The 102,990-nt window shown below is 64.1% G+C and carries 92 protein-coding genes, 1 tRNA gene and 1 pseudogene (1 of these 94 only partly in view); 48 read left to right on the top strand and 46 right to left on the bottom strand.

The window, feature by feature from the left end; all coding sequences use genetic code 11:
• Positions 1–147: 147 nt before the first annotated feature.
• The 4 genes from NTD82_RS07955 to NTD82_RS07940 form a co-directional block, all read right to left on the bottom strand.
• Complete coding sequence (locus NTD82_RS07955) at positions 148–357, bottom strand: hypothetical protein (protein WP_262128290.1); 210 nt, start codon at positions 355–357, stop codon at positions 148–150.
• A gap of 107 nt (positions 358–464) precedes the next feature.
• Positions 465–3,629, bottom strand: a complete 3,165-nt coding sequence (locus tag NTD82_RS07950) for a CusA/CzcA family heavy metal efflux RND transporter (protein ID WP_262128289.1) — start codon at positions 3,627–3,629, stop codon at positions 465–467.
• Between the two features lie 19 nt (positions 3,630–3,648).
• Positions 3,649–4,911 (bottom strand): efflux RND transporter periplasmic adaptor subunit, encoded by a 1,263-nt coding sequence (locus NTD82_RS07945; protein WP_262128288.1) that lies wholly within the window; start codon positions 4,909–4,911, stop codon positions 3,649–3,651.
• Between the two features lie 70 nt (positions 4,912–4,981).
• Entirely contained in the window at positions 4,982–6,250 is a 1,269-nt protein-coding gene (locus NTD82_RS07940; RefSeq protein WP_262128286.1) for a TolC family protein, read from the bottom strand.
• Between the two features lie 225 nt (positions 6,251–6,475).
• Here NTD82_RS07940 and NTD82_RS07935 point away from each other — a divergent pair, with 225 nt between their 5' ends.
• Entirely contained in the window at positions 6,476–7,150 is a 675-nt protein-coding gene (locus tag NTD82_RS07935) for a heavy metal response regulator transcription factor (protein ID WP_262128285.1), read from the top strand.
• Positions 7,147–8,526, top strand: a complete 1,380-nt coding sequence (locus tag NTD82_RS07930; protein WP_262128284.1) for a heavy metal sensor histidine kinase — start codon at positions 7,147–7,149, stop codon at positions 8,524–8,526. Before NTD82_RS07935 ends, NTD82_RS07930 begins: the two co-directional genes overlap by 4 nt.
• Before the next feature lie 130 nt (positions 8,527–8,656).
• On the opposite strand, the gene pdxJ is transcribed toward NTD82_RS07930, so the two are convergent.
• The 10 genes from pdxJ to rpoE form a co-directional block, all read right to left on the bottom strand.
• Positions 8,657–9,400, bottom strand: coding sequence for a pyridoxine 5'-phosphate synthase (gene pdxJ, locus NTD82_RS07925; protein ID WP_262128283.1), 744 nt, complete (start codon positions 9,398–9,400; stop codon positions 8,657–8,659).
• Between the two features lie 44 nt (positions 9,401–9,444).
• Positions 9,445–10,128 (bottom strand): DNA repair protein RecO, encoded by a 684-nt coding sequence (gene recO / locus NTD82_RS07920; RefSeq protein ID WP_262128281.1) that lies wholly within the window; start codon positions 10,126–10,128, stop codon positions 9,445–9,447.
• Between the two features lie 54 nt (positions 10,129–10,182).
• Positions 10,183–11,085, bottom strand: coding sequence for a GTPase Era (gene era / locus NTD82_RS07915; protein WP_095154843.1), 903 nt, complete (start codon positions 11,083–11,085; stop codon positions 10,183–10,185).
• The gene (rnc, locus tag NTD82_RS07910) at positions 11,078–11,767 is read right to left on the bottom strand and encodes a ribonuclease III (RefSeq protein ID WP_095154842.1); all 690 of its coding nucleotides are present in this window, start codon (positions 11,765–11,767) and stop codon (positions 11,078–11,080) included. The genes era and rnc overlap by 8 nt, the downstream gene beginning before the upstream one ends.
• A gap of 241 nt (positions 11,768–12,008) precedes the next feature.
• Positions 12,009–12,863 carry a signal peptidase I gene (lepB, locus tag NTD82_RS07905; RefSeq protein ID WP_095154841.1) on the bottom strand — a complete coding sequence of 285 codons (855 nt, stop codon included), beginning with the start codon at positions 12,861–12,863 and terminating at the stop codon, positions 12,009–12,011.
• 5 nt (positions 12,864–12,868) lie between these two features.
• Positions 12,869–14,668, bottom strand: a complete 1,800-nt coding sequence (gene lepA, locus NTD82_RS07900; RefSeq protein ID WP_095154840.1) for a translation elongation factor 4 — start codon at positions 14,666–14,668, stop codon at positions 12,869–12,871.
• Between the two features lie 182 nt (positions 14,669–14,850).
• A complete protein-coding gene (locus NTD82_RS07895) occupies positions 14,851–16,224 on the bottom strand; it encodes a DegQ family serine endoprotease (RefSeq protein ID WP_256587697.1) in 1,374 nt (457 codons plus the stop codon).
• 315 nt (positions 16,225–16,539) lie between these two features.
• Entirely contained in the window at positions 16,540–17,502 is a 963-nt protein-coding gene (locus tag NTD82_RS07890) for a MucB/RseB C-terminal domain-containing protein (RefSeq protein WP_262128280.1), read from the bottom strand.
• Positions 17,503–17,519: 17 nt separating this feature from the next.
• Positions 17,520–18,113, bottom strand: a complete 594-nt coding sequence (locus tag NTD82_RS07885) for a sigma-E factor negative regulatory protein (RefSeq protein ID WP_095154837.1) — start codon at positions 18,111–18,113, stop codon at positions 17,520–17,522.
• A gap of 31 nt (positions 18,114–18,144) precedes the next feature.
• The gene (gene rpoE / locus NTD82_RS07880) at positions 18,145–18,726 is read right to left on the bottom strand and encodes an RNA polymerase sigma factor RpoE (RefSeq protein ID WP_010220971.1); all 582 of its coding nucleotides are present in this window, start codon (positions 18,724–18,726) and stop codon (positions 18,145–18,147) included.
• 455 nt (positions 18,727–19,181) lie between these two features.
• Here rpoE and nadB point away from each other — a divergent pair, with 455 nt between their 5' ends.
• A complete protein-coding gene (gene nadB, locus NTD82_RS07875) occupies positions 19,182–20,798 on the top strand; it encodes an L-aspartate oxidase (RefSeq protein WP_110973370.1) in 1,617 nt (538 codons plus the stop codon).
• Here the strand turns inward: nadB and NTD82_RS07870 are convergent.
• Both NTD82_RS07870 and NTD82_RS07865 read right to left on the bottom strand, forming a co-directional pair.
• Positions 20,767–21,219, bottom strand: a complete 453-nt coding sequence (locus tag NTD82_RS07870; protein WP_262128278.1) for a protein YgfX — start codon at positions 21,217–21,219, stop codon at positions 20,767–20,769. The two genes, nadB and NTD82_RS07870, sit on opposite strands and share 32 nt — an antisense overlap.
• A complete protein-coding gene (locus tag NTD82_RS07865) occupies positions 21,203–21,457 on the bottom strand; it encodes a succinate dehydrogenase assembly factor 2 (RefSeq protein WP_095154834.1) in 255 nt (84 codons plus the stop codon). Before NTD82_RS07865 ends, NTD82_RS07870 begins: the two co-directional genes overlap by 17 nt.
• A gap of 135 nt (positions 21,458–21,592) precedes the next feature.
• On the opposite strand from NTD82_RS07865, the gene NTD82_RS07860 reads away from it, so the two are divergent.
• Both NTD82_RS07860 and NTD82_RS07855 read left to right on the top strand, forming a co-directional pair.
• Positions 21,593–22,522, top strand: a complete 930-nt coding sequence (locus tag NTD82_RS07860; RefSeq protein ID WP_262128277.1) for a YgfZ/GcvT domain-containing protein — start codon at positions 21,593–21,595, stop codon at positions 22,520–22,522.
• Positions 22,523–22,583: 61 nt separating this feature from the next.
• Positions 22,584–23,393, top strand: a complete 810-nt coding sequence (locus NTD82_RS07855) for an HDOD domain-containing protein (RefSeq protein WP_095154832.1) — start codon at positions 22,584–22,586, stop codon at positions 23,391–23,393.
• Positions 23,394–23,411: 18 nt separating this feature from the next.
• On the opposite strand, the gene NTD82_RS07850 is transcribed toward NTD82_RS07855, so the two are convergent.
• Both NTD82_RS07850 and NTD82_RS07845 read right to left on the bottom strand, forming a co-directional pair.
• A complete protein-coding gene (locus tag NTD82_RS07850) occupies positions 23,412–24,794 on the bottom strand; it encodes a sensor histidine kinase (protein ID WP_095154831.1) in 1,383 nt (460 codons plus the stop codon).
• Positions 24,787–25,458: a response regulator gene (locus tag NTD82_RS07845; protein WP_262128276.1), complete on the bottom strand. Its 672-nt coding sequence runs from the start codon at positions 25,456–25,458 to the stop codon at positions 24,787–24,789. The genes NTD82_RS07850 and NTD82_RS07845 overlap by 8 nt, the downstream gene beginning before the upstream one ends.
• Before the next feature lie 202 nt (positions 25,459–25,660).
• Between NTD82_RS07845 and NTD82_RS07840 the strand changes: the two genes are divergently transcribed.
• The 5 genes from NTD82_RS07840 to NTD82_RS07820 all read left to right on the top strand — a co-directional run bounded on the left by NTD82_RS07840 (position 25,661) and on the right by NTD82_RS07820 (position 31,133).
• Positions 25,661–26,950: an OprD family porin gene (locus NTD82_RS07840; RefSeq protein ID WP_262128275.1), complete on the top strand. Its 1,290-nt coding sequence runs from the start codon at positions 25,661–25,663 to the stop codon at positions 26,948–26,950.
• A gap of 35 nt (positions 26,951–26,985) precedes the next feature.
• A complete protein-coding gene (locus NTD82_RS07835) occupies positions 26,986–27,966 on the top strand; it encodes a Bug family tripartite tricarboxylate transporter substrate binding protein (protein WP_110973363.1) in 981 nt (326 codons plus the stop codon).
• A gap of 156 nt (positions 27,967–28,122) precedes the next feature.
• Positions 28,123–28,581, top strand: coding sequence for a tripartite tricarboxylate transporter TctB family protein (locus tag NTD82_RS07830; RefSeq protein WP_262128274.1), 459 nt, complete (start codon positions 28,123–28,125; stop codon positions 28,579–28,581).
• 1 nt (position 28,582) lies between these two features.
• Positions 28,583–30,097, top strand: coding sequence for a tripartite tricarboxylate transporter permease (locus NTD82_RS07825; RefSeq protein WP_095154826.1), 1,515 nt, complete (start codon positions 28,583–28,585; stop codon positions 30,095–30,097).
• The gene (locus tag NTD82_RS07820; RefSeq protein ID WP_262128273.1) at positions 30,090–31,133 is read left to right on the top strand and encodes an AbrB family transcriptional regulator; all 1,044 of its coding nucleotides are present in this window, start codon (positions 30,090–30,092) and stop codon (positions 31,131–31,133) included. The genes NTD82_RS07825 and NTD82_RS07820 overlap by 8 nt, the downstream gene beginning before the upstream one ends.
• Before the next feature lie 33 nt (positions 31,134–31,166).
• On the opposite strand, the gene ung is transcribed toward NTD82_RS07820, so the two are convergent.
• Entirely contained in the window at positions 31,167–31,859 is a 693-nt protein-coding gene (ung, locus tag NTD82_RS07815) for a uracil-DNA glycosylase (RefSeq protein WP_095154824.1), read from the bottom strand.
• 129 nt (positions 31,860–31,988) lie between these two features.
• Between ung and NTD82_RS07810 the strand changes: the two genes are divergently transcribed.
• Positions 31,989–33,095, top strand: coding sequence for an enoyl-CoA hydratase/isomerase family protein (locus NTD82_RS07810; RefSeq protein WP_262128271.1), 1,107 nt, complete (start codon positions 31,989–31,991; stop codon positions 33,093–33,095).
• Positions 33,096–33,127: 32 nt separating this feature from the next.
• Here NTD82_RS07810 and NTD82_RS07805 read toward each other — a convergent pair whose 3' ends face one another.
• On the bottom strand, positions 33,128–33,604 hold the full coding sequence (locus tag NTD82_RS07805) for a hypothetical protein (protein WP_095154822.1): 477 nt from the start codon (positions 33,602–33,604) through the stop codon (positions 33,128–33,130).
• Positions 33,605–33,817: 213 nt separating this feature from the next.
• Here NTD82_RS07805 and NTD82_RS07800 point away from each other — a divergent pair, with 213 nt between their 5' ends.
• The 7 genes from NTD82_RS07800 (at position 33,818) to NTD82_RS07770 (ending at position 38,506) form a co-directional block, all read left to right on the top strand.
• A complete protein-coding gene (locus NTD82_RS07800) occupies positions 33,818–35,305 on the top strand; it encodes a sensor domain-containing diguanylate cyclase (RefSeq protein WP_095154821.1) in 1,488 nt (495 codons plus the stop codon).
• Positions 35,298–35,519: a cysteine-rich CWC family protein gene (locus NTD82_RS07795; RefSeq protein ID WP_095154820.1), complete on the top strand. Its 222-nt coding sequence runs from the start codon at positions 35,298–35,300 to the stop codon at positions 35,517–35,519. The genes NTD82_RS07800 and NTD82_RS07795 overlap by 8 nt, the downstream gene beginning before the upstream one ends.
• Positions 35,520–35,551: 32 nt before the next feature.
• Positions 35,552–36,244 carry a pseudouridine synthase gene (locus NTD82_RS07790; protein WP_095154819.1) on the top strand — a complete coding sequence of 231 codons (693 nt, stop codon included), beginning with the start codon at positions 35,552–35,554 and terminating at the stop codon, positions 36,242–36,244.
• Between the two features lie 320 nt (positions 36,245–36,564).
• Positions 36,565–37,449, top strand: a complete 885-nt coding sequence (locus NTD82_RS07785; protein WP_095154818.1) for an alpha/beta fold hydrolase — start codon at positions 36,565–36,567, stop codon at positions 37,447–37,449.
• Between the two features lie 147 nt (positions 37,450–37,596).
• Positions 37,597–37,670: transfer RNA gene (locus NTD82_RS07780), tRNA-Gly, on the top strand.
• A 191-nt stretch (positions 37,671–37,861) separates the two neighbouring features.
• Positions 37,862–38,041 (top strand): type II toxin-antitoxin system HicA family toxin, encoded by a 180-nt coding sequence (locus tag NTD82_RS07775; protein ID WP_095154817.1) that lies wholly within the window; start codon positions 37,862–37,864, stop codon positions 38,039–38,041.
• 57 nt (positions 38,042–38,098) lie between these two features.
• A complete protein-coding gene (locus tag NTD82_RS07770; protein ID WP_262128269.1) occupies positions 38,099–38,506 on the top strand; it encodes a type II toxin-antitoxin system HicB family antitoxin in 408 nt (135 codons plus the stop codon).
• A gap of 76 nt (positions 38,507–38,582) precedes the next feature.
• Here the strand turns inward: NTD82_RS07770 and NTD82_RS07765 are convergent, their stop codons facing one another.
• Positions 38,583–38,891, bottom strand: a complete 309-nt coding sequence (locus NTD82_RS07765) for a hypothetical protein (RefSeq protein ID WP_143501918.1) — start codon at positions 38,889–38,891, stop codon at positions 38,583–38,585.
• Positions 38,892–38,965: 74 nt separating this feature from the next.
• On the opposite strand from NTD82_RS07765, the gene NTD82_RS07760 reads away from it, so the two are divergent.
• From NTD82_RS07760 to NTD82_RS07745, 5 genes and pseudogenes are all read left to right on the top strand, one after another.
• The gene (locus NTD82_RS07760; protein WP_262128268.1) at positions 38,966–40,318 is read left to right on the top strand and encodes an APC family permease; all 1,353 of its coding nucleotides are present in this window, start codon (positions 38,966–38,968) and stop codon (positions 40,316–40,318) included.
• Between the two features lie 42 nt (positions 40,319–40,360).
• Positions 40,361–41,653: pseudogene (locus tag NTD82_RS29275) on the top strand (HAMP domain-containing protein); the annotation flags it as partial.
• A gap of 102 nt (positions 41,654–41,755) precedes the next feature.
• The gene (locus tag NTD82_RS29270) at positions 41,756–42,511 is read left to right on the top strand and encodes a methyl-accepting chemotaxis protein (protein ID WP_410017036.1); all 756 of its coding nucleotides are present in this window, start codon (positions 41,756–41,758) and stop codon (positions 42,509–42,511) included.
• Positions 42,512–42,577: 66 nt separating this feature from the next.
• Positions 42,578–43,525, top strand: a complete 948-nt coding sequence (locus tag NTD82_RS07750; RefSeq protein WP_262128266.1) for a cation diffusion facilitator family transporter — start codon at positions 42,578–42,580, stop codon at positions 43,523–43,525.
• 165 nt (positions 43,526–43,690) lie between these two features.
• Positions 43,691–45,421, top strand: a complete 1,731-nt coding sequence (locus NTD82_RS07745; protein WP_262128265.1) for a SulP family inorganic anion transporter — start codon at positions 43,691–43,693, stop codon at positions 45,419–45,421.
• A gap of 81 nt (positions 45,422–45,502) precedes the next feature.
• Here the strand turns inward: NTD82_RS07745 and NTD82_RS07740 are convergent, their stop codons facing one another.
• Entirely contained in the window at positions 45,503–46,141 is a 639-nt protein-coding gene (locus tag NTD82_RS07740; RefSeq protein WP_262128264.1) for a LysE family translocator, read from the bottom strand.
• Positions 46,142–46,207: 66 nt separating this feature from the next.
• Entirely contained in the window at positions 46,208–47,281 is a 1,074-nt protein-coding gene (locus tag NTD82_RS07735; protein ID WP_410017035.1) for a glycerophosphodiester phosphodiesterase, read from the bottom strand.
• 112 nt (positions 47,282–47,393) lie between these two features.
• Here NTD82_RS07735 and NTD82_RS07730 point away from each other — a divergent pair, with 112 nt between their 5' ends.
• From NTD82_RS07730 to NTD82_RS07715, 4 genes are all read left to right on the top strand, one after another.
• The gene (locus NTD82_RS07730) at positions 47,394–48,419 is read left to right on the top strand and encodes a DUF4917 family protein (RefSeq protein ID WP_262128263.1); all 1,026 of its coding nucleotides are present in this window, start codon (positions 47,394–47,396) and stop codon (positions 48,417–48,419) included.
• 103 nt (positions 48,420–48,522) lie between these two features.
• The gene (locus NTD82_RS07725) at positions 48,523–49,068 is read left to right on the top strand and encodes an RNA polymerase sigma factor (protein WP_095154809.1); all 546 of its coding nucleotides are present in this window, start codon (positions 48,523–48,525) and stop codon (positions 49,066–49,068) included.
• Positions 49,065–50,018, top strand: a complete 954-nt coding sequence (locus tag NTD82_RS07720) for a FecR family protein (protein WP_095154808.1) — start codon at positions 49,065–49,067, stop codon at positions 50,016–50,018. Before NTD82_RS07725 ends, NTD82_RS07720 begins: the two co-directional genes overlap by 4 nt.
• Positions 50,019–50,163: 145 nt before the next feature.
• Positions 50,164–52,734 carry a TonB-dependent receptor gene (locus NTD82_RS07715; RefSeq protein WP_262128262.1) on the top strand — a complete coding sequence of 857 codons (2,571 nt, stop codon included), beginning with the start codon at positions 50,164–50,166 and terminating at the stop codon, positions 52,732–52,734.
• Positions 52,735–52,769: 35 nt separating this feature from the next.
• On the opposite strand, the gene NTD82_RS07710 is transcribed toward NTD82_RS07715, so the two are convergent.
• The 4 genes from NTD82_RS07710 to NTD82_RS07695 form a co-directional block, all read right to left on the bottom strand.
• Positions 52,770–53,987, bottom strand: a complete 1,218-nt coding sequence (locus tag NTD82_RS07710) for a class I SAM-dependent methyltransferase (RefSeq protein ID WP_262128261.1) — start codon at positions 53,985–53,987, stop codon at positions 52,770–52,772.
• A gap of 106 nt (positions 53,988–54,093) precedes the next feature.
• Positions 54,094–54,711, bottom strand: coding sequence for a TPM domain-containing protein (locus NTD82_RS07705; RefSeq protein WP_262128260.1), 618 nt, complete (start codon positions 54,709–54,711; stop codon positions 54,094–54,096).
• 94 nt (positions 54,712–54,805) lie between these two features.
• Positions 54,806–55,555 carry a TPM domain-containing protein gene (locus tag NTD82_RS07700; protein WP_262128259.1) on the bottom strand — a complete coding sequence of 250 codons (750 nt, stop codon included), beginning with the start codon at positions 55,553–55,555 and terminating at the stop codon, positions 54,806–54,808.
• The gene (locus NTD82_RS07695) at positions 55,555–56,151 is read right to left on the bottom strand and encodes a LemA family protein (protein WP_262128258.1); all 597 of its coding nucleotides are present in this window, start codon (positions 56,149–56,151) and stop codon (positions 55,555–55,557) included. Before NTD82_RS07695 ends, NTD82_RS07700 begins: the two co-directional genes overlap by 1 nt.
• Before the next feature lie 186 nt (positions 56,152–56,337).
• Between NTD82_RS07695 and bglX the strand changes: the two genes are divergently transcribed.
• The 6 genes from bglX (at position 56,338) to NTD82_RS07665 (ending at position 64,954) form a co-directional block, all read left to right on the top strand.
• Complete coding sequence (gene bglX, locus NTD82_RS07690) at positions 56,338–58,635, top strand: beta-glucosidase BglX (protein ID WP_262128257.1); 2,298 nt, start codon at positions 56,338–56,340, stop codon at positions 58,633–58,635.
• 63 nt (positions 58,636–58,698) lie between these two features.
• Positions 58,699–60,456: an ATP-binding protein gene (locus NTD82_RS07685; RefSeq protein WP_262128256.1), complete on the top strand. Its 1,758-nt coding sequence runs from the start codon at positions 58,699–58,701 to the stop codon at positions 60,454–60,456.
• Positions 60,450–61,784: a sigma-54-dependent transcriptional regulator gene (locus NTD82_RS07680; protein WP_262128255.1), complete on the top strand. Its 1,335-nt coding sequence runs from the start codon at positions 60,450–60,452 to the stop codon at positions 61,782–61,784. Before NTD82_RS07685 ends, NTD82_RS07680 begins: the two co-directional genes overlap by 7 nt.
• 272 nt (positions 61,785–62,056) lie before the next feature.
• Positions 62,057–63,382 carry an MFS transporter gene (locus NTD82_RS07675; protein ID WP_095154799.1) on the top strand — a complete coding sequence of 442 codons (1,326 nt, stop codon included), beginning with the start codon at positions 62,057–62,059 and terminating at the stop codon, positions 63,380–63,382.
• 492 nt (positions 63,383–63,874) lie between these two features.
• On the top strand, positions 63,875–64,240 hold the full coding sequence (locus NTD82_RS07670) for a hypothetical protein (protein WP_262128254.1): 366 nt from the start codon (positions 63,875–63,877) through the stop codon (positions 64,238–64,240).
• Positions 64,241–64,348: 108 nt separating this feature from the next.
• On the top strand, positions 64,349–64,954 hold the full coding sequence (locus NTD82_RS07665) for a flavin reductase family protein (RefSeq protein WP_095154796.1): 606 nt from the start codon (positions 64,349–64,351) through the stop codon (positions 64,952–64,954).
• A 9-nt stretch (positions 64,955–64,963) separates the two neighbouring features.
• Here NTD82_RS07665 and NTD82_RS07660 read toward each other — a convergent pair whose 3' ends face one another.
• A complete protein-coding gene (locus NTD82_RS07660) occupies positions 64,964–65,194 on the bottom strand; it encodes a hypothetical protein (protein ID WP_095154795.1) in 231 nt (76 codons plus the stop codon).
• Between the two features lie 40 nt (positions 65,195–65,234).
• Positions 65,235–65,543: a putative quinol monooxygenase gene (locus tag NTD82_RS07655; protein ID WP_095154794.1), complete on the bottom strand. Its 309-nt coding sequence runs from the start codon at positions 65,541–65,543 to the stop codon at positions 65,235–65,237.
• Positions 65,544–65,846: 303 nt separating this feature from the next.
• Between NTD82_RS07655 and NTD82_RS07650 the strand changes: the two genes are divergently transcribed.
• Positions 65,847–66,752 carry an AraC family transcriptional regulator gene (locus tag NTD82_RS07650; protein WP_262128253.1) on the top strand — a complete coding sequence of 302 codons (906 nt, stop codon included), beginning with the start codon at positions 65,847–65,849 and terminating at the stop codon, positions 66,750–66,752.
• A gap of 16 nt (positions 66,753–66,768) precedes the next feature.
• Here the strand turns inward: NTD82_RS07650 and NTD82_RS07645 are convergent, their stop codons facing one another.
• Positions 66,769–68,406 carry a 5-guanidino-2-oxopentanoate decarboxylase gene (locus NTD82_RS07645; protein ID WP_262128252.1) on the bottom strand — a complete coding sequence of 546 codons (1,638 nt, stop codon included), beginning with the start codon at positions 68,404–68,406 and terminating at the stop codon, positions 66,769–66,771.
• Positions 68,407–68,522: 116 nt separating this feature from the next.
• Between NTD82_RS07645 and NTD82_RS07640 the strand changes: the two genes are divergently transcribed.
• A complete protein-coding gene (locus tag NTD82_RS07640) occupies positions 68,523–69,401 on the top strand; it encodes a LysR substrate-binding domain-containing protein (protein WP_095154791.1) in 879 nt (292 codons plus the stop codon).
• Between the two features lie 45 nt (positions 69,402–69,446).
• Here NTD82_RS07640 and NTD82_RS07635 read toward each other — a convergent pair whose 3' ends face one another.
• Both NTD82_RS07635 and NTD82_RS07630 read right to left on the bottom strand, forming a co-directional pair.
• Positions 69,447–70,061 (bottom strand): NAD(P)-dependent oxidoreductase, encoded by a 615-nt coding sequence (locus NTD82_RS07635; RefSeq protein ID WP_262128251.1) that lies wholly within the window; start codon positions 70,059–70,061, stop codon positions 69,447–69,449.
• Positions 70,062–70,089: 28 nt separating this feature from the next.
• The gene (locus NTD82_RS07630) at positions 70,090–70,974 is read right to left on the bottom strand and encodes an MBL fold metallo-hydrolase (protein ID WP_262128250.1); all 885 of its coding nucleotides are present in this window, start codon (positions 70,972–70,974) and stop codon (positions 70,090–70,092) included.
• A 102-nt stretch (positions 70,975–71,076) separates the two neighbouring features.
• Between NTD82_RS07630 and NTD82_RS07625 the strand changes: the two genes are divergently transcribed.
• Together NTD82_RS07625 and NTD82_RS07620 are read left to right on the top strand one after the other, a co-directional pair.
• Complete coding sequence (locus NTD82_RS07625) at positions 71,077–71,985, top strand: LysR family transcriptional regulator (protein ID WP_262128249.1); 909 nt, start codon at positions 71,077–71,079, stop codon at positions 71,983–71,985.
• Between the two features lie 78 nt (positions 71,986–72,063).
• Positions 72,064–72,237: a hypothetical protein gene (locus NTD82_RS07620; protein ID WP_175652214.1), complete on the top strand. Its 174-nt coding sequence runs from the start codon at positions 72,064–72,066 to the stop codon at positions 72,235–72,237.
• Here NTD82_RS07620 and NTD82_RS07615 read toward each other — a convergent pair.
• Positions 72,230–73,117: a helix-turn-helix domain-containing protein gene (locus tag NTD82_RS07615; protein WP_262128248.1), complete on the bottom strand. Its 888-nt coding sequence runs from the start codon at positions 73,115–73,117 to the stop codon at positions 72,230–72,232. The two genes, NTD82_RS07620 and NTD82_RS07615, sit on opposite strands and share 8 nt — an antisense overlap.
• Positions 73,118–73,282: 165 nt before the next feature.
• On the opposite strand from NTD82_RS07615, the gene pobA reads away from it, so the two are divergent.
• Complete coding sequence (pobA, locus tag NTD82_RS07610) at positions 73,283–74,473, top strand: 4-hydroxybenzoate 3-monooxygenase (RefSeq protein ID WP_262128247.1); 1,191 nt, start codon at positions 73,283–73,285, stop codon at positions 74,471–74,473.
• Between the two features lie 174 nt (positions 74,474–74,647).
• Positions 74,648–76,045, top strand: a complete 1,398-nt coding sequence (locus tag NTD82_RS07605) for an MDR family MFS transporter (protein WP_262128301.1) — start codon at positions 74,648–74,650, stop codon at positions 76,043–76,045.
• Between the two features lie 7 nt (positions 76,046–76,052).
• Here NTD82_RS07605 and NTD82_RS07600 read toward each other — a convergent pair whose 3' ends face one another.
• Together NTD82_RS07600 and NTD82_RS07595 are read right to left on the bottom strand one after the other, a co-directional pair.
• Complete coding sequence (locus NTD82_RS07600) at positions 76,053–76,937, bottom strand: DMT family transporter (RefSeq protein ID WP_262128246.1); 885 nt, start codon at positions 76,935–76,937, stop codon at positions 76,053–76,055.
• A gap of 158 nt (positions 76,938–77,095) precedes the next feature.
• Positions 77,096–77,728 carry a TetR family transcriptional regulator gene (locus NTD82_RS07595; protein ID WP_095154783.1) on the bottom strand — a complete coding sequence of 211 codons (633 nt, stop codon included), beginning with the start codon at positions 77,726–77,728 and terminating at the stop codon, positions 77,096–77,098.
• A 264-nt stretch (positions 77,729–77,992) separates the two neighbouring features.
• On the opposite strand from NTD82_RS07595, the gene NTD82_RS07590 reads away from it, so the two are divergent.
• The 4 genes from NTD82_RS07590 to NTD82_RS07575 all read left to right on the top strand — a co-directional run bounded on the left by NTD82_RS07590 (position 77,993) and on the right by NTD82_RS07575 (position 85,307).
• Entirely contained in the window at positions 77,993–79,144 is a 1,152-nt protein-coding gene (locus NTD82_RS07590) for an efflux RND transporter periplasmic adaptor subunit (RefSeq protein WP_262128245.1), read from the top strand.
• Positions 79,145–79,147: 3 nt separating this feature from the next.
• Positions 79,148–82,300 (top strand): multidrug efflux RND transporter permease subunit TtgB, encoded by a 3,153-nt coding sequence (ttgB, locus tag NTD82_RS07585; protein ID WP_262128244.1) that lies wholly within the window; start codon positions 79,148–79,150, stop codon positions 82,298–82,300.
• Positions 82,297–83,751 carry an AdeC/AdeK/OprM family multidrug efflux complex outer membrane factor gene (gene adeC / locus NTD82_RS07580; RefSeq protein WP_095154780.1) on the top strand — a complete coding sequence of 485 codons (1,455 nt, stop codon included), beginning with the start codon at positions 82,297–82,299 and terminating at the stop codon, positions 83,749–83,751. The genes ttgB and adeC overlap by 4 nt, the downstream gene beginning before the upstream one ends.
• A gap of 302 nt (positions 83,752–84,053) precedes the next feature.
• Positions 84,054–85,307: an OprD family porin gene (locus NTD82_RS07575; RefSeq protein ID WP_262128243.1), complete on the top strand. Its 1,254-nt coding sequence runs from the start codon at positions 84,054–84,056 to the stop codon at positions 85,305–85,307.
• A gap of 94 nt (positions 85,308–85,401) precedes the next feature.
• Here NTD82_RS07575 and NTD82_RS07570 read toward each other — a convergent pair whose 3' ends face one another.
• Positions 85,402–86,307 (bottom strand): TauD/TfdA dioxygenase family protein, encoded by a 906-nt coding sequence (locus NTD82_RS07570; RefSeq protein WP_262128242.1) that lies wholly within the window; start codon positions 86,305–86,307, stop codon positions 85,402–85,404.
• 183 nt (positions 86,308–86,490) lie between these two features.
• On the opposite strand from NTD82_RS07570, the gene NTD82_RS07565 reads away from it, so the two are divergent.
• Positions 86,491–87,417: a LysR family transcriptional regulator gene (locus NTD82_RS07565; protein ID WP_262128241.1), complete on the top strand. Its 927-nt coding sequence runs from the start codon at positions 86,491–86,493 to the stop codon at positions 87,415–87,417.
• On the opposite strand, the gene NTD82_RS07560 is transcribed toward NTD82_RS07565, so the two are convergent.
• A complete protein-coding gene (locus tag NTD82_RS07560; protein ID WP_262128240.1) occupies positions 87,374–88,420 on the bottom strand; it encodes an ABC transporter substrate-binding protein in 1,047 nt (348 codons plus the stop codon). The two genes, NTD82_RS07565 and NTD82_RS07560, sit on opposite strands and share 44 nt — an antisense overlap.
• Positions 88,421–88,706: 286 nt before the next feature.
• Here NTD82_RS07560 and NTD82_RS07555 point away from each other — a divergent pair, with 286 nt between their 5' ends.
• Genes NTD82_RS07555 through NTD82_RS07545 form a run of 3 tightly spaced genes read left to right on the top strand, consistent with a single transcriptional unit; the run spans position 88,707 to position 92,732 of the window.
• Positions 88,707–90,299 carry an ABC transporter permease gene (locus NTD82_RS07555; RefSeq protein WP_262128239.1) on the top strand — a complete coding sequence of 531 codons (1,593 nt, stop codon included), beginning with the start codon at positions 88,707–88,709 and terminating at the stop codon, positions 90,297–90,299.
• Positions 90,296–91,120: an ABC transporter ATP-binding protein gene (locus NTD82_RS07550; RefSeq protein ID WP_262128237.1), complete on the top strand. Its 825-nt coding sequence runs from the start codon at positions 90,296–90,298 to the stop codon at positions 91,118–91,120. Before NTD82_RS07555 ends, NTD82_RS07550 begins: the two co-directional genes overlap by 4 nt.
• A 10-nt stretch (positions 91,121–91,130) precedes the next feature.
• Positions 91,131–92,732 (top strand): arylsulfatase, encoded by a 1,602-nt coding sequence (locus tag NTD82_RS07545; RefSeq protein WP_262128236.1) that lies wholly within the window; start codon positions 91,131–91,133, stop codon positions 92,730–92,732.
• A 423-nt stretch (positions 92,733–93,155) separates the two neighbouring features.
• On the opposite strand, the gene NTD82_RS07540 is transcribed toward NTD82_RS07545, so the two are convergent.
• Positions 93,156–93,845, bottom strand: a complete 690-nt coding sequence (locus NTD82_RS07540; protein ID WP_095154772.1) for a Crp/Fnr family transcriptional regulator — start codon at positions 93,843–93,845, stop codon at positions 93,156–93,158.
• A gap of 91 nt (positions 93,846–93,936) precedes the next feature.
• Here NTD82_RS07540 and NTD82_RS07535 point away from each other — a divergent pair, with 91 nt between their 5' ends.
• Positions 93,937–94,461, top strand: coding sequence for a DUF962 domain-containing protein (locus tag NTD82_RS07535; RefSeq protein ID WP_262128235.1), 525 nt, complete (start codon positions 93,937–93,939; stop codon positions 94,459–94,461).
• Between the two features lie 71 nt (positions 94,462–94,532).
• On the opposite strand, the gene pcaC is transcribed toward NTD82_RS07535, so the two are convergent.
• The 8 genes from pcaC to NTD82_RS07495 all read right to left on the bottom strand — a co-directional run.
• Positions 94,533–94,925 (bottom strand): 4-carboxymuconolactone decarboxylase, encoded by a 393-nt coding sequence (pcaC, locus tag NTD82_RS07530; RefSeq protein ID WP_095154770.1) that lies wholly within the window; start codon positions 94,923–94,925, stop codon positions 94,533–94,535.
• Positions 94,926–94,937: 12 nt separating this feature from the next.
• Positions 94,938–95,729 carry a 3-oxoadipate enol-lactonase gene (pcaD, locus tag NTD82_RS07525; RefSeq protein WP_262128234.1) on the bottom strand — a complete coding sequence of 264 codons (792 nt, stop codon included), beginning with the start codon at positions 95,727–95,729 and terminating at the stop codon, positions 94,938–94,940.
• A 10-nt stretch (positions 95,730–95,739) separates the two neighbouring features.
• Positions 95,740–97,104 carry a 3-carboxy-cis,cis-muconate cycloisomerase gene (locus NTD82_RS07520; RefSeq protein ID WP_262128233.1) on the bottom strand — a complete coding sequence of 455 codons (1,365 nt, stop codon included), beginning with the start codon at positions 97,102–97,104 and terminating at the stop codon, positions 95,740–95,742.
• 45 nt (positions 97,105–97,149) lie between these two features.
• Entirely contained in the window at positions 97,150–98,439 is a 1,290-nt protein-coding gene (locus tag NTD82_RS07515; RefSeq protein WP_262128232.1) for an MFS family transporter, read from the bottom strand.
• A gap of 122 nt (positions 98,440–98,561) precedes the next feature.
• Positions 98,562–99,767, bottom strand: a complete 1,206-nt coding sequence (pcaF, locus tag NTD82_RS07510; RefSeq protein WP_262128231.1) for a 3-oxoadipyl-CoA thiolase — start codon at positions 99,765–99,767, stop codon at positions 98,562–98,564.
• Positions 99,764–100,543 (bottom strand): CoA-transferase subunit beta, encoded by a 780-nt coding sequence (locus tag NTD82_RS07505; protein ID WP_095154765.1) that lies wholly within the window; start codon positions 100,541–100,543, stop codon positions 99,764–99,766. Before NTD82_RS07505 ends, pcaF begins: the two co-directional genes overlap by 4 nt.
• Complete coding sequence (locus tag NTD82_RS07500; protein WP_110971738.1) at positions 100,540–101,400, bottom strand: CoA transferase subunit A; 861 nt, start codon at positions 101,398–101,400, stop codon at positions 100,540–100,542. The genes NTD82_RS07505 and NTD82_RS07500 overlap by 4 nt, the downstream gene beginning before the upstream one ends.
• Positions 101,401–101,657: 257 nt before the next feature.
• Positions 101,658–102,990: the 3' portion of an MFS transporter gene (locus NTD82_RS07495; protein WP_262128230.1), read on the bottom strand. Its footprint extends 14 nt past the window's final position; the window shows 1,333 of its 1,347 coding nt (coding positions 15–1,347); the start codon falls outside the window, past its right edge — the gene reads right to left on this strand; the stop codon is at positions 101,658–101,660.

Raw genomic sequence — 102,990 nt, 5'->3', positions numbered from 1 at the left:
GTTCCCAAAGCCAAAGCCAAAACCAGGACCAGGACCAGGACCAAAGCCCATCGTCCCCGCGATTCCGTGAAGAACCAAAAAAAGGGCACCCCAAGGGGCGCCCAAAACATTCACCTCGCAAAGGAGTTGTGGAGCGGTGAATGGCTGTTACTTGCTGTTGCCTTGCGGCGTGCGCTGATCGCTCTTGGCAACCTGTTCAGCCTTTTGCGACTTGACGCCCTTGTCGCCCCAAAGCTGCTGCTGGCTTTCCTTGAATTGCTGGACGAACAACCGGGCCCGCTCGGCGCCGCCTTCGGCCATGACGCTGGTGCTGCCCAGGGTGAGCGCGGCGATCAGTGCGTATTTGCTGAAGTTCATGGATCTGACCTCGTGAATGAATTCACCGCGATCATAAGGACGCCCGCCTAACGACAAGGTGAGCCGCACATTACAGTGCTGCAAGGCGCGTCGGCGGGCGTCATAGATCAGGCTCGGGCCTCCTCCAATGCGGCGTCTTCCAGCGCTTCATCCTTGCGATGGGCGCGGTAATACAGCGCCGGCAGCACCAGCAAGGTCAGCGCCGTGGACGAGAGAATCCCGCCGATCACCACCGTCGCCAATGGTCGCTGCACCTCGGCGCCGGTGCCGGTAGCCAGGGCCATCGGGATAAAGCCCAGCGACGCCACCAGCGCCGTCATCAACACCGGCCGCAGGCGAGTCAGCGCACCTTCATCGATTGCCTGGCGCAACGGCATGCCCTGCTCGCGCAGGCTGCGGATGAAGGCGATCATCACCAGCCCGTTGAGCACCGCCACACCCGACAGGGCGATAAAACCGACGCCTGCGGAAATCGACAGCGGAATGTCCCGCAACCACAGCGCCACCACCCCGCCCGTCAGGGCGAAGGGAATGCCGGTGAACACCAGCAGACCGTCCTTGAGGTTGTTGAACATCATGAACAACAGGGCGAAGACCAGCAGCAGCGCCACCGGCACCACCACCTGCAAGCGCTGCGCCGCCGACTGCAACTGCTCGAACTGACCGCCCCAGTTGGCCCAGTAGCCCGCAGGAATCTGCACCTGAGCATCAATCCGTTCCTGCGCGTCGGCGACGAACGAGCCGATATCCCGGCCACGCACGTTGGCGCTGACCACCACCAGACGCTTGCCGTCCTCGCGGCTGATCTGGTTGGGGCCCTGCACCAGTTCCACTCGCGCCACGTCGGCCAGGCTGATGAAGCCGATCTGCGCATTGCCGCCGCTGGCCGGCACCGGAATCAACATCCGCGAAATGCCCTGAATATCGGTACGCAACTCGTCCGGCAGGCGCACCACCAGATCGAAGCGGCGGTCGCCTTCATAGAGAATGCCGGCCTTTCGCCCGCCCACCGCCACCGCGATGCTGTCCTGCACATCACCAACGTTCAGCCCGTAGCGGGCAGCCTTGTCGCGATCGACATCGATGGTCAGCACCGGCAGGCCGCTGGTCTGCTCGACCTTCACTTCAGAAGCACCCGGCACACCTTGCAGGGTGCTGGCGATCTGGGCGGCGGTACGGTTGAGCACGCTCATGTCGTCGCCGAACAGCTTCACCGCCACATCACTGCGCACCCCGGAAATCAGCTCGTTGAACCGTAACTGAATCGGCTGCGACAGCTCGTAGTTGCTGCCAGGCACCCGTGCCGCCGCGCGCTGGATATCGGCGATCAATTGTTCACGGGACTTGCCGGGATCCGGCCACTGCGCCTTCGGCTTGAGCATCACGTAGCTGTCGGAAATGTTCGGCGGCATCGGGTCGGCGGCGATCTCGGCGGTGCCGGTGCGGGCAAATACCCGCTGCACTTCCGGCACCTGTTCCAGCACGCTGCGCTCCAGTTGCTGCTGCATCTGCACCGACTGGCTCAGGCTGGTGCCCGGCACACGCAGGGCCTGCAAGGCGAAGTCACCTTCGCTCAGGCTCGGCACGAACTCGCTGCCCATGCGCCCGGCCAGCACGCCGGACAACAACACCATCACCGCGGCCAGGCTGAACGCCAGCGGGCGATGGTCCATCACCCAGCGCAGCAGCGGCGCGTAGCCACGCTTGGCGCCGCGCATCAGGGCGTTTTCTTCTTCCTTGACCTTGCCGGTGACAAACAGCGCCAGGGCCGCCGGCACGAAGGTTACCGACAGCAGCATGGCGCCAAGCAAGGCGATGACCACGGTAAAGGCCATGGGGTGGAACATCTTGCCCTCGACACCACTCAGGGCAAAGATCGGCAGGTACACCACCATGATGATCAGTTGCCCGTAGATCAGCGGCCGGCGCGCTTCGCGGGACGCGGCGAAGACCTCCCGCAGGCGCTCGGCACGGGTCAGCAGGCGGCCATGATGCTGCTGGGCGTGGGCCAGGCGGCGAATGGCGTTCTCGACGATCACCACCGCGCCGTCGACGATGATGCCGAAGTCCAGCGCGCCCAGGCTCATCAGGTTGGCGCTGACCTTGTTGCTGAACATCCCGGTGAAGGTGAACAGCATCGACAGCGGGATCACCATCGCGGTGATCAGCGCCGCGCGGATATTGCCAAGGAACAGGAACAACACCGCGATGACCAGGATCGCGCCTTCCACCAGGTTCTTCTTCACCGTGGCGATGGCTTTGTCCACCAGGTCGGTGCGGTCGTACACCGTCACCGCCTTGACCCCGGCCGGGAGTGTCTTGTTGATCTGCTCGAGCTTCTGCGCCACCGCTTGCGACACGCTGCGGCTGTTTTCGCCGATCAGCATGAACACCGTACCGAGCACCACTTCACGGCCGTTCTCGGTGGCCGCGCCGCTGCGCAGTTCGCGGCCAATGCCGACCTCGGCCACCGAGCGCACGCGGATCGGCGTGCCGTCGATATTGGCCAGGACAATGTTGGCGATGTCCTCGATGCCTGCCAGTTGCCCCGGCGCGCGAATCAGCAACTGCTCGCCCTGGCGCTCGATGTAGCCGGCTCCGACGTTGGCGTTATTGCGCTCCAGCGCGGTGAGCAGGTCATTGAGCGTCAGCTTGTAGGCGGCCAGGCGCTTGAGGTCGGGAGCAATCTGAAACTCCTTGGCGAAGCCGCCGATGCTGTTGATCTCGGCCACGCCACGCACGTTGCGCAGTTGCGGCTTGATGATCCAGTCCTGGATCTCGCGCAGGTCGGTTGGTGTGTAGAGGCTGCCATCCGCCTTGCGCGCGCCCTCCTCGGCCTCCACCGTCCACAGGAAAATCTCCCCCAGGCCGGTGGAAATCGGCCCCATGGCCGTCTCGACGCCTTCGGGCAATTGCTCGCGAGCCAGTTGCAGGCGCTCATTGACCAGTTGCCGGGCGAAGAACAGGTCGGTGCCGTCCTCGAAGATCACCGTCACCTGGGACAACCCCGAGCGCGACAGCGAGCGGGTCTGTTCCAGGCCGGGCAAACCGGCCATGGCGGTTTCGATGGCGAAAGTGATGCGCTGCTCGGTCTCCAGCGGCGAGAAACCGTCCGCCGCGGTGTTGATCTGCACCTGGACGTTGGTGATGTCAGGTACCGCGTCAATGGGCAGTTTCTGGTAGCTGGCCAATCCCAGCCCGGCCATCAGCAGCACACCGAGCAGCACGATCAGGCGCTGCTCGATGGCGAATTGAATGATGCGTTCGAACATGACGATTACCCGTGGCGGCTCAGTGAGAGTGCTCGGCGCTGGCCTTGCCCAGTTCCGACTTGAGAATGAAGCTGCCCTGCGCGGCCACTTGCTGGCCGGCCTGCAGGCCGCTCACCTGGACAAAGCCCTCGGCGGCCACACCCGGCTGCACCGGCTGGGCGACGAAGCCTTCGGCGTTGCGGACGAACACCACGGTTTTATCCTCGACGGTCTGCACCGCTTGCTCGGGGACGGCGAGGGCATCGGCCAGGCGCTCGGTCGGCACCTGCACCGCCACGAACAACCCCGGACGCCAGGCGCCACGCGGGTTGTCCAGGGTCACCCGGACCGTGGCGGTGCGCGTCTGCTCGCCCAGCAGGCTGCCGACATGGCTGATGGTGCCGCTGACCTGCTCGCCGAGGTCGCTCGCCACCACCGTGACCGGCATGCCGACCCGCACCGAGGCCAGGTCACGCGGGGCCACGCCGAAGGTCGCCCAGACTTTCGACAGGTCCGACAGGGTGAAGGCGGCACTGTTTTCGCTGACCACTTCGCCGGGCACCAGATGCTTTTCCACTACCTGTCCGGCGAATGGCGCGCGCAGTTCGTAGCGATTGCCGCCGGCCAGCACCACGCTGCCGCTGAGGGCGCTGATTTTCTGCCGGGCATTGGCCGCGGCGATCTCGGCTTCCTGCAAGGCCTGCCGGGCTTGCAGGTAATCCTGCTCAGCGGAGATGCCTTCCTCCCACAGGTCCTTTTCCCGCCCCAGGGTGCTGCGCGCCATCTCCAGCCGACGCTGGCTGGCCGCCAGTTCACTGCGCTGCTCGGACACCTGCGGGCTGGCGATCACCGCCAACAGCTCGCCGGCCTTGACCTGCTGACCGAGGCTGACCGCCACCGACTCGACAACGCCAGCCGCGCGCGGCACCAGATGGGCGGTGCGGTCTTCGTCGAAACGGACCTCGCCCGGCAAGTGCAGGCTGCGGCTCAGGGTCCGCGCCTGCACCGTGGCCAGTTCGATTCCGGCCACGGCAATCTGCTCGTCGCTCAGCCGTACATGACCTTCCTCGCCCTCGCCTTCGGCGCCTTCTTCGCCGTGCCCATGGCCGGCTTCAGCCTCGTCGCCGTGGCCCTTTTCTTCATGCTTCTCGTCACCATGGCCTTCTTCGCCATTTTCATCGTGCCCTGCGGCGCGGGCCGGTTGCTCGGCATGCGGAGCGGCGATCCGTTGCCCGAGCACGGTGCCCAGGCCGAGCCCGAGCACCAGCGTCACGGACAGCAGCGTGATGGTTTTCCTGTTCATGCAAATTCCTCGGCAAAGGCGCGACCGGCCGGGGCCGGCCGCGCGCAGTCAGATTCGAAACGTGGGGGAATCAGAGCGGGGTGCCGGTCAGGTCACCGAAGATCCGCTGGATGCGGGCCTGGGCGTCGGTACCCGACGCCTGCGCCGCGAGGTATTGGGTGCGCGCTTCGACCAGGGTGCGCTGGGCGTCGAGCACATCGAGGAAGCCGAACTTGCCGCGCTCGAAACCACGGGTGGCGACGTCTACCGCCTGTTGCGCGGCCGGCAGGATCGAGGTCTCGAACGAGCGCACTTCGTGCCCGGCGGTTCGCCATTGGGCCAGGGCCTGGACCACTTCGCTACGCACCCGCAGTTCCGTGCCGTTGCGCAGGTCGCGCGCCTGGTCGGCGCGGCGCGCGGCGGCCAGCACATTGCCCTGGTTGCGGTCGAACAACGGCAGCGGGACCGACACCCCGAGCACGTTGACCCGCTCGCGCTCAGTACGGTCGTATTGGCTGCCGACACTCAGGGTCAGGTCGGGAATCCGTTGGCTGCGGGCCACGCCCAGGGCCGCTTCGCTCTGGTCGATCTGCAGGCTGGCGAGGCGCACATCGGCGGTCTGTGGGAGGCGATCGAGCAGCGGCTCGGACGCCGGCACCGGCGACAGGCCGCTCGTCACCGGCTCGACCCGGTCAAAACCGGCCTGGGCGATACCGATGACAGCCGTCAGTTGCTGATGGGCAACCGCGACGGCCTGCTCCGCCCGCTGCTGCTCCAGGCGCATCTGCGACACCTGCACCTGGGCCCGGGTCGCCTCGATGGGCGATGCCGTCCCGGCCCGAACCCGGCCTTGCACCACTTGCAACCCACGTTCGGTCAGGCGCAGCGACTGCCCGGCCAGCTCCAGTCGCTCCTGGGCCCGGGCGGCGTCATGAAAGGCCGCGGTGACGTCAGCGTGCAGGGCGTTTTGCCGGCGCTCCAGCTCCAGCGCGGCGACAGCCTGGTCGCGCTCGGACAGGGCGATCCGCGCGCCGCGCTTGCCGCCCAGCTCGATCTGTTGGCTGAGGGTGACGGTGGTGGTCTGGCTGCGGCGACGGGTGTCTTCGACTTCCCAGCTCAACTCCGGGTTGGGCAGCACACCGGCCTGGATGCGCTCGCCCGCAGCGATGTCGGTGCCCCAGCGCGCGGCCGCCAGTTCCGGGTTGAGTTCGCGGGCGCTGCGCAAGGCGTCATCCAGCGTTAGGGTCGAGGCCAGGCTGGCCGGGGCCAGCACCCACAGCGCCAGGCTCAATGACAGCGGCCAGGCCCGCGCTTTTCGCGGACCGCGGCCGACACGTCCGGTGGTGATTGTGCAACGCATGGCTGTACTCCCCTGCGCCCTGTCGCAGGCCGGCAGGGCGGCTGACTTTTCGGAGCGAGCCACTCTAGGGAGGGGGCTTTATCGTCAAGGTGACTGAAATATTACAAATCTGTCATTTCCGCCTTCGACCACCGCCGCCTGGCTTACCATGCCGAGCGCCGCTTGACCCTGAAGTGACTTCAGGGTCGAGAATCGCCCCCCTCTTTCCGCCATGCCGAGAACCTCATGCGCCTGCTCATCATCGAGGACGAAGTCCGCACCGCCGACTATCTGCAACAGGGTCTCTCCGAAAACGGCTACGTGGTCGACTGCGCCCGTACCGGCCCGGACGGTCTGCACCTGGCCCGGCAGCAGGCCTATGACCTGATCATCCTCGACGTCAACCTGCCCGAGCTGGATGGCTGGAGCGTGCTGCAGCGCCTGCGCGCCCATTCCGCCACGCGAATCATGATGCTCACCGCCCATGGCCGACTGTCCGATCGGGTCAAGGGCCTGGACCTGGGCGCCGACGACTACCTGCTCAAACCCTTCGAATTTCCCGAGTTGCTGGCGCGTATCCGCACCTTGCTGCGGCGCAGCGAGCACTCTTTGCAACCGGCCACCCTGAAAGTCGCCGACCTGGAACTGGACCCCGGCCGCCACCGCGCCTGGCGCGGCGGCCAACGCATCGACCTGACCGCCAAGGAGTTCTCCCTGCTGCACCTGCTGATGCGCCAGAGCGGTGACGTGCTGTCGCGCACGCAGATCATTTCGCTGGTCTGGGACATGAATTTCGATTGCGACACCAATGTCGTGGAAGTCTCGATTCGGCGCCTGCGGGCGAAGATCGACGATCCGTTCGAGGACAAACTGATCCACACCCTGCGCGGCGTCGGCTACGTGCTGGAAGCCCGCGAATGAGAACGACGCGGCTGTCGCTGCGCCTGGGCCTTAGCGTGATTGTCATGGGCGCGGCGCTGGTGCTGCTGCTGGCAGCGCTGGCAGTGGTGGCGCTGGAGCACGAACTGGACAACCGCGCACGGGCGCAGTTGACCCGCAAGATGGATCAGATCGAGCACAGCCTGAATGTCGACCTCAGGGTCGCCGACCTGCGCGCCCGCGCCCATCCCCTGCTGGATGTGGTGATGGGCCATGACAACCTGAGCCTGAGCGTGGCCGCACGCCATGGCCGCCACCCGGAACTGCTCAGCCTCGGCCCGCCGCTGGAGGCACCGCCGGACACCGTCGTCGCCGGTCCCGCGCTGTCCTTCACCCAGTGGCGTGATAGCCAGGACAATCCGCTGCTCTCCGCCGCACGCGCCATGCGCCTGCAGGACGGCACGGCGGTGCAAGTACTGCTGACGGTCAACCGCAGCGACGACCTCGACCTGCTGCAGGCCTACCTGCGCTCCACCGTGTTGGCGTTGCCGCTGTTGCTGCTGCTGATCGGCGTGTGCGCCTGGAAACTGGTGCAGGGTGGGCTGGCGCCCTTGCGCCGCTTCGGCCATATCGCCGCGCAAGTCTCGGCGCAGGACCTGAGCCACCGTCTGCCGGAAGAGAAACTGCCCCGGGAACTGCGCGAACTGGCACACAGCATCAACATCATGCTCGACCGGCTGGACAGCGGCGTTCAACAACTGGCGCAGTTCTCCGATGACCTGGCCCACGAGTTGCGCACGCCCATCAGCAACCTGATGGGCAAGGCCCAGGTGACCTTGAGCCGCGAACGCCCGACCGAGGATTACCGGGTGGCACTGGAAGACAGCATCGAGGAACTGACCCGGCTGAGCCGGATCATCACCGACATGCTGTTTCTCGCCCAGGTCGACCAACCGCTGACGCATGTGCAACTGACGACGGTGGCGCTGGGCGACGAAGCACGGCGGGTTGCCGAGCTGTTCGACCTGAGTGCCGAAAGCAAGGATATCGAGCTGAAGGTACGCGGCTGGGGCACGGTGCAGGCCGACCGCCTGATGCTGCAACGGGCGCTGTCGAATTTACTGAGCAATGCCATTCGCCATGGCCCGGCGGGGCAACAGATTGAAATCGGCATCGAAGCAAAGAATGACGGAATGCACTGCTGGGTGCAGAACGGCGGACCGGGGATCGCAGCGGAGCATTTGCCCCATCTGTTCGAGCGGTTCTATCGAGTGGGCTGCGGGCGTTCGCGGCAGGATGGCGGGACGGGACTCGGGCTGGCGATCGTCAGGTCGATCATGCAAGTGCATGGTGGGCGGGTCGAGGTGAGCAGCAAGGTGGAGGGGCCGACGCGGTTCAGTCTGGTGTTTCCGGGGTAAATGGTTTGGGGCTGCTTTGCAGCCCTTCCCGACGGTTACTCGGACCGCCAAGCTCGCTCCCCCCAAGCAACACCATGGCTCAGTAGGAGCGAGCTTGCTCGCGAAGGGTCGCCAAGCGACCCCAATGCGATCAACCCCGGCTAGCCGCCAGAATCAAAGCCTTCATTTCCGCCACAGCACCCTTGAACCCGACGAACAACGCATGCGCCACCAGCGCATGACCAATGTTCAGCTCGTTGATCCCTTTGATCGCCGCGACCGCCTCGACGTTGTGGTAATGCAGACCATGCCCGGCATTGACGATCAGGCCCTGGCCCCGACCAAAGGCCACGCCATCGGCAATGCGCTTCAGCTCATCGGCTTCTTCAGCAGGGGTGTGGGCATCGGCATAACGACCGGTGTGCAACTCGATCGCTGGCGCGCCGACACGGCGCGAGGCTTCGATCTGGCGCTCATCGGCGTCGATGAACAGCGAGACTTCCGCACCGATCCGCGACAAGCGCTCCACCGCCGCCTTGATCCGCGCTTCCTGGCCGGCCACGTCGAGGCCGCCTTCGGTGGTCAGTTCCTGACGGGTTTCCGGGACCAGGCAGATGTGCGCCGGGCGGATGTGTTCGGCGAACACCATCATTTCCTCGGTAACGCCCATTTCGAAGTTCATGCGCGTCTGCAGCACGTCCTTGAGCAGCAACACGTCGCGCTCCTGGATGTGCCGGCGGTCTTCGCGCAGGTGCACGGTGATCCCGTCGGCACCGGCCTCTTCGGCATCCAGCGCGGCCTTGACCGGGTCGGGGTATCGGGTGCCACGGGCCTGGCGCAGGGTCGCCACGTGGTCGATGTTGACGCCGAGAAGGATGCGGTTGCTGTGGGTCACGAAGAAACTCTCCTGGAAATTAAGCCCGACAGCATACGACGAGCTCAGCGCTTGCGAAACAGTTCGCGGCTGACCAGCGGACGACCGCCCAGATGAACCGCCAGCGCCTGGCGCATCAGGCGTTTCGCCGCGGCGAGAGCACCCGGCGCCTCCCAGTCGGCTTCGGCCATGGCGGCGAGGTCAGCGCCGGTGAACAGGCCGGGTTGCAGCAGGTAGACCCGCTCCAGCCCGGCATCCACTTGCAGGCGATACCAGCCGTCCGGCGCAAGCGGCTCGCCGTTGATGTCCTGGTCCAGGGCGAAGGCGTAACCCAGCTCATCCAGCAGTCGCCATTCGAACGAGCGCAGCAGCGGTTCCAGCGGACGTCCCGCGCCGAGGGCCCGCAGTGTCGCGGCGTAATGCTCGAACAAGGCGGGATGAGGGTCTTCCGCCGGCAACAGGCGGATCAGCAGTTCATTGAGGTAGAGCCCGCTGAACAACGCATCTCCATGCAGCCAGGCGGCCACACCGACGCTGTCCAGCCGTCCGACGTTCTTCAGCTCGCCACGCCCGCGCAGTTCGACTTCCAGTGGCAAAAATGGCCGCGCCAAGCTGCCGCCCTTGCCACGGGCACGGCGCAGCACCGCGCGCACGCGCCCTTCGGGAGTGAGGAAGTCCACCAGCGCACTGGTTTCCCGGTAGGCGCGGTTGTGCAGAACGTAGGCCGGTCGGGCCTCTGGTTGTTCCATGATCGGCTTCGGGAAAAGTCGGCCCGATACCGGACGGTATCGGGCCTTGGGGGATTACAGGTCGCCGTAGCCCAGCGAGCGCAGCGCGCGCTCATCGTCGGACCAGCCGCCTTTGACCTTGACCCAGAGGTTGAGCATCACCTTGGCGTCGAACAGCACTTCCATATCCTTGCGCGCCTCGGTACCGATGCGCTTGATGCGCTCGCCCTTGTCGCCAATGATGATTTTCTTCTGGCCATCACGCTCGACCAGGATCAGGGCATGGATGTGCAGCACAGCCCCCTGCTGCTTGAACTCTTCGATCTCGACGGTGATCTGGTACGGCAGCTCGGCACCGAGCTGGCGCATGATCTTTTCGCGGACCAGTTCGGCGGCCAGGAAGCGGCTGCTGCGGTCGGTGATCTGATCTTCCGGGAAGAAATGATCGTTTTCCGGCAGGTGCTTGGCGATCAGGCCTTCCAGCGATTCGAGGTTGTGTCCCTGCTGGGCGGAAATCGGCACGATTTCGGCATTCGGCAGTTGTTCCTGCAGCCATTGCAGGTGCGGAATCAGGTCGGCCTTTTCCTCGATCCGGTCGGTCTTGTTGATCGCCAGGATCACCGGGCCCTGCACATACTGCACGCGCTCCAGAACAAGCTGGTCTTCGTCGGTCCAGCGGGTACGGTCGACCACGAAGATCACCACGTCGACGTCTTTCAACGCCGCCGAAGCGGTCTTGTTCATGTAGCGGTTGAGCGCCTTTTCGTTGCTCTTGTGCATGCCGGGGGTATCGACGTAGATCGCCTGGATATCACCCTCGGTCTTGATCCCGAGCATGTTGTGACGGGTGGTCTGCGGCTTGCGCGAGGTGATCGCCAGCTTTTGCCCGAGGATATGGTTGAGCAACGTCGACTTGCCCACGTTGGGGCGGCCGACGATGGCGACATAGCCGCAACGGGTAGTGTTCGTATCAGTCATTGCCATTCTCCACGCCCAGGGCGATCAGTGCCGCTGCGGCTGCAACCTGCTCGGCGATACGCCGGCTGACACCTTGCCCCCGGCTTTTTTCGGTCAACAGGGTCACTTCGCACTCGACGAAGAACGTCCGGCAATGCGGCTCGCCCTGGATATCCACCACTTCATAGCGCGGCAGGTCGCAGGCCCGCGACTGCAGGAACTCCTGCAAACGGGTTTTCGGGTCTTTGTTGGTGTCGACCAGGGTCAGGCTCTCGAACTCGCCGGCCAGCCATGCCAGGACGCGCTCACGGGCGATCTGCATGTCGGAATCGAGGTAGATCGCACCGATCAGTGCCTCAAGGGCATCGGCCAGAATCGACTCGCGGCGGAAACCGCCGCTTTTCAGTTCACCCGAGCCCAGGCGCAGGTACTCGCCAAGGTCGAAGCCACGGGCCAGCACGGCCAGGGTCTCGCCCTTCACCAGGCGGGCACGCAGACGCGACAACTGGCCTTCGCGGGCCTGAGGGAAGCGTTCGAACAGGGCTTCGCCGGCGACGAAGTTGAGGATGGCATCACCCAGGAACTCCAGCCGCTCGTTGTTGCGACCGGCGAAGCTGCGGTGTGTCAGGGCCAGCAGCATCAGCTCCTGGTTCTTGAAGGTGTAGCCGAGCTGATGCTCGAGGCGGCTCAAGGAAACGCTCACGGTGTACCCACGCGAAGTTCGTGGTCGATGGTCAGCGGCGACGCCTGGGCGCCGGTGCCGCACGGTTCAATCCGGCCGGCGGCCGTCGAAAATAAAGCGTTGTTCAAATGCAGATCCTGAAAGACGGTGTGGATTCATGCCTGCTGGCCTGGATGGCTGGGAACCACTTGCGCAGTCCCTCGATACAGCCTATGCCAGAAAAGCACTCGGCGCCGTCCCGAAGGACAGCGCCGTGAAGGTGCTACTTGATCAGCCCTACCCGCGACAGACTCGGGAAGTGGCTCAGTTTCGGTTCCGGCCAGCTCATCCAGACGGCAAAGGCCTTGCCGACGATGTTCTGGTCCGGGACCATGCCCAGCAGTTCCTTGGGAATCGAAGGATCATCCCAGTAGCGGCTGTCGTTGGAGTTGTCGCGGTTGTCGCCCATCATGAAATAGTGCCCGGCGGGCACCACCCACTGCTGGTCCGGCGGCATGCGGTAGCGACTCATCTCCTTGCGGATCAGGTGCTCGGCCTCACCGAGTTTTTCCTTGTACAGCTCGGCGCTGCCCAAAGTGCCCGGCTCGGCGCCAACCAGTTGCTCGGCGATAAGCTCGCCGTTGACGTACAGGCGCTTGTCGCTGGTGTAGCGCACCTGATCGCCCGGCAGACCCACCACACGCTTGATGTAGTTGACGTTCGGGTCGCTTGGGTAGCGGAACACCATCACATCGCCACGCTGTGGATCGCCCACCTCGATGACCTTCTTGTCGATCACCGGCAGGCGGATGCCATAGGAGAACTTGTTCACCAGGATGAAATCGCCCACTTCCAGGGTCGGCTTCATCGAGCCCGACGGGATCTGGAACGGTTCAACCAGGAACGAGCGCAGCACCAGCACGATGAACAGCACCGGGAAGAACGATTTGCCGTACTCGACCAGCAACGGTTCCTTGTTCAACTGCTCGACCACCGCCATCTCGGGCTGGGTGACGCTGCCCTGATAGTTGGCGATCGCCGCACGCCGGCGAGGTGCCAGGAACAGCAGATCGATCAGGGCCAGCAGCCCACACACAGCGACAGCGATGACGAGCAACAGCGGGAAATTTAGTGACATAGGACCTAACTATCCAACCTGAGCACGGCGAGGAAGGCTTCCTGTGGGATTTCCACGTTACCGACCTGTTTCATGCGTTTCTTACCGGCCTTCTGTTTCTCGAGCAGCTTGCGCTTACGGCTCACGTCGCCACCGTAACATTTGGCCAGTACGTTCTTTCTGAGTGCCTTGACCGTGGTCCGCGCCACAATCTGCCCGCCAATGGCGGCCTGGATTGCCACGTCGAACATCTGCCGAGGGATCAGCTCCTTCATCTTCTCGGTCAACGCGCGACCTTTGTAGTGCGCGTTGTCACGGTGCACGATCAGTGCCAGGGCGTCGACCTTGTCGCCGTTGATCAGCACGTCGAGCTTGACCAGGTTGGCCGACTGGTAGCGATCGAAATGGTAGTCCAGCGAAGCGTAGCCGCGGCTGGTGGACTTCAGGCGATCAAAGAAGTCCAGTACCACTTCGTTCATCGGCAGGTCGTAGCGTACCTGTACCTGCGAACCGAGGAACTGCATGTCGCGTTGAACGCCACGCTTCTCGATGCACAGGGTGATGACGTTGCCCAGGTGCTCCTGGGGCACGAGGATGGTCGCGGCGACGATCGGCTCGCGGAAATCCTCGACCGACGACACGTCCGGCAGCTTGGACGGGTTGTCGACGTGAATGGTTTCGCCGGTCTTGAGCTTGACCTCGAAGATCACGCTCGGCGCGGTGGTGATCAGGTCCAGGTTGTATTCGCGCTCCAGGCGCTCCTGGATGATCTCCATGTGCAGCATGCCGAGGAAGCCGCAACGGAAGCCGAAGCCCAAGGCGTCGGAGCTTTCCGGCAGGTACTGCAGCGAGGAGTCGTTCAGGGTCAGTTTCTGCAACGCATCACGAAAATCTTCGAAATCGTCGGAACTGACCGGGAACAAGCCGGCATAAACCTGCGGCTGAATACGTTTGAAACCTGGCAGCACATCGACATCAGGAGTCGAGCTCAAGGTCAGGGTGTCGCCCACTGGCGCGCCGTGAATGTCCTTGATGCTGGCAATGATGAAGCCCACTTCACCTGCCTTGAGGTCGGCGGTGGCAGTGTGTTTCGGGGTGAAGACACCGACGCTGTCCACCAGGTGGATCTTGCCGGTGGACTTGACCAGGATCTTGTCGCCCTTCTTCACGCGGCCATGACGCACGCGCACCAGGGAGACGACGCCCAGGTAGTTGTCGAACCAGGAGTCGATGATCAGCGCCTGAAGCGGTGCTTCGATATCGCCGGTCGGTGCTGGAATGGTCTGTACCAGACGCTCCAGTACTTCATCGACGCCCATGCCGCTCTTGGCCGAGCAGGCAACGGCGTCGGTGGCATCGATGCCGATGATCTTCTCGATTTCGTCCTTGACGCGGTCCGGGTCAGCCTGGGGCAGGTCCATCTTGTTCAGGACCGGCATGACTTCCAGGCCCTGCTCGATGGCGGTGTAACAGTTGGCGACCGACTGGGCCTCCACGCCTTGACCCGCGTCGACCACCAGCAGCGCACCTTCACAGGCCGCCAGCGAACGGCTGACTTCATAGGTGAAGTCAACGTGGCCGGGGGTGTCAATGAAGTTCAGCTGGTAGGTAACGCCGTCATTGGCTTTGTAATGCAGGGTGACGCTGTGGGCCTTGATGGTGATCCCGCGCTCGCGCTCGAGGTCCATGGAGTCGAGAACCTGCGCTTCCATCTCGCGGGCACTGAGGCCACCGCACATCTGGATGAAGCGGTCGGCCAGCGTCGACTTGCCATGGTCAATGTGGGCGATGATGGAGAAATTGCGGATATGACTCAAATCACTCACGGATCAACACTCAAAAAGGCTGCAGGCCGGACGCCCGCCGAAAAATAGCCGGGAATTGTACCTGATGCCGATGGGTTGTGGGAGATTCCATTCGCCGGGCAAACGCCCGACGCTGCCGATTTCATCAAGTGGCAGGCACAAAAAAGGGCAGCCCCGAGGCTGCCCTTTCTGGTCAGACCGGCTTATTCAGCCAGCTTGAAGGTGATGAAGCTGGCACGACCCTGACGCAGTACGCGCATGGACACCGAACGGTTCTTCGGCAGTTCCTTGGCGATTTCGGTGAACTCCTTGGCCGAAGCGATCGCCTGGTTGTTCAGGTGGCTGATGACGTCACCTGGACGCAGGCCGATCAAGGCCGCCGGACCGTCCTGGACTTCCTTGATGACGACGCCACCATTGAGTTCCAGGGACTTTTTCTGCTCGGCGGTCAGGTCGGAGACCGTAACGCCCAGGCGGTTGCTGTTGCGCTCGAGCCCGCCGCCAGCACTGGCGCTGACTTCCTGATCGTCATCCGGCAGCGCGCCGATGGTCACGTCGAGGTTCTGGCGCTTGCCGTTGCGGATAATTTCCAGCTTGGCCTTGGCACCGTCTTTCAGACCACCCACCAGGTGCGGCAGGTCGGCGGACATGATGATTGGCTGGCCGTTCAGGTTGAGGATCACGTCCCCCACCTGCAGACCACCTTTGGCGGCCGGACCGTTTTCCAGCACCTGGGCTACCAGGGCACCAGCCGGCTTGTCCAGGCCGAAGGACTCAGCCAGGTCCTTGTTGACCTCCTGAATCACCACGCCCAGCCAGCCACGGCTGACCTTGCCGTCTTTCTTCAACTGATTGGAAACGTCGATTGCCACATCGATCGGGATCGCGAACGACAGGCCCATGAAGCCGCCGGAACGGGTGAAGATCTGCGAGTTGATACCCACGACTTCGCCATTCATGTTGAACAGCGGGCCACCGGAGTTACCCGGGTTGATCGCCACGTCGGTCTGGATGAACGGCACATAGGTGTCGTTCGGCAGGGTACGGCCCTTGGCGCTGACGATACCTTTGGTCACCGAATGGTCGAAACCGAACGGCGAGCCGATCGCCAGTACCCACTCACCCACTTTCAGCTTGGACGAGTCGCCCAGCTTCACGGTCGGCAGGTTCTTGCCTTCGACCTTGAGCAGCGCCACGTCGGTGCGCGGGTCGGTGCCGACCAGCTTGGCTTGCAGCTCACTGCGGTCGGACAGGCGGACGATGATTTCGTCGGCATCGGCGACCACGTGGTTGTTGGTCAGCACGTAGCCATCATCGGAAATGATGAAACCCGAACCCAGCGACTGCGCTTCACGCTGGCGATCACCACCGCGAGGTTGCTGCGGAATGCTGCGCTCGAAGAACTCACGAAACATCGGCGGCAGGCCTTCAAGATCCGGCATCTGACCGGCAGCGACGCGGCGATCCGGCAGTTTCTGCTTGGTACTGATGTTAACGACGGCCGGCGAAGCCTGCTCGACCAGGGTGGTGAAGTCCGGCAGGGCTTCAGCCTGGGCAGCAGCCATCTGGCCGAGCATCAGCACGGCCGCAAACAGCGATAGATAGGATTTCAAGCGTGGTATTGACATACGGCTCCCGTCACAACGAGCGTGGTTAAGCAGTAGGGACCTGCCAACGAAAAAGGCCTGGTGACAAACCCAAGGGCTGCGACCAGGCCAGAAACATTGGCATTCTTGATGCTGCAACAGCAGGAAAGGCCAGACCCCGAAGGGGCTGACCTATAGAAAAATCTGGATGTTTTTGCAAACTTGAAGGCTTACCAATCATGTCAGCGGCTCTGGGACATGCTTTTCATCCTTGTCATCCATGTACTAAAACAACTCCAGGGTTTATCACTGGCTGGCTTGAGCGTCCTGCAGGCGCATCGACAACGCCACACGCTCAGCGGTGCCAATCGGGATTTCTCCCACGACCGTGACCATCATTTCGCCCTTTGGCGTGGTCAGTTGACGCGAGACAGCGGCAGTCGGGCCCAACTGGGTGCGAGCGTCAGAGCCGGCACCACTGTCGATCGTCTCGAGGAACACCGAAAACCGCGCCAGACCATCGTCATACATCATGCTGCTGATACTGTGCTTGCCGTCCGGGTCCTTGCGCACACTGCTGTTGACCAGCTCGAAACCGGGCGGCAGCCAATCCGAACGCCAGCCCACCACTGCCTCGTTGACCTGACCTGACGCCGGGACAACCTGCTGGCAATTGGCACTGGACTTGAGCTCACCGTCGCTGGGGACCCTGGTCTCCAGGCTGGTGAACTGGAAGCGCTCCAGCAGTTGCTCCTTGTCGTTGATCAACAGGGACTTCAGCGGGAGCGCTGTTTTACGATCCAGGTACAACTCGAATGCATAACGATGCTGGTCACGCGGGCGCAGGGTAAGAATCACCACATCGCGCCCGGCGACGCGGGATTGACCCGCGACGCTCAAGTCGTACCAGTTCATCAGTTTCAGAGGATCGAGGACTCGCGCCGACGACTGCGTCGCATTGCCCACACCCGGAAGCAGGGCCCCGCTCACGCATTGGGTCTGCCCATCGACACGCACGACTTCCTGGGCCGGACCATCGAGCTGCAACAGCCGCTCGCTGACTTTACCGTCCTGGACCCGATGCCAGATATCGTGGGTGGAGAAACTACCATTGCGCTCGTAAACGAAAGTGCCCTGATAACTTTGCTCCTGCTCGGCCTTGGCCAGACGGTTGAGCCAGTCAGCGGCATCTGTCGACGAGTTGGCGGCCAAGGCCGGCAGCGTCAGACAGCCGCTGAGCAAGAGCGGTATGAGAGGTAGCGCGCGCATGATCCTCCTTGGTGTTCCTAGCGATTATCCAGGCTGGCGGCACGAGCGTAAGGCAGTGCGCTTTCAGTACCCTTCACTGCTGCTTCCTGAGCGTGTTGGCGCATATAGCCTGGCAGACGCTGGTCTTGCCAGCCGCTTTGGCCTTGCAGCACGCCATTGGCCATCGGCCCGGTAGGCTGTTCAGCACTTTCACTATAGCCTGCCAGAACCGCCGGACCCTGGACCTGTGGTGCAACCAGGCCTTGTTGAACCGGTTGCTGGGCAGCCAGTTGGGCACCCGTGATTTCGTCCTGGTTGTACAGGCGTACACCGACCAGCACTGCCAGTGTCACCGAAGCGGCTACCGCCAGGCGACCAACAGTACGCCATGGGCCGCGAGTAACCTTGGCCGGCGTAGCTTCATCGGCCAGCGCGGCGGAGACCGCAGAGGCGATATCCAGTTTCGGCAGCAGCAGTTCCTTGTGCATCGCTGCACGGGCGACCTGGTAACGCGACCAGGTGGCTCGGGTGTCGGAATCGTCCATGGCACTCAATACCCGACGTAATTCCAGTTCGTCCGCTTCGTTATCCATCACCGCGGACAGCGATTCCTGCAAAGCTTCACGACTCATGGCGGTTCCTCTCTTGGCTGTCGCCGCTGTCTCAGGTTTCCTGCAACAACGGCTGCAGGGCTTTGTCTATGGCCTCCCGAGCGCGGAAAATACGAGAGCGCACGGTACCCACCGGACACTGCATGACGCTCGCAATGTCCTCGTAACTCAGACCATCGAATTCACGTAAAGTTAACGCCGTACGCAAATCTTCTGGCAGTTGCTGGATGGTTCGATGGACGGTGCCTTCGATCTCATCCCGCAACAGCGCGCGTTCTGGGGATTCGAGGTCCTTGAGGCCATGATCGCCATCGTAAAACTCTGCATCCTCGGAACTGACATCGCTGTCCGGTGGCCGCCGACCGCGGGACACCAGATAGTTTTTCGCCGTGTTGATCGCAATGCGGTACAGCCAGGTATAGAAAGCGCTGTCACCACGAAAATTGCCAAGAGCACGGTAGGCCTTGATGAACGCTTCCTGCGCTACATCCTGCGCCTCATGGGTGTCGTGCACGAATCGCACGATCAACCCGAGAATCTTGTGCTGATACTTCAGCACCAACAGATCGAACGCTCGCCTGTCGCCGCGCTGCACGCGCTCGACAAGCTGCTGATCCTCTTCCTGGGTTAGCATGAACACTCCTCGGTGAACCTGGAGGGGTGCTGCATTGGCCATCGTTCAGGCTTGCAACCATAGACTCGGGCTTTTTGCAAAAGTTCTCCCCCTCCAGACAAGTTTCCGGCGGCCCTTGATCGGCTCGCACGAAAAACGCAGCGCGGTCGCTGCCGGCTGCGTCAATAAATCAGTCTTCTATACATGGGCAACGATCAAACGACCGTCGCCTCCTGCCGCTGCGGCTGCTGGCGTACAGGCAACCCTCTATGGATAGGTACGTTTCCAGTAAAGTTCCACGCGTGGCTGCCAGAAGCGCGTCAGTGACATGGAAATCAGGGCATTGAGGCTGCTATAAAGGCACCCCACCCAGATTCACGATAGTTTCACAATGCCATAAACGCTTGACCATTGTGCCGATACCACCGTCCTTATACCAGTGTCCTTCGTGGTCGCCCCGCGCGGAAAATCCAGACATGAGCCAACAATTACAACATGACGTCCTCGTGATCGGCAGCGGTGCCGCGGGCCTGAGCCTGGCACTGAACCTGCCCTCCCATCTGCGCATCGCGGTACTGAGCAAGGGCGATCTCGCCAACGGCTCGACCTTTTGGGCGCAGGGCGGCGTCGCCGCGGTGCTGGACGATACCGACACCGTGCAATCCCACGTCGAAGACACCCTCAATGCCGGCGGCGGCCTGTGCCACGAAGACGCGGTGCGCTTCACCGTCGAGCACAGCCGCGAGTCGATCCAGTGGCTGATCGACCAGGGCGTGCCCTTCACCCGCGACGAACATGCCAGCGTCGACGACGGTGGTTTCGAGTTCCACCTGACCCGCGAAGGCGGTCACAGCCACCGGCGCATCATCCATGCCGCCGATGCCACGGGGGCGGCAATCTTCAAAACCTTGCTGGACCAGGCCCGGCAGCGGCCGAATATCGAACTGCTGGAGCAGCGCGTAGCGGTGGACCTGATCACCGAACGCCGCCTCGGCCTGGACGGCGAACGCTGCCTCGGCGCCTACGTGCTCAATCGCGCGACCGGCGAGGTCGACACCTTCGGCGCTCGCTTCACGGTGCTGGCCACCGGCGGCGCAGCCAAGGTCTACCTCTATACCAGCAACCCGGACGGCGCCTGTGGCGACGGCATCGCCATGGCCTGGCGCGCCGGTTGCCGGGTGGCCAACCTGGAATTCAACCAGTTCCACCCGACCTGCCTGTATCACCCGCAGGCCAAAAGTTTCCTGATCACCGAGGCCCTGCGTGGCGAAGGCGGATTGCTCAAGCTGCCCAACGGCGAACGCTTCATGCACCGCTTCGACCCGCGCGCCGAACTGGCGCCACGGGATATCGTCGCCCGCGCCATCGACCATGAAATGAAGCGACTGGGCGTGGACTGCGTCTATCTGGACATCAGCCACAAGCCCGCCGATTTCGTCAAAAGCCACTTCCCGACCGTCTACGAACGCTGCCTGACCTTCGGCATCGACATTACCCGCCAGGCGATCCCGGTGGTCCCGGCCGCCCACTACACCTGTGGCGGCGTGATGATCGACCAGGACGGTCGCACCGATGTGCCGGGCCTCTACGCCATCGGCGAAACCAGTTTCACCGGCCTGCACGGCGCCAACCGCATGGCCAGCAACTCGCTGCTGGAGTGTTTCGTCTATGGTCGTTCGGCGGCTGCCGACATCGTCGCGCAACTGGAACAGGTCGGCATGCCCAACGCCCTGCCCTGCTGGGACGCCAGCCAGGTGACCGACTCGGACGAGGACGTGATCATCGCGCACAACTGGGACGAGTTGCGGCGGTTCATGTGGGACTACGTCGGCATCGTGCGCACCAACAAGCGCCTGCAACGGGCCGAGCACCGCGTGCGCCTGCTGCTGGATGAAATCGACGAGTTCTACAGCAACTACAAAGTCAGCCGCGACCTGATCGAGCTGCGCAACCTGGCCCAGGTTGCCGAGCTGATGATCAAGTCAGCCATGCAGCGCAAGGAGTCCCGCGGCCTGCATTACACCCTGGACTATCCGAACCTGCTGCCGGATGCCAAGGACACTATTCTGCAGCCGCCCACCTTTTCCGACTGAACTTCAGCCGCAAGCGCAGGCGCCGGTGCTGCACCGGCTCCAGCGCGTCATGGCCGATGCACTGGCTGCGGGCGAAGAATTGCCCGGGCCTGTGGAAACGCAGGATCACCAACCCCGGCAGCGCCATGCTGTCGCGGCGCAATTGCACCGCGTGCCAGCCACGAACGGCACTCCATAGCTGCCAGCCATGGGCATCGCGGCGCAGTCGGGTGATGGCGTCGGGGTGGGAAAGGAGGATCTGGCGGGGAATGCCCCAGAAGGCATGCCCCAGGCTAAGGGCCAGGCCCGCGAGGGCAAGCAGTGGCGGGATCGCCAGGAGCGCAAGCGCCGTGATGGCCAGCGCGAGACAGGCGAGATAAGCCGCCAGCAGTAGCTTCGAGCCCTGCCAGCGGCACTCGAAACTGTTACTTGGGCTGGACACGGTCCAGGATGATGCGAACCATGCGTTGCAGTTCCGGGTCTTCGGACTCGGAGCGTTCCATGAACCAGCCGAACATGTCCTGGTCTTCACAGCTCAGCAGACGAACATACAGCTCGCGATCCGTCTCGCTCAGGGTCGAGTAAACCTCCTGGGTGAAAGGTACCAGCAGTACGTCCAGTTCCAGCATGCCGCGGCGGCTGTGCCAGAACAGTCGATTGAGTTCAGTTTGTTCGACCATGGGGCCCTCCTCGAATAGGCGGCCAGTATACAGACCGGACCCCACAAGGGCACACGGCATTGGTCTAGGTCCGCTACCTATTTTGCCAATGGCACTCTATGATGGCCCCCAGTCTTATTTCACCTGCGATGAACCATGGCCGACTCCGCTTTTTTCTGCACCCTCTCCCATGAAGGCGTCCTCGCTGTACGCGGTTCGGACGCTGGCAAGTTCCTTCAAGGTCAACTGACCTGCCATATCGGTTATCTCAGCGAAAACACCTCCAGCCTCGGCTCGCGCTGCATGCAGAAAGGCCGGATGCAATCGAGCTTCCGCATCCTTCCCGAAGGCGATGGCTTCCTTCTGGCCATAACCCGCGAGCTGCTGGAGCCGCAACTGGCCGACCTGAAGAAGTACGCCGTGTTCTCCAAGGCCAAGCTCACCGACGAAAGCGCTGCCTGGGTCCGTTTCGGCCTGAGCCACGGTGAAGCTGCCCTCGCCTCCCTGGGCCTGGAAGTGCCGGATCAGGCTGGCGCCACCGTGCGCCATGACGGTCTGATCGCGATCAATGTTTCTCCTCACCGTGTCGAACTGTGGGTGCCTGCCGCCCAGGCCGACTCGGTGCGTGCGAAATTGAGTGACCATCTGTCGGAAGGCGAGCTGGACGACTGGCTGCTCGGACAAATCCGCGCCGGTATCGGACAGGTCATGGAACAGACCCGCGAGTTGTTCATTCCACAGATGATCAACCTGCAGGCGGTGGGTGGCGTCAGCTTCAAGAAAGGCTGCTACACCGGCCAGGAAATCGTCGCCCGCATGCAATACCTCGGCAAGCTCAAGCGCCGCCTTTACCGGCTGGCCCTGAGCGAGGGCGAGATGCCGGCCCCCGGCAGCGAAATTTTCTCGCCGACCCACGGTTCATCCGTCGGTGAAGTGGTGATTGCCGCCCGCGGCGAACTGCTCGCGGTGCTGACGGCCGACGCCGTCGAAGACGACAACTTGCACCTGGGCAGTCTCGAAGGTCCACGCCTGAGCCTGCTGCCGTTACCTTACGAACTGGACCGCGACCGCGAGATCCAGCGCTGAACCCGCCACGCCCCACCGCGCATACCGACGGGGCCATCCCTGAACGCGGGAGAGAATCACGATGAACACGCTGGCCGAGATGGTCCAAACGCAGTTACTGGCCGCCATCGACAATGACGATCTGGTCTTGCCGACCCTGCCCGAGGTTGCCTTGAGCATCCGCGAAGCGGCGGAAGACAGCGAGATCAGTGTCAGCACCCTGAGCAAGGTGATCGGCAGCGACGCCGCCCTCGCCGCTCGCCTGATCAAAGTGGTCAACAGCCCGCTGCTGCGCGCTATTACTGAAGTCACAGACCTGCAGACCGCGATCACCCGACTGGGGGTCAACTACAGCTGCAACCTCGCGATTGGCCTGGTGATCGAGCAGATCTTCCATGCCCGCTCGGAAGTGATCGAGCAAAAAATGCGGGAAATCTGGGCGAAAAGCCTTGAGGTTGCGGGGATAAGCTATGAACTGTGCCAACGCTTCACCGAGCTGAAGCCCGATCAGGCCGCCCTCGCGGGGCTGGTCCATCAGATCGGCGTGCTGCCGATCCTGACCTATGCCGAGGAGCACAACGAACTGCTGTCGGACCCGGTTTGCCTGAACCATGTGATCGAGCAGATCCAACCGGTGCTGGGCGACAAGATCCTCAGCGTCTGGGAGTTCCCCGAGCAACTTGCCGGGTTACCGGGAGAGGTGCAGAACCTGGACCGGGAATCCGCCAAGGTGGACTACATCGACATCGTCCAGATCGCCCGGGTGCTGTGCGATAGCAACGAGTGGGAACGGCCGCTGGCGGCGTTGCCGGCGTTCAGGCATCTGCGGTTGTCGGCGAGCAGTCCGGTGCTGTCGGAAGAGCTGATGGATGCGAAGCGGATGTTCCGCTGACATTGAGGCCTGAAACCATCACCCCGCCGGATTGAAACTCACCCGAACCTTCAACCCGCCCTTCTCGCCATCATGCAAGCTGATGGCGGCAAGGTGCGCGCGGCAGATCTCACCGACAATCGCCAGACCCAACCCGGTGCCCTGGGCACTGCCCCGGTAAAAGCGTTCGAAGACTTTCTCCCGCTCCTGCTCCGGTATACCCGGCCCGTCATCCTCGACTTCCAGCTCGCCCGGTGCCGTGACCCGCAAGATCACGTTGCCGCCCTTGGGCGTGTGCGCCAAAGCGTTGTCTACCAGATTACTGAGCAACTCGTTGAGCAGCGTCGGCTCGCCACGCACCCACACCGGCGCCTCGGCCTCCAGCGCCAGGGCGATCCCGCGGGCATGGGCCAGCGGCGCCATGGCCATGCCCAGTTCCCGCGCCAACTGACTGAGATCGAGCAATTGTGCGCCGCCCTCGGCAATCGCCCGGGCGCCGTTTTCCACCCGGGCCATGGACAGCAACTGATTGGCCAGGTGGGTCAGCTTGTCAGTGCTCTGCGCCGTGGCCTGCAGGGTTTCATGCCAGACCTGCGGCTCTTTCGAGCGCAGCCCCAACTCGACTCGAGCCTTGAGCGCCGCCAACGGCGTGCGCAACTCGTGAGCGGCATCGGCGATGAATTGCGCCTGACGCTCGAACTGCTCGCGCAAGCGTTCGGTGAAGTGGTTCAAGGCCCGCACCAGCGGCCCCAGTTCGTGCTGCACCTCGACCGAAGGCAAGGGCCGCAGGTCGTCCGGCTGGCGCTCTTCCACGGCGCCGCGCAACCGTTCCAGTGGTCGCAGCGCCGCACTGACGGCAAACCACACCAGCAGCAATGCCCCCAGCGCCAGCATGCCGAGGCGCAGCAACGTATCGGCCATCAGGCTGCGGGCCATGCGGACCCGCGCTTCCTCGGTCTCGGCCACGCGAATCTCGGCCATGCCGTTCATGTTCGGTTCGCTGACCGCCTTGAGCAGGCTGACCACGCGCACATCCTGGCCCAGGTAGCGCGCATCGTAGAACCGCGCCAGCGCCGGGTAATCGTCGGTGCGTGGGGTGCCGGGCGGCGGCGCCGGCAGGTTTTCGTAGCCGGAAATCAGCTTCTGGTGGATGTCGTTGACCTGGTAGTAGATGCGTCCGGCGCTGTCGTAGGCAAAGGTGTCGAGCGCCACGTAGGGCACATCGGCGCTGAGGGTGCCATCGCGCTGCGACAACCCGGCGGCGATGGTCCGCGCCGAGGCCAGCAGGGTCCGGTCGTAGGCGGTGTCGGCAGCTTCGCGACCGTTCCAGTAGGCACTCAGGCCGCTAGCGATCATCAGCACCACCAGCAGCAGTGCCAGGTTCCACAGCAGGCGGCCGCGCAGGCTGCCGGCGCTACGCATCACGGTGCTCAAGGAGGTAGCCGAGGCCACGGAAGGTGACGATGGCGACAGCGTGGCCATCGAGTTTCTTGCGCAGCCGATGGACGTAGATTTCGATGGCGTCGGCGCTGGCTTCCTCGTCCAGGCCGAAGACCTGGGAGGCCAGTTGCTCCTTGCTCATCACCCGGCCAGGACGGGCGATCAACGCCTCCAGCACTGCCTGTTCGCGGGAGGTCAGGGTCAGCAGTTCATCGCTGAGGGTGAAGCGCCGGGTATCAAGGTCGTAGACCAGCGGACCGCAGCGCTGCTGGCGCTCGCCGCCGAGCACGCTGCGCCGTAGCAGGGCCTTGACCCGCGCTTCCAGCTCGGTCAGTTCGAACGGCTTGGCCAGGTAATCGTCAGCGCCGAGGTTGAGGCCGTGGACCCGGTCCTTGACGTCACTGCGCGCGGTGAGCATCAGCACCGGGACGGTCTTGCCACGGGCACGCAGGCGCGCCAGCACTTCGAAACCGTCCATCCGCGGCAGGCCCACATCGAGCACCGCCACCGCGTATTCCTCGCTGGCCAGGGCCAGGTCGGCGGCCACGCCATCGTGCAGCACGTCCACGGTCAGGCCGGTGCTTTTCAGCGCCTGGGCCACGCTTTCGGCCAGTTGCAGATGGTCTTCGACGAGCAGCACTCGCATCGATTTCTCCCGGTCGCATCGCGTTCAGTGGCGCGGAGTTTACAGAGGAAGCATGGCCTGTGAAGCCACCGCGCGGATGAAAGTCGATTGAAAGGTTAGCGAAAGGTTGAGCCCCTAGCATCCGTTCACGGCCCTTTCCGGGAGCCGTAGAACGAACCGCAGTGTTCGAACCGATAAGAACAATAAACGGGGTTACTCCACGATGCTGTCATCACAGCCGCAGGCGTTCGCGCCTACTCGTCGTCCTTCCGCTCGTCCGACTTCCCTCGCCAGCGCCATTGCCCTTTGCAGCGTCGCCCCGCTGAGCCAGGCCGCCTTCATCGAAGACAGCAGCGCCACCTTCGAAACCCGCAACATGTACTTCAACCGCGACTTTCGCGACGGCACCAGCGCGCAGCAATCCAAGCGCGACGAATGGGCCCAGGGTTTCATGCTCAACCTCCAGTCCGGCTACACCGAAGGCACCGTCGGTTTTGGCGTCGATGCGCTGGGCATGCTCGGCATCAAGCTCGACTCCAGCCCCGACCGCACCGGCACCGGCCTGTTGCCGACCCATGATGACGGCCGCGCCGCCGACGAATACTCCAAGCTCGGCCTGACCGGCAAGGTGAAGATCTCCGCCACCGAGCTGAAGATCGGCACGCTGATCCCGGAACTGCCAACCCTCAAGCCCAACGACGGGCGGATCCTGCCGCAGACCTTCGAAGGCGGATTGCTGACCTCCAAAGAATTGAAGAACCTGACCTTCACCGGCGGGCGCCTGGAGAAGGCCAAGGATCGCGATGACACCAACAAGGAAGACATCGCACTGAACAACAAGAACGGTCGCTTCCTCGGCACCGTCGCCGGCAATCATTTCGACCTCGCCGGCCTGGACTACAAATTCACCGACCGCATCACCGGCAGCTATCACTTCGCCCAGCTCGACGATGTGTATCGCCAGCACTTCGCCGGCCTGGTCGCCACCCAGCCGTTCGGTCCGGGCACCTTCGGCGCCGACCTGCGCCTGGCGATCAGCGATGACCAGGGCCAGGCCCGCGGCGGCAAGATCGACAACACCTCGCTCAACGGCATGCTCAGCTACGGCCTCAACGGCCACAAGTTCAGCGCCGCCTACCAGAGCATGTCCGGCGACAGCGCCTTCCCCTACGTGGATGGCTCCGACCCGTACCTCGTCAACTTCGTCCAGATCAACGACTTCGCCGGGGCCGACGAGCGCTCCTGGCAAGTGCGTTACGACTACGACTTCGCCAAACTCGGCATTCCAGGGCTGAGCTTCATGACCCGTTACGTCAACGGGGACAACGTCAGCCTGGCGAACGGCAGCGAAGGCAAAGAATGGGAACGCAACACCGAGCTCAAGTACGTGGTGCAGAGCGGGACGCTGAAAAACGTCGCCGTACGCCTGCGCAACGCCACCTACCGCTCCAACTTCGCCCGCGACGCGGACGAGGTGCGGCTGCTGGTGAGCTACAGCGTGGCCCTGTGGTAATCCGCCTATAACAATTAAAGCTACGGAGACTGACGATGACCTTTTCACTACGCCGAATCGCCCTCGCCACCGGTTGCCTGTTGCTGGCCGGCCAGGTGCTGGCTGCCGAACCGAAACGCCCTGAATGCATCGCCCCGGCCTCGCCGGGCGGTGGCTTCGACCTGACCTGCAAGTTGGTGCAAAGCGCACTGGTCAACGAGAAAATTCTCAGCAAGCCAATGCGTGTGACCTACATGCCCGGCGGTGTCGGCGCGGTGGCCTACAACGCCGTGGTCGCCCAGCGTCCGGGCGACGCCGGGACGCTGGTGGCCTGGTCCAGCGGTTCGTTGCTGAACCTGGCCCAGGGCAAGTTCGGCCGGTTCGACGAGAACGCCGTGCGCTGGCTGGCGGCGGTGGGCACCAGCTACGGTGCCATCGCAGTGAAAAACGATTCGCCCTACAAGACCCTCGACGATCTGGTCGCGGCCTTGAAGAAAGATCCGAGCAAAGTGGTCATTGGTTCCGGTGGCACCGTGGGCAGCCAGGACTGGATGCAGACCGCGCTGATCGCCAAGGCCGCCGGCATCAACCCGCGTGACCTGCGCTACGTGGCCCTGGAAGGCGGTGGCGAAATTGCTACCGCGCTGCTCGGCGGCCATATTCAGGTCGGCAGTACCGACATCTCCGACTCCATGCCGCATATCCAGAGCGGCGACATGCGCCTGCTCGCAGTGTTCTCCGACAAGCGCCTGGACGAGCCGGAGATGAAGGACATTCCTACCGCGAAGGAACAGGGCTACGACATCGTCTGGCCGGTGGTGCGCGGGTTCTACCTCGGGCCGAAGGTGAGCGACGAAGACTACGCCTGGTGGAAAGCGTCCTTCGACACACTGCTGGCCTCCGAAGAGTTCGCCAAGCTGCGTGACCAGCGCGAGCTGTTCCCGTTCGCCATGACCGGTGAAGAGCTGGACACCTACGTCAAGAAACAGGTCGCCGACTACAAGGCGCTGGCTCGGGAATTCGGGCTGATTCAGTAGTTCCCCGGGGCTGCTGCGCAGTCCTTCGCGACCGTGCGGCAACCCGCCAGGCTCGCTCCCGCCGGGGCGAGCCAATCCTGAATACCGAACCCTGTGGGAGCGAGCTTGCTCGCGAAGGCCGCAACGCGGCCCCCTGCCCTCACCGAGGATTTCTTGATGATCCTGCAACGTGTCTTCGCCCTGATCCTGCTGGCGGTGTGTGCCGCCCTGGCCGTCATGGCCTGGCCCTACCAGGCCGCATTTTCCTACGAACCGGTCGGCCCCCGCGCCTACCCGCTGTTGATGCTTGGCCTGATGGGCCTGGCCCTGCTCTACCTGGCCTTTCGCCCCACACCGATTGTCCGCAGTGAGGACGAACCGGAACTGGACCGCGAAACCCTGAACAAGATCGGCCTCTGCGTCGGCCTGCTGGTGGTTTTTGCCGCCACCTTCGAATCCCTCGGCTTCATCGTCAGCAGCATCCTCATCGGCGTGCCGATGGCCCGTCTCTACGGTGGTCGCTGGCTGCACAGCGTGATCATCGTCGGCCTCATGAGCATCGCCCTGTATGTGCTGTTCGACCGGGTGATGGACGTTCCACTGCCGCTTGGCCTGCTCGACGTTCTGGAGAATTGACATGGATACCTTAAGTTATCTGGGCCAGGGCTTCGGCGTGGCCCTCAGCCCGTACAACCTCGTCACCGCACTCTGCGGCACTCTGATCGGCACCGTGGTCGGCCTGCTGCCGGGCCTCGGCCCGATCAACGGCGTGGCGCTGTTGATCCCCATCGCCTTCGCCCTCGGCCTGCCGCCGGAATCGGCATTGATTCTGCTGGCGGCGGTGTACCTGGGCTGCGAATACGGCGGCCGGATCAGCTCGATCCTGCTCAACATCCCGGGCGAAGCCTCCACCGTGATGACCACCCTCGACGGTTACCCGATGGCCCGCCAGGGCCTGGCCGGTGTGGCGCTGTCGCTGTCGGCGTGGAGTTCGTTCATCGGTGCCTTCATCGCCACCTGCGGCATGGTGCTGTTCGCCCCGCTGCTGGCGAAATGGGCGATCGCCTTCGGGCCGGCGGAGTACTTCGTGCTGATGGTGTTCGCCATCGTCTGTCTCGGCGGGATGGCCGGCGACCGACCGCTGAAAACCTTTATCGCCGCGTTGATCGGCCTGTTCCTGTCCAGCGTCGGCATCGACGCCAACAGCGGCGTGTACCGCTTCACCGGTGACAGCGTGCACCTGGCCGACGGCATCCAGTTCGTGGTGTTGGTGCTGGGCCTGTTCTCCATCAGCGAAATCCTCCTGCTGCTGGAAAAGACCCACCACGGCCACGAAGCGGTGAAAGCCACCGGACGCATGCTGTTCAACTTCAAGGAAGCGGCCTCGGTGTTCGTGGTGAATATCCGCTGCGGCCTGCTCGGCTTCATCATGGGCGTGCTGCCCGGCGCCGGTGCGACCCTCGCCAGCGCCGTGGCCTACATGACCGAAAAGCGCATCGCCGGTGCCAGCGGCAAGTTCGGCAAAGGTGACGCCCGTGGTCTCGCGGCCCCTGAAACCGCCATCGGCGCCTCCTGCTGCGGCGCCCTGGTGCCGATGCTGACCCTCGGCGTTCCCGGCTCGGGCACCACCGCCGTGATGATCGGCGCACTGACCCTGTACAACATCACCCCCGGGCCGATGCTGTTCGAACAACAACCGGACATCGTCTGGGGCCTGATCGCCTCGCTGTTCATCGCCAACATCATGCTGGTGATCCTGAACATCCCGATGATCCGCATCTTCACCCGCATCCTCGCCGTGCCGAACTGGGCGCTGGTGCCGGTGATCGCGATCATCACCGCGATCGGCGTCTACGCCGTGCACGCCACCACCTTCGACCTGTTCCTGATGGTCGGCATCGGCATCATGGGTTACATCTTGCGCAAGCTGGACTTCCCGCTGTCGCCGATCCTGCTTGGCTTCATCCTCGGCGGGCTGATGGAACAGAACCTGCGCCGCGCGCTGTCGATCTCCAATGGCGCTCTGGACATCCTCTGGTCGAGCCCGATCAGTGTCGCGGTGTGGACCCTGACCGTGCTGATGATGACCCTGCCGCTGATCCGCATCTGGCGTCGCCGGGTACTGCAGCGTCGCGCCCTGGCCGATGTCTGAGTCGTCTTTCAGACAATGTTGGGCAACCCCGCTGGTCGGCCTGGCCGGCGGGTTCGCGGCCAGCGCCATCGGCTGGCCGTTGCCGTTCATGGTCGGTTCGTTGCTGGCGATCATCCTGGTGCGCTGCCTGACGCCGTGGCAATTGGCGGAGATCCCGGGCGGGCGCAAGTGCGGGCAATGGGTGGTCGGGATCGGCATCGGTCTGCACTTCACGCCGCATGTCGCTGAACAGGTTGCCAGCCATTTCGGCCTGATCTTCTTCGGCGCGCTGATCACCAGTTTTTCCAGTGTGGTCGGCGTCTGGCTGCTGCGGCGCACCGGTGAGGACCGCGCCACCGCGTTCTTCTCCAGCATGCCGGGCGGCTCGGGCGAGATGGTAAACCTTGGCGCGCGCAATGGCGCCAACCTCAGTCGCGTGGCGGCCGGGCAAAGTCTGCGGGTTTTGGCGGTGGTGCTGTGCGTGCCAGCGGCGTTCAAGTACCTGCTGGGAGACGGTGTGCCGATCGCCCATGCCGGTGCGGTCAATTGGGCCTGGCTGGCGCTGCTGTTCCCGCTCGGCGCGCTGGTGGCGTGGACCTGGCAACGCCTGAAGCAGCCCAATCCGTGGCTGTTCGGGCCACTGCTGGTGGCGGGTGTCGCCAGTATCGGCTGGAACCTGCACCTGGGTCTGCCGGACGGCGCCAGCCAGATCGGCCAGTGGCTGATCGGCAGCGGTCTGGGCTGTCACTTCAACCGCGCGTTCTTCCGGCGCGCGCCTTCGTTCCTCGCCCGCACCCTGGCGGCCACCGTATTGACCATGCTGATTGCCGCCATCGCAGCCCTGGTGCTCAGTGCTGCAACCAACCTCGACCTGCGTTCGCTGACCCTGGGCATGATGCCCGGCGGTATCGCCGAGATGAGCCTGACCGCGGAAACCCTGCAACTGTCGGTACCGCTGGTGACGGCGCTGCAGATGATGCGGTTGTTGTTCGTGTTGTTTTTGGCGGAACCCTTGTTCCGACATTGGGCGGCCAGCGAGCCACCGCCAGAACCCTAGGCCCGCACCTGCAAGGCGCGGGCCCTGAGTTGATTACAGCGGCGGAACCTGCCAGTCGATCGGCGTCAGCCCACGCTCTTCGAGGAACTTGTTGGTACGGCTGAAATGCCCGCAGCCGAGGAATCCGCGATAGGCGGACAGCGGCGACGGGTGCACGGATTTCTGTACCAGGTGCTTGCTGCCATCGATCAGCTTGCTCTTGCTCTGCGCATGCGCGCCCCACAGCAGGAACACCACATTGGACTGCCGCTCGCTGACCACCTGGATGATCCGGTCAGTGAAGAACTGCCAGCCCTTGTTGGCGTGGGACGCGGCGTTGGCGCGCTCCACGGTCATGGTGGTGTTGAGCAGCAGCACACCCTGGTCGGCCCAGGATTGCAGGTAGCCGTGGCGGGGGATCTCGATGTTCAGGTCGCGATGCAGCTCTTTATAGATGTTGACCAGCGATGGCGGCGTGGCCACGCCCGGCTGCACCGAGAAGCACAGGCCGTGGGCCTGGCCCGGGCCGTGGTACGGGTCCTGGCCGAGGATCACCACTTTCACCTGGTCCAGCGGCGTGGAGTTGAGGGCGTTGAAAATCAGCGGGCCAGGCGGATAGACCTCTTTGCCGGCGGCCTTTTCCTGACGCAGGAATTCGCGTAGTTCGTGCATGTAGGGCTGTTCGAATTCGGCGCGCAAGGCCTCCTTCCAACTGGGTTCGAGCTTGATACGGTCGTCGTCGGTCATGGGGGTATCCGTTGAACAATGGGGCGGACACTAGGAAAGCTGTCCGCGCTTGTCAATCGATCCGACCGGCGACCTGCACGATCAGCCTCAGCGACCATACTTGTCGGGTCTACTTGAGTGAGGTCGCCCATGGCTGTGCAGTTCGAAGTACTCACCGGTGTCGACGGCGCGCGTCTCGGCATTGCCACCCTCGATGCGCCGTCGAGCCTCAACGCCCTGTCGCTGCCGATGATCGAGCAGTTGAGCCTGCACCTGCGTGCCTGGGCCCAGGATCCGGCGATCGTCTGCGTGCTGCTGCGCGGCAACGGCGCCAAGGCGTTCTGCGCCGGCGGCGACGTGCGCAGCCTGGTGGAGGCGTGTCGCGCCCACCCCGGCGAAGTGCCGCCGCTGGCCGCGCACTTTTTCGCCGCCGAATACCGTCTCGACCATTCGCTGCATCACTATCCCAAACCGCTGCTGTGCTGGGGCCACGGCCATGTGCTCGGTGGTGGCATGGGGCTGCTGCAGGGCGCCGGGGTACGCATCGTCACCCCGTCCAGCCGCCTGGCCATGCCGGAGATCAGTATCGGGCTTTATCCGGACGTCGGCGCCAGTTGGTTTCTCGCCCGCCTGCCCGGCCGTCTCGGCCTGTTTCTTGGCCTGACCGGTGCGCCGATCAATGGCCGCGACGCCATTGACCTGGGTCTGGCCGACCGCTTCATGAAAGACGAACAACAAGAGCAACTGATCGACGGTCTGCTGCAACTGAACTGGCAGGAACAGACCGCGATGCAACTCAACAGCCTGCTCAAGGCGCTGGAGCAGGAGGCGCACGAAGCGCTGCCCGCGGCGCAATGGCTGCCGCGTCGGGAGAAGATCGACAAGGTGCTGGATGTCAGTGATCCGGCCTGCGCCTGGAAGGGCATCGGTCAACTGGCGCAGCAGGACGACGTGGTGTTGGCCAATGCCGCGCGGACGTTGCTCAAGGGCTGTCCATTGACCGCGCATCTGGTCTGGGAGCAGATCCGCCGGGCGCGTTATCTGTCACTGGCGCAGGTGTTCCAGATGGAATACGCCATGAGCCTGAATTGCTGCCGGCACCCGGAATTCAGCGAGGGCGTGCGGGCGCGTTTGCTGGACAAGGACAACACGCCCCACTGGCACTGGCCGGACATTGCCCAGGTGCCGGAGGCGGTGGTCGAAGCGCATTTCAACAAGGCCTGGGAAGGACGACACCCCCTGGCGGATCTGGCGTGAGGCCAGGCGTCAGGGGGTGTCGGATTTAGCGATCAGTGGTCCCGGCCACGGTCGCCGTTGCGGTCGCCATTGCGTCCATCGCCGCGGCCGTCACCGCGATTGCCACGCCAACCGCCACCCCGGTCGTCACGACCTGGTCCGCGGCTCCAGTTATGGTCGTTGCGATCAGGACCACGGTTCCAGCCGTGATCATTGCGGTCAGGCCCGCGGTTCCAACCGCCGTCTGGACGACCAGGGCCATGACCGTCATAGCGACCAGGGCCGGGATACGGGCGGTGGGACGGGCCTGGCGCCGGTTGGTAGTAGCGCGGCGCCGGTGCGTAGTAACGCGGTTGCTGGGGTACTACGTAGTAACCGCGGTTGTAGGGATAAGCCGGCCGGTAGTAACCCGGATAGTCATAGCGATCGACCGAATAGACATCGGTTCGATAGTAGCCACCGCCCCCATAAGGCGCACAAGCGGTGAGCAACAAACCCAATACGGCAAGCAGAGAGAGTTGGCGATACATGGCGGCCTCCTGGACCGCGGAACTGCCCATCCCAGCGGCGCTGGTCGGCGTCGATCGGCAAACGTTCATCGACATTGAGTCAGACCGCGAAAAGTCCGTGCCGTGCGATTTCAGCAATAATTTGAAATAGGTTGAAGCCGACAAAAATCCTCCGGTTATTTTTTTGTTACACCTCTAGAATAGGAGGCACTGGTAGCTGCTCCCGGGATTCCCATGCCCCTTCGTTCCGCCCTGTTTTCGCAACGGTCCCTGCTGCTGGCATTACTGCTGTTACTTGGCTGCGGCTTCATCTCGACTTCGCTGGTCAGCTACTACGCCTCGCGCAGTTCGATCCGCGACAACATCGTCAATACTGAACTGCCGCTGACGTCCGACACGGTCTATTCGGAAATCCAGAAAGACCTGATCCGGCCCATCGTGGTGTCCTCGATGATGGCGCAGGACACCTTCCTGCGCGACTGGACTCTCGCTGGCGAAACCAACCCGGAGCAGGTCACCCGCTACCTCAGTGAGGTCGAGCGCCAGCAGCGCGCCTACACCGCGTTCTTCGTGTCCGAGGCGAGCGGCACCTACTACCAGGCCAAGGGTATCCTCAAGAAAATCGACCCGAGCACCGAGCGCGACCGCTGGTACGCGCGGGTCAAGCAGATGACGGCGCCCTACGAAATCAACGTCGACCTGGACATGGCCAACCAGGACCGCATGACGGTGTTCATCAACTACAAGGTGTTCGACTACAACCACAATTTCATCGGCGCAGCCGGGGTCGGGCTAACGGTCGATGCGGTGGTCAGGCTGATCGATGCCTACCAGTTGCGCTACCAGCGGGCGGTGTACTTCGTCGATGCCCGCGGCAAGATTGTCCTCACCGGCTCGTCCGGCGGCCCGGAAGGCGCCCGCGCCGGGATTTCGCTGGACAGCATTCCAGCGCTGAGCCCGCTGCTGGCGCGCATGCCGACGCCGACCACCGGCAGCCGCGACTACGAGCGCAACGGCCAGAGCCACTACCTCAATGTGCGCTTCATTCCCGAACTGGACTGGTACCTGTTCGTCGACAAGCCCATCGGCGACAGCCTCGACAGCGCGAAGCAGTCGCTGTACCTGAACCTGGCGATCTGCGGGGTCATCTCGCTGATTGTCCTGGCGATGATCAACGGCATGATCCGCCGGCATCAGGACGGTATCCAGGAACTGGCGACCCTCGACAGCCTGACCCACCTGCACAACCGCCGCGCCTTCGACCTGCTGGCGGCCCAGGCGCTGCTGGAGGCAGAGCGCACGCCAGCGCCGTTGACCGCCTTGCTGATCGACCTCGACCACTTCAAGGAACTCAACGACACCTATGGCCACCTGGCCGGCGACGAAGTGCTGCGCCAGTTCGCCCGGGTGCTTGAAGGCAGCCTGCGCCAGGCCGACATCCTCTGCCGCTGGGGCGGCGAGGAATTTGTCGTCCTGCTCAAGGACACCGATGCGACGAAGGGGCTCGCCGTGGCCGAGAAGATCCGCCAGCGCACCGAAGAGCGGACGTTCATGTTCGGTGAAACCGCCATCGAACTGACCACCAGCATCGGCTTGAGCAGCCTCCACGCCAACGACACCCTGCACAGCCTTATCGCCCGCGCCGACCTGGCGCTATACCGGGCCAAACAGAGCGGGCGCAATCGCGTCTGCTGCGAACCTTCAGCGCCCGACCATGGCTGATCCCGACCGCTGCCCCGCCTGCGGCGCCCTTAATCAGTGCAGCCTCGCCGATCCGCGCACCGCGGACCGGGCCTGCTGGTGCTACAGCGTGCAGATCGATCCGGCGCTGATCGAGGCGCTGCCCGCCGAGCTGCGCAACGTCGCCTGCCTGTGCCCGTCCTGTGCGCAGGTCGATGCCCAACTGAAAGCTGCCGACGTTTCACCAAACGGCTAAACTGCGCGCCCTTTTACGGCCCGTCCTTACCCATGCGCCTCGATCGTTTCCTCACCAACCTGCCCTGCTTCAATCGCCAGCAAGTGCGCCTGCTGCTGGTGGAACGCCGCGTGCGGGTCGATGGCCAGGTGGTGAATGATCCGCGGCATGAAGTGCGGGTGTTCAGCCGCGTCGAAGTGGACGAGCAAGTGTTGCAGGCCGGGCATCCGGCCCGTTACTTCATGCTGCACAAACCGGCCGGCTGCGTCAGCGCCACCACGGACCCGGTTCACCCGACGGTGCTGGACCTGCTCGACGAGCCAGACAAGGACGACCTGCACATTGCCGGGCGCCTGGACTTCAACACCACCGGCCTGATGCTGCTGACCAACGACGGGCAATGGTCGCGACGCCTGACCCAGCCGCAGACCAAACTGCCCAAGGTCTATTACGTGGAGACCGAGCAGCCGATCGAGGAGCACTACGTCGCGCGCTTTCGCGAGGGGTTCTACTTCGCCTTCGAAGACCTCACCACCCAGCCCGCCGACCTGGAGCCGCTCAGCAGCCACAGCGCACGCCTGAGCATCATCGAGGGCCGCTACCACCAGGTGAAACGCATGTTCGGCCACTACGACAACAAGGTGGTGCGCCTGCATCGCGAGCGCATGGGCCCGCTGGAACTGGACCCGGCGCTTGCCCCCGGGCACTACCGGCCGCTGCGTGCGGACGAAATCCTGGCAATCTGAACCGCCCGCGTCCGACAGAAAAATTCATTAATTGCCCGAACGGCACTTGCGGCATCGTCCATGGGCTGCTTGAATCGAATCGTCGGTCTTCATGTGACTTGCCGGTCACAGTCGTAGTCCAAGACAACTTTTTGCTGGCTACCCGTGCCTCGATGCGCAGGAGACCGGCAGATTGCCCACCAAGAACAACACCCGTCGACCAAGCCGGTATCGGATCGACAAGGGCCCCTCGCTTCACTTCCAGGCGTATGCCTACCTGTCATAAAGAACGTGCAAGCTTGCTTGGACGGATACCCTTTTTTGCGCCAGGAGTCGATGACATGAGGCCAGAAATCGCTGTGCTGGATATACAGGGGCAGTACCGGGTTTACACGGAGTTCCACCGTTCGCAAGAGGCCGAGAAAACGATCATCCTGGTCAACGGCTCGCTGGCTACCACGGCTTCTTTTTCGCAGACCGTGCGCAACTTGCTCCCGCAATTCAACGTTGTGCTATACGACCAGCCGTATGCCGGCAAGTCCAAGCCGCACAACAGCAACGAAAGACTGCTGACCAAGGAAACCGAAGGGCAGATCCTGCTGGAACTGATCGACCACTTCGCCGCCGACCAGGTCATGTCCTTCTCATGGGGCGGCGCCTGCACCCTCATGGCCCTGGCGCACAAGCCACGGCGCATCGAGCGTGCCGTGGTCAGCTCGTTCTCACCGGTGATCAACGAGCCGATGCGCGACTACCTGCAGCGCGGGTCGAGGTTCCTCAAGGATTGCGACCGCTATCAGGTCGGCAATCTGGTCAATGACACCATCGGCAAGTACCTGCCGCCGTTGTTCAAGCGCTTCAACTACCGGCACGTCAGCAGCCTGGACAACCACGAATACGCGCAGATGCACTTCCACATCCACCAGGTGCTGGACCACGACCTGGAAAAGGCGCTGAGTTCGGCCCGGGCCATCGACATCCCGGTGCTGTTCGTCAACGGTGAGTGGGATGAATACACCACCGCCACCGATGCGCGGCAGTTCGGCCGTCACGTGCGCAACTCGCACTTCAGCGAGATCCGCAGTGCCGGGCACTTTCTCGACATGGAAAACAAATCGGCCTGCCGCGACACCCGCGATGTGCTGCTGAACTTCCTCAAGCCGACGCAACGCGAACAACGTCTGCGTTACCAGCCTGTACAGGGCCAGCATGCACTGGCCATCTGAGGGAAACGGGCGCCTGTAGCACAGCCAGTGGTATCGATCGCCCTGCCGGGCAAAATGAAGATCACCGCCCTGTCGCTACAGGCCGCACGCACGATTCACGGATAAAGCTTCAAATCGTTTCACGGTTCTGGTAAAAAGTCGGCCTGCGCGGGTGTCGTATAATGGCATTACTCCAGCTTCCCAAGCTGATAACGAGGGTTCGATTCCCTTCACCCGCTCCAGATTCCCCCTCGCTTCAACTCCCATCCTGAATATGCCTCCATCGACCCTTTCCAAGGGGCCGGTTTACGTTTGGCGTGCTTCGATTTCCTCTATCGCACCCTGATACACCTCCCCTGCACTCGTAATCGGGCGGGTAGGTATAGTGTTGATCGCATGAAGTCGGTAGGTATACTAACCACCAGGAGGTAGGGTGAATAGCCGGGAGCTGATAGCGAAGATTGAGTCAGACGGTTGGTTCCTCGTGCGCACCAGAGGTAGCCACCATCACTTCAAGCACCCGGAGAAACCGGGACTCGTCACCATTCCACATCCCAAGAAGGATCTTCTGGCAAAAACGGTTGCCAGCATTCTGAAGCAAGCCCAGCTCTGAATGACTCCGATCAAGGAGACCAAGCTTTTCGTCAGGCCGTCCGAGGAGGACACAGCAATGCTCTATCCAATCGCGATTCGTCCTGGAGATGACAGCCATGCCTGGGGGGTGGAAGTGCCCGACATCCCGGGATGCTTCTCGGCAGGCGATGATCTGGATAACGCCATGGCAATGGCCCGGGAAGCGATCGAAGGGCATCTGGAGTTGCTGGCTGAAGATGGAACGCCAATTCCTGCTGCGCGAAAAGTAACATTTCACTCCGCCAACCCTGAATTCGACGGCTGCATCTGGGCCTTGATCGAAATCGATGTCTCCAAATACCTGGGCAAAGCCGAGAAGCTCAATATCACCCTGCCCCGTCATCTGCTGACCCGGATCGACGAGTATGTGAGACACCACCCCGAACAACGCAGCCGCTCCGGCTTTCTGGCCTCCGCCGCGCTAAAGGTGCTGCAAGAGGCCTGACATGGGCCGTTCCCCCTTCCCCAATTAGCCAGTTGCCAGATCAACTGGCCAATAGCACGGCAAATACCGTCAATTTTTACGGACATTTAAATCGACTAATAGCTGTCGATTGCAAAAATACGCCGCAAAAATACAAAAAATCTCGATAAATATTCATGAAATAAAAATAATGTAGCGTTTTACTTGACACGCTACCGCCCCTTCGTTTCTTATTTTTCACACCTTGCCCTGCGCCCGATAAACGAAGAAGAACAGCGCCGCCGCCATCATGACGCCCGTCCGCCCTTGCCCACACGCACCGCCTTCGTCGTTCCGGTCCTGCAAAACCTGACACCGGCGCCTTGCCCGCGCCCATTTCCGCTCCGCCATAAAAGGTAAACAACATGGAGCTGATCCGCTCAACCTTGCCGTGCCCGCCGCGCGCCGTATCCGCCGTCCTGCTTCAGGAGCATCGCCCCCATGCAGCCTGAACACAGCAGCGCCGGCAACGTACAACTGCGCAAATCCCTTCGCCTCTGGCAGGTGGTGGTCATCGGCCTTGCGTATATCGCACCGATGACGGTGTTCGACACCTTCGGCATCGTCTCTGGCATCACTGCCGGCCACGTGCCCAGCGCCTATGTCCTGGCCCTGCTCGGCATTCTCTTCACGGCGGTGAGCTACGGCACGCTGGTGCGACGTTTCCCGCAGTCCGGCTCGGCGTACACCTACACCCAACGGGCAATCAATCCCTATGTCGGATTCCTTGTCGGCTGGTCGTCGCTGCTGGATTACCTGCTGCTGCCGATGGTCAACGCGCTCCTCGCCAAGCTCTACCTGTCGGCGATGTTCCCGGAAGTGCCGGAGTGGATCTGGGTGGCGGGCTTCGTCACGCTGATCAGCCTGGTCAACATGCGCAGCATCAATCTGGTGGCGAACTTCAACACGCTGTTCGTCGCCGTGCAGATTCTGATCATGGCGGTGTTCGTTTACCTCTGCCTGCGCGGCCTGCACCAGGGTGAAGGCCTGGGCACGGCCTGGTCGCTGATCCCGTTCGCCGACGAGAAAACCCAGTTCAGCGCGCTGATGGCAGGGGCGACGATTCTCTGTTTCTCGTTCCTGGGCTTCGATGCGGTCACCACGCTCTCGGAAGAAACCCACCAGCCGGAGAAAGTCATCCCACGCGCGATCTTCCTGATCGCCCTGATCGGCGGCGTGGTGTTCATCCTCATGTCGTTCTTCATCCAGTCCTACTTCCCGACCATGGACCGCTTCCATGACCACGAAGCCGCGCTGCCGGAAATCGCCCTGTATGTCGGCGGCAAGCTGTTCCAGTCGATCTTCATCGCCTGCACGGTGATCAACACCATCGCCTCGGGCCTGGCGTCCCAGGCCAGCGTTTCGCGTCTGCTGTTCGTCATGGGCCGCGACAAAGTGATCCCGCACAACGTCTTTGCGCGCCTGCACCCACGCTTCAAGACGCCCGTGCTGAACATCGCCGTCGTCGGTTTCATCGCCCTGTCGGCGATCTTCTTCGACCTGGTGACCGCCACGTCGGTGATCAACTTCGGCGCGCTGGTGGCCTTCAGCTTCGTCAACCTGTCGGTGATCAATCACTGCTACCTGCGCGAAGGTCGCAACCAGGGGCTGGCCAACAAGCTCAAGTACCTGGTCCTGCCCACCATCGGCTTTTGCATCATCGCCATGCTCTGGCTCGACCTCGACGAACATTCGCTGCTGTTCGGCGGCGCCTGGGCCTTGTTCGGCGTGCTCTACCTGACCTGGCTGACCAAGTCTTTCCGGGTCGCGCCGCCCACCTACATCGCCGAATGAGCCAGCCCATCGACAACGCCCGCTCCTGAGCGGGCGTTGCTCATGATCGAGAAGGAAATCCCCCCCATGCTCCCGCGCCGCCTCTCCATTCAGTGGAAGATCATTCTCCTTACCGGCCTGTGCGTTTCGGCCATCATCGTGTTCCTGATGCTCACCTCGCTGACCCAGGCCCGGCGCAGCGCGGAGCAGGTGTTCGCGGCCAACACCGAGCTGCTCGACCATAACGCCCGCCTGCGCCTGCAGGCCCACGGCGAAACCCAGGCGCTGCGGATCCAGCGTTATTTCATGGATGCCTGGCAGTACGGCAATGGCTTCGCCCGCGTGGTCCAGGTCCTCAAGACTCGCGGCGACGCCGACCTGCGCGGCGAGCTGGTCAGCCAGGCGCGCACCGCGCTGGCCGGCAATGCTGACCTGATCGGCCTGTACCTGGTGTTCCAGCCCGGCGCGCTGGACCATCAGGATGCCCGCTTCGCCGGCCAGGACAGCCTGGGCAGCAACGACAGTGGCCGCTTCTCGCTGTATTGGTCGCAGCCCAAGCCCGGCACCCTGGAATCGGAAGCGATGCCCGAATCGATGCTGGCCGACACCAGCACCGCCGCCAACGGTTCGCCCTACAACCGCTGGCTCACCTGCCCGCTGGATACCGCCCGGGCCTGCGTGCTCGATCCCTATTTTGACGAGGTCAACGGCCGTCAGGTCTTGATGACCAGCATCGCCCTGCCGCTGCTGGAAGACGGCAAGGTCATCGGCGTGATCGGCCTGGATATCGGCCTCGACAACCTGCAGCAACTGAGCCTGGACAGCCGCAAGGAGCTGTTCGACGGCCAGGGCCAGGTCAGCATCGTCAGCCCCGCCGGGCTGCTGGCCGGCTACAGCCGCGACGCCACGCAACTGAGCAAGACCCTGGAACAGGCCTTCGGCACGCAGGCTGGCGAACTGGTCACGGCGATCCGTTCCGGCAAGGCAGTCGAGCGTCTGGAAGGTGGCGAGATGCACATCACCCGCCCCTTCGCGCCCATTCCTGGCGCTGCGCCATGGCAGGTGTTGCTGGAAGTGCCGGAAGCGGTGCTGCAAGCACCCGCCATCGCCCTCAATGAGCGCCTCGACGCGCACAACCAGGCGTCCAACCTCACCAGCCTGTTTATCGCCATCGCCGCCGCGGTGGTCGGCCTGCTGCTGGTCTGGCTGACCGCGCGCAGCGTGACCCGGCCGATCGTCGCGGTGTCCGAGCGCCTGCGCGACATCGCCAGCGGCGACGGCGACCTGACCCAGCGCCTGAACTACACCCGCGAGGACGAACTGGGCCAGTTGAGCGGCTGGTTCAACCGCTTCCTCGACAAACTCCAGCCGGTGATCATCCAGGTCAAGGAATCACTGCACGAGGCTCGCGGCACCGCCGACCAGTCCGCCGCCATCGCCAGTCAGACCAGCGGCGGCATGCAACTACAGCAACGGGAAATCGAACAGGTGGCGACAGCCGCCAACGAAATGAGCGCCACCGCCCATGACGTCGCCCACAACGCATCACAGGCGGCTCATGCCGCGCGCGGCGCCGACCAGGCGACCCGCGAGGGCCTGGAACTGGTGGCGGTCACCCGCGAATCAATCGATCGGCTCGCCACCGACATGGACCTGGCCATGGACCGGGTCCGCGCCCTGGCCGGACGCAGCGAGGAAATCGGCTCGGTGCTCGACGTGATCCGCGCCATCGCTGAACAGACCAACCTGCTGGCCCTCAATGCCGCCATCGAGGCCGCCCGCGCCGGCGAGGCGGGTCGCGGTTTTGCCGTGGTCGCCGACGAAGTGCGCAACCTCGCCCAGCGCACCCAGGTTTCGGTGGAAGAGATTCGCCATGTGATCGAGGCGTTGCAGCTCGGCACCCAGGACGTAGTCGACGCCATGCACGAAGGCCAGCGCCAGGCCAAGGACAGCGCGACCCGGATGGAACAGGCGGTTCCCGCGCTGCAACGGGTCGGCGACGCGGTGACAGTGATCAGCGACATGAACCTGCAGATCGCCTCGGCCGCGGAAGAGCAGAGCGCCGTGGCCGAGGAGGTCAACCGCAACGTCGCCGGGATTCGCGACGTGACCGAGTCGCTGTCCGGTCAGGCCGATGAGTCGGCGCGCATCAGCCAGGCACTGAACCGTCTCGCCAACCAACAACAAGCTTTGATGGAGCAATTCCGGGTCTAGGATATGACCAGCAACAAATCGGGCGTGCCGTGGTGGACGCCCGGAAATCATGGGAGCCCCGATTAGATGGGTACGCGTTTTTTTGACCTGACGAGCGAACAGGGCGTGCTGCGCACGTCCATCGTCGTCACTTTGTTCATCGCCCTGATCGGCATTGGCTTCGGCCTCGCCTCGGGCTCGTTCTCCATCGTCTTCGACGGTGTCTACTCGATGGTCGATGCCAGCATGAGCGGCTTGTCCCTCGTGGTGGTCAAGCTGATCACCGCCCACACCCGCACCGAACGCATGTCGCGCAAGCTGCGCGAGCGCTTCACCATGGGCTTCTGGCACCTGGAACCGATGGTCCTGGCGCTCAATGGCATCCTCCTCACCGGCGTGGCGCTCTATGCACTGATCAACGCCGCCAGCAGCCTGCTCGAAGGCGGTCGAGACCTGGAGTTCGGCGTGGCACTGGTGTACGCCGTGGTCACCGTCAGCGCCTGCCTGACCATCGCCATCCTCGAAGCCCGCGCCAACCGCAAGATCCGCTCGGACTTCGTCGCCATGGACGTCAAGGGCTGGATCATGTCGGCGAGCATCACCGCCGCGCTGCTGATTGCGTTCTGCTTTGGCCTTGCGGTCCAGGGCACGCGCTGGGAATGGCTGTCGCCGTACATCGACCCGGCGGTGCTGGCGCTGGTCTGCGTGGTGATCATTCCGATGCCGATCTCGGTGGTGCGCCAGGCGCTGGCGGACATGTTCCTGGTGACCCCGGCCGATCTGAAACAACACGTCGATGAAGTCGCCCAGGCTTTTGTCGAGCGGCACAGCATGCTGTCGTACCGGGCGTATGTGGCGAAGGTCGGGCGGTCGCGGGAAATCGAGCTGTACTTCATCGTGCCCCGGACCATGCCCGCCCGAAACATCGCCGAGTGGGACGCGTGGCGGGATGAGATCGGCAATGCCATTGGCGGTGAAGGGCCGGATCGGTGGTTGACGGTGGTGTTTACCGGGGATCCGGAGTGGGCGGAGTGATGAGGCTCTAAAAACCACAACAACCGCTTCAGATTGGCCTCACAACTGCTCAGGGTATAGGATGCTGGCCAAATGCTGTCCACGACCCCGACCGTCCCCCCGAGGACGCGCCGGGCGTCGAGGTATTGCGCTAGCGTCTGCCCGATACATCAAAAGGACCTGATCATGTTTCTTTCCCGCTGGCTTCCGGGCCTGGCCAACCTGCTGCATTACCGTCGCGAGTGGTTCCGCCCGGACGTGCAGGCTGGCCTTTCGGTCGCCGCCATCCAGATTCCCATCGCCATCGCCTACGCGCAGATCGCCGGCCTGCCGCCGCAGGTGGGCCTGTATGCGTGCATCCTGCCGATGATCGTTTATGCGCTGGTGGGCAGTTCGCGGCAGTTGATGGTCGGCCCGGATGCGGCCACCTGCGCCATGGTCGCCGGGGCGATCGCGCCGCTGGCCATGGGCGATCCGCAACGGCTGATGCAGTTGTCGGTGGTGGTCACGGTGCTGGTGGGGCTGATGCTGATCGCTGCGGGGGTGGCGCGGGCCGGGTTCATCGCCAGCTTCTTCTCGCGACCCATTCTGATCGGCTACCTCAACGGGATCGGCCTGAGCCTGTTGGCCGGGCAACTGGGCAAGGTGGTGGGCTTCAAGATCGAGGGCAACGGTTTCATCCTCAGCCTGATCAACTTCTTCGAGCGGGTCGGCGAGATCCACTGGCTGACCCTGACCATCGGCCTCGCCGGCCTGGCCATGCTGATCTGGCTGCCGCGACGCTACCCCAAGCTGCCTTCGGCGCTGGTGACGGTGGCGGTGTTCACCCTGATCGCCGGGGTGTTCGGCCTCGACCAGTACGGCGTCGCGGTGCTCGGCCATGTGCCCGGCGGCATGCCGGAACTGGCCTGGCCGCAGACCTCGCTGGAAGAAATGAAGAGCCTGCTGCGCGACGCCCTGGGTATCGCCACCGTAAGTTTCTGCAGCGCCATGCTCACCGCCCGCAGCTTCGCCGCGCGGCACGGCTACGCGATCAACGCCAACCATGAGTTCGTTGCGCTGGGCGTCTCGAACCTGGCCGCCGGGGTGTCGCAGGGCTTCGCCATCAGCGGCGCCGACTCGCGCACCGCGGTCAACGACATGGTCGGCGGCAAGAGCCAGTTGGTGGGGATCATCGCCGCGCTGGTGATCGCCGTGATCCTGATGTTCTTCACCACGCCCATGGCCTGGATTCCGCAGGCGGCGCTGGGCGCGGTGCTGCTGATGGCCGGCTGGGGCCTGATCGACGTGCAGTCGCTGCGCAAGATCTGGGCGCTGAGCCGCTTCGAACTCTTCCTGTGCGTGCTCACCACCATCGGCGTGCTCGGCGTTGGCGTGTTGCCGGGGATCATCATTGCCGTGACCCTGGCGATCCTGCGCCTGCTCTACAGCATCTACCAGCCCACCGACGCGGTGCTCGGCTGGGCACCCGGTATCGAAGGCCAAGTGGACATCAGCCGCCACAAGGACGCCCGCACCGTACCGGGCCTGGTGGTGTACCGCTTCGACGACGCGATCCTGTTCTTCAACGCCGACTACTTCAAGATGCGCCTGCTCGACGCGGTGCAGCGCGAGCCCGAGCCGAAGGCCGTGCTGTTCGATGCCGAGGCGGTGAGTTCCATCGATGTCAGCGGCATCGCGGCGCTGCGCGAAGTGCGGGATACCTTGAAGGCCCAGGGCATCGAGATGGGCATTGCCCGGGCGCGCGGGAATTTCCTCAGGATGCTGGTGCGCTCGGGCCTGGCGCGGGAGATGGACAACCATCTGCTGTATGGCTCGGTACGCGCGGGGATCCGGGCGTACCGGTTGTGGCGCAACAAGGTCAGACGGGATGAAGAGGATGCCGGGCGAGTAGCGCCAGTGCCCGATCTGCCTTGAGGATGGCGGACACAAACCCTGTAGGAGCGAGCTTGCTCGCGATCCCGTACACACAGGATCGCGAGCAAGCTCGCTCCTACATCAGCCGCGCCGTGGAATCAGCCCCGGCAGCGCATGCAGCAAGGCATTCACCGCAAAACCAATGAACATCAGCCCGCACGCCCGGGTGATCCACAGCTCGTAGCGGGTGTACAGCGTGCGCACGTGCCGCGCGCCCACCACCACGATGAGGATCAGGTACGCCACCAGGCCACCGAGGAAGCTCAGCGCGATCAGCGCCGGCAGCATCGACCAGTCCAGCGCTTCCGCGCGGCTGGAGAGCAGCGCGGTGAAGGTCGCCACGGCCACCGGGTATGCCTTGGGATTGGTCAAACCGAACACCACACCGTGCCAGAAAGGCTGGCGTACCGCGCCCTGCTCGCCACCCGCGGCGCCCGGGCGACTGCGCAGTGCCCGCAGGCCGAGCCAGAACAGGTACAGGCCGCTGATCAGGCCGAGGATGTCGAACACCGAACTGCCGATCTGCCGCGCTCCGACAATCGCCACCAGCGCGGTGCTGCACCAGAGCACATCCCCCAACAGATGACCGCACAAAAAGCCGGCGCCAGCACGACGACCACGGGTAGCGCCGATCCCCAGCACGGCCAGCACGCCAGGGCCCGGTGTGATGCCATAAATGAAGCCGGAAGCGAGCACGGCGAACAGCAGCGATAGCGTCATGGGGAGGAAGTCCGTATCAGGTAGACGCCAGAGTCTACGCCGCCTCCAGGGCAATCGACCAGAGGCTCAATAGCCCCCGGACTTCAACAATATCGCCTCGTCCTGCGGCACCCCTCGCCCATAAAAGCGCAACAGCGCACCCGTGCGATTGGTGAAGATGCCATCGACCCCGGCGTCGCTGGCGCGCTGGAAATCCACCGCCTCATCAACGGTGTAGACGTGCACCAGCAGGCCCTTGTCGTGAGCCATGCGGTTCATCCATGGCTGCACCAGGTCGGCGTAACTCTGCTCGCCTCCCGCCGCCAACGCTGCGGACGGGCCGACGCCGACGGCGCCCGCCGCCTTGGCATGATCGAGCCAGCGCTCGAACTCGGCGCGATCCCTGGGGTGCTGGCGGGCGAGGAAGGCGGCTTTATCGCGCTCGCCCGACTCGGCGAAGGTCGGGCCTGGCATCGGCTCGATATGCCCCTTGCCCAGCCACAACAGCAGCACCTTGGGCACCTGCGGCATGGCCGTGTGCAGCAGCGCGAGGCTGTCGCGGTCGAAACTCTGCAACACCACCCGCCCCGGCACATCCAGCCAGCCGCGGGCCTGCAAGGCGCGCCGCAGGTCCTGTTCGATACCGGGAAACAGGTTCGGCACCTTGGTTTCGATGTACAGCCCGGGCCGCAGGGCAGGATTGGCTTCAGCGATGTCCATCACTTCCTCGAGCGTCAGCACCTTGAGGCCGGCGAACGCCGCCCGGGCGCGCTCGGGATAGGCCTGGTTGAACCAGCTTCCCGCATCCAGCGATTTCAATTCGGCGAGGGTGAAGGCGCTGACCGGACTGTCCTTGCGCTCGGGAAAACGCTCGGCCACATCGCTGGTGCGGTGCAGATCATTGTCGTGCACCACCACCAGTACGCCATCGCTACTGCGTTGCAGGTCCAGTTCCAGGTAATCGGCGCCCAGGTCGCGAGCCAGTGCATAGGCCGGTGCCGTGGACTCTGGCGCATCGAACGATGCCCCGCGATGAGCGATTACCGCCGGATAGGCAATGCCCTGCGCCTTGGCCAGCACCGCGCCGTCGCGGGCCATGACCGGCGCGCTCAACCCTAGCAGCGCAATGCCCAGCCCCAGAAAGATCCCCTTGAATGACATCGACCGCTCCTCATCAAAACCGGCCCAGAGCATAGTCGCCGACACGGATGACAGCCCGTGACGTGCTACAGTCCCGCCCTGCCAATTTGCAACAGATTCCTACGAGACAAGCATGCCCCTCGCCGACGTCGACGCCACCCTCGCCTCCTGGCCGGATCTCAACACCCGTCACCCGTGCAGCGGCCTGCTGCTGGGCAACGGCGCCAGCCGGGCGATCTGGCGGCCGTTCAGCTATTTCTCACTGTTCGAGCTGGCCCAGCGCGTGCGCAACAAGCCGCTGGGGGTGAGCGACCAGGCGTTGTTTAAATCCCTCGGCAGCGAACTGTTCGAGCCGGTGCTCAGCGCCCTCAACACCACGGTGCGGGTCAACGCCGCACTGGCGATCAGTTCGTCGGCGCCGCTGAACCGCTATTACGCGATCAAGGAAGCGCTGATCCACGCCGTGCGCAGCGTGCACATCCCCTGGAAACTGCTGCCATCCAGCACCCTGGCAGCGATCAATACCGAGCTGCGCAACTACCGCGCGGTGTTCTCCGGCAACTACGACCTGCTCAACCACTGGGCCGTCAGCCATGACCCGCAGGGTTTCCAGCCGTTGTTCGATGAAGAAGGCCACTTCGACGTCAGCCGCACCCATGGCGAAGGCACCCGCATGCACTACCTGCACGGCGGCCTGCACCTGCTCAAGACCCAGGACGGCGGCACCCGTCAGCGCGCGGCCAACGGCAGCCAGTTGCTCGACGGTTTTGCCATCAACACGCCCGGCGACGTGCCGCTGTTCGTCAACGAAGACACCAGCGAACACAAGCTGCAAGCGATCCGCGCCTCGGATTACCTGACCTGGAGCTACGCCGCGCTGGCCGCGCACACTGACGGCCTGTGCATTTTTGGCCATCACCTCGACCGCGCCGATCGACATTTGCTGCGGGCGATCCAGCAAGCGCGCCCGGCTCATTTGGCGATCGCGATCCTGCCGTTGAACGACGCCTCGATCATCAGCCAGAAGCAGCATTACGCGCGCATCTTCGGTGAATCGCCGGAGATCACCCTGCATTTCTTCGATGCCAGCAGTCACCCGCTCGGCCGTGCCGAACTGAACGTGCCGGCCCCCGCGCCAATCACCCGGCGGCGCCGCTGAAAGACGCCCGCGGCAGGAACATGCTGAAACACCCATAGTAAATAACAATAATTCTCGATAACATTTGCGACCTTTCTCTCCGGCACTTTCCTGGAAAGCTCGCATGCGCCGCCCCAAACCCGATCCTTTCGCGCAAGAAACCTGCCATGGGTTTTACAGCGACATCCTGCATTTCCTGCGCAAGCGCATGGACAACGCCAGCGATGCCGCGGACATGACTCAGGACGTCTTCACCCAATGGCTGGGTTACCGCGACAAAGCCCGGGTGGAGCAGCCTCGCGCGTTCCTGTTCCAGATGGCGCGCAACCTGCTGCGCGATCACTGGAGACGGCAGAAAGTGCGCCACACGGTGCTCGACGAACATGCCGAGTCGGCGGAGCAAACCCAGGCCTGCGAAGCCCCAAGCAGCGACCCGATGGCCAGCGCGCAGCACCTGCAACGCCTGGATCATTTGAAAATTGTCCTTGCCGAACTCTCGCCGCGACGGCGCGAAGCCCTTATGCTGCACCGCTTCGAAGGTTTGAGTCAGGCGCAGATCAGTGAACGCATGGGCATTTCAGTCAGCATGGTGGAGAAACACATCGCCGCCGCGCTGCTGTACCTCAAGCAGCGCCTGGACAGTGACAACGTTGCGGAGCAACCAGAATGACCCTTCCTGACATGGACAGCCGTTCGGTCGACGCCCAGGCGGCGAGCTGGTTTACCCGTAACCGCAATGAGCGCTCGCGGGCCTCGCGCAAAGCCTTCGCCCAGTGGCTGGAACACCCCGGAAACGCCCGCGCATACCATCAGTTCGAGCAACTTTGGGACGACCTTGCCGCCCTCAAGGAACTGAACAAGCCGGTGCAGCTACGCCCGCGCAAAGCCTCGTACTGGCGCCCGGCGCTGGCCACGGCGGCAGCGCTGGTCTGCGCATTGCTGGCAAGCAACCTGGGCAAGCCAGCCGCGTCGGCGGAACAACAACTGGCCAGTCTGGATGGCCAGCCGCGCACCATCACCCTGCCCGATGGCAGCCGTCTCAACCTCAACGCCAACTCCCGCGTGCGGATCGATTTCGATGCCGAACGGCGGCTGGTGCACCTCGATCAAGGCCAGCTCTACCTGGAAGTCAGCCCGGACAAGGAGCGACCGTTGTTCGTCGATGCCGGCCCCGCCCGGGTCCGGGTGGTGGGCACCGCGTTCGACCTGCGCCGCGGCCAACAGGAACTGGTGCTGAGCGTGGACCACGGCCTGGTGGCGTTCGACGCGCCGGGCGAGCGCCGCGAACCGATGCTGCTGGGTGCCCGCGAGCGCGCGGTGTACAACCTGGCCCGCGGCGACCTGGTGCGGCAGACCCTGAGCGACGGCGAAGTCGCCGACTGGCGCAGCGGCCATGTCTCGTTCCGCAACCGCGAGCTGGCGAGCCTGGTGGATGAGCTGTCGCTGTACCGCCCGGCGGCGGTACTGCTGGCTGACCCGGCGCTGGCGAAGTACCGGGTTTCCGGCAATCTCGATGTGCATGACCCTGACGCCCTGCTCAATGCCTTGCCGGCGTTGCTGCCGGTGAAGACCGCCGTGTTGGCGGATGGGCGGATGCGAATCGAGCGCGCCGGAAAGTAGAACCACCGCTTCGCAGCAAGCCGCTGAAAAATTCTGAGAATATTTTTCATTCGCATGTGAGGGTTTTTCCTCGCCCCGCGTCTTCCTCCCCGTCCGCGCCCTGCGCACTGACTTTTTCTGGCCTTTGGCCGCACTGGGGGATTTCATGTTTCGCGCGTTTCGACCTTCCAAGCCGTTGTCTGCCCGTCCATCGCTGCTTGCCGTGTGCCTGGCCCTTAGCCTTCAGGCCCAGGCCGCACCCGTTGAGCTGCAGTTGCCAGCCCAGCCACTGGCCACCTCGCTGAGCCAGGTGGCGCAACAGACCAAAGTGCAACTGCTGTTCGACGAGTCGTTGCTGCGCAACGTTTCCGCGCCAGCCCTGCGCGGCAATTTCAGCGCCGAGGAAGCGATTGCCCGCCTGCTCGCCAGCAGCCGCTTCACGCTGGTCAAGGTGGGCACCACCTACGTGGTGCGCCCGAAGGAAGACGAAACCACGCCTCCCGGCAACAACAACACGTCCATCCAGCTCGGCGCCATGAGCATCGTCGGCGACGGCCAGCAGGTGACCCCGGCCACCGTCGGCCGCTCGACCCTGACCCAGCGCGATATCGACCGTGAACAGGCGAACAACGTGCCGTCCCTGCTGAGCACCCTGCCCGGCGTGGAAATGGCCGGTTCCATGATGCCCGGCGGGCAGAAGATCAATATCTGGGGCATGGGCGACGCCGAGGACGTGCAACTGACCGTCGACGGCGCCACCAAGACCGGCTTCGAGCGCTATCAGCAAGGCACGATGTTCGTCGAGCCGGAGCTGATCAAGAGCATCGAGGTCGAGAAAGGCCCGCACTCGCCGTTCGTGGGCAACACGGGCCTTGCCGGCAGCGTGCACATGACCACCAAAAATGCCCCGGACCTGCTGCAGGAAGGCCGCGACACCGGCGCGATGGTCAAATACGGCTACTCCAGCAACGACCATCAGCAGGTGTACAGCACGGCCCTGTTCGGCCGCACCGAGGACCGCCGTATCGACGGTCTGGTCTACCTGACCAAGCGCGACGGCGACGATTTCAAGCTGGCCTCGTCGCAGCCCGACCCACGCAACCAGTACCCGATCAACCCCAAGCGCCTGCCCGACAGCGCCCAGGACCTGGAAGGCGGCCTGTTCAAGCTGAATGTCCAGCTCACCGATGAGCAGTCGCTCGGCCTGTCCTACTCGCGCTCGAACAACCAACGCATGACCCGCTACTCGTCGACCAACTACTCGACGCCGCCGACCCAGGCCAATATCGACCGCTACGGTTACAGCGACGCCATTCGCCGCTTCCTCGCCCACCGCGAAACCATCGACACCACCTGGTCGGCCAAGTACCGCTTCCAGCCGGTGGACAATCCGCTGGTCAACCTGGAAGTCAGCTATTCGGAGTCCGATGTCGATCAGACCGACGAACGCGGGCCCAACGCCTTCTTCCAGCTCGCCACCGGCGGCCGGCGCATGGAGACCGAATACAAGGACCGCAACTTCGAAGTGCGCAACACCGCGCAGTTCAGTACCGGCGTGCTGGAGCACTCGCTGACCACCGGCGCCGAACTGCACCGCCACTCCCGCGAAACCGAAATGTGGATGCCGGGCACCGCGCAAAACACCGCAGCCTACAACTACGGCCACTTCCAGCCGAACTTCATGCCCCACGGCAAAGTGGACACCAACAGCGCCTACGTGCAGGACGCCATCACCCTCGGCCAGGTGACCGTAACCCCGTCGCTGCGCTACGACCATGTGCGCAACCGCGGCGAAGATAACGACGCGCCGTTCTACAACGTCGCCTCGGCTGGCCACGACTACAGCGCCAAGACCTACACCGGCTGGTCGCCGCGCCTATCCGTGTTCTGGCGTGCCACCGACGACGTTGCGTTCTTCGCCGACTATTCGAAGACCTGGCGTGCGCCGGTCATCGACGAGCAATACGAAGTACAGAGCGCGGTCAGCACGCGCAGCGCCACCAGCCGCGACCTCGATCCAGAGCGCGTCACCGCCCTGCGTGCGGGTAACGTCACCGACTTCTCCGGCCTGTTCTTCGCCGACGACAACCTGCAGGTCCGCACCACCCTGTTCCACAACAAGATCAAGGACGAGATCTTCAAGAACCTCGGTGTCGAGTGCCAGGCGCAGAACGTGACCGGCGGCAGTATCAGCCAGGCCTGCGGCAACTACCTGATCGGCAACTACCGCAATCTCGACGGCGTGACCTACAAGGGCTTCGAGGTGGAAAGCTTCTACGATTCCACCTACCTGTTCGGCACCCTCTCCTACACCTGGATGACCGGCAAACACGAAGGCGCCTACAACAACCCGTGGGGCCCGGATGTCTGGGCGCGGGATGTACCAGCACCGAAATGGGTGGCGCGTCTGGGTGTGAAGATTCCCGAATGGGATGTGGTGGTGGGCTGGAAAGGCCTGTGGGTACGCCAGACCGATCGTCTGCCGAGCGACAAATACCCACCGGGTTTCATGGGCAGCGCACTGGGTGACAGCGCCTGGGACCATCGCGCCAACGACGCCTACAACGTCCAGGGCCTGTTCGCCAGCTGGAAACCGAAGCAGCAGTACCTGAAGGGCACCGAGGTCAACTTCACCCTCGACAACATGTTCAACCGCGATTACGCGCCGATGCTCAGCGACAACAACGTCTACAGCACGGGGCGCAATGCCAAGGTGAGCATTACCCGGTTCTTCTGAGTAACGTGGGGGCCGCCCTGCGGCCCCCGGTTCACTCACGCCGGAATCAGTTGATCCGCCCGCAGCAATGTCTCCAGACAATGCTCAGAAACCCCATAGAACGCCTTCAGCTCCGCGATCTTCTCCAGCAACGCCGCTGGATCCCCCGCGTCCTTGCGCTTGGTCGCAAGGATCATCTTGTTCTTGTTGGTGTGTTCCAACGAGATGAACTCGAACACCTTGGTGTCGTAACCACAAGCTTCCAGGTACAGCGCGCGCAGGCTGTCGGTCAGCATTTCCGCCTGCTGCCCGAGGTGCAGGCCGTATTGCAGCATCGGTTTGAGCAACCCCGGGCTGTGCAGTTGCGGGCGGATCTGTTTGTGGCAGCACGGCGAGCACATGATGATCGCCGCACCACAACGGATGCCGGTGTGGATCGCATAGTCGGTGGCGATATCGCAGGCATGCAGGGCGATCATCACATCGATCTCGGCGGGCACGACGGTGCGCACGTCACCCTGTTCGAACACCAGGCCCGGATGTTCAAGATGAGCGGCGGCGGCGTTGCACAGCTCGACCATGTCCGGACGCAGCTCGACACCCGTCACCTGCGCCTGACGCTGCAGGGTGTTGCTCAGGTAATCGTGGATGGCGAAGGTGAGGTAGCCCTTGCCGGAGCCGAAATCCGCCACCCGCACCGGCGTGTCGTCCGCCAGCGAAACACTGGCGAAGGCATGGGAAAACACCTCGATGAACTTGTTGATCTGCTTCCACTTGCGCGACATGGCCGGGATCAGCGCCTGCTGCTTGTCGGTCACGCCGAGGTCCTGGAGGAACGGCCGGCTCAGTTCCAGGTAGCGTTTCTTCTCGCGGTCATGCTCGCCGCCCGCGGCCTGGCGCTCTTGCTGCGCGGCGTTGCGGTGCAGCATCGGCTTGCCCTTCTTGCCGAACTCCAGCTGCGCGTCATCGGCCAGGCTCAGCAGGTGGGCATTGCGAAACGCGCCCGGCAGCCATTCGCCGATCTGCGCCAGCGCTTCGTCCAGCGGCAGGTTGCGGGTGATGTCGCGGGTCTTGTAGCGATGGACGAATGACAGGCAGGCCTGCCCCTTGACCGTCAGCGGCTTGGCGATGATGCGTTGCAGGTCGGCTTCGGCGCCGACGTGACGGGCCAGTACCAGCTTGACGAAGGACTGCTGGTGCAGGCTCTCGGCCAACAGGGCGAGAAACTGCGCACGCGCATCCGGCGCGGCCTGGGCGGTGGGGGTAGCGGACATGGGGATTGGGTGCCTCGGGGGTTGCGGGGGCGCCAGCCGGCGCGCAATGGCGGGCATTTTACGTTGATGCCCGGCCAGCGCACAGCTTTTGTCGATCAGCGCGGCATCAGTCGAGGATCACCAGACGATTGGGAAGCTCGTTGCGGTTTTGGGTCAGCGGCACATGAGCCTTGAGCAACTCGCCGCAGGCCTCGATGCAGGTGAGGAAACCCGCAAGCGTCTGGCCCGCACGGACCTGAGCGGTGAAGCCGGCGACGATGGCCTCCCAGGCCTGGTTGTCCAGACGCGAGGCGATGCCGTCATCTACCAGGATTTCCACATAACGCTCCGCCTCGCTGACGAAAATCAGCACGCCGGTGCGGCCTTCGGTGTGGTGCAGGTTCTGTTCGAGAAACTGCCGCCGCGCGAGGTTCGACGCGCGCCAGTGGCGCACCGCCTTCGGCACCAGGCGACTGGTGAACAGCGGCAAGCGCAGCACCAGGCACAGCACGATAAACGTCAGCCACTGGGTAATCAGCAGACCGTGGGCGCTGAACCAGCCCGTGACGTAATACACCAACCCCGGCACCAGCAGCGCCAGCAGGCTGGCCCAGACCAGCGGCACATAGGCGTAATCGTCGGCGCTACGGGCCAGCACCGTGACCAGCTCCGCGTCGGTGTGTTTCTCGACTGCCATAATCGCCTCGGCGACCTGTCGCTGTTGCAACTCGTTGAGCAATGCCATCAGGTTGTTCCTTGAACACAATTCAGATGCGCCGCGGTTTCCGTGGGATCGACCGCCCGGCCGCGCCTACAGGGTTTCCCGCCACCCCACGCACTCACCAGCTTCCGGACGACCCGCCGCCACCAAAACTGCCGCCGCCTCCGCCAAAGCCCCCACCACCGCCGCGACCGAATCCACCGCCGCCGCCCAGCCCGCCGAAGCCACCGCCAAAACCGCCACCCGGCCCGCCACGCCGGCCGCCGCCACCAAGGCCCTGCAAATACAGCACAACCACCACCATCAGAATGAACAGCCCGATGGACAGCAAGGACGGCGACTCACCCTCACTTTGCCCGCCGCTGAGCGCGGACGGCTGGGCCAGCGGATTTCCGCCGAGGACCTGCAGGATCGCGGCCGCGCCCTGGACGATGCCCTGGCTGAGTTCGCCGCGTTTGAAGGCCGGCAGGATGATCCGGTTGATGATGACCGACGACTGCGCGTCGGTGAGGCGTTCTTCCAGCCCGTAACCCACTTCGATGCGGACCTTGCGTTGCTCGGGCGCGACGATCAGCAGCGCGCCATTGTCCTTGCCCTTCTGGCCGATGCCCCAATGGCGGCCCAACTGATAGCCGTAATCCTCGATGGGCAGACCTTGCAGGTCGGTCAGCGTCACCACCACGACCTGCTCGCCGGTGCTCTGTTCATGGGCTTCGAGCATCTGCCCGAGCTGGCCGCGGGTATGGGCGTCGAGCAGGTTGGCGTTGTCCACCACCCGCCCGCTGAGCGCCGGAAAGGACGGCTCGGCGCGCGCCGTCAGGGCCATGGCGAACAGCGCCAGCAGCACCACGGCCTTGAACAGGCGCATCAGAATTTCACTTCAGGGGCTTTGTCGGCATCGGCACTGGCCGCTTCGAAGCTCTCGCGCAGCGGCAGGTCGCTGTACATCACGCTGTGCCAGATCCGTCCGGGAAAGGTGCGGATCTCGGTGTTATAGCGCTGCACCGCGGCGATGAAATCCTTGCGCGCCACGGCGATGCGGTTTTCCGTGCCTTCGAGCTGGGACTGCAGGGCGAGGAAATTCTGATTGGCCTTGAGGTCCGGATACCGTTCCGAGACCACCATCAGCCGGCTCAGCGCACCGCTCAACTGCGACTGCGCGGCCTGGAACTGGCGCAGTTTTTCCGGATCGTCGAGGGTGCTGGCATCGACCTGGATCGACGTCGCCTTGGCCCGCGCCTCGATCACCGCGGTCAGGGTTTCCTGTTCATGCCGGGCATAGCCCTTGACCGTTTCCACCAGGTTGGGGATCAGGTCGGCGCGGCGCTGGTACTGGTTCTGGACCTGGCCCCAGGCCGCCTTCACCTGTTCGTCATAGTTGGGAATGTTGTTGATCCCGCAGCCGGCCAGCAAACTGGCCAGCAGCACCAGCAACCATGGCTTTGCACCCTTTAATACCCGCATCGTCGCAACGCTCCTTGATTATCCGTAACGCACCGGACTTGAGGCATAATCCGTGGCCGCCGCTGGATAGTGCAGGCCCAATCGGCTAAAAACATGCCCCAGCAAACTACAACAATAGCCGCTCCCCCAATTTCGGCTGGCCGGTATCCACCGTGAATGCCGGCGCGAGCCTCGAGAACTGAATCCATGAACAAGCTGTGTTTGCTGGGCCTGCTCGTCAGCCTGGCCAGTCAGACGGCCCTGGCCGACACCTCCGCCGCCGCCGCGCACCTGCAAGAGAAGAAGGTGTTCGTCGACAAGTTGCTGGGCCAGATGACCCAGGACGAGAAGATCGGCCAGTTGCGCCTGATCAGCATCGGCCCGGAGATGCCGCGGGAGAAGATCCGCGAGGAGATCGCCGCCGGCCGCATCGGCGGCACCTTCAACTCGCGCACCGGCCCGGAAAACCGGCCGATGCAGGACGCGGCCATGCGCAGCCGGCTGAAGATCCCGATGTTCTTCGCCTATGACACCATCCACGGCAACCGCACCATTTTCCCGATCGGCCTGGGCCTGGCGTCGAGCTGGGACATGAACGCCATCGCCACCGTCGGCCGCACCTCGGCCATCGAAGCCTCCGCCGACGCCCTCGACATGACCTTCGCGCCGATGGTCGACATCGCCCGCGACCCGCGCTGGGGCCGCACCAGTGAAGGCTTCGGCGAAGACACCTGGCTGACCTCGCGGATCGGCGAAGTGATGGTCAAGTCGTTCCAGGGCAAGAGCCCGGCCGAGCACGACAGCATCATGGCCATCGTCAAGCACTTCGCCCTGTACGGCGCGGTGGAAGGCGGGCGCGACTACAACACGGTCGATATGAGCCTGCCGAAGATGTACAACGACTACCTGCCGCCCTACCGCGCGGCCATCGACGCCGGTGCCGGCGGGGTGATGGTGGCGCTGAACTCCATCAACGGCGTGCCCGCCACCTCCAACACCTGGCTGATGAACGACCTGCTGCGCAAGGAGTGGGGCTTCAACGGCGTGACCATCAGCGACCACGGCGCCATCCAGGAGCTGATCCGTCACGGCGTCGCCCGCGACGGCCGCGAGGCGGCCAAGCTGGCGATCAAGGCCGGCATCGACATGAGCATGAACGACTCGCTCTACGGCGAAGAACTGCCGGGCCTGCTCAAGTCCGGCGAAGTCAGCCAGGCCGAGCTGGACCAGGCGGTGCGCGAGGTGCTCGGCGCCAAGTACGAAATGGGCCTGTTCAAGGACCCGTACGTACGGATCGGCAAACCGGAAAACGATGTGCCGGACTACTACGCCGATTCCCGCCTGCACCGCGAAGCCGCCCGCGACGTGGCGCGCCGCAGCCTGGTGCTGCTGGAAAACCGCAAGCAGACCCTGCCGCTGAAAAAGACCGGCACCATCGCCCTGGTCGGGCCGCTGGCCGATGCGCCCATCGACATGATGGGCAGTTGGGCCGCAGACGGTAAGCCGGTGCACTCGGTCACCGTCCGCGAAGGCCTGCGCCGCGCGGTCGGCGATAACGCCAAGCTGATCTACGCCAAGGGCTCGAACATCACCGGCGACAAAGCCATGTTCGACTACCTGAACTTCCTCAACTTCGACGCCCCGGAAATCGTCAACGACCTGCGCCCTGCCGCGGTATTGATCGACGAAGCGGTCAAAGCCGCGCAACAGTCCGACGTGATCGTGGCCGTGGTTGGCGAATCCCGTGGCATGTCCCACGAATCGTCCAGCCGCACCACCCTGGAAGTCCCCGCCGTGCAACGCGACCTGATCAAGGCGCTGAAAGCCACCGGCAAGCCGCTGGTGCTGGTGCTGATGAACGGCCGTCCGCTGTCGATCAACTGGGAACGCGAACAGGCCGACGCCCTGCTGGAAACCTGGTTCAGCGGCACCGAGGGCGGCAACGCCATCGCCGACGTGCTGTTCGGTGACTACAACCCGTCCGGCAAGCTGCCGATCACCTTCCCACGCTCGGTCGGCCAGATTCCGATGTACTACAACCACATGCGCATCGGCCGGCCGTTCACCCCGGGCAAGCCGGGCAATTACACCTCGCAGTACTTCGAGGAGCCCAACGGCCCGCTGTATCCGTTCGGTTACGGGCTGAGCTACACCGAGTTCTCCGTGTCGCCACTGACCCTTTCAGCGAAGAGCCTGAAACAGGGCGGCAGCCTGGAAGCCAGCGTCAAGGTGAAGAACACCGGCAAGCGTGACGGCGAAACCGTGGTGCAGCTTTACCTGCAGGATGTCGCCGCATCCATGAGTCGCCCGGTCAAGGAACTGAAAAACTTCCAGAAAGTCCTGCTCAAGGCTGGCGAAGAGCGGGTCGTGACCTTCCGTATCAGCGAAGACGACCTGAAGTTCTACAACAGCCAATTGAAACTCGCCGCCGAACCGGGTGAGTTCAACGTGCAGGTCGGCCTGGACTCCGAGACGGTGCAACAGCAGAGCTTCGAGCTGCTGTAACGCGCCGCCCTGCCCAAGGGGAAGCGCCTCGCGGCCTTCCCCATCGCCGCGGATGGCTTATCGATGCTTTTTTCCTTTCGCACCCTGCGCCTTGGCCTGATCCTTCTGCTGATCAGCGCCGGCACCTTGCTCGCCGCGGCCTGGGCCATGCACCACGCACAACGCCAGGCCATGGTCGAGGAAGCGGAACGGGCCAACCAGCAACTGGGCCTGTACGCCACTTCGCTGCACACCCTGATCGAACGCTACCGCGCCTTGCCCGCGGTGCTGGCGCTGGACCCGGAACTGATCGCCGCCCTCGGCGGGCCGGTGGATGCCGCCACCCAGGACTTGCTCAACCGCAAGCTGGAACGCATCAACGGCGCGGCCAATTCCTCCACCCTGGAACTGCTCGACCACACCGGCCTGGCCGTGGCCGCCAGCAACTGGCGCCTGCCGAGCACCTATGTGGGCCACAACTACGGCTTCCGGCCGTACTTCAAGCAGACCCTCAGCCAGGGCACCGGGCGCTTCTACGCCGTGGGCGTGACCAGCGGCATTCCCGGTTACTTCCTGTCCAGCGCGGTGAAGGACGACAACCAGCGCTTCCTCGGCGCCATGGTGGTCAAGCTGGAATTCCCCGAGCTGGAGCGGGAATGGCGCATGGGCAACGACGTGCTGCTGGTCAGCGACTCGCGCGGCATCGTCTTCATCGCCAACCAGGAGGGCTGGCGCTACCGCAAGCTCAACGCCCTCTCGGCCCATGACTTCAACGAACTGGAACAGACCCGCCAGTACGACAAACAGCCCTTGGTGCCGTTGCAGCGCCAGGTGCTCAACCGCTTCGACGACAACAGCAATCTGGTCCGCGTCCAGGGCCCGGAAGGCACGCAAGACTACTTGTGGGAAAGCCTGCCGCTGGAAGCCGAAGGCTGGACCCTGCACCTGCTGCGCACGCCGCAGACCGGCGATGACGGACGCAACGCGGCGCTGGCCGCCGCGGCGATCTGGCTGACCCTGGTGTTCGCCGCGCTCTCCGTCAACCAGCGCCTGCGCCTCGCCCGCCTGCGCCAGCGCAGCCGCGAGGAGCTGGAGCGCCTGGTGGAAGAACGCACCCGCGACCTGCGCACCGCACAGGAAGGCCTGGTGCAATCGACCAAGCTGGCAGCGCTGGGACAGATGTCCGCCGCCCTCGCCCACGAACTGAACCAGCCGCTGACCACCCAGCGTATGCAACTGGCGTCGCTGCGCCTGCTGCTGGACCACGACCGCATCGAGGATGCCCGCCAGGCCCTGCAACCGCTGGAGCAGATGCTCACGCGCATGGCCGCGCTCACCGGGCACCTGAAAACCTTCGCCCGCAACAGCCCGAGCGGCCTGCGCGAGAGCCTCGACCTGGCCACGGTGGTCGATCACGCCCTGCAACTGCTCGATACCCGCCTGCGCGCCGAGAGCGTCAGCACTGCGCTGTATCTGGCCCGTCCGGCCTGGGTCCGCGGCGACGCGATCCGCCTGGAGCAAGTGCTGATCAACCTGCTGCACAACGCCCTGGATGCCATGGCCGGCAAAGGCTATCGCCGCCTGGAAATCCGCATCGACTGTGAAGGTGACGGCTGGCGCCTGAGCGTGCTCGACAGCGGCGGCGGCATCGCCCCGGAGCACCTGGGCAGCGTGTTCGACCCGTTCTTCACCACCAAGCCGGTGGGCGAAGGCCTCGGGCTGGGCCTGGCGATTTCCTATGGCATCATCCACGAGGCGGGCGGCCGGCTACAGGTCGAAAACCAGCCTGGCGGCGCCCGCTTCAGTTTCACCCTTCCCCGCGATCCGGAGCCCGTATGTTGAATTCGGTGATTGTCGTCGACGACGAAGCCAGCATCCGCACGGCGGTCGAACAGTGGCTGAGCCTGTCGGGCTTCGAAGTCAGGCTGTTCAGCCGCGCCGACGAATGCCTGGCGAACCTGCCGGCGCACTTTCCCGGAGTGATCCTCAGCGATGTGCGCATGCCCGGCATCGACGGCCTGCAACTGCTGGAACAACTGCGCGCCCGCGATGCCGACCTGCCGGTGATCCTGCTGACCGGACATGGCGACGTGCCCATGGCCGTCGAAGCCATGCGCAACGGCGCCTACGACTTCCTGGAAAAGCCCTTCAGCCCCGACGCCCTGATGGGCAGCCTGTGCCGCGCCCTGGAAAAACGCCGGCTGGTCCTGGAGAACCGCCGCCTCCACGAACAGGCCGATATCAAGAGCCGGCTGGAGTCCGCCCTGCTTGGCATGACCCAAGGCATGCAGCAACTGCGGCGCCAGGTGCTGGAACTGGCGAACCTGCCGGTCAACGTACTGATCCGCGGCGAAACCGGCAGTGGCAAAGAGCGTGTCGCCCGCTGCCTGCACGACTTCGGCCCGCGTGCCAGCAAACCCTTCGTCGCGCTGAACTGCGCGGCGATCCCCGAACACCTGTTCGAAGCCGAACTGTTCGGCCATGAAAGCGGCGCCTTCACCGGTGCCCAGGGCAAACGTATCGGCAAGCTGGAATACGCCGACGGCGGCACGGTGTTCCTCGACGAAATCGAGAGCCTGCCGCTGGCCCAACAGGCCAAGCTGCTGCGGGTGATCCAGGAGCAGCGTCTGGAACGCCTCGGTTCCAACCAGAGCATCGCGGTGGACCTGCGCATCATCGCCGCGACCAAACCCGACCTGCTCGAAGAAGCCCGTGCCGGACGTTTCCGTGAAGACCTGGTGTACCGGCTGAATATTGCCGAGCTGCGTCTGACACCGCTGCGCGAGCGGCGCGAGGACATCCCGCTGCTGTTCGAGCACTTCGCCCGCCACGCCGCCGAACGCAGCGGCCGCAAAGCAACGCAGTTGCGCATCGCGCAATTGGCGCAACTGCTCGGCCACGACTGGCCGGGCAATGTTCGCGAACTGGCCAACGCCGCAGAACGCCACGCCCTCGGCCTGGCCGATCCGACATCGCCTCCCGAAGAACCCGGCCAGTCCCTGGCCGCGCAACAGGAGGCTTTCGAGGCCAACTGCCTGCGCGCCTCGTTGCGCCGGCACAAGGGCGAAATCAAGGCGGTGATGGAGGAACTGCAACTGCCGCGGCGCACCCTCAACGAAAAAATGCAGCGCCACGGCCTGGTCCGTGAAGACTTCCTCGAGCGCACCTGAGCATCGGCGGATTCCTGCTCAGGCCATCTTCCGAATAAGCGGATTTCCGCTCATTTGATCTCTAATCGTTGTTGTTTGTGTCGCCGCCATCGCTGGCAAGGCAGCTCCCACAGGTTCTTCGCACGCCTCTATTTCCAGGGCTGCCGGTGTTTCTGTGGGGGCTGGCTGGCCAGCGATGGCGGTGACGGAGCTCCCCTGGCACAGCTCCTGCTATAGACCCGCCAGGCTGCGTTTCGGCGCGCTCCACAAAAACAACGATGAAGGTCCCGTCAATGGATAACTCCACCTCCGTGCCTGCTGGGGCGATTGCCACGCCCGCGCCGGTAAAAACCACCTCAAGTCGCCTCAAGTCGATCTTCAGCGGATCGGTCGGCAACATGGTCGAGTGGTACGACTGGTACGTCTACGCCGCATTTTCCCTGTACTTCGCCAAGGCCTTCTTCCCCGCCGGCGACACCACCGCGCAACTGCTCAACACCGCCGCGATCTTCGCCGTAGGCTTCCTGATGCGCCCAATCGGCGGCTGGCTGATGGGCATCTACGCCGACCGCAAGGGCCGCAAGGCCGCGCTGATGGCCTCGGTATTGCTTATGTGTTTCGGCTCCCTGGTCATCGCCCTGACCCCGAGCTATGAAACCATCGGCGTCGCCGCACCGGTCCTGCTGATCATCGCCCGCCTGATGCAGGGCCTCTCGGTCGGTGGCGAATACGGCACCTCGGCCACCTACCTCAGCGAAATGGCCACCAAGGAACGCCGCGGGTTCTTCTCCAGCTTCCAGTACGTCACGCTGATTTCCGGCCAGCTCATCGCCCTCGCCGTGCTGATCGTCCTGCAACAGACCCTGACCACCGAACAGCTTTACGCCTGGGGCTGGCGCGTACCCTTCGTGATCGGCGCGCTGTGCGCGGTGGTTGCGCTGTACCTGCGGCGCGGCATGGAAGAAACCGCTTCCTTCACCAAGAAGGAAAAAACCAAAGGCAGAGAGCGGCCGATGCGCACCCTGCTGCGCCATCCGAAGGAACTCGCCACCGTGGTCGGCCTGACCATGGGCGGCACCCTGGCCTTCTACACCTACACCACCTACATGCAGAAATACCTGGTCAACACCGTCGGCATGAGCATCACCGACTCGACCATGATCTCGGCGGCCACCCTGTTCCTGTTCATGTGCCTGCAACCGGTGATCGGCGGCCTCTCCGACAAGATCGGCCGGCGTCCGATCCTGATCGCCTTCGGTGTTCTCGGCACGATCTTCACCGTACCGATCCTCACCACCCTGCACACCATCCAAAGCTGGTGGGGCGCGTTCTTCCTGATCATGGCGGCACTGATCATCGTCAGCGGCTACACCTCGATCAACGCCGTGGTCAAAGCCGAACTGTTCCCAACCGAAATCCGCGCCCTGGGCGTCGGCCTGCCTTACGCCCTGACCGTCTCGATCTTCGGCGGCACCGCTGAGTACGTCGCCCTGTGGTTCAAGAGCGTCGGCATGGAAACCGGGTATTACTGGTACGTCACCGCCTGCATCGCCTGCTCGTTGCTGGTGTATGTGTTCATGAAAGACACCCAGAAACATTCGCGAATCGTGACGGACTGATCCTCACAACACTTCGCCCGCAATAGACAAAGCCCTCGGCCAATTGGCCGGGGGCTTTTGTCATGTAGCCAGAAACAGGGCTGCCTCCGAACTCAGGACAACTCTCCCGCCCAGCACCAGCGACGATCCCATCGTGCCTCCAGCCCGCCTTTTTCGTGAGGTCGCCACTCAGGCGCCGGAGCGCGAAGGTGAGCGCCAGGATGCCGATCAGGATCGCCGAGCCGCTGGCACGGAATGAAAAAAGCGTTTGGCCAAGAAAGTCCCGTTAATCCGGCAATAACGTTCGACGCGCAGGCTTTGTGAGACGGGCAGCCATGCCCCGCAAGCGCGCAGCCCAGAGCAATCCGCGCAGTAAAAACGAGGAAAACTGCGCCCAAACACATCGATTAAATCGATTTTTATAGCCGATTTTTTGCGATTTTTAATCGAATTAATCGGCGTAGCATCAAACCCATAGAAACAAACAACCCTCACTACCCCGGAGCAACGACCATGAAAAGCAAACTGATCCTGACCCTGGCCTTCTCGATCCTGACCGCCAACGCTTTCGCCGCCGATGGTTTCGACCGCACCAACGCTCACAACTTCGGCTATGCACCAGCCCACCCGGCGGCTGTAGCGGCTGACGGCTTCGACCGCACCCCGGCTGGCAAAGTCGCTGCCGACGGCTTCGACCGTACCCCAGCCGGCAAAGTCGCCGCCGACGGTTTCGACCGTACCCCAGCCGGCAAAGTCGCCGCCGACGGTTTCGACCGCACCCCAGCCGGCAAAGTCGCCGCTGACGGCTTCGACCGCACCCCAGCCGGCAAAGTCGCTGCCGACGGTTTCGACCGTACCCCGGCTGGCCGCATCAGCTAACACCGATGCAACGTCTTCACAGCCCGGCTTCGGCCGGGCTTAATCGTTTTCAGGGAACGCGCCACTTGGCACACTAGGCGTCCGTGCACTCGCCACAAGGCTTGATCGATGTACTACTACGAACCCGCAAAAGGCCACGGCCTGCCCCACGATCCGTTCAACGCCATCGTCGGTCCACGTCCCATCGGCTGGATTTCCACCCAGGACGCCCAAGGCCGCCTGAACCTTGCGCCCTACAGCTTCTTTAACGCCTTCAACTACATTCCGCCGATCATCGGTTTCTGCAGCGTCGGGCGCAAAGACAGCCTGAACAACATCGAGCAGACCGGTGAATTCGCCTGGAACCTGGCCACCCGTCCGCTCGCCGAGGCGATGAACCAGAGCTGCGCGGCCGTCGCGCCGGAAGTCGATGAGTTTGCCCTGAGCCAGCTCACCCCCGCCGCCTCACGGGTGATCGCCGTACCGCGGGTGCAGGAAAGCCCGGTGTCGTTCGAATGCAAGGTCAGCCAGATCGTGCAATTGCAGCGCGCTGACCACGCGTTGGTGCCGAGCTGGCTGATTCTTGGTGAAGTGGTGGCCGTGCATATCGCCGAACACCTGCTGAAAGACGGCATCTACGACACCGCCGCCGCCGAGCCTATTTTGCGTGGCGGCGGTCCGGCGGATTATTTCGAGCTGGGCAACCTGTTCCAGATGAGGCGCCCACAGGTCTGAGCCTTGCGCTTACCAGACCAGCTCGGCGTCCGCGTTGACGCCGCTGAGCCGCTCAAGCTCGGCGGACGCCGCTTCATCGGCGTCCGCGGCAGTCTTGAAGGTCTGCTCCGGCAGCACCTTGTGGAAACGCGGCGCGCCGCTGGCGCCCAGGCCTTTCACCGCGATGGCGGCGCTGTAGCCGCCTTCGCCGGGAACCACCGCCGATACTGCTTCGAAACCTACGAATACTCTGCGAGCCATGTTGCTCGATCCCCATCAGTGACGAAAAAAGGCGCTCATTCTAACCTGCGCCGGGCTCGCTGAATGTGTGCAGATCAAGGCTGTCCAGCACCCGCGCCTGCACCAACTCGCCAAACACCTGCAGGCTGGGCGAGTTGAAGTAACCGCTCATCGCCGCCTGGTCGCGCCAGTGGCTGCTGAGCAACCACAAGTCGGCATCGCAGGTGGAACGTTGCAGGGTGAACGCTAGGCAACCCGGGGTACGCCGGCTGGGTTCGAGCAATTGCTGAAGACGTTCGCCCAGTTCTGCGGAACGGCCCGCGCTGGCGCGCACGAAGGAAAGGTGGCTGACCGGTTGAGATGACGTCATGTGCGGTGCTCCTGAAGACGGCCAGAGGGAAACTGCCAGGCTGCCAAGGGTACGGGCCGCCGCGCGAGGACGTTAGGCGAAAGCTGTCGAACGATTGCCTGATCCTGCATGCCTCACTGAGTTCATTGCGGCGAGCCAGCACCCACGGCGATTTCGCCGAGAGGGCATCAGGCAATGGCAATCGCTTCAATTTGGTGACGGCACCAAGGTGGCAGCAGGATCGTGCAAGAACACGACAGCATCCGGCTAGCGTGCGCACTTGCACAAACCTATGCTGCGAGGATCCGCCGAGGAAGCCTCTCCATGTCATCCCCCGAACTGCTCGACTCCGCCCTCGAATCCCAGCGCCAGGCGCTGGCCGACCTCGTACGTCGCCACGCCGCGCCAGAGTGCTCGGCAATCAGCGGCCTGTATCTGGTGCGGCACGAAGAAAACATCCGCTCGATGCCGACCCTCGCCCAGCCGGCGCTGTGCATCCTCGCGCAGGGCAGCAAGGCGGTGCACCTGGGCGACGAACGCTATGTGTACGACCCGCTGCATTACATGGTGGTGTCGGTGGCGATGCCGATCAGTGGCGTCTACCTCGATGCCAGCCCGGAGAACCCGAGCCTGGGCATTCGCCTGGATATCGACCCGGCAGAAATCAACAAGCTGATTGCCGAGGGCGGGCCCATGGGCGTACCGGCCGCGTCGGGGCGCGGGCTGTATGTGGAAAGGCTGGATGTACCGCTGCTGGACGCCCTGCTGCGCCTGATCCGCCTGTTGGAAACGCCGAAGGACATCGCGGTCCTCGCGCCGCTGATTCGTCGCGAGATCCTCTACCGCCTGCTACGTGGGCAACAAGGCCACCGGCTGTACGAAATCGCCATGTCCAACAGCCAGACCCACCGCGTCTGCCAGGCGATCCAGTGGCTCAACGACCACTACAACAAACCGCTGCGCATCGAAGAGTTGGCCAGGGAAGTGAACCTCAGCGCCTCGGCCCTGCACCACCGGTTCAAAGCGGTGACCTCGATGAGCCCGTTGCAGTACCAGAAGCAGTTGCGCTTGCAGGAAGCCCGTCGGTTGATGCTCAACGACGGGCTGGAGGCGGCGGTGGCGGGCTATCGGGTGGGGTATGAAAGCCCGTCGCAGTTCAGCCGCGAATACAGCCGGGCCTACGGCGCGCCGCCGCTGCGCGATATGGCGCGGTTGCGCAGCGCGCTGTAAGGCGCCGTCAGCAATCTCAGGCCAGAACGGTCTCGGTCCACTGCCACTGATCGATTTCGATCAGCGTCGGGCCTTTGCGCTCACGGGCCTTGAGCAGGGCCTGACGCAGGGGCTCGATATCGCTCACCGCCTCGGTCGCGCAGCCAAAGCCCTTGGCGATGGTGATGAAGTCCGGGGTGTGGATGTCCACGCCCACCGGTTCGATATCGCGGTTGACCATGTAGCGCTTGATCTCTTCGTAGCCCTGGTTGTTCCACAGCAGGACGATCAGCGGTACCTGGGCTTCCACGGCACTGGCCAGTTCCGGCAGGGTGAACTGGATGCCGCCGTCACCGATCAGGCACACCGCAGGCAGCCGCGCCTGCGGATCTTCGGCACTGCCCAGCCAGGCGCCCATCGCCGCCGGCAAGGCGTAACCGAGGGTGCCGTAACCGGTGGAGGCGTTGAACCAGCGGCGTGGCTGGTCCAGGTCCAAGGTCAGGTTGCCGGTGTAGACCGGCTGGGTCGAATCGCCCACCAGCACCGCATCCGGCAGCGCCCGCAGGATGGTGCGCAGGAACAAGGTCTGCGCCTGCGCCGCCACATCCCACTGGCCGGCCAGGGTTTCCCGCAGGCGCGCGGCACGCACCGGCCCCCACTCGGCGGCACGCACTGGCGCCGGTTGTTCGGCCAGGGCCAGCAGCAGCGCATCGCTGGCTTCGCGGGAGTCGGCCACCAGCGCGAGTTTCGGCGGGTAATTGCGCACGGTCTGGTCCGGGTCGATATCGATGCGCAGCAAGGTGCCAGGGATCTCGAAGCCGCCCTTGAACGTCACGTCGTAGTCGGTCTCGCCCAACTCGGTGCCGATGGCCAGCACCACGTCGGCCTCGCGTACCAGTTCGCGGGTCGCCACCAGCGACTGGGTCGAGCCGATCAGCAGCGGGTGATTCGACGGCAGCATGCCCTTGGCATTGATGGTCAGCGCAGTCGGCGCCTGCAGGTATTCGGCGAGGCGGGTCAGCGAGGCGCTGGCGTCGATGGCGCCGCCACCGGCGAGGATCAGCGGACGCCGCGCGCCTGCCAGCAACTCGGCCATTTTCGCCACGGTCGAAGGCGCCGCACCGGCCCGGGCGACACGCACCGGCTCGCTCGCCAGCAGGTGATCGGCCTCTTCGACGATCACGTCCAGCGGGATCTCGATATGCACCGGACGCGGACGCGCGCCCTCGAACACCGCAAAAGCCCGGGCCAGCACCGCCGGCAAATCATCGGCGCTCATCAGGGTGTGGGAGAAGGCGGCGACGCCGGCCACCAGATTGCTCTGCGCCGGCAATTCGTGCAGCTTGCCGCGGCCACCGCCGAGGGCATTGCGCGATTGCACGCTGGAGATCACCAGCATCGGGATCGAGTCGGCGTAGGCCTGGCCCATGGCGGTGGTGATGTTGGTCATGCCGGGACCGGTGATGATGAAGCACACACCCGGTTTGCCGCGGGTGCGGGAATAACCGTCGGCCATGAAGCCGGCGCCTTGCTCGTGGCGCGGGGTGATATGACGAATGGTCGATGCGGCCAGACCGCGATACAGCTCCACGGTGTGCACGCCGGGAATGCCGAAGACATGGTCCACGCCGTAGTTTTCGAGGAGTTTTACCAGCACTTCGCCGCAAGTCGCCATGTTCGTTCGCCTGTTGTTGGTTTTCGGAGCAGGCGTTAATTGGACCGCCGGGCGGCTACCGGCACAATGCAAAGTTCCTCATACTAGCCATGCGCCCAGATCATGGCTCATGACAAATGAAACGACTTCCGCCCCTCCCCGCCCTGCACACCTTCCTGGTCACCGCCCAGTGCTGCAATTTCACCCACGCGGCGCAGCAGTTGCACCTGACCCAGGGTGCCGTCAGCCGACAGATCGCCGGGCTGGAAGAACAGCTCGGTTATCCGCTGTTCGTGCGCCAGGCCCGTGGCCTGAGCCTGACTCGCGAGGGCCAGGAATGGCTGCCGCGGGTGCAGCAGGTATTCGCGCTGATCGAGGACGGCGTGCAGCAGATCGGCGCGCCCGGAACGACCTTGCAACTCAAGGCGCCGACCTGCGTGATGCGCTGGCTGCTGCCGCGGCTGATGGAATGGCAGGCGCTGCGCCCGGACGTGCCGGTGGAACTGACCACCACCCTCCAGCACGGTGGGGATTTTCGTCGTGAAGGCTTCGATGCTGCGGTGGTCTATGGCGCCGAGCCCGAGACCGCGATGCCGCTGCTGAAGCTGTTCGATGAACAACTGACGCCGGTGTGTTCGCCGCAGTTGCTGGCGGGAAAACTGCCACTGCGGGAGGTGGCAGACCTGGAAAAACACATGCTGCTACACCCGGCGCGAGACGAGCGCGACTGGCAGACCTGGCTGGAAGCGGCGGGATCGAGCCTGTCGGCACAGGGCAAGCGCCAGCATTTCGAAACGCTGGACATGGCCATGGCGATGGCGGTGCAGGGCACCGGGGTGGCGATCGGCGATTGGTCGTTGATCGGCGAGGATCTGGCGGGCGGGCGATTGGTGTCGCCGTTCGAGCTGCGAGTGGCGACGGGGAAAGCGTATTACCTGGTGCGGCCGGAGAAAGAGGCGCCGCCGGGGTTGCTGGCGTTGTTTGAGTGGCTGGTGGAGCAGGCGAACAGCCGATGACTTCAAGGGCCTCATCGTCGGCAAACCGACGATGAGGCCTGAAGATCAATACCCGACAGTAAACCGCTGGCGCGAGTGCGCAGGTTTCTCAACTTCATCCAGCAAGGCGATGGCGAAATCGGCAAAGGTGATCCAGCTCTTGCCGTCCGCGCCGATCAGCAGGTGATCCTTGCCCAGACGGAAGGTGCCGGTGCGCTCGCCTTCAACGAATTCCGCCGATGGCGAAAGGAAGGTCCAGTCCAGCTCCTTCTCCTGCTTCAGCGCATCGAGGTACGCGGCGCCGGCACTGGCTTCGGCCTTGTAGGCTTCCGGGAAGTCCGGGCTGTCGATAACCCGCGAGTCGTCAGGCAGCAGCAGGCTGCCGGCCCCACCGACCACCAGTACGCGTTTCACGCCGGCCTTTTTCGCAGGCGCCAGCAACGTCTCGGCAGGGATGCCGGTAAAGTGCGCGGCGCTCAGCACCACGTCATGACCGGCCAGCGCCTTTTCCAATGCCGCGGCATCCTTGATGTCCAGCGCCACCGGAGTTACCCCGGCACGGCCCTGCAACTTCGCCGGATCACGGGCGATGGCGGTAACGCTGTGACCGCGGCGCAGGGCCTCTTCCAGCAGTTGGCTGCCAGCACGGCCGGTCGCGCCGATGATTGCGATCTTGCTCATGAAACACCTCCGATCAGGATTGAATGACTTACCACTGCATTTCGCCCTTGGCGACCTTGGCTCCCAACTCCAGGGAGCTTTCCTCGGCCAGGCCCGGGTAACGTTTTTTCATCGCCGCCGTCAGCGCGGCGGCATTGGCGGTGCGGGCGCTTTCTTCATCGAAGGCGCGAATGTATCCCGCAGTAAAGCGCACCGCGTCCAGCGAACCGCTGTTTTTGCCGAGGAAATGGCCCGGCACCACGGTGACCGGGTGCAGGTTTTCGATACGCTGCAAGCCCGTCAGCCAGTCGGCGTGGGATTGTGGAGTCTGGGTGTCGGCCATCCACACGTGCAGGTTTTCCGCCACGAGGATGCCGCCCACCACCGCCTTGATCGACGGAATCCAGACGAAGCTGCGATCCGGCTGCGGGCCTTCGAGGCCGATCACTTGCAGCGCCTGGCCCTCCAGCAGCAGGCGATCACCGTCCAGCACCTGCGGCACGATCTGCCGCTGCGGTTTGTCGCTGCCCATTTGCGGGCCCCAGTAGGCGAGCTTGGCGTCCATGGTCTTCTTGATGTGCTCGACGGTCGGCGCGCTGGCGACCACGCGGGCGTCGGGGAAGGCGCTGACCAGGGTGTCGAGGCCGAAGTAATAGTCCGGATCGCCGTGGCTGATGTAGATGGTCGTCAGGTGCTTGCCGCTGGCGCGCAGCTTTTCCACCACCTGCTCGGCCTGGGCCTTGCCGAACTGGGCATCCACGAAGATGGCGTCGTGCTTGCCGGCGACGATCACCGAGCTGACCGGAAACAGCGCGGCGGTTCCCGGATTGTAAACCGTCAGTTCCAGCGGCGCGCCCGCGGCACTGGCGCGGGCGATCCAGAGCAGGGCGAACAGGGCCGGCAGCAGGCGGCGTGGCGAGAAAAGACGAAGCATCGGGCAATTCCTGTGAGGGGCAATGGCTCACAGCTTAGTTGCGCGATTCGACGCAAAAAATGCGATGCTTGGACATAGTTTGTTTCAGAAATCGGACAAATCATGGACCGTCTTACCGCAATGCGGGTCTTCGTCACCGTTGTCGACCTGGGCAGCCAATCGGCCGCCGCCGACCATCTGGACATGTCGCGCCCGGTGATTTCGCGCTATCTGGCGGACCTGGAGAACTGGGTCGGCGCCCGCCTGATGCAGCGCACCACGCGCAAGCTGAGCCTGACTGCCGCCGGCAACGAGATCCTGCCGCGCTGCCGGCAGATGCTCGACCTCGCCGGCGACCTGCAAGCGGCGGTCAGCGCCCCGGACGAAGCGCCGCGGGGCGAGCTGCGGATCAGCGTCAGCACCTCGTTCGGCCAGGCGCAACTGGTGGACGCCGTGACCGAGTACGTCAAACGCTACCCGCTGGTGAAGGTCGATCTGCAGATGCTCGATCGCACCGTCAACCTGGTGGACGAACGCATCGATCTGGCGATCCGCACCAGCAACGACATCGACCCGAACCTGATCGCCCGGCGCCTGAGCGTCTGCAACTCGGTGATCTGCGCCTCGCCCGAGTACCTGCGGCGGCACCCTGCGCCAACGCGGGTGGAGGAACTGAGCAGCCACAACTGCCTGACCCACTCCTATTTCGGCCGCAGCCTCTGGCACTTCGACGTGGCTGGCGAGAATGTCGCGGTGCCGGTGCACGGCAACATCAGCGCCAACGAGGCGCTGACCCTGCAGCAGGCGACCCTGGCCGGCGCCGGCATCGCCATGCTGCCGACTTACCTGTCGGCCGGAAAACTGCGCAGCGGCGAACTGATACGCCTGCTGCCCCAAGCCAGGCCGATGACACTCAACCTCTACGCCGTGTACACCTCGCGCAAGCACATGCCGGCGACGCTGCGCAGCATGCTGGACTTCCTCGCCGAGCGTTTCACCGACATCCCGGAATGGGACCAGGCGCTGGCCTGAGCAACTTGCGCGGTGCTGGACTATCCTTCGTAACAACATGCGAGTAACAGCATGTGTTGGTCGCCGGAGGACAGCATCATGGGTGTCAAAACCGCAAAATGCGCCATCGTCCTGGGTATCGTCGCCGTCATGGGGCTTTACGCAACCGCTGCCTACCGGGTCGAGCAGACCCGTAACCAGCCGTGGTCCGCCGCCAGTTGCGGCCTCGCCCACTGCGTGCCGCACACCGCCACCCTCAGTGCGCTCAGGTAAGCCCGCTCTCGTTGGGTTCACGCTGGCGAAAGGCGCGGGGTGACAAGCCGGTCAGGCGGCGGAAGAACCGCGAGAAATACGCCGGATCGGCGAACCCCAGGCTGTCCGCCAACTGGTTGATGCTCAGGGTGGTGTAGATCAGCTCGCGCTTGGCCTCCAGCAACAGCCGCTGGTGAATGATCTGCAGCGCCGATTGCCCGGCCAGTTCGCGGCAGAGGGTGTTCAGCGACGTCACCGAAACCCCCACCTGATGCGCCAGATCCTCCACTGCGGGATGCTGGCGAAAGCTGTGTTCCACCAATTGATTGAAGCGCCGCAACTGCTCGCGGCCGCGCTCGGGCACCTGCGCCCCCGCCTGACGTTGCAGGTGCCGGCGGCTGATCCACACCACCAGCAGGTTGATGATCGAACGCAGTTGCAGGTCTCGCCCCGGCTGGTCGCTCTGGTATTCGGCCTGCAAGGTGCTGAACAGGCTGTAGAGATAGTCGGCATCGGCGCCGGCCAGCCAGGTCCCGGCCTGGATCAACGGCGCCGGGGCGCCCGCCAGTTGCTGGTGGAGCAAGGCCACCAGCGGCGCGGCGAGGGTCACGACGTAGCCGTCGACGTCCTCGGAAAAGCGAAAACCGTGCACGCACAGCGGCGGCACCACTTGCAGCGCGGGCTCGCGCAGGGTCCGGACCTGGCCTTCCAGTTCGACCTCGGCGGTGCCCTTGTAGAGGAACAGCACCTGACACAGGTCGGCGTGCCGGTGCGGCTCGATTTCCCAATGGTGCAGGCGGCTGCGGGCCGGGATCGACTCGCTGTGAAGCAGGTCGGGGGTCGGCCAGTCGAGGGACTCGCCGTAGAGCTTGAACACCGGAATCGCCGCTTTTGCCACCATCGTCCGCCCCTTGGCTGAATGCTCGATAATCGCCCGTATTGGCGAAAAGTACAGTTTTGCTGTGCCTTTATCCCTTCTTCCGCCGCAATTACAGGCGAAAAATACAGGCGCTCACCACTATAAGATGCCTTCGGCGTTGTGCTGAAGCTGCCTGGGACAATAACAATGAAAACTCAAGTCGCAATCATCGGTGCCGGTCCGTCCGGTCTCCTGCTCGGCCAGTTGCTGCACAACGCCGGGATTTCCAACGTCATCGTCGAACGCCAAAGCCCTGACTACGTGCTCGGCCGCATCCGTGCCGGCGTGCTGGAACAAGGCATGGTCGATCTGCTGCGCGAGGCCGGGGTCGGCGAGCGCATGGACGCCGAAGGCCTGCCCCATGACGGTTTCGAACTGGCCTTCGACGGTCGCCGCGAACACATCGACCTCAAGGGCCTGACCGGCGGCCAGGGCGTGATGATCTACGGCCAGACCGAAGTCACCCGCGACCTGATGGCCGCCCGCCAAGCCTGCGGCGCCGTCACCGTCTACGAGGCGACAAATGTGCAGCCTCATGAGCCGAAGTCCGAGCAGCCCTGGCTGACCTACGAAAAAGACGGCCAGGTGCACCGCCTGGACTGCGACTACATCGCCGGTTGCGACGGCTACCACGGCGTCGCCCGGCAATCGATCCCGGCCGATGCGCTGAAGGTGTTCGAGCGGGTCTACCCGTTCGGCTGGCTGGGCATCCTCGCCGATACCCCGCCGGTCAACGAAGAACTGGTCTACGCCCGTCACGAACGCGGCTTCGCCCTGTGCAGCATGCGCTCGCCGACCCGCACCCGCTATTACGTGCAAGTGGGCGCCGACGAAAAAGTCGAGGACTGGTCCGACGAGCGTTTCTGGGACGAACTCAAGACCCGCCTGCCCGCCGAGCTGGCCGAGCGCCTGGTGACCGGGCCGTCGATCGAAAAAAGCATCGCGCCGCTGCGCAGCTTCGTGGTCGAACCGATGCAGTACGGGCGGATGTTCCTCGTCGGCGACGCCGCGCACATCGTCCCGCCGACGGGCGCCAAGGGCCTGAACCTGGCCGCCAGTGACGTCAGCACCCTGTTCAACATCCTGCGCCGGGTCTACGCCGAAGGCCGCACTGACTTGCTCGAGCAGTACTCGTCCATCTGCCTGCGGCGGATCTGGAAGGCCGAGCGTTTCTCGTGGTGGATGACCTCGATCCTGCACCGCTTCCCTGACAGCGACCCGTTCAGCCAACGCATCCAGCAGACTGAACTGGATTACTTCGTCAGCTCCGAGGCGGGCCGCAAGACCCTGGCGGAAAACTACGTCGGGCTGCCTTACGAGGCCATTGCAGACGCTTAGCAAGCTATCGGATAGACTCGGACATACTTTATTTGCCCCCAAGGGCCTCATCGCTGCGGTTCGGCGCCCCGGCACGCCAGCGATGAGGCCCTGAAGACTCCAATAAGTAACGAGCCTGCCGTGACCCAACTGACCACCCCGCAACCCGCCATCAAGACCGTCCTCGTCGCGCTGATGCTGGCCATCTTCCTCGGCGCCCTGGACCAGACCATCATCGCCGTGTCGATGCCGGCGATCTCCACGCAGTTCAACGATGTCGGCCTGCTGGCCTGGGTCATCTCCGGCTACATGGTGGCGATGACCGTGGCCACGCCGATCTACGGCAAGCTCGGCGATTTGTATGGGCGGCGGCGGATGATCCTGTCCGGCACTGCGATCTTCACCCTCGCCTCGGTGTTCTGCGCCGCAGCGCAAAACATGGAACAACTGGTGCTGGCGCGGGTGCTGCAAGGCATCGGCGCCGGCGGCATGGTCTCGGTCAGCCAGGCGATCCTCGGCGATCTGGTGCCACCCCGGGAACGCGGGCGCTACCAGGCTTACTTCAGCAGCATGTACGCCGCGGCGAGTGTGGCCGGGCCGGTGCTCGGAGGTGTGCTGACCGAGTACCTGTCGTGGCGCTGGGTGTTCTGGCTGAACCTGCCGCTGGGCCTGACCGCCTGGTGGGTGACCCGCAACAGCCTGCGCGGGCTGGCAACGCCGCAACGCCAGGCCAAGGTCGATTATCCCGGCGCCTTGCTGTTGATCCTCGGCCTTACCGGCCTGCTGCTGGCCATCACCCTGATCGGCCAGGGCCACCCGTGGCATAGCCAAGCGGTGCTGGCGCTATTGGCGGCCGCGCTGTTCGGTCTGACGCTGTTCGTGCTGTATGAACGCCGCGCGCCGGAACCGCTGCTGCCGCTGAAGCTGTTTGGCAACCGGGTCGCGGTGCTGTGCTGGTGCACCATCTTCTTCACCAGCTTCCAGGCCATTTCGCTGACCATGCTGATGCCGCTGCGCTACCAGAGCATCACCGGCGCCGGTGCCGACAGCGCCGCGCTGCACCTGCTGCCACTGGCCATGGGCCTGCCGATCGGGGCGTACTGCGCCGGTCGCCTGACCAACATGACCGGGCGCTTCAAGCCACAGATTCTCTTCGGCAGCCTGCTGATGCCGCTGGCCATTGTCGGCATGGCGCTGAGCCCTCCCTCCGGCCTGCTCAGCGGGTTGTTCATGCTGCTGACCGGCATCGCCGCCGGCACCCAGTTCCCGACCTCGCTGGTCGCGACCCAAAGCGCGGTGCAACAGCAGGACATCGGCGTCGCCACCAGCACCACCAACCTGTTCCGCTCGCTCGGCGGCGCGGTGGGTGTGGCCCTGATGTCGGCATTGTTGTTGGCGATGTTGCAGGACGGCGGCTACGCCCTCGCGGGCGAAGCCCTACTCGGCAGCCTGCGCGCCGGCGAGGCGAACCTGGCGGTACAGGCCGAGCTGTCGGTGACCTTCCGCAACCTGTTGCTGGGCAGCGCGGCGATTTCGCTGTTCGGCCTGGCAGCAGCGCTGGCCCTGCCCAACCGCGAACTGCGCGGTCACTGACAGGTGTTCAACCGCGCCGCTGCACCCAGGCCACGGCCAGGCCGCTGAGGCAGATGACGGAAATGCCGACCACGCCATAAACGTCCGGGCTGTGGTCGAAAATCAGGTAGCCGAACATTCCGGCGAAGAGGATCTGGCCATAACTGAACGGCGCCAGCATGGCCGGCGCGGCGTGACGGAAGGCCTGGGTCAGGAGCATGTGACCGAGCATCCCGCAGGTGCCAAGGCCGAGCATGAACAAGGCATGGCCAAAGGTCGGCACGGTCCAGAAGAACGGCACCAGCGCGGTCATGATCAGGCTGTTGAAGATCCCGGTGAGGAAGTTGCTGGTGGTGGGGCTGTCGGTGGCGCTGAGCTTGCGGGTCAGCAACTGATAGCAGCCGAAGCAGAACGCCGAGCCCAGCGGCAGCAGGATCGCCGGGGTGAACAGCGCGCCGCCGGGGCGAATCACGATCAGCACGCCGACAAAACCGGCCAGCACCGCGATCCATTGCCCGCGACTGACCCGCTCACCCAGCAGCGGCACCGACAGTGCGGTCACCAGCAAGGGCGCGAGAAAGTTGACCGCCGTGGCTTCGGCCAGCGGGATATAACGCAGCCCCGTGGTGAACAGCAGGCTGGTGCCGATCAGGCAGAGCGCTCGGGCCAGTTGCAACAGCGGCCGCCGCGTTCGCACCACCGCCGACAGCCCGGTACGCGGCACGAACACCACCAGCATCAGCAACGTGTGCACCACGTAGCGCGCCCACACCACCATGACAATGGGGTAGAAACCGGAAAGGTATTTGGACAGGGCGTCGTGGCTGGCGAACAGCAGCACCGCCAGGCAGATCAGGGCAATCCCCCGCAGCGGTTGCTCGGCGCCTCTGAGGGTCGGGGTCTGCGCGGTCATGTCCGGACTCGATGAAGAAAATTTAATTAGCCAGCTAAGTATCCGCCTGGACCCCAGCGCCCATAATGACGAACGCCAGGCCGATTCTTGCTCAGCCCGGCGTTGGAAACAACTCAGCTCAATTTGAAATACAAAGATTCACAAACGCTCACAAAACCTCAATTGCGCAGGGCCGGGCTCACGCGCAGCATGTCGAGCCCTGTATCGACCCAGCGTTCGGCATCGTTGAACAGGTCGAAGCTGTCCGGCAGCAGCAGCCAGCGCCGGATAAGCCCGTCGATGTAGGCGAACAGGGCCACGGCCGCGCGCTCCGGGTCGACATCCGTCGGCAACTGCCCGCGCTTGATGGCGTTGCCCAGCGAGCGAGTGATGCGTTCATGACAGTCGACGGTCGCGCTCTGGCGCTGGAGGCGGATCTCGCACATCTCGTCGGTGAATTCACACTTGTGATGAAGGATTTCGTTGATACGCCGCGTCTTCGGATCGCTGGCCATCTGGTGCATCAACTGCACCAGCAGCTTGCGCATGCAGCCCAGCGGGTCGAGTTCTTCCTCGCTCTCGCTGGCCCTGGCCAAGGCGTCGAGCGGTTCTTGCAGGCTGTCGAGCAGGGCCTGCACCAGTTCGGCTTTATTGTCGAAATGCCAGTAGATGGCACCACGGGTCACGCCGGCCAGTTCGGCGATGTCGGCAAGGGTGGTACGCGCAATCCCGCGCTTGTAAAAGGCTTTTTCCGCAGCTTCAAGGATCTGGTTACGGGTTTCCTGAGCTTCCTCTTTGGTTCGACGGACCATGGCAGTACAACCTCATCAAGGAGCCGGTCGCCTGCATCGGACGACCGATTTCTGATCCGGTGCGACCGGGGTGGGGCCGCGTTCCGGGTGTTCTAGTTTCGTGCCTTGCGCAATGGGAGGACAAGGTAACGGGTGTTTACAAACAAGCATGAATGTAAGTATATTCATTAGCATGCTACTTATCCACCCGGATAGAGTTTTTTCCTACATCCTGTTTTCCATTACTCTTGAGCGTCTTCAGCTCTTTCTGACCCGAGGATCTTCATGCAATTCAAGCCAGCTGTTTCCGCTCTGGTTTCCGCCGTCGCCCTGGCAACACTGCTCAGCGGCTGTAAAAAGGAAGAAGCGGCGCCCGTGGCGCAGATTCCTCAGGTCGGCGTTGTCACCCTCCAGGCCCAACCCTATACCCTCGTTTCCGATCTGCCAGGTCGCACCATTGCGTACCGGGTCGCGGAAGTGCGTCCGCAGGTCAACGGCATCATCCTCAAGCGCCTGTTCAAGGAAGGCAGCGAGGTCAAAGAAGGCCAGCAGCTCTACCAGATCGACTCGGCGGTCTACGAAGCAACCCTGGCCAGCGCCAAGGCCAACCTGCAATCGACTCGCTCGCTGTCCGAACGCTACAAGCAACTGGTGGCCGAACAAGCCGTCAGCCGTCAGGAATTCGACGACGCGCAGGCCAAACGTTTGCAGGCTGAAGCGACGCTGAAAAGCGCCGAGATCGACCTGCGCTACACCAAGGTCCTGGCCCCGTTGACCGGCCGTATCGGTCGCTCCAACTTCACCGAGGGCGCGCTGGTCAGCAACGGCCAGGCCGACGCCATGGCGGTGATCCAGCAACTGGACCCGATCTACGTCGACGTCACCCAGTCCTCGGCCGAGCTGCTCAAGCTGCGTCGCGAACTGGAAAGCGGCAAGTTGCAGAAGGTCGGCGAGAACGCCGCCAAGGTCACCCTGAAGCTGGAAGACGGCAGCACCTACGCTCAGGAAGGCCGCCTGGAATTCTCCGAAGTCTCGGTCGACCAGACCACCGGTTCGGTGACCCTGCGCGCCGTGTTCCCCAACCCCGAGCACAACCTGCTGCCCGGCATGTTCGTCCACGCCCGCCTCAACAACGGTGTGAACGCCGCCGCCATCCTCGCCCCGCAGCAAGGCGTGACCCGCGACCTGAAAGGCCAGCCGACCGCCCTGGTCGTCAACCAGGACAACAAGGTCGAGCTGCGTCAGCTCAAGGCCAGCCGTACCGTCGGCAGTGACTGGCTGATCGAGGAAGGCCTGAACCCGGGCGATCGCCTGATCACCGAAGGCCTGCAGTACGTCAAGCCGGGTGCCGAGGTGAAGGCCAGCGAAGCCACCAACATCAAGCCTGCCCAGCCAGCCCAGGCCAATGCCGCGACCGCAGGGGCCAAAGGGGAATAAACCATGTCGAAATTCTTTATCGATCGCCCGATCTTCGCCTGGGTGATCGCCTTGGTGATCATGCTGGTCGGGGCGCTGTCGATCCTCAAGCTGCCGATCAACCAGTACCCGAGCATCGCCCCGCCGGCGATCGCCATCGCCGTGACCTACCCGGGCGCCTCCGCGCAGACCGTGCAGGACACAGTGGTCCAGGTGATCGAGCAACAGCTCAACGGTATCGACAACCTGCGTTATGTGTCGTCGGAAAGTAACTCCGACGGCAGCATGACCATCACCGCGACCTTCGAGCAGGGCACCAACCCTGACACCGCGCAGGTCCAGGTGCAGAACAAGCTGAACCTGGCCACCCCGCTGCTGCCGCAAGAAGTGCAGCAGCAGGGTATCCGCGTGACCAAGGCGGTGAAGAACTTCCTGTTGGTGATCGGTCTGGTGTCCGAAGACGGCAGCATGACCAAGGACGACCTGGCCAACTACATCGTCTCGAACATGCAGGACCCGATCTCGCGGACCGCCGGTGTCGGTGACTTCCAGGTCTTCGGTGCCCAGTACGCGATGCGCATCTGGCTCGATCCGGCCAAGCTGAACAAGTTCCAGTTGACCCCGGTTGACGTCAAGACCGCCGTGGCCGCGCAGAACGTCCAGGTGTCGTCCGGTCAACTCGGCGGCCTGCCCGCCCTGCCCGGCCAGCAACTGAACGCGACCATCATCGGCAAGACCCGTCTGCAGACCGCCGAGCAGTTCGAGAAGATCCTGCTCAAGGTCAACCGCGACGGTTCGCAAGTACGCCTGGGCGATGTCGCCAAGGTCGCCCTGGGGGGTGAAAACTACGCGGTCAGCGCCCAGTTCAACGGCAAGCCGGCTTCCGGCCTGGCCGTGAAACTGGCCACCGGCTCCAACGCCCTGGATACCGCCAAGGCGCTGCGCAAGACCATTTCCGACCTCGAACCGTTCTTCCCGCCAGGCATGAAGGCGGTGTTCCCGTATGACACCACCCCGGTGGTGACCGAATCGATCAGCGGCGTGATCCACACCCTGATCGAAGCGATCGTACTGGTGTTCCTGGTGATGTACCTGTTCCTGCAGAACTTCCGCGCCACGGTGATCACCACCATGACGGTGCCGGTGGTATTGCTGGGGACCTTCGGCATCCTCGCGGCGTCCGGATTCAGCATCAACACCCTGACCATGTTCGCGATGGTCCTGGCCATCGGCTTGCTGGTGGACGACGCCATCGTCGTGGTGGAAAACGTCGAGCGGGTGATGTCCGAAGAGGGGCTTTCACCCAAGGAGGCGACCAAGAAGTCCATGGGCCAGATCCAGGGCGCGCTGGTCGGTATTGCCTTGGTTCTCTCGGCGGTACTGCTGCCGATGGCCTTCTTCGGCGGCTCCACGGGTGTGATCTACCGGCAGTTCTCGATCACCATCGTCTCGGCCATGGGCCTGTCGGTGCTGGTTGCCTTGATCTTCACCCCGGCGCTTTGCGCCACCATGCTCAAGCCGGTCAAGAAAGGCGAGCACCACACGGCCAAACGCGGCTTCTTCGGCTGGTTCAACCGCAATTTCGACCGCAGCGTGCAGAGCTACGAGCGCGGCGTGGGCAACATCCTGCGTCACAAGGCCCCGTACTTCCTCGCCTACATCCTGATCGTGGTCGGCATGGTCTGGCTGTTCATGCGCATCCCGACTGCGTTCCTGCCAGAGGAAGACCAGGGCGTTCTGTTCGCCCAGGTGCAAACCCCGGCCGGCTCCAGTGCCGAGCGCACCCAGGCGGTGGTCGATGAAATGCGCGCCTACCTGCTGGACAAGGAGTCCGACACGGTCGCCTCGGTGTTCACCGTGAACGGCTTCAACTTCGCGGGCCGCGGCCAGAGCTCGGGTATGGCCTTCATCATGCTCAAGCCATGGGGCGAGCGCTCTGCCGAAAACAGCGTGTTCAACCTGGCAACCCGCGCCCAGCAGCACTTCTTCACCTTCCGCGACGCGATGGTGTTCGCCTTCGCCCCGCCTGCGGTACTGGAGCTGGGTAACGCCACCGGTTTCGACGTGTTCCTGCAGGACCGCGCCGGTGTCGGCCACGCCAAGCTGATGGAAGCGCGTAACCAGTTCCTCGGTATGGCGGCGCAAAGCAAGATCCTCTCGGCCGTGCGTCCGAACGGCCTGAACGACGAACCGCAGTACCAGTTGACCATCGATGATGAACGCGCCAGCGCGCTGGGCGTCACCATCTCCGATATCAACAACACCCTGTCGATCGCCCTCGGTGCCAGCTACGTCAACGACTTCATCGACCGTGGCCGCGTCAAGAAGGTCTACCTCCAGGGCGAAGCCTCGTCGCGGATGAGCCCGGAAGACCTGCAGAAATGGTACGTGCGCAACGCCGCCGGCGAGATGGTGCCGTTCTCCTCCTTCGCCAAGGGCGAGTGGATCTACGGCGCGCCGAAGCTGTCGCGTTACAACGGCGTCGAAGCAATGGAAGTCCTCGGTGCGCCAGCCCCTGGCTACAGTACCGGTGAGGCGATGGCCGAGGTCGAGCGCCTGGCCGCTCAACTGCCGGCTGGCGTCGGCTTCGCGTGGACCGGCATGTCGTATGAAGAGAAGCTGTCGGGTTCGCAGATGCCAGCACTGTTCGCGCTGTCGCTGCTGATGGTGTTCCTGTGCCTGGCGGCGCTGTACGAAAGCTGGTCGATCCCGATCGCGGTGGTGCTGGTGGTGCCGCTGGGTATCATCGGTGCGCTGATGGCGGCCAGCATGCGCGGGCTGTCCAACGACGTGTACTTCCTGGTGGGGCTGCTGACCACCATCGGCCTCGCGGCGAAGAACGCGATCCTGATCGTCGAGTTCGCCAAGGAACTGCACGAACAGGGCCGCAGCCTGGCCGACGCCGCCATCGAAGCCTGCCGCATGCGTCTGCGTCCGATCATCATGACCTCGCTGGCGTTCATCCTCGGCGTAGTGCCGCTGACCATCGCCACCGGCGCGGGTTCGGGCAGCCAGCACGCCATTGGTACCGGGGTGATCGGCGGTATGATCACGGCCACCGTTCTGGCCATCTTCTGGGTGCCACTGTTCTTCGTTAGCGTGTCGTCGCTGTTCGGCAGCAAACAGCCCGAAGAAGACGCCACACCTGAAACTCCACGCTATGAGGCTGGGCAATGACCAAGTCCCTGATATCCCTGGCGGTCACCGCGTTCATCCTGGGCGGATGCTCGCTGATCCCCGAGTACAAGACCCCCGAGGCGCCGGTCGCGGCCGAGTGGCCGGCAGGTCCGGCCTACTCGCCGGCCGAGTCGGCCCAGGTGGCCGCCGCCGAGCAAGGCTGGCGCCAGTTCTTCCACGACCCGGCGCTGCAGCAGTTGATCCAGGGTTCGCTGGAAAACAACCGCGACCTGCGGGTCGCGGCGCTGAACATCGACGCCTACCGTGCGCAGTACCGCATCCAGCGCGCCGACCTGTTCCCGGCTGTCTCGGCCAACGCCAGCGGCCAACGCCAGCGCACGCCGGCGGACATGTCGCAGACCGGCCAGTCGAGCATCAGCAGCCAATATTCGGCCACCATCGGCGTCAGCGCCTATGAGCTGGACCTGTTCGGCCGGGTGCGCAGCCTGAGCCAACAGGCTCTGGAAACCTACCTGTCCAGTGAACAGGCGCGCCGTTCGACGCAGATCGCCCTGGTGGCCAGCGTCGCCAACGCCTATTACACCTGGCAGGCCGACCAGGCCCTGCTCAAGCTGACCGGCGAAACCCTCAAGACCTACGAGGAAAGCTTCAAGCTGACCCAGCGCAGCAGCGACGTCGGCGTGGCCTCGGCCCTGGACCTGAGCCAGGCCCGCACCGCGGTCGAAGGCGCCCGGGTCAAGCTGGCGCAGTACCAGCGCCTGGTGGCCCAGGACCTCAACAGCCTGACCCTGCTGGTCGGCGCCGGTCTGCCGGGCAACCTGCCGGCGGCCCTGCCGCTGGACGGCGACCTGCTCGCGGAAATGCCGGCCGGCCTGCCGTCGGACCTGCTGACCCGGCGTCCGGACATCATGGAAGCCGAGCACCTGCTCAAGGCGGCCAACGCCAATATCGGCGCCGCCCGCGCGGCGTTCTTCCCGAGCATCAGCCTGACCGCCAATGCCGGGACCCTGAGCTCCGACATGAGCGGCCTGTTCAAGGGTGGCTCCGGCACGTGGCTGTTCCAGCCGCAGATCAACCTGCCGATCTTCAATGCCGGTTCGCTCAAGGCCAGCCTCGATTACTCGAAGATCCAGAAAGACATCAACATCGCCAAGTACGAAAAGACCATCCAGACCGCCTTCCAGGAAGTCTCCGATGGTTTGGCTGCGCGGCAGACCTTCAACCAGCAGTTGCAGGCCCAGCGCGATCTGGTCGCCGCCAACCAGGATTACTACCGCCTGGCCGAGCGTCGCTACCGTATCGGCGTGGACAGCAACCTGGTGTTCCTCGACGCCCAGCGCAACCTGTTCAGTGCCCAGCAGTCGCTGATCACAGACCGGCTGTCGCAGGTGGTCAGCGAGGTCAATCTGTACAAGGCCCTCGGTGGCGGCTGGTACGAGCGCACCGGTGATGCTCAGCAGCAAGCTTCGGTCGAGACGCCGAAAGGCTGAACTGGCTGAACCTGATGTAGAAAAGCCCACCCTCTGCGGTGGGCTTTTTCATGGCTGCACACCGCTCTCCTGCAACTCTCCCGCCCCCTGCGTTTTCAACGCAACAAAAGAAACTAACCATTCAGTTATCGTTCGATAATCGCCCATTTCCGCCTGTAACGAATTGATTCGCCCCCGTCCGTCACAGCACCATCCTCTTGCCGCTTTTCCCAACGCAAACCCCAAAGACGCAACCCGGCCTGTGACCCTTTTCAGTCATGGCGGATGGTTTCGCTTACATAAAAACAAGAGACACATTGACGATGAACACTCCGCACCCAGCACGACACCTGCTTCCCGGCTTCATTGCCATGACTTGCGCCCTCCCCGCCCTGGCTGCTGAAAGCGGCTTCGTCGAGGACGCCAAGGCCTCCCTGAACCTGCGCAATTTCTACATCAACCGCAATTTCGTCGACCCGGCCAACGCCCAGGGCAAAGGCGAGGAATGGACCCAGAGTTTCATCCTCGACGCCAAGTCCGGCTTCACCCAAGGCACTGTCGGCTTCGGTGTCGATATCCTCGGCCTGTATTCGGTCAAGCTCGACGGCGGCAAAGGCACCGCGGGCACCCACCTGCTGCCGGTGCATGACGACGGTCGCCCGGCCGACGATTTCGGTCGCCTCGGTGTGGCGCTGAAAGCCAAAGTGTCGAAGACCGAATTGAAAGTCGGCGAGTGGATGCCGGTGCTGCCGATCCTCCGTTCCGACGACGGTCGCTCGCTGCCGCAAACCTTCCGCGGTGGCCAGCTCACCTCGCAGGAAATCGACGGCCTGACCCTCTATGCCGGTCAGTTCCGCGGCAACAGCCCGCGCAACGACGCGAGCATGGAAGACATGTTCATGAACGGCCGCGGGGGGATCACTTCCGACCGCTTCAACTTCGCCGGTGGTGAGTTCACCTTCAACGAAAAGCGCACCCTGATCGGTCTGTGGAACGCGGAACTGAAGGACATCTACCAGCAGCAGTACATCAACCTGGTTCACAGCCAGCCGCTGGGCGACTGGACCCTGGGCGCCAACCTCGGCTACTTCATCGGCAAGGAAGATGGCTCGGCCCGGGCCGGCGACCTCGACAACCGCACCGCCTCGGCCATGCTCTCGGCCCGCTACGGTGGCAGCACCTTCTACGTCGGCCTGCAGAAAGTCAGCGGCGACGATGCCTGGATGCGCGTCAACGGCACCAGCGGCGGCACCCTGGCCAACGACAGCTACAACTCCAGCTTCGACAACGCCCAGGAACGCTCCTGGCAAGTGCGCCACGACTACAACTTCGCCGCCCTCGGCGTACCCGGCCTGACCCTGATGAACCGCTACATCAAGGGCGACAACGTGCACACCGCCGCGGTGGACGACGGTGAAGAATGGGCACGGGAATCGGAACTGGCCTACGTGATTCAGAGCGGCGCGCTGAAGAACCTGTCGATGAAGTGGCGTAACTCGACCATGCGTCGGGACTACAGCACCAACGCGTTTGATGAGAACCGGCTGATCATCAGCTATCCGATCGGGATTCTCTGAGGCTTCACGGGCCTCATCGCGAGCAAGCTCGCTCCTACAGTTCAGTCCCCTGTAGGAGCGAGCTTGCTCGCGATGCTCCCCCCAAAAAAATGAATCAGGCGCCTTTCACCGTCCGGCTCCGCTCCCCCGCCACACTCACCGGCACATCCCCCTGCAACGTCACCCGGCGCACCACCCGCCCTTGGGTGCCGTAGTCATCGACCGCGTAATGCTGGGTCGCGCGGTTGTCCCAGATCGCCACGTCCCCCGCCTGCCAGCGCCAGCGCACGGTGTTTTCCAGGCGCGTCACATACCCCTGCAGCAAACTGAACAGGTGCTGTGAATCGTTCTGCGAATAACCCTTCAGGCGCTTGACGAAGTGACCCAGCAGCAGGTGTTTCTCACCGCTGACCGGATGCACTCGCACCACCGGATGCTCGGTTTCGTACACGGTGGAAGTGAACACCCGACGATAATTTTCCAGTTGCTCGACGCTGACATTGGGCTTGGCCCCGGCGTAGTCGTATTCGTTGCTGTGCACTGCCCATAGCTCCTCGGCGAGGACCTTGAGCGCCGGCGACAGGTCGTTGTAGGCCGTCGCGGTGTTGGCCCAGACCGTGTCGCCGCCGGACACCGGCGCCACCACCGAGCGCAGGATCGAGGCCTTGGGGTAGGCGTCGACGAAGGTCACGTCGGTGTGCCAGGAATTGGCGCGGCGCCCTTCGCCGCCATCCAGTTCCAGCAGGTAACGAGTGCCGTCACGCACCGGCACGGTGGGGTGGGCGATCGGTTCGCCGAGCAGGTGGGCGAAGGCTTCCTGACCCTGGTCATCGAGGTGGTGCTGGGCGCGGAAGAACAGCACCTTGTGTTCCACCAGTGCGGCCTGGATGGCCTCGATCACCGCCGGCTCCAGATCGGCGCTCAGTTGCACGCCACGCACTTCGGCGCCGATGCGTCCGGCGACCGGGTGAATGTCCAGCGCTTGGCTGACAGGGGTTGCGGCGAGTGCGGCATTGCTCATGGTTCAAACCCTCATTGGCTGACGACACGGAAGTTGTCGTTGGAACAGTGCTCTATCGTTATGCGAATAAGTACTAACAGATAAATAGCTGCTTCATTGACGGAATAAGAGCTTGCATTTAAAACCCCAGTCTCCCGTGGCGGCAAATACCTTCGCCCTATTTTTGAAATGCCGGAAATGCATATGGATCTTCGTCAACTGCGCTACTTCATCGCCCTTACTGAACACCGCAGTTTCGTTCGCGCCGCCGAGGCCATGGGCATTACCCAGCCGGCGTTCAGCCGCAGTATCCAGGGCCTGGAACAGGAATTCGGCTGTGTGCTGGTGGACCGCGGCAACAAGGACCTGCGCCCCACGCCCGAAGGTCAAGTGGTGCTGCAGCACGCCCTGCGCCTGGTGCAGGGCGCGGCGCAACTGAGCAGCGAAGTGCTGCAGATGACCAAGCTCGATGCCGGCGAACTGCGCTTCGGCTGCGGTCCGGCGCCCGCGGCGGAACTGGTGCCGCGGGCGCTGGCGCAGTTCGTCAATGCGCACCCGAAGGTGCACACCCGCCTGCAAGTGGATAACTGGGAAAAGCTCAGCCGCGCGCTGAACCGTGAGGAGGTGGAGTTTTTCGTCGCCGATATCCGCCATTTCGAGGCCGACCCGAATTTCCAGACCCAAGCCCTCACGCCCCGTCGCGGCCTGTTCTTCTGCCGCCCCGGCCACCCGTTGCTGGCCAAGGACAGCCTGTCCACCAACGACATGTTCGACTACCCGCTGGCCACCTCGCTGATCCCGCCCGGGGTGCGCAAGCTGCTGGCCAACCTGAGCGGCAAGACCGACTTCTCGCCCCAGGTGCAGACCGAACACCTGCCGACCCTGTTGCGGGTGGTGCAGGACAGCAATGCCATTGGCATCGGCACCGAAGAGGCCTTTTCTTCGTACATCGGTCGCGGCGAGCTGATCCAGTTGCACTGGCGCAACCTGCCCACCAACCTCGACAGCCTCAGCGCCCGCTGCGGCATCGTCAGCCGCAGCGGTTACCGCCTCTCGCCCGCCGCCCGGGCAATGATCGAAACCCTGGTCACTCTTGACCGCCAGCCTGTGCCACAGGAACTGGCCGGATAGCCTGGGGCGCCAGCCACTGGTTGACCTGGAACGGCTTGCGGATCAGCCGTTCCTTGGCCGCCAGGTCCACCGAGGCCTGCAGACGGGTGAGGAACTGTTCGTCGAGGGTGGCGGGGAAGATCTGGCTCAGCTGCTCGTCCTTCAGGTCATGGGTGAGGATCGCCGGCGGATAGCTGGCGCGGGACGAGACCAGTTGCACATAGGCGTCCTTGTTGCCGTCACTGGTCAGCCACTGCACGGCGGGCTGCTGCGCGGCAAGGAACTTCGCCACGATCTCGGGATGGGCATCGATAAACGCACCGGATCCCACCAGCACCGCCTGGACATTGCCGGCGCCGCCCAGGTCGCGGGTGCTCAGCGGCAGTTCGGCGAGGCCGCGTTCCTTCAGCGCGGTGATGCCGGTGGAGCCCCAGGTGGCGTCGATCTGCTTGGCCGCCAAGGCGGCAATGGCGGCGTTGAAGTCCAGGTTGATGACTTTCAGGTCCTTCTCGCTCAGGCCCTGGCTGGCCAGCGCGGCATCGAACGACAGTTGCGTGGCGGTGCCGCGGAAGATCGCCACGCGCTTGCCCTTGAGGTCTTGCAGGGTCTTGATGCCGCTGTCCGGGGCGACACCGAGGTAGTGCTTGACCCCGCGCGCGGTCGCCGCGAGCAGGCGGGTATCGACACCGTTGGCCTTGCCGATGATCGCCGCCAAGTCGCCCAGGTAGGCGAAGTCCACCTGGCCATTGGCGAACGCCTCGTTGATCACCGGGCCGGCGCCCTTGAAGTAATTCCACTGGATGCTGATGCCATCGGCGGCGAAGGCTTTTTCCAGCAGTTGCTGTTCCTGCAACACGTCGGTGATGCCGCCGCCCGAGTGCTGGGTGCCGGCACTCAGGTCGGGCACGGCGATGCGGATCTGCTTGACCTCGGCGCCCAGCGCTTCGGCAGGCAACCAGCCGACGACAGCGGCCAGGGCGGGGACGGCGAACAGGCTGAAAACACGGTTGAGCGACAGGTTCATGGCACGCGGCTCCTTGTAATGGTGCCGCCACCTAACGCTATTCGGCCGCGCAAGTTAAATACTAAGAAATTACATTTTAATAACCGGATTACATATAAGCGCTGTAAACAGCGTTTCAACTGGCTATGCATGAAGCACAAGAAAAATATGCTTCGAATGCATTGGCCGCTGCTTCGACACTGGGCTTTAAATGCCTCTCTTATTACCCGATCGAATTTACCAATCAATAAATAGATCCATAAGAAATAAGCAAAGAACCGCCTGTGCAGCCGACCCGGAGGTCTTCATGGCCCACGCTTCCCGCTCAGCCTTGCCGCTGACCGCCCCGCCCACCGCGCGAGGGTTCAACCGCCTGCCCTGGCAGCGGCTGAACGCCTGGTATTTGCCGCTGGCGCTGGCCGCGCTGTGGTGGCTGGCGAGCCGTCATGAATGGATGAGCGAACAGATCCTGCCACCGCCCTCGCTGGTCTGGAGCAGCGCCGTCGAACTGAGCCACGGCGAACTCTGGCTGCACCTGGGCATCAGCCTCTGGCGCCTGTTCCTCGGCCTGTTGCTGGGGGTCAGTGCCGGCGCCGCGCTCGGCGCCTGGCTGGGCTTCAGCAGACGCAGCGAGCGTCTGGTGTTGCCGACGTTCAGTGCGCTGGCGCAGATTCCGACCCTGGCCTGGGTGCCGCTGTTCATGGCGCTGTTCGGCATCGGCGAAACCCTCAAGTTGGTGGTGCTGGTCAAGGCGATCATCGTGCCGATCACCCTGCACACCCTGGTCGGCGTGCGCGATGCCCAACCCCGTCTGCGTGAAGCTGCCGCCGTGCTGCGCCTGCCGCCGCACCTGCTGATCACCCGGCTGATCCTGCCGGCGGCGCTGCCGTCGTTCTTCGCTGGTCTGCGCCTGGCGCTGGCCACCGGCTGGACCTCGCTGCTGGCGGTGGAACTGCTGGCCTCCAGCGAAGGCATCGGCTACCTGATGGTCTGGGCACGGCAACTGTTCATGCTGGATATCGTTTTCGTCTGCATCGCGGTGATCGGCGTGATCGGCCTGCTGATGGACCGCGGCCTCGGCTGGCTCGACCGCCGCCTGCTGCACTGGCCGCACCCGCCGACCGCTGAACTGCGGGTCCAACGCCTGCGCGGCGTGGAGCGGGTGCAGGCGCTGTTCCTGCCGCTGGCGTTGCTCGCCCTCTGGCAGGTGGCGAGCCAGGCCGAATGGGTCGATGCCAATATTCTCGCGGCGCCGCTGGCGGTGCTCGACACTCTCGGTAGCGGCGTGCTCGACGGCAGCCTCAGCGGCTCGCTGGCGATCAGCGTCGGCCGCGCCCTCGGCGGCCTGCTGCTGGGGGGCGGGCTGGGTCTGTTGTTCGGCCTGTGGCTGGGGCTCTCGCCGCGCGCCGAGCAACTGCTTGGCCCGAGCCTCTCGGGGTTGCGGCAAATTGCCCTGTTCGCTTGGGTGCCGCTGCTGACTGCCTGGTTCGGCCTGGGCGAACTGGCGAAGTGGGTGTTCGTCGGCCTGGCGGCGTTCTTCCCGCTGTTCATCGCCACACAGCGCGCCGTCGCCAGCGTCTCGCCGCAACTGCACGAAGCCGCCCGGGTGCTGCGCCTGAGCCGCTGGCAACGCCTGCGCCGACTGGTGCTGCCCAACGCCGCGCCGGGGATCTTCGCCGGCCTGCGCATCGGCCTGATCTATTCCTGGCTCGGCACCATCGGCGCCGAATACTTCATGCCCTCGGGCGGTGGCATCGGCAGCCTGATGATCGCCGCCCAGCAACTGCTGCGCATGGACCAGATCATGGCCGGGATGCTTCTGGTCGGTTTCACCGGCGCCCTGCTCGGCGCCCTCGGACAACATATCGAAGCGCGTGCCACGCGCTGGAGACGCGCATGAACGCACGGGTTTCCCCTCTGGTCAGCTTTCAACAGGTGAGCAAGCGCTTCGCCGTCAGCGATGGCGAAGTCGAGGCGCTGCGCGACTTCAACCTGGACATCCGCGAAGGCGAATTCGTCGCCATCGTCGGCGCCAGCGGCTGCGGCAAGTCCACCCTGCTGCGCCTGCTGATCGGCCTCGACAACGACTATCAGGGGCAGATCCTGATCGACGGCAAGCGGGTCAGCGGCATCGGCAGCGAGCGCGGCATCGTCTTCCAGGAGCACCGCCTGTTCCCTTGGCTGACGGTGGCCGAGAACATCGAACTGGGCCTGGTCAACGAAGCGCTGGACGCGACAGCGAAGCAGCAGCGGGTCAAGGACTTCATCGCCCTGGTCGGCCTGCACGACTTCAGCGCCGCCTACCCGCACCAGCTTTCCGGCGGCATGGCCCAGCGCGTGGCGATCGCCCGCGGCCTGGTGGCCAGCCCGCGCATTCTGTTGCTGGACGAACCCTTCGGCGCCCTCGACGCCCTGACCCGCCAGCAGATGCAGGACGAGCTGCTGGCGATCCGCGAGCGGGCGCGCATCACCACGTTGCTGGTGACCCACGATGTCGAGGAAGCGATCTTCCTCGCCGACCGCGTGGTGGTGCTGGAGCCGCGGCCGGGGCGGATCAAGCGCGTGGTCGAGATCGACCTGCCGCACCCGCGCCAGCGCGCCAGCCTGGACTTCCACCGCCTGCGCGAAACCCTGCTGCACGAGCTGACCCGCGACGACCGCTACCTGCCGACACCGGCACCGCGGATCCACGACCTGCCCCTGACCTACCTGGCCTGCTGAGGAGCGCTTCATGAGCCATCGCCCCAACTTCCTGGTCATCGTTGCCGACGACCTGGGCTTCTCCGACATCGGCGCGTTCGGCGGCGAGATCGCCACGCCGAACCTTGACGCCCTGGCCAGCGCCGGCCTGCGCCTGACCGATTTTCATACCGCGCCCACCTGCTCGCCGACCCGCTCGATGCTGCTCACCGGCACCGACCACCATATCGCCGGCATCGGCACCATGGCCGAGGCGCTGACGCCTGAGCTGATCGGCAAACCCGGCTATGAGGGCTACCTCAACGACCGCGTGGTGGCCCTGCCGGAACTGCTGCGCGAAGCCGGCTACCAGACGCTGATGAGCGGCAAATGGCACCTGGGCCTGACCGCCGAACTGGCGCCCCACGCCCGCGGTTTCGAACGTTCCTTCGCCCTGCTGCCAGGCGCCGCCAACCACTACGGCTTCGAACCGACCTACGACGACAACACCCCGGGCCTGCTGAAATCCACCCCGGCGCTGTACATCGAAGACGACCAGTTCATCGACGAACTGCCGAAGGATTTCTATTCCTCCGATGCCTTCGGCGACAAGCTGCTGCAGTACCTCAAGGAGCGCGACCAGAGCCGGCCGTTCTTCGCCTACCTGCCCTTCTCCGCGCCGCACTGGCCGTTGCAGGCGCCGGCCGAGGTGGTCGAGCGCTACAAGGGCCGCTACGACGCCGGCCCCGAGGTGCTGCGCCAGGAGCGCCTGGAAAAACTCCGGGCCCTCGGCCTGATCGCCGCCGACACCGAAGCTCATCCGGTGGACGGCCAGTGGCAGGCCCTGAGCGACGAACAACGGCAGCGCTCGGCGCGGTCCATGGAGGTCTACGCGGCGATGGTCGAGCGCATGGACTGGAACATCGGCCGGGTGCTGGACTACCTGCGCAACCAGGGTCAACTGGACAACACCCTGGTGCTGTTCATGTCCGACAACGGCGCCGAAGGCGCGCTGCTGGAAGCCTTCCCGAAATTCGGCCCGCACCTGGCCAGCTATCTCGACCAGCATTACGACAACAGCCTGGAAAACATCGGCCGGGCCAACTCCTACGTCTGGTACGGCCCGCACTGGGCGCAGGCGGCCACCGCGCCGTCGCGGCTGTTCAAGGCCTTCACCACCGAAGGCGGCATCCGCGTGCCGGCGCTGCTGCACTACCCGGCGCTGGCCCGGCAAAAACAGATCAGCCATGAATTCAGCACCGTGATGGACATCACCCCGACCCTGCTCGACCTGGCGGGCGTGCGCCACCCCGGCAAGCGTTGGCGCGGTCGCGACGTCGCGCCGCTGCGGGGCAAGTCGTGGTTGGGGTATCTGTCGGGCGAGACCGAGCAGGTGCATGACGAACACACCGTCACCGGCTGGGAACTGTTCGGCCGCCGGGCGATTCGCCAGGGCCACTGGAAAGCGGTGTATATCCCGGGGCCGGTGGGGCCGGCGACCTGGCAGTTGTATGACCTGAGTCGGGATCCGGGGGAGGTTCATGACCTGGCGACGCAGCAGCCGGCGCGGCTGGAGGCGCTGTTGGCGGAGTGGCAGAAGTATGTGGAAGAGACGGGGGTGATTTTGAGTCAGTCGCCGTTTCAGCCGGATTGATGGGGTGGCTTTTGGGGTCTGATCGCTGCATGGGTATCTACACACCTCATGGTTGTATAAAGCCCATCAGGCACCAGTCAGTAAATCGGGTAATGGCTGCCAAGTGCTCGCCGACAGGCTTTTAGCGTTCTCAAGATCGAGCGCCGCCCGCGCGGCGCATCGCGAGCTAGCTCGCACCTACAATGAGTTGTGTTGCCCGCTCTTTGAGTTTGGCGATGAGTCGCGGGGAGGCTGTTGGGGCCGACTCGATACCGCGTCGTACAAACAAAGCGGTCAACTATGGCCTGACAGACATAGGCACGTTGCAACCACTGTAGGAGCGAGCTCGCTCGCGATGCGCCGCGCGGGCGGCGCTCGATCTTGAGAACGCTGATATACCGTCGACTAGAACATAGTCGCCGAGAGGAGCATGGAAGACCACCCTCACTTCCCAGCCAACCGCTCCAACCGCCCCGGATCAAGAATCTCGATCTCGCCATAACTCAAACGCACCGCCCCGTCCTGCTCCAGCGCCTTGAGAATCTGGTTGGTGGTCTGCCGCGACAGCGACAGCATCAGCGCCAGTTGCTCCTGGGACAACTGCAACACCCGCCGCTCACCATCCACCTCGCCGTACCCCGCCGCCATCTGCAACAGCCGGTACGCCAGACGCGGGGCGGCGCCCATCAGGCTTTGCTGTTCCAGGGCGACAAACGCCAGACGCAGCTTGTGGCTCATCAACAAGGCAAACTCGCGCCAGTACGCCGGTTGCTGGTCAAGCAAGCTCAGCAGCGTCGCCTGCGGCACCCGCAGCAGTGTGGTCGGCCCTTCAGCAAAAGCGTCATGGGTGCGCGGCTGGCCGTCGAACAGGCAGATTTCGCCAAACCAGTGCGGCGGCTCGATCAGGGTCAAGAGCGCCTCCTTTCCCCCGGCATTCACCGCGCCAATCCGCACCGCGCCCGCCAGCACCGCATACAGCCCGCAGGGCGCATCGCCGCGCTGGAACAGGCGCTCGCCGGCGGCCAGGGTGCGCGGGCGGGCGGCGTCCAGCAGGCTATCCTGCAACGCAGGTGAGAGTTGGCGGAACCAGTGGCCATGCAAGAGCTGCTCGCGCCAGGCGCAACGATCGTTCATCCAAAGCCTCGAAAAGTGACTCTGTCGGCCAGGCGACAGACTGACGCCCGGCCGCGGTCCATGCTGGGCCATCCCAACCGGAGGAATAACAATGAAAAACCTCGTGGAACACCTGAGTCAATATGCCAGCTACCACCGTGATCCCCGCAACATCGCCACCCACTTCATCGGCATCCCGATGATTGTGGTGGCGGTCACCGTGCTGCTGTCACGGCCGGGACTGGAAGTGGGCGGGATCTGGCTGTCGCCGGCCTTCGCCGCGGCGCTGGCGTCGGTGTGGTTTTACCTGCGCCTGGACCTGCGTTTCGGCGTGCTGATGAGTGCACTGCTGGGTGCCTGCCTGTGGGCCGGGCAAGCGCTGGCGGTGCAAAGCACATCGGTGTGGCTCGTGGCCGGGCTGGGGCTGTTTTTCGTCGGCTGGGTGATCCAGTTCGTCGGGCATTACTACGAGGGGCGCAAGCCGGCGTTCGTCGATGACATCAGCGGGCTGATCGTCGGGCCGTTGTTCGTAGTGGCGGAACTGGCGTTCATGCTCGGGCTGCGGCCGGAGCTGAAGGCGGCGGTGGAGCGTAATGCGGGGCCGGTGGCGATTCGGCAGAAGAAGGCTGTGGTTTGATTCAGATGGCCTCATCGCCGGCAAGCCGGCTCCCACAAAGCACCGGCTTGCCGGCGATGAGGCCCTGACGATCAAGCCCGCGACTCAACCCCCAACTCATCCCACACCGACTCCGCCAGGTGGAAGGTGGCATTGGCCGCCGGAATCCCGCAGTAGATCGCGCTCTGCATCAGCACTTCCTTGATTTCGTCACGGGTCACGCCGTTGTTGGCGGCGGCGCGCAGGTGCAGTTTCAGCTCATCATTGCGGTTCATGCCGATCAGCATGGCGATGGTGATCAGGCTGCGGGTGTGCCGCGGCAAGCCCGGACGGGTCCAGATATCACCCCAGGCATGGCGGGTGATCATTTCCTGGAACTCGCTGTTGAACTCGGTCAGGTTGGTCAGGCTGCGGTCCACGTGGGCATCGCCCAGTACCGCGCGACGCACTTGCATGCCGGCGTCGTAACGTTGTTTCTCATCCACGAAAACAGCTCCTCAACGGGCCAGCAGAAAATCGATGACGCGGCGGCTGAACGGCTCGCCCACTTCAACGTTGGACAGGTGCGCAGCGTGGAACTCGGCAAACTCGGCACCGGCCACCCGCTCCTGGATAAACAGGCTGCCCGACGGCGGGGTCACCGCGTCGGCGCTGCCGGCGATGACCAGCAGCGGCGCCTTGATTGCGCCCAACTGGTCGCGGAAATCGGCATCACGCACCGCGGCGCAGTTGGCCGCGTAGCCTTCAGGCGAGGTGGACGCGAGCATGTCGGTGATGCGCTTGGCCTGGTCCGGGTTGGCGCCGGCAAACGCCGGGGTGAACCAGCGCTCGATGGACGCATCACGCAGGCCGACCATCGCTGCCTCGCGGTCACGCAGGACCATCTCGATGCGCGGGTTCCAGATCTCCGGGGTGCCGATCTTGGCCGCAGTGTTGCAGACGATCAGGCGGTTCAGGCGCTCCGGTGCATTGATGCCCAGCCACTGGCCGATCAGGCCGCCCATGGACAGGCCGCAGAAATGCACCTTGTCCAACTTCAAGGCATCCAGCAGCGCCAGCACGTCGCGGCCCAGTTGCTCGATGCTGTACGGGCCGTCGGTGACCAGCGAATCGCCGTGGCCGCGGGTGTCATAACGCAGCACGCGGAAATGCGTGGCGAAGGCCGGCACCTGGGTGTCCCACATGCGCAGGTTGGTGCCCAGCGAGTTGGACAGCACCAAAACCGGTGCGCCTTCGGGGCCTTCGAGCTGGTAGTTCAGAACGCCATCGGCGAGTTGTACGCTTCCCACAGCAGCCTCCTCAGGCTTTGAATCGTTGATGTTCGGCCAGCGCACGCTCAACCCAGGCGCGAGCCTGGCCGAGGTAGTGAGCCGGGTCCAGCAGACGGTCGAGTTCGTCCGCCGACAGTTCGGCGCTCACCTGCGGATCGTCGCCGAGCACGGCGCGCAGGTGGCGTTGTTCGGCGACCGCGCGTTTGCAGCAGGTCTCCAGCAGATGGTGCGCGGCATCCCGGCCCAGGCGCTGGGCGAGAACGATGCTCACCGCTTCGGCCAGGACCAGGCCCTGGGTCAGGTCGAGGTTGCGGCGCATGCGCGCGGCGTCCACTTCCAGGCCCTCGGCGATGATCCGCGCCTGACGCAGCGCGCCGGACACCAGGCAGCAGATTTCCGGCAGGGTTTCCCACTCGGCGTGCCACAGGCCGAGGCTGCGCTCGTGCTCCTGGGGCATAGCGGCGAACAGGGTGGCGAGCAGGCCGGGAACGCGGGTCGCGGCCCCGATCAGCACGGCGGCGCCCACCGGGTTGCGCTTGTGCGGCATGGTCGAGGAACCGCCCTTGCCCGGCGCCGACGGCTCGAAGACTTCGCCGGCTTCGGTCTGCATCAGCAGACTGATATCGCGGCCGAGCTTGCCGAGGGTGCCGGCGACCAGGCCGAGCACCGAGGCGAATTCCACCAGACGGTCGCGCTGGGTGTGCCAAGGCTGTTCCGGCAGGTTCAGGCCCAACTGATCGGCCAGCGCTTCGGCGACAGGCAACGCCTTGTCGCCCAGCGCTGCGAGGGTGCCGGACGCGCCGCCGAACTGCAGGGTCAGCAGGCGCGGTTTGAGTTCGCGCAGGCGCTGGCGATGACGGACCAGGGCGCCGAGGGTGCCGGCGAGCTTCATGCCCAGGGTCACCGGGGTCGCATGCTGCAGCCAGGTGCGGCCGGCCAGCGGTGTGTCGGCGTGGGCGCGGGCCTGGGTGGCGAGGGCGTCGGCCAGGTGCGCCAGTTCGTCGTCGATCAGGGCCAGGGCATCGCGCAATTGCAGGACCAGGCCGGTGTCCATGGCGTCCTGGCTGGTGGCGCCGAGGTGCACGTAGCGCTCGGCTTCGGCCACGCCGCTGGCGATCACCTTGCCCAACGCCTTGACCAGTGGGATCGCCGAGTTGCCGGCGATGCCGATGGCTTCGGCCAGGGCGGCGAAATCATAGCGCTCGGCCTTGCAGGCCATTTCGATCGGCGCCACCACCACCGCCGGGATCACCCCGACGGAGGCTTCGGCACGGGCCAGTCCGGCTTCGAAATCGAGCATGCCCTGAATGCGGCCACGGTCGGAAAAGATCTCGCGCATGGCGGGCGCGGTGAAGTAGGCATCGAACAACTGGTTGCCCGGTCGTGGAGTCATGACAGGTCCTTCAACGGGGCGCGCCGGTCAGGGCGCGCCGCTGGGTCAATGATCGTTATGCAGGTACGCGGCCTGCTTCGGCAGACGCAGGCTGAACAGGAAGGCGATCGCCATCATCGCGGTAACGTACCAGTAAAAAGTGTTTTCCATGCCCATGGATTTCAGGCCCAGGGCCACGTATTCGGCGGAGCCGCCGAACACCGCGTTGGCCACCGCGTAGGCCAGGCCGACGCCCAGCGCCCGCACCTGAGGCGGGAACATCTCAGCCTTCACCAGGCCGCTGATGGAGGTGTAGAAACTGACGATGCACAGCGCCAGGGTGATCAGCACGAAAGCCAGGAACGGACTGGTGACGGTCTTCAGCGCCAGCAGGATCGGCACGGTGAACAGCGTGCCCAGCGCACCGAACAGCAACATCGAATTACGCCGGCCGATCCGGTCGGACAACATGCCGAACAGCGGCTGCATGCACATGTACAGGAACAGCGCGCCGGTCATGATGAAGCTGGCGGTCTTGGCGCTCATCCCGGCGGTGTTCACCAGGTACTTCTGCATGTAGGTGGTGAAGGTGTAGAAAATCAGCGAGCCGCCGGCGGTGTAGCCGAGCACGGTAATGAAGGCGGCGGTGTGGTTGCGGAACAGCCCGGCGATGCTGCCGGCTTCCTTGTCGTTGCGGGTTTCGGCGCTGCTGGTTTCTTTCAGCGAGCGGCGCAGGAACAGCGAGATCACGGCGGCGACGGCACCGACCACGAACGGGATGCGCCAGCCCCAGGCCCGCAGTTCGTCCTCGCTCAGCAGTTGCTGAAGGATCACCACCACCAGCACCGCCAGCAGTTGCCCGCCGATCAGCGTGACGTACTGGAACGAGGCGAAGAACCCGCGCTGACCGCGCAGCGCTACTTCACTCATGTAGGTCGCGGTGGTGCCGTATTCGCCACCCACCGACAGGCCCTGGAACAGCCGCGCCACCAGCAGCAGCGCCGGTGCCCAGGCACCGATGCTGGCGTAGGTCGGCAGGCAGGCGATCACCAGCGACCCGGCGCACATCATCAGCACGGAAATCATCATCGAATTCTTGCGGCCATGACGGTCGGCGACGCGGCCGAACAGCCAGCCACCGATCGGGCGCATAAGAAAGCCCGCGGCAAACACACCGGCGGTGTTGAGCAATTGCACCGTGGGGTCGTCGGAGGGGAAAAACGCTGGCGCGAAATAGATGGCGCAGAAGGCGTAGACGTAAAAGTCGAACCATTCGACCAGGTTGCCCGAGGACGCACCAACGATGGCGAAGATGCGTTTGCTGCGTTCTTCGCCGGTGTAATAGGTTGAAGTCATGGCTGTTTACTCCTGGAGGGTATCACTGAGTCTAGACACACTCGGTAACACTCTCGTTCCGCCAGACAATCACCCCGGACAACCGGCCTTGCGTGGAGGCCGCCCGTCCGGGGTCATTGGTTTTACACGCGCTCGATAGCCAGGGCGAGGCCCTGCCCGACGCCAACACACATGGTCGCCAGGCCCTTGCGGCCACCGGTTTTTTCCAGGTGGTGCAAGGCGGTGAGGATCAGTCGCGCACCGCTCATGCCCAGCGGGTGACCGAGGGCGATGGCGCCGCCATTCGGGTTGACCTGCGGCGCGTCGTCGGCCAGGCCGAGACCGCGCAGCACGGCGAGGCCCTGGCTGGCGAAGGCTTCATTGAGTTCGATCACGTCGAAATCGCTGACCGCAACACCCAGGCGCTCGGTGAGTTTCAGCACCGCGGGCACCGGGCCGATGCCCATCACCCGTGGCGCCACACCGGCGCTGGCCATGCCGAGCACGCGGGCGCGCGGGGTCAGGCCGTGTTTTTTCACCGCGTCGGCCGAGGCGAGGATCATCGCCGCGGCACCGTCGTTGACGCCCGAGGCGTTGCCGGCGGTGACGGTCTTGTCCGGGCCGTTGACCGGCTTCAGTTTGGTCAGTGCTTCCAGCGTGGTTTCAGCACGGGGATGCTCGTCCTGCTCGACGATGGTCTCGCCCTTCTTGTGGGCAATACGCACCGGCACGATTTCTTCAGCGAAGAAGCCGGCAGCCTGGGCGGCGGCGGTGCGCTGCTGGCTGCGCAGGGCGAAGGCGTCCTGGTCGGCGCGGGACACCTGATGGTCGTCCGCCACGTTGTCGGCGGTCTGCGGCATGGCGTCGACGCCGTACTGGGCTTTCATCAGCGGGTTGATGAAACGCCAGCCGATGGTGGTGTCTTCCAGCTTCATGTTGCGCGAGTAGGCGCTGTCGGCCTTGCCCATCACGAACGGCGCGCGGGACATCGACTCGACGCCGCCGGCGATCGCCAGCTCCATCTCGCCGCTGGCGATGGCGCGGAAGGCCGTGCCCACCGCGTCCATGCCCGAGGCGCAGAGGCGGTTCAGGGTCACGCCCGGCACGCTTTCCGGCAGACCGGCCAGCAGCAGCGCCATGCGCGCCACGTTGCGGTTGTCTTCACCGGCCTGGTTGGCGCAGCCGAGGAATACTTCGTCGATCTGGTCCCACTGGACGGTCGGGTTGCGCTCGATCAGCGCCTTCAGCGGCACGGCGGCCAGGTCGTCGGCGCGCACGCCGGCCAAACCACCGCCGAAGCGGCCAATCGGGGTGCGAATCGCGTCGCAGATAAATACGTCACGCATCACGCTTCTCCTGGCGCCTGGCCGTGGGCCGCGGCGGTGCGGGCTTCGAGGTCACGCAGGGCAGTCAGCTCGACTTCGGTCGGCTCGGCGGTGGTTTCGACGTTGTCGGCGAAACGGATGGCCCAGCCGGTGGCGGCGACGATCTGCTCACGGGTCACGCCCGGGTGGATCGCGGTGACCACGAATTCATTGGTGCCGGCTTCCGGCTCCATGATGCACAGGTCGGTGATGATGCCCACCGGCCCTTGGCCTGGCAGCCCCAGACGCTTGCGGGAGTCGCCGCCTTCGCCGTGGCCGACGGAGGTGATGAAGTCCAGCTTGTCCACGAACGCACGGTTGGACTGCTTGAGGATGATCAGCACGGTCTTCGCGGAACCGGCGATTTCCGGCGCGCCACCGGCACCCGGCAGACGCACTTTCGGCGCGTGGTAGTCACCGACCACGGTGGTGTTGATGTTGCCGAAGCGGTCGACCTGAGCGGCGCCGAGGAAGCCGACGTCAATTCGCCCGCCTTGCAGCCAGTAGCGGAAGATTTCGCCGGTCGGCACCACGGTGTCAGCGGTTTCGGCCAGTTCGCCGTCACCGATGGACAGCGGCAGTACGGTCGGCTTGGCGCCGATCGGACCTGATTCGTAGATCAGCACCACGTCAGGCGAGGACGTCAGGCGGGCCAGGTTGGCAGCCTTGGACGGCAGGCCGATGCCAACGAAGCATACGGCGCCGTTCTGCAGGCGGCGGGCGGCGGCGACGGTCATCATTTCATTGGTGGAGTAGCTCATTGTGCAGCCTCCGAAGCGCTGGCCAGTTTTGCCTTGAATTCGTTGAAGTCGGCGGTGCCGCGGATGTACTGGTCGATCCAGGCGGTGAAGGTTTCGCGGTTGCGGGCGATCGGGTCCCAGGCCTGGTAGAAGCGGTTGTCGCGCTCGTAGTAACCGTGGGCGTAGGACGGATGCGCGCCGCCCGGTACCAGGCAGACCGCGGACAAGGCCCAGGTCGGCAGGACGCAGGCGTTCATCGGTGCCTGCAGGTCGTCGACGATTTCTTCGACGGTGACGATGCAGCGCTTGGCCGCCAGGGCCGCTTCTTTCTGCACGCCGAGGATGCCCCACAGCAGCACGTTGCCTTTACGGTCGGCTTTCTGTGCGTGGATCACGGTGACGTCCGGGCGTACCGACGGCACGGCGGCCAGTACTTCACCGGTGAACGGGCAGGTCACGGTCTTAATCAGCGGGTTGACCTTGGGCAGGTCGGAACCGGCGTAGGCACGCAGCACCGCGAACGGCAGGCCGGAAGCGCCAGCGACGTAGGCGTTGGCCAGGTCGGCGTGGCTGTGTTCTTCGATTTCGATGTCGTGCGGCCATTGCTTCTCGACGGCATCACGCAGACGGTGCAGGGAACCGACACCTGGGTTGCCGCCCCACGAGAAGATCAGTTTTTTCGCGCAGCCGGCGCCGATCAGTTGGTCGTAGATCAGGTCGGGGGTCATGCGCACCAGCGTCAGATCCTTTTTGCCCTGACGAATGATTTCATGCCCGGCGGCGGTCGGAATCAGGTGCGTGAAGCCTTCAAGGGCAACGCTGTCACCGTCGTGGACGAACTGCTTCACGGCGTCGTGGAGCGAGAGAATTGCAGCCATGGAAGACTCCTGGATGTGCTGAGTCGAGGTCGGTTTCAAGGCGCCTTGAGCGGCGCCGGTATGAATTCAGATTAAGGCGGGGGGCGGGGCTGTTCAATCCGATAATCGGCATAGCGTTCGATTATCGAACAGATTGTTAGCAAGCTTTATGAGCCATCGCGACGGTTCAGCGCCCCGACAAACTCGCGCCTACAGAAGGCCGACCAACAGCACCTCCCTGTAGGGGCGAGCTTGCTCGCGATGGCCCACAAAGACTCTCAGGTCGCATCCGCGTGGCTGACAATCCCCTTCACCACCACCGCCACAGTCGCCAGACCAGCTGGAATCACCAGCGCCGTCAGCACCTGCTCGAAGTTCCAGCCCAGCCCCAGCAGCGTCGCGCCCATCCAGGCGCCGAGGATCGCGCCGAAGCGGCCGATGCCCAGCATCCACGACACACCGGTCGCCCGGCCCTGGGTCGGATAGAACCGCGCCGCCAGCGATGGCATGGCCGATTGCGCGCCGTTGACGCACATCCCGGCAACCAGCACCAGGGTCGCCAGCAAGGTGATGTTGCCCAGGCTCTGCCCTACCGCGTAGGCAAACACCCCGGCCAGCAGGTAGAAGGTGCCGATAACCTTGTGCGGATTGAAACGGTCCATCGCCCAACCCACGCCCACCGCGCTGAGCACGCCACCGAACTGGAACAGCGCGCCGATAAACGCCGCCTGCTCCATGCTCGCGCCACTGTCGCGCATCAGGGTCGGCAACCAGCTGGTCAGCAGGTAGACGATCACCAAGCCCATGAAGTAGGTCAGCCACAGCAGCAAGGTGCCGATGCTGTAGGTGCCGGAGAAGATCACGGCCAGCACGTTGCGGCTCTTGACGGTTTTCTGTTCCGGCACGGTGAAGGCGCTGGCCTTGGCCACGGTCGCCGGATCAATGGGCGCGAGGGTCTTGCGGATCTTCTCGATGCTGCGGTTACGCACCACCAGGAAACGCGCCGACTCCGGCAGCCACACCACCAACACCAGCGCCAGCAGCAGCGGCAGCACGCCACCGATCAGCAGCAGGCTGTGCCAGCCGAACGCCGGGATCAGCTTGGCCGAGATGAAACCGCCACCGGCCATGCCCAGGTTGAAGCCGCAGAACATGCTGGTCACCAGCAGCGACTTGAGGCGCTCGGGCGTGTACTCGGACAGCAGCGTGGTGGCGTTGGGCATGCCGGCGCCAAGACCCAGGCCGGTCAGGAAGCGCAGCACCAGCAACTGGTCGACGTTGGTGCTGTACGCCGAGGCCAGGCTGAAGGCACCGAATACCAGCACGGCACCGACCAACACCACTTTGCGTCCGAATCGGTCGGCCAGCGGCCCGGAGCCCAGGGCGCCGAAGACCATGCCGATCAGCGCGGCGCTCATCACCGGGCCCAGGCTGGCGCGGTCAATGCCCCAGTCCTGCGACAACGCCGGGGCGATAAAGCCCATGGCGGCGGTGTCCAGGCCGTCGAGGAAGACAATCAGGAAACAGAGAATCACCACCCGCCATTGGTAGCGCGACAGGGGCTGGGCGTTGATGAACGACTGGACATCCAGGGGCGTTCCGATAGCAGCT

Source organism: Pseudomonas sp. 5P_5.1_Bac1 (assembly GCF_025466015.1).
In the GTDB taxonomy this organism is placed as follows: Bacteria; Pseudomonadota; Gammaproteobacteria; order Pseudomonadales; family Pseudomonadaceae; genus Aquipseudomonas.
The sequence above is the reverse complement of the archived record's forward strand: the minus strand, read 5'-3'. Positions and strand labels throughout refer to the sequence as shown.

Bases quoted from the DNA above. Each gene is read 5' to 3' on its own strand.
- NTD82_RS07955 (WP_262128290.1), bottom strand. From the start codon at position 357: ATGAACTTCAGCAAATACGCACTGATCGCCGCGCTCACCCTGGGCAGC.
- NTD82_RS07950 (WP_262128289.1), bottom strand. From the start codon at position 3,629: ATGTTCGAACGCATCATTCAATTCGCCATCGAGCAGCGCCTGATCGTG.
- NTD82_RS07945 (WP_262128288.1), bottom strand. From the start codon at position 4,911: ATGAACAGGAAAACCATCACGCTGCTGTCCGTGACGCTGGTGCTCGGG.
- NTD82_RS07940 (WP_262128286.1), bottom strand. From the start codon at position 6,250: ATGCGTTGCACAATCACCACCGGACGTGTCGGCCGCGGTCCGCGAAAA.
- NTD82_RS07935 (WP_262128285.1), top strand. From the start codon at position 6,476: ATGCGCCTGCTCATCATCGAGGACGAAGTCCGCACCGCCGACTATCTG.
- NTD82_RS07930 (WP_262128284.1), top strand. From the start codon at position 7,147: ATGAGAACGACGCGGCTGTCGCTGCGCCTGGGCCTTAGCGTGATTGTC.
- recO (WP_262128281.1), bottom strand. From the start codon at position 10,128: ATGGAACAACCAGAGGCCCGACCGGCCTACGTTCTGCACAACCGCGCC.
- era (WP_095154843.1), bottom strand. From the start codon at position 11,085: ATGACTGATACGAACACTACCCGTTGCGGCTATGTCGCCATCGTCGGC.
- lepB (WP_095154841.1), bottom strand. From the start codon at position 12,863: ATGTCACTAAATTTCCCGCTGTTGCTCGTCATCGCTGTCGCTGTGTGT.
- NTD82_RS07895 (WP_256587697.1), bottom strand. From the start codon at position 16,224: ATGCTCGGCCAGATGGCTGCTGCCCAGGCTGAAGCCCTGCCGGACTTC.
- NTD82_RS07890 (WP_262128280.1), bottom strand. From the start codon at position 17,502: ATGCGCGCGCTACCTCTCATACCGCTCTTGCTCAGCGGCTGTCTGACG.
- NTD82_RS07885 (WP_095154837.1), bottom strand. From the start codon at position 18,113: ATGAGTCGTGAAGCTTTGCAGGAATCGCTGTCCGCGGTGATGGATAAC.
- rpoE (WP_010220971.1), bottom strand. From the start codon at position 18,726: ATGCTAACCCAGGAAGAGGATCAGCAGCTTGTCGAGCGCGTGCAGCGC.
- nadB (WP_110973370.1), top strand. From the start codon at position 19,182: ATGAGCCAACAATTACAACATGACGTCCTCGTGATCGGCAGCGGTGCC.
- NTD82_RS07865 (WP_095154834.1), bottom strand. From the start codon at position 21,457: ATGGTCGAACAAACTGAACTCAATCGACTGTTCTGGCACAGCCGCCGC.
- NTD82_RS07860 (WP_262128277.1), top strand. From the start codon at position 21,593: ATGGCCGACTCCGCTTTTTTCTGCACCCTCTCCCATGAAGGCGTCCTC.
- NTD82_RS07855 (WP_095154832.1), top strand. From the start codon at position 22,584: ATGAACACGCTGGCCGAGATGGTCCAAACGCAGTTACTGGCCGCCATC.
- NTD82_RS07850 (WP_095154831.1), bottom strand. From the start codon at position 24,794: ATGCGTAGCGCCGGCAGCCTGCGCGGCCGCCTGCTGTGGAACCTGGCA.
- NTD82_RS07845 (WP_262128276.1), bottom strand. From the start codon at position 25,458: ATGCGAGTGCTGCTCGTCGAAGACCATCTGCAACTGGCCGAAAGCGTG.
- NTD82_RS07840 (WP_262128275.1), top strand. From the start codon at position 25,661: ATGCTGTCATCACAGCCGCAGGCGTTCGCGCCTACTCGTCGTCCTTCC.
- NTD82_RS07835 (WP_110973363.1), top strand. From the start codon at position 26,986: ATGACCTTTTCACTACGCCGAATCGCCCTCGCCACCGGTTGCCTGTTG.
- NTD82_RS07830 (WP_262128274.1), top strand. From the start codon at position 28,123: ATGATCCTGCAACGTGTCTTCGCCCTGATCCTGCTGGCGGTGTGTGCC.
- NTD82_RS07825 (WP_095154826.1), top strand. From the start codon at position 28,583: ATGGATACCTTAAGTTATCTGGGCCAGGGCTTCGGCGTGGCCCTCAGC.
- NTD82_RS07820 (WP_262128273.1), top strand. From the start codon at position 30,090: ATGTCTGAGTCGTCTTTCAGACAATGTTGGGCAACCCCGCTGGTCGGC.
- ung (WP_095154824.1), bottom strand. From the start codon at position 31,859: ATGACCGACGACGACCGTATCAAGCTCGAACCCAGTTGGAAGGAGGCC.
- NTD82_RS07810 (WP_262128271.1), top strand. From the start codon at position 31,989: ATGGCTGTGCAGTTCGAAGTACTCACCGGTGTCGACGGCGCGCGTCTC.
- NTD82_RS07805 (WP_095154822.1), bottom strand. From the start codon at position 33,604: ATGTATCGCCAACTCTCTCTGCTTGCCGTATTGGGTTTGTTGCTCACC.
- NTD82_RS07800 (WP_095154821.1), top strand. From the start codon at position 33,818: ATGCCCCTTCGTTCCGCCCTGTTTTCGCAACGGTCCCTGCTGCTGGCA.
- NTD82_RS07795 (WP_095154820.1), top strand. From the start codon at position 35,298: ATGGCTGATCCCGACCGCTGCCCCGCCTGCGGCGCCCTTAATCAGTGC.
- NTD82_RS07790 (WP_095154819.1), top strand. From the start codon at position 35,552: ATGCGCCTCGATCGTTTCCTCACCAACCTGCCCTGCTTCAATCGCCAG.
- NTD82_RS07785 (WP_095154818.1), top strand. From the start codon at position 36,565: ATGAGGCCAGAAATCGCTGTGCTGGATATACAGGGGCAGTACCGGGTT.
- NTD82_RS07770 (WP_262128269.1), top strand. From the start codon at position 38,099: ATGCTCTATCCAATCGCGATTCGTCCTGGAGATGACAGCCATGCCTGG.
- NTD82_RS07765 (WP_143501918.1), bottom strand. From the start codon at position 38,891: ATGTTGTTTACCTTTTATGGCGGAGCGGAAATGGGCGCGGGCAAGGCG.
- NTD82_RS07760 (WP_262128268.1), top strand. From the start codon at position 38,966: ATGCAGCCTGAACACAGCAGCGCCGGCAACGTACAACTGCGCAAATCC.
- NTD82_RS29270 (WP_410017036.1), top strand. From the start codon at position 41,756: ATGCAACTACAGCAACGGGAAATCGAACAGGTGGCGACAGCCGCCAAC.
- NTD82_RS07750 (WP_262128266.1), top strand. From the start codon at position 42,578: ATGGGTACGCGTTTTTTTGACCTGACGAGCGAACAGGGCGTGCTGCGC.
- NTD82_RS07745 (WP_262128265.1), top strand. From the start codon at position 43,691: ATGTTTCTTTCCCGCTGGCTTCCGGGCCTGGCCAACCTGCTGCATTAC.
- NTD82_RS07740 (WP_262128264.1), bottom strand. From the start codon at position 46,141: ATGACGCTATCGCTGCTGTTCGCCGTGCTCGCTTCCGGCTTCATTTAT.
- NTD82_RS07735 (WP_410017035.1), bottom strand. From the start codon at position 47,281: ATGTCATTCAAGGGGATCTTTCTGGGGCTGGGCATTGCGCTGCTAGGG.
- NTD82_RS07730 (WP_262128263.1), top strand. From the start codon at position 47,394: ATGCCCCTCGCCGACGTCGACGCCACCCTCGCCTCCTGGCCGGATCTC.
- NTD82_RS07725 (WP_095154809.1), top strand. From the start codon at position 48,523: ATGCGCCGCCCCAAACCCGATCCTTTCGCGCAAGAAACCTGCCATGGG.
- NTD82_RS07720 (WP_095154808.1), top strand. From the start codon at position 49,065: ATGACCCTTCCTGACATGGACAGCCGTTCGGTCGACGCCCAGGCGGCG.
- NTD82_RS07715 (WP_262128262.1), top strand. From the start codon at position 50,164: ATGTTTCGCGCGTTTCGACCTTCCAAGCCGTTGTCTGCCCGTCCATCG.
- NTD82_RS07710 (WP_262128261.1), bottom strand. From the start codon at position 53,987: ATGTCCGCTACCCCCACCGCCCAGGCCGCGCCGGATGCGCGTGCGCAG.
- NTD82_RS07705 (WP_262128260.1), bottom strand. From the start codon at position 54,711: ATGGCATTGCTCAACGAGTTGCAACAGCGACAGGTCGCCGAGGCGATT.
- NTD82_RS07700 (WP_262128259.1), bottom strand. From the start codon at position 55,555: ATGCGCCTGTTCAAGGCCGTGGTGCTGCTGGCGCTGTTCGCCATGGCC.
- NTD82_RS07695 (WP_262128258.1), bottom strand. From the start codon at position 56,151: ATGCGGGTATTAAAGGGTGCAAAGCCATGGTTGCTGGTGCTGCTGGCC.
- bglX (WP_262128257.1), top strand. From the start codon at position 56,338: ATGAACAAGCTGTGTTTGCTGGGCCTGCTCGTCAGCCTGGCCAGTCAG.
- NTD82_RS07685 (WP_262128256.1), top strand. From the start codon at position 58,699: ATGCTTTTTTCCTTTCGCACCCTGCGCCTTGGCCTGATCCTTCTGCTG.
- NTD82_RS07680 (WP_262128255.1), top strand. From the start codon at position 60,450: ATGTTGAATTCGGTGATTGTCGTCGACGACGAAGCCAGCATCCGCACG.
- NTD82_RS07675 (WP_095154799.1), top strand. From the start codon at position 62,057: ATGGATAACTCCACCTCCGTGCCTGCTGGGGCGATTGCCACGCCCGCG.
- NTD82_RS07670 (WP_262128254.1), top strand. From the start codon at position 63,875: ATGAAAAGCAAACTGATCCTGACCCTGGCCTTCTCGATCCTGACCGCC.
- NTD82_RS07665 (WP_095154796.1), top strand. From the start codon at position 64,349: ATGTACTACTACGAACCCGCAAAAGGCCACGGCCTGCCCCACGATCCG.
- NTD82_RS07660 (WP_095154795.1), bottom strand. From the start codon at position 65,194: ATGGCTCGCAGAGTATTCGTAGGTTTCGAAGCAGTATCGGCGGTGGTT.
- NTD82_RS07655 (WP_095154794.1), bottom strand. From the start codon at position 65,543: ATGACGTCATCTCAACCGGTCAGCCACCTTTCCTTCGTGCGCGCCAGC.
- NTD82_RS07650 (WP_262128253.1), top strand. From the start codon at position 65,847: ATGTCATCCCCCGAACTGCTCGACTCCGCCCTCGAATCCCAGCGCCAG.
- NTD82_RS07645 (WP_262128252.1), bottom strand. From the start codon at position 68,406: ATGGCGACTTGCGGCGAAGTGCTGGTAAAACTCCTCGAAAACTACGGC.
- NTD82_RS07640 (WP_095154791.1), top strand. From the start codon at position 68,523: ATGAAACGACTTCCGCCCCTCCCCGCCCTGCACACCTTCCTGGTCACC.
- NTD82_RS07635 (WP_262128251.1), bottom strand. From the start codon at position 70,061: ATGAGCAAGATCGCAATCATCGGCGCGACCGGCCGTGCTGGCAGCCAA.
- NTD82_RS07630 (WP_262128250.1), bottom strand. From the start codon at position 70,974: ATGCTTCGTCTTTTCTCGCCACGCCGCCTGCTGCCGGCCCTGTTCGCC.
- NTD82_RS07625 (WP_262128249.1), top strand. From the start codon at position 71,077: ATGGACCGTCTTACCGCAATGCGGGTCTTCGTCACCGTTGTCGACCTG.
- NTD82_RS07620 (WP_175652214.1), top strand. From the start codon at position 72,064: ATGGGTGTCAAAACCGCAAAATGCGCCATCGTCCTGGGTATCGTCGCC.
- NTD82_RS07615 (WP_262128248.1), bottom strand. From the start codon at position 73,117: ATGGTGGCAAAAGCGGCGATTCCGGTGTTCAAGCTCTACGGCGAGTCC.
- pobA (WP_262128247.1), top strand. From the start codon at position 73,283: ATGAAAACTCAAGTCGCAATCATCGGTGCCGGTCCGTCCGGTCTCCTG.
- NTD82_RS07605 (WP_262128301.1), top strand. From the start codon at position 74,648: ATGCTGGCCATCTTCCTCGGCGCCCTGGACCAGACCATCATCGCCGTG.
- NTD82_RS07600 (WP_262128246.1), bottom strand. From the start codon at position 76,937: ATGACCGCGCAGACCCCGACCCTCAGAGGCGCCGAGCAACCGCTGCGG.
- NTD82_RS07595 (WP_095154783.1), bottom strand. From the start codon at position 77,728: ATGGTCCGTCGAACCAAAGAGGAAGCTCAGGAAACCCGTAACCAGATC.
- NTD82_RS07590 (WP_262128245.1), top strand. From the start codon at position 77,993: ATGCAATTCAAGCCAGCTGTTTCCGCTCTGGTTTCCGCCGTCGCCCTG.
- ttgB (WP_262128244.1), top strand. From the start codon at position 79,148: ATGTCGAAATTCTTTATCGATCGCCCGATCTTCGCCTGGGTGATCGCC.
- adeC (WP_095154780.1), top strand. From the start codon at position 82,297: ATGACCAAGTCCCTGATATCCCTGGCGGTCACCGCGTTCATCCTGGGC.
- NTD82_RS07575 (WP_262128243.1), top strand. From the start codon at position 84,054: ATGAACACTCCGCACCCAGCACGACACCTGCTTCCCGGCTTCATTGCC.
- NTD82_RS07570 (WP_262128242.1), bottom strand. From the start codon at position 86,307: ATGAGCAATGCCGCACTCGCCGCAACCCCTGTCAGCCAAGCGCTGGAC.
- NTD82_RS07565 (WP_262128241.1), top strand. From the start codon at position 86,491: ATGGATCTTCGTCAACTGCGCTACTTCATCGCCCTTACTGAACACCGC.
- NTD82_RS07560 (WP_262128240.1), bottom strand. From the start codon at position 88,420: ATGAACCTGTCGCTCAACCGTGTTTTCAGCCTGTTCGCCGTCCCCGCC.
- NTD82_RS07555 (WP_262128239.1), top strand. From the start codon at position 88,707: ATGGCCCACGCTTCCCGCTCAGCCTTGCCGCTGACCGCCCCGCCCACC.
- NTD82_RS07550 (WP_262128237.1), top strand. From the start codon at position 90,296: ATGAACGCACGGGTTTCCCCTCTGGTCAGCTTTCAACAGGTGAGCAAG.
- NTD82_RS07545 (WP_262128236.1), top strand. From the start codon at position 91,131: ATGAGCCATCGCCCCAACTTCCTGGTCATCGTTGCCGACGACCTGGGC.
- NTD82_RS07540 (WP_095154772.1), bottom strand. From the start codon at position 93,845: ATGAACGATCGTTGCGCCTGGCGCGAGCAGCTCTTGCATGGCCACTGG.
- NTD82_RS07535 (WP_262128235.1), top strand. From the start codon at position 93,937: ATGAAAAACCTCGTGGAACACCTGAGTCAATATGCCAGCTACCACCGT.
- NTD82_RS07520 (WP_262128233.1), bottom strand. From the start codon at position 97,104: ATGACTCCACGACCGGGCAACCAGTTGTTCGATGCCTACTTCACCGCG.
- NTD82_RS07515 (WP_262128232.1), bottom strand. From the start codon at position 98,439: ATGACTTCAACCTATTACACCGGCGAAGAACGCAGCAAACGCATCTTC.
- NTD82_RS07505 (WP_095154765.1), bottom strand. From the start codon at position 100,543: ATGAGCTACTCCACCAATGAAATGATGACCGTCGCCGCCGCCCGCCGC.
- NTD82_RS07500 (WP_110971738.1), bottom strand. From the start codon at position 101,400: ATGGCTGCAATTCTCTCGCTCCACGACGCCGTGAAGCAGTTCGTCCAC.